The sequence below is a fragment of the Streptomyces griseus subsp. griseus genome (assembly GCF_000720255.1).
GTDB classification, from domain to species: domain Bacteria; phylum Actinomycetota; class Actinomycetes; order Streptomycetales; family Streptomycetaceae; genus Streptomyces; species Streptomyces griseus_I.
Genome location: NZ_JOJE01000014.1, coordinates 57672 through 163295, shown reverse-complemented (window position 1 = coordinate 163295; position 105624 = coordinate 57672). Strand labels below are relative to the sequence as shown.

Here is a 105624-nt window from a genome sequence, read left to right as displayed (position 1 = left end):
AGCCAACGACGGCAACGAGACCGTGCCGACCGTCGTCGTGGCGGGTCAGCCGCACACCAATCCCGATCCCGCATGGGTGCGCGAGCAACTCTCCCGTTCCGCGTGATCGGAACGCAACCGAGGTTAAAAGACAAGCTCAGGGCCCGGCAACCCAAGCGGGCTCAGCCGCGCCGCACCGCATGTGTCACGCCCTCTCATGCCAGGGGAAGCCATCCGGGTCCGCGGCGGCACGAGCCCAGACCCGCTCATCGTCATGGCCGCGAATCTGGTCCAGGAACGGGAAGTCCTCCGGCCGCACGGCCAGTTTGGCGACAGGGGTCACTGGTACGGGACTTGCCCATTGGGCTGGCTGCACCGAGACATCGCCGACCCGCATCCGCGGCTGCAGCTCAAAGGTGCTGGCCGGCAGCAGGTACACCGTGCCGGGACGCCAGGGCTGCTGCTTCAGCGCCTGCGCGCTGATGGAGAAGTAGTAGTGCGGCTCGCCGAGCCGCTCGCTGCCATTGGCGAGACGGGCGCAGCCATTGATCAACGACATCGGGTGGCGGGCCCGGTCCAGGATCGCGTAGTACATCGGCCAGAGCCCGTCGCCGGCGGCGAAGACCGCGCGCCGGTTGCCGAACTCACTGCTGTCATCCGGCTGCCGCGGTTCGAAGCGGCTGATCGCCGGGTCACCCGAGCCGTGCAACAGCAGCCTGCCGCGGTCTGCGGCATGGCAGAGGAACTGCCATCTCGGCGCATCGAGCCGGTAGTCGATGGGCTCATCGGGACCGTTCGCGAGCGCTTGCTCCAGCAGTCGGTCGAAGGATGTTGATGTTCTGCGGTCCGGGGGTGGAGCAGGACGCGTCATCCAGTACGCGGGCAGCTTCATCGGAGCAACCTATCCAGCGCACCGCTCGGGGCACCACGAATCCGGCTGGATGCGCTCTCCGGGGCAGCAGCGAGGCAGGCCGACCATCAGCAAGATCCGGCTCATCGCCGTCATCGCTGGCCATGACGCTCGATCACCCGCAGAAAAACCGCCACGGCGGCGAGGAGCCATGTCACCTTCTCGCCTTCACGGGTTGTGCCAGAACGGTCTCCTCCGACCCTGCGGTCCCGGACTGGTAGCCCTCGGCTGCGCCGCGAACATTGCCGCGTACTGCCCTTCGTGCGCGATCAGCTCCGTCGGCATCTGGGCTTGTCTGGCTTGGGCATTGCACTGAACGTAGGGGCAGCCCCGGCGGCATTGGCCAAGAGGTGTTCGCAGCCTGCCCCGACGAATACGTGGCCAAGCTGCGGGAGGCGTCTGCGCAGCCCGACGCCACCAGCGCTTCGGGCATCCTGCCGTCCTCACGTAGCGCGGAACCCCTCCCGCATGTCTCACGGCTGTTGGGCGACCGGGGGCGCTGGCGGGGTCGACGCCAGATCCGCCCTATCCGACCACCCGCCATGCTCTCCCCGCCACTGTCCTCGCGTTCCACACCCCGGACTCGTTGAGGCTTCCTGCTGGGCTTGCACGTCTACATCCCGGTCATCACCTGCACGGCCAGGCCGGGAGCCTCCTCAGCCGGGAACCGCAGCAGGGCCGTGCTGGGGTCAGCTGGCAACGGGCCATGTGCGCAGCAGGGCGGTGATCCCGGTAGCAGCGCAGGCGGGGTTGCGTAGCAGGTCACGCAAGGCAAGCGCGTCCTCGCGGGTGGGTTTGACCGGGATCCCGGAGGCTTCCAGGTACATGACGCCTGTGGCCGCGGCGACCGCCATGTTGGAGCGCTCCAGCCAGCGGCAGCGGCCGAGGACGTGGACCAACGCCGCAGCTCGGGCGTAGGGGCCGTCGTAAACCGGCTGCTCCAGCAGTTCGGCTTTGTGGCAGGCGACGGCGGCTACCGGCACGCCGTAGTCGTCGGGGGCCGGGTCTCCTGCGCCGGCCATTTCTGCGACTTGGAGGATCCAGGGGACGTCGATGTGCAGTTCCATTACGCGGCGTGTGCTCCCGGCGCGTTGCGGTCGGTGTCCTCGGCCTCGTCGAAGAGCTGCTGGTGCTCGTCGAGGAAGCGGCGAGCGGCGTCCAGGCCGCGCTGGCGCAGGCCGTCGGCGTCGTCACGGACGAGACCGGCGATGTAGTCCCCGAGGTCCAGGCCGCGGTCCTTGGCCCGGGCCTGGGCAAGTTTCTTGACCTCGGGGTCGATGCGTACGCCAAGCTGAGTCTTTGCCATTCATGCATGGTAACAACTGTTACCAACGGGTGCGGCCTGGTCATCGACGCTCTTGGTCTGGGGCTGAGACGCCTATCGAGGCCCCCGCCGAGCAGGGGCACCGATAGCGGTGGAGCTGAGCTTCACCTGTGCTGGTCGCTATCGGCGCCGGAAGCAACGAGGTCCTCGAGCCGAAGAGCCAATTGCGGACTGGGTTGGCGACTGGGGCGGCCTCCCGACATGACCGTGATCAAGCAACACGGACTCCGACATGACCGTGATCGACGCACAATCCCTGCCGTTGCTGAGCGGACGGACCAGTGCATTCACCCCAAAGGGCGTCGCGGTACTGCCGACCGGCCCACCGGCGAACGGCGCCGTCTGCGGGGAAGCCAGTTCGGATTGTTGATGGCGCCTCAGTGCTGGATCAGGCCGCCGACCGGGACGGGAGCGACGTGGCCGGTTGCCGGAAGCGTCTGAGCCAGGGCGAGGCCGATGTCGACCAGCGATGACCGGCGCAGGCAAGCAACATCGGGAATCGGAGTCCAGACCGACTCAACAATTTTGCCGTTCGGCTCGGGCCGCAGCTGGCCGCCGGTGATACGAACCTGGTAGAAGACGCCGACATTCTGATGCTCCGGTCCGCCGGGGACGGCACGTTCAGCCGCCGGGATCACACGGGAGTCCACTCCCAGCAGGCGTTCGACCACCGCATCACAGCCGGTCTCCTCAGCGACTTCCCTGATCACCGCGTCGAACGGATCCTCCGCGTGCTCGACCCTGCCGCCCGGAAGGGTCCAGTTGCTCTCGCCCTTCAACGGCACGTGACGGGCGAGCAGTACCCGCCCGCCCTCAATGCACACGGCATACGCCGCCAGTCGGAAACTCATTTCCCCCGCACCTCCCGCCGGACCCTATCCCGACGTCCAAGATCCATGAAGCGCCATGAGCGCAGAGTGGAGCCAGATCAACTTCTCACGCGGGGAGCCACTTCAGTTCCGTGCGGTGGAGCCCAAGGAAGTGCTTACAGACACCCGCGGGCGTGGGGACGACACGGGCACCACCGCCGGCAAGGTCGACCGCGTGGAGCTACCCCCGCGGGCGCGGGGACGACGCCATGCGGATCCCGATGGCCCCCATGGCCACCGAGCTACCCCTGATGACGCTCTTTGAAAGCGGCTCTGGCCGTAGTTGCGTGAACAGCTGGTCGTGGGTGCTGCAAGACTGCTGTCGGCCGTCACATCGTGGCCGCCGCGTGCTGGTTGACTGTCCCTGTGACTGAACTGATGTACGTACCGGATGCGGAGGACGGCTGGGAGCCCGCGACAGAACCCCCGGGCGGACCCAATCCGGCCCGGCAAGTCTCGATGTTCCAAAGCGTCGGGTGGCCCTTGTACTCGTTCGCCTGTCTCTCGGTGGACTTGGACGCGGTGGCCCGTCGGCTGAGGCTGACTCTTGAGACCTCGTGGGACGGACACGGCAGGGTCCGGGCGGCGTTCTTCGTGGTGGAGGGCACGGATTTCGTCGCTACCCATCACGAAGGGGACGCTCCGGGAACGCACATCTGGACCCGGAAGGGCGGTCCGGTCGACTCGGCCGCGCGCGCGGGCAGGCTCCTTGCCGCGCTTGGCGTGGGGCCGGAGGTGGTCTCGTACTCCACGTGGGGGGTCGGCAGCGATCTGTCGGACATTCCCACTGCCTGGAGTCGTGCGGGGCGTGCCATGCGCAAGCCAGTGCAGTCCCGCCAGGATTTCTGGGAAGACTTCAAGACGCGTCCGGGCATGTTCGTAGGCCGCGTCACCTTCGAGTCGGTGACCGGGTTCCTCAACGGCTACAACGTCGCGGCAGCAGGGGACCTGCTGAACGGGTTTCAGAGGGCATTCTGAACCGGTATGACCGATTCCCGTAGTTGGCTTGTGCCAGGCGCGGTCCTGGCGGTCACGTGGTCCTTCAGCGGCTTCTACAGTGTCCCGAGGTAAAGGGGGCGGCTGGGGGCCGGTAGATCAGAAGGGCTGGCTCAAGAAACGTGGTGCGGATCGAACGATTGGCGGACCTGAAGCCCGTCCACCAGCGGCAGGCGGCCGTCCTGGCCCTGTGGCGGTGGCGCGCGCCGATACTCGCGTTCGAATTGGATGCAGAGTGGGGCGTCGACCAGTTTGTGCTGGAGTCGCTGTTCCGACTGGCAGCATCACCCGCTGGTGAACAGTCGGATGGCGCATACCGGCGAGCAATCGCCGAGCTGTGCACGGCTCCGCTCTTCACATCTGAAGTCGACCCGGACACGGTCCAGCTTTTCCAGTTGGAGACCATCAGCAACCTGCTGACCTTCGGCGAACTGCTGGACAAGCCTGGCGTGGACGAAGTCGGGCGAGTGGTCGAAGCGTCGGCCGGCCTGGCGAACTACCTGGACGGTCTCGTCGAGGGCTCCTTCTACTCTCACCCCGCGGAGGAAGCCCACCGTCAGTACCTCGCCGACCTGGCGGACCGGGCGGGCGAGGGCTACTTCGCGTCGCGCCACTTCGCAGTCGAGACAGCCTGCCACGGTGCTCTTGGGGTTCTCCCCGATTCCGCAGGGCTGCTCGACTCGTCCACGGGTCGCGAGTTGCTCGCGCTCTGCGAGGGCTTCGGCGAAGAGCTCGTCACAACGATGCAGTGGCTCCGCATGACGGGTCACTAGCGATCGCGTCGTGAGCCGGCTGGCGAGTGCGGCAGCCGTGACGGACGGGTGGCCCGGGCTGGAGGGCTGCTACGGGCGGCGCTGGGCAAACAGGCCCGGTTCGGTCTCGGCAAGAACACCCAGGCTGACCAGGCGCTTGAGCTTGTGTCGGATGCTCTCGATGTTCTTCGCCGTGAGCGGGAGGTCCAGGGCCTGGCACAGGTCGCGGGCGCGCTTCGGTCCGGGAGCCTCGGCGAAGGTGCCGAGGATCTGCTGGTAGGCCGGGTGGGCCGGCAGGGCGGGCGGCTCCTCGGTCGGTTCCGGGGCGGTCGGCGGGAGGGCGAGGAGCGTCTTGCGGGTCACCGCCAGGTTTTCGATCTCCTCGTCGAGTTCACGCAGGCGCGCGGTGAGTTCGTCGATCTGCGTGCGGAGCTGTTCCGCGGCGGTGCCGAGCTCGCGTTCGCGTGCGTCGATCCGCTCCAGGAGCGGTGTGACCTGGGCGTCCACGCGGTCACCCGCGCCAGGTGGGCGTGGTCTGGCCGGTGAGTCGGCGCGCTATCACGTCGATCATGGCCCAACGTACCCTGGACTCGGAGGTCTTCGGGCGGCTCTCGTAGTCCCGTACGAGCCGGCGGAACAGCATAAGGATGCCGAGCGTCTGCTCCACGATCCACCTCTTGGCCTGCGGAACGAAGCCGGCGCCCTTGTCCGAGGGGTTGCGCTCGACGATCTCGACGTCGATGCCGACCGTGGTGCCGTGATCGACGACGGTCTTCTTGAAGCCCTGGTCCACCAGGGCCTTCTTGATGGTGCCGATGGGGGCGACCTGGCCGAGCAGAGCGACCCCGAAGGCGTTGTCGTGGGCGCTCGCGGCCAGCACGGTCACGGCGATGACCAGGCCGAGGACGTCCACCGCAAGTCCGCGCTTGCGACCCGGCACCTTCTTGGCCGCGTCCTTCCCGGTCGTGGCCGCGGGCACGTTCACCGCTGCGTGGACGCTCTGCGTGTCGATCACGACCAGGCTCGGATCCTCCGACCTCCCGGCCCTCTCCCGGACCTGCCAGCGCAGCAGGTCGTTGATCTTCACGTCCGTGCCGTCATCGCGCCAGGCCGCGAAGTAGTAGTAGACGGCCGACTTCGGCGGCAGATCGTGCGGGAGGTATTCCCACTGGCAGCCGGTCCTGCCCTGGTACAGGATTGCGTTCACGATCTCCCGTATCTCGTACCGGCCTTGATGGCCCGTCGGAGAAGGGTGTTCGGCCTTCCATGCCGAGATCACTGGTTCGATCAGCGCCCAACGTTCATCGGACAGGTCGCTCTTGTAGGGCTTGCGGTCACTCACCCGAACAGCGCAGCAGGACCAAGCCGCTCGACCAGCCCCAACCGCCCAAACCCACACGATCAGGCGACCACAAGACAGTCATACCGGCTCAGAACGTCCTCTCAGGAGTGGCTCGCCGCCAAACTGGGTTTTGGGACGAACCTGGTCTGGACGGGCTTGGTCCTGAATCTTGCCTTTCCCGAGGGCCGCCCCGCGGAACCGTGGTCACCCGAGGACGACCAGCACGCCGTGGATCAACTGCTCATATTGCTCGACGGGTACTTCGGGTCTCTCGCCGGCGGTCCAAAGGCTGACGGCGAGCCGCAGCCGACCCCGCAATCGTCCTGAACTGGAGCTCCGGCCGGCCTTCCAGCTCCATGCACGCCACCGCATCAACCGCGTCGGTGTGACCGGTCATGGGCCGGCTGACGGGCCGGCCGGTGAATAGATCCACTATTCGCACTGTTCCGTCATGTGAGCCGGTCACGGTGACTGGCCGGCCGTCCAGCACCGTGCACGCCAGCGCGGACACCACGCCGGCGGAGCCGGTCGGCCGACTCCTTGCCGCCCGGTAGCGGCCATGACTCATGTCTGAACAGCGGGCGGTGATAACCTCCCGAATCCCCCGGGCTTGCCTGGAAGGACTCTCGCGAGGCGCCTTCCTGCTCAGCAGCTGGTATAGGAGGCGTAGCGATAGGTGGCGCTGCTTCCGATCATGACCAGCCAGCGGCCATTCGTCTCGTTGCGCTGCGCGATGACGCGCAGGGAGGATTTAGGGGAGTCGTATTCGACGATTCGCATGTTGCGGTTCGTCGCACTCAGCCCCGCGTCGATGAGGTACTTGCCCGCAGCGGAGAAGGTCTTCTTCCCCACGATGCCGTCGTCATCGAGGTCGTGGTCCGCCTGCCATGCCTTCGTAGCAGCCTTGGTCGCGGGGCCGAAGTTACAGTCCACCGAAGAAGCGTAGGAGAAGTCGAGGTAGCCGTCGGCCCAGAGGATCGCCTGCCACACCGCCGTCGCGCCGCTGATGTTCCCCGGGTGGATGTCTCCTTCGTCGCCGAGGTCGTCGAGCAGCGAGCCAGATCCGGAGATGTAGCCGTTGGAGACGGAGGCGTGTGCCGTCGCGCTGGAAGCGAGGAGGCCGGTCACCGACAGAATGGCGAGGGCTGCGGCTGTGAATTTGCGACGCACTGTGTCTCCAATCGAAGAAACGTTGCTGTGAGTTCCTTACGGACTGGGCTCCACCCCGATTCGGAGCGGGTGGTCTGTGGCGCGCCACACACTATCCAGTTTTGCATGTCCATGACCAGAGTCGGCGCGGGGAATGACCCGCATGCCTGCGCACCCGGGCGTGAGTAGTTGCGGTACAGAAAGTGCCGCTGAAATTGATCATGGTCGGCTAGCACACGGGATGCGGCTGCCGCTTGGGTTCGTGGACTGTTCCTGACCGAGGACGCGGCCGAGCACCTGGCCCAGCTGACCCGCGAACTCGACGCGGCTTGGCGGCAGATGGCCGACCGCCTGGAGGAGGCCGGCGCCGGCGCGAAGGCGGAGATCGTCGTCCCCGAAGGCGGGGGACGTGCCCGGCTGAGCGTGGACAAACTTGGCGCGGTGGGCGAACCGGAGTCCCTGACGCTGCCGCGACCTAGCCGACCAGCGATTCTGGCGAGCCGACCTGCCCGACGGCGAGAAGCCGGCCGACGGGTACGGGCCGCTGGAGGCCGTGGCCTGCAGCAAGGTCAACCTGAAGAAGATCGCCACGCACTGGCCGGACATGCTCCGCGTGGCCGGGTCGCTCATCACCAACCAGGTCCGGGCCTACGACCTGCTGCGGATGTTCGGCCGCGAAGGGCACCCGACCCCGCTGGGGGCCGCGTTCGCCGAGTAGGGGCGCATCGACAAGACCATGCACCTGCTCGCTCTGGTCGACCCGGTCGACGACACCTACTGGCGCCTGATGAACCGGCAGCTCACCGTGTAGGAATCCCGCCACCGCCTCGCCCGCGCGATCTGCCACGCCGGCCGCGGCCAGATCCGCCAGGCGTACCGCGAAGGCCAGGAAGACCAGCTCGCCGCTCTCGGCCTGGTCCTCAACGCCGTGATCCTGTGGAACACCCGCTACCTGGACGCCGCCGTTGTCCGGCTCCGTGCCGAGGGCCACGACATCAAGGACGCAGACGTTGCCCGCCTCTCCCCACTCTAGGACCGGCACATCAACTTCCTGGGCCGCTACCTGTTCAACATCAAAGCCAGCGGCCCCGACCAAGGCCTGCGCCCTTTCCGGGACCCGGACGTCGCCGAGGACGACGAGAACGACGAGGATTGACGGTCGGCGCACGAGACCGACCTGCCACTCGTTGCGCCCCGCGGGGGCCTGGCACCCGACTTGTTGTGACGCTTCGCGGCAGGCGTCACAACAAGTCGGGTGCACTCTCCTGGGCGGGTTCCTTGGATGCCGGGTGATCTGGACCGCCGGTAGGGGCGGCTGCACGCAGCGCCGCTTCGACCCGGCGGTTGCTGGTCATGGATGCCGTGACGGCCGTCATCGCCAGGAGGAGGACGGCTGCGGCGTAGAGCGGGGTACGGATGTCATAGGTGGTGGCCAGCCAGCCGCCGAGGAAGGCCCCGATGGGGGCGGCGCACATGGCCAGCATGCGGGAGGTGGAGGCGACCCGGCCCATGAGGTGGGCCGGGACGATCGCCTGCCGGAGGGAGGGCCCGAGCACCATCGTGGCGCCCATGCCGGCCCCGCAGACGGCGAGCGCAAGCCCGGCCACGTACGGGTTCGGGGCAGCGGCAAGGCCCAGGATGGCAAGCCCTTCGACGGCGGCCGTGCAGGTCAGTGCGGTGCCGGTACCGAGTCGCCGGCCAAGGTAGGAGGCGATGCCCGCACCGAGCAGGCCGCCGGTGGCCTCCGCCGTGAGAAGCAGGCCGAAGCCGTAGGTGTCGATGCCGAGGCGGTCGTGCGCGAAGAGGGCGAGGACGGTCTCCACAGCGAGGAAGGCGACGTTCCCGACCGCTGGGCGGAGCGCGAGCCCGAGCAGCAGCCGGTCCCGGAAGACGTACGAAGCCCCGGCCCGCGCCTGCCGAAGCAGCGACTCGCGGGTCTCCGGCACGGGCCGGGGCATGGCAGGAAGTGACCGTACGAGCAGTGCGGAGAGCATGAACGACACCGCGTCGGCGAGCAGCGGAACCGCCCGCCCGAGCGCGAGCAGCGCACTGCCCGCAGGCGGCCCCGCGAAGCCGGACATGGCGGTCTGGGCTCCGCGCAAGCGGGAGTTGGCGCGCTCCAAGAGTGCGGGTTCGCGGCCGAGCAGATCGGGCAGGTAGGCCGTGGCGGCCGTGTCGAAGAAGAGTCCGCCGAGGCCGAGCAAGAAGGCGACGGCCGCGAGCAGCGGAATACTCAGCACGTCGAGCGCGGCCGCTGCCGCCGGTATCGCGAGCAGCACCGCACGCGCCGCGTCTGTCACCCACATCGTGCGTCGGCGGTCCCAGCGGTCCACCAGCGCACCGCCGAGCACGCCGAAGAGCAGCCACGGCAGCGTTCCGGCGGCCGTGACGACGGCGAGCGCCATCGGATTCCGCGTCAACGTCAACGCGAGCAGCGGCAGCGCGGCATGCGACACCCCGTCACCGAGTGAGGACACCGTCTGCGCAGTCCACAGCCGTCCGAACCCGGTCGGCAACTTCCGAACGTCTGAGGTCACTTGGCGCCCCGCTCAGCCTGCTCGCGCGGTGCCGGGTGGAACAGTGCGAAGACGAGTGACGCGTCCGGCAGCGACGGATCGGACAGCTCCCGGTACTCGTCCGCCAGTGCCTGCAGCCGCGCCCCAAGCTGCGCGAACTGCTCCTCGGTGAGCCGCAGATGCGCCATCCGTACGTGCCGCTCATCCACCGGTGACGACTCCAGGTCCGCCACCGCATGGCGCATCAGCACATCCGGCCCTCCCTTGCCCGGATCCGGCAGCTCGATCGACCGTGCGGCCATCGCGTAGTACCGCTCGGTGACACCCCGCACCTTCCGCGTCCGTACCACCTTCACCAGGCCTGCCCGCTCCAGCAGCCGCACGTGATAGCTGGAACTCCCCTTCGCAAGGCCCACCCGCTCGGCGATCTGCGTAATCGTCGCCGGCTCGAAGCGGAGCACGGCCATGATCCGGTGGCGCGTGAGATTGGAGACGGCGCGCAGCTGCTCGTCCGTGGTGACGTGAAACGTCTCGGGAAGATCGTCGGTAGGCATGCGAGCAATGGTCAACGATTCTTGACCATTGAGCAAGGGGATTTCGCGCGGACCTCCAGAATCTGCTGTCCGGCGCGCGAGGCCTTCTGCCAAAGCTCACCCACCCGCTGCCCAGCCGGGGAACTGTCAGAAAAACTCGTTTTCTGAAGATCGCTCTCGACGGGTCGCAGTCCCTTCGGAGCCTTCAAAAAACCCTGCAATCCGGTGCCATTACGACCACTCAGGAGCCAGCGCAGGGCACGGACGCGCTCGTCGCCGAGCCGCTCGTGCGCACCGAGATGTCGCGTCAGAGTGCCCCGTCTCGGCGAGCGTCGCAGATCAACGGTTCCCCCACGAACCCGGCGGCGATCCGGGACCGTTCGCCTGACGCAGCTCGGCCAGCGGGTGCCGCAGGCTGCGCTTCGCTGTCCGCCCTAGCGGAGGCGACGGCCTGCCCGCAGAGAGCACCCGTGGCAAATCCCCAAGCGCAGGAACGGACCTGGCCGGCGTGTGGCGACGCGCCTGGCCGGCTACGGCGGCGCTGTGCGCGGACAGGGAAGAGGCGGTGCACGCAGAGGCAACGACCGAACAGCCGACGGCCGTAGCGTTCCGCAGGAATGACATGCGGCCGGACACCTGGTCCGGCGATCTGGCTCGAAAAGGCGAATTCTGTGACAAGAAAACTCTGCGCCGCGTTACTGTCCCTGGCCGTGGCAATGGGTCTCGTAACGGGGCTCAGCTCGACGGCCTCGGCAGCCAACTATCAGATCATCGACTACAACATCTCCGACATCACCGCCGGGGGCCAGGACCACGCCCTCGCGTACTACCACGTCGTCGACGCCATCCACCGGCTCAGCTACGGAGAGCCCACGGAAGAACGCGCCGTCACGCAGACCACGGAGGAGCGGGGCCGGCTCATCCAGGTGCGGATCCGCGATACCGGGGGCAACGACCTCGTCTCCATCTACCTGTGGGCCAACAACCTCTACGTGGCGGGTTTCTACACTTCGCGCGGGGACCAACAGCACTACGTCTTCGACGACGGCCGCGCGGCCGAGTTCCAGCGGGCGCTGGGCATCGGCAACTCGATTTCCCTCAGGCAGACCGGTAACTACTCCACCCTGCCGACCGGGAACACCCGGGAGAGCCTGACGATCAACCCGCAGGCCATCTACAACGCGGCACGCAATCTCGGGACCTCGCGGGGGTACAACGACAGCGTGGGCCGCGCCCTCGTCATCATGATCCAGGCGTTCTCCGAGGCAGCCCGCTTCGGGCCGATCTTCGACCTTGTCTACAACAACATCTACCACCCCGGAAACTCGCGGCAACTGGGCATCGACTACGCGGGGCTGGAAAACCAGTGGGGCTCCCTCTCCCAGTTCGCCCGCAACCTGCGCAACGGCCAGGGCGCGTCCATCAACCTCCTCGGCGCGATCGTCAGGTCCTTCGACCAGCTGCGGCAGCGCCTGTCGTTCGTGGAGCTGAACGGGTCCATCGCCCAGCTCTAAGGTGTTCTGTCCCGGGAGGTTGTGGACGGTGACAGGCAGGCAGGGCGCCGCGGAGTTGACGCGCACGCCCCTGTCGCCGACCCGCTCGACGAAGCCGCGGGCGGCCAGCCGGTCGACGGCCTCCAGCACCTCACCAGACGCCAGGTAGTCGAGCGGCATGAGGAAGAACGCCACCTGGAGGTTCTTCACGTTCAGCACGGTGGCCCGTCGCTGTCCCGCCTGTTCCAGCACAAGCCACAGCAGCACCGCAGCCTCGTAGTGAGAACGGGCCAGCTCCGTGGCCACGTCCTTGTGCAGCGACACCACCAGAGTGTCGGCGCAGTCGGGGTCCAGCGGCATGAAGTAACGGTCGGCGTCCGGCGGCAGAATGCGGTGCGCGGGCACCTGCATGGCCTGTTCGGCGTCCCGGGTCCGGCCCCGGTGCAGCTGGGAGCGCCCGGCACGGTCAGACGCACTTCTCGCCCGGTGCGGCACGGCAGTCCGAGCAGGTACGGCCCCGCGCTTCGTGGGCCTGCGCGGCGAAGCAGTACTCCCATTCGTGCGCGGTACGGGCGGTCCAGGCCGGGTTGGCACCGTCCGTGCTGCGGGCCCGGATGTCGGCGACGCCTGCGTGCAAGGCTCCGCGCCGGGCGGCGGCGGGGCGCCGTGCGCGTCTGACCATGTGTCAGCAGAGTCAGCATTAGGTCAGCAAAAGCCCTGCCACAGCTGCCCACCTCACCGGCGGCAACACCAACGACTGCACTCGGTTCGAGCAGGTCATGACCGAGATCCACGTCCCTCGCACCGGTCCCGGCCGACCCCGCACGACACCGGACCACGTGATCGCCGACAAGGGGTACAGCTCTCGCAGGATCCGCACCTACCTGCGCAGACGCGGCATCCGCCACACGATCCCCGAATGGCAGGGACCAAGCCGCCGGCCGCCGCCGACGTACACCCGCCGGCGGCCGACCGCCCGGCGTCGATAGGGCCGTCTACCGCCTCCGCAACGTCGTCGAACGCTGCTTCAACCGCCTCAGGCAATGGCGCGGCCTGGCCACCCGCTACGCCAAAGGCCCGCGAGTCCTTCCAGGCCGCCGTCACCATCGCCTCAATCCTGCTCTGGATCTGAACTTTGAAGACGATCTCTAGTCCCGGATCCCCAGGTCTTCCCTCATCAGTGTCCGCATCGCTACCAGCCGGGGCTCCGCCTGCCTTACCTCGACGAGTAGGCGCTCTGCACTCTCGCCGTCACGCGCGAGGCCGCGGTCATTGCGTTTGGCCGCCGCGTCGACCTCAGCGAGCACCTTGTTGAGTTCTCGCGAGGCCTCCATGATCCGCAAGGGGACGATCATTTGGGCTGCCGCGTAGCGGTCGCGGTACTCCCTGCGGGAATCCTCAAGACGGGTGCGGTCCTCCTCGGCATAGACGCCGTCACGGATGCGGTGCAGGGCGTCCTTGAGGAGCGTGTGGAATTGCTCGGCGGCACGGTTCATGGCCGTGTATGCCTCTCGCCGCTCCTCGAAGGATCTTCTCCGGTCGGCGATTTCGGCCTCGGCGGCGCGTTCGCGGGCGTTGAAGCGTTGCGGGAGTACCGAGCCGAGAAGCGCTCCGCCGAGGCCCGCCGCCGCAGTGATCGCGGTCGCTATCGCGTCTGACATGCCCGGACCCTATCGCCATCCGCACTGACGCGGCTCCGTCGAGCCGTTCGCGGCAGGGATGAGGGTGGCGGTGTGTGCTACCCGGTATCCACTTTGAAGACGGATGCCCGAGTTCAACGCAGCGTAGTCAGCACCAAGTCAGCAAGGGAGAGGTGGAGACAGGTGATGACGTGCGCTTTCAGTCAGCACCGAACCAGCACGGGAGTCAGCACGCCATCGCCAAATCATCCCGCATCACGCAACACAGACACCGTCCGGTCTGCCACCGATGCAAGCCCTCGAAACGGCCCACGAACCGACATAGGGGCGGCACGCACACACCGCCCGCGAACTATGTTGCCCCACCACATGTGCCCCTGACCTGCACCTTCCTACGGTATCCGGACACCCACCCGTCCCCACCGCACACGAGGAAGTGGCGCACATGGCCTCCGCAGCAACCGCTCCCCCACCCCCCGCCAACCTCAAACGCATCGTCGCAGCCAGCCTCATCGGCACCACCATCGAGTGGTACGACTTCTTCCTGTACGGCTCGGCTGCGGCGCTCGTGTTCAATGAGCTGTTCTTTCCGGGCTCCGATCCGTTGGTCGGTACGTTGCTGTCGTTTCTGACGTACGCCGTGGGGTTCGCGGCGCGGCCGTTGGGTGCGCTGGTGTTCGGGCATTTCGGTGACCGGCTGGGGCGCAAGAAGCTGCTGGTACTGAGTCTGTTGCTGATGGGTGGGGCGACCTTCGCGATCGGGTTGCTGCCGACGCATGCCACCGTCGGGACCGCCGCGCCTGTGTTGCTGACCCTGCTGCGTCTGGTGCAGGGGTTCGCGCTCGGCGGGGAGTGGGGCGGCGCCGTGTTGCTGGTGTCCGAGCACGGGGACGCGCGGCGGCGTGGGTTCTGGGCGTCGTGGCCGCAGACCGGCGCCCCGGCCGGGCAGCTTCTCGCGACCGGTGTGCTGTCCTTGCTCACCGCGGTCCTCTCCGACGAAGCCTTCGGCACTTGGGGCTGGCGCGTCCCGTTCCTGCTCTCCGGGGTGCTGGTGATCGTCGGTTTGTGGATTCGTCTGTCCGTCGATGAATCGCCCGTCTTCCAGCAGGCGTTGGAACAGGCCGAGGCGCGCCAGGCGGCTCGGTCGGGCGCCGCCGAGAAGTTGCCCATCGTTTCCGTGCTCCGCGACCACTGGCGGGACGTGCTGGTCGCGATGGGCGCGCGTATGGCGGAGAACATCTCCTACTACGTCATCACCGCCTTCATCCTCGTATACGCCACCACCTCGGCCGGCGTCTCCAAGCAGACCGCGCTCAACGCCGTACTCATCGCCTCCGCCGTGCACTTCGCGGTGATTCCGGCCTGGGGCGCGTTGTCCGACCGGATCGGTCGGCGGCCCGTGTACCTGGTCGGCGCGGCGGGTGTGGGGCTGTGGATGTTTCCCTTCTTCGCGCTCGTCGACACCGGTGGCTTCGGGAGCCTGATCCTCGCCGTGACCGTGGGGCTGGTGCTGCACGGGGCCATGTACGCGCCCCAGGCCGCCTTCTTCTCCGAGATGTTCGCGACCCGGATGCGCTACTCCGGTGCCTCCATCGGCGCGCAGTTCGCCTCGGTCGCCGCGGGTGCGCCGGCCCCGCTGATCGCCACCGCGTTGTTGTCCGACTACGGCAGCTCCACGCCGATCGCCCTGTACGTGATCGCGGCGGCCGTGCTGACGCTCGTCGCCGTGGGAGTGGCGAAGGAGACCCGTCACCGGGATCTGGCCGATGTCGAGCCCGCAGTCGGTGCCGAGCCCGCCACTGCCGGGGCGGCGGACACCGCCCGTACCGCCTGACCCCCAGCCGAGACCACTTCCGGCACCGGCCCCCGTACCCCCTGGTACGGGGGTCAGTGCTGTATCGGGGTCGACAATCGGTTGAGCCGCAGGGCGAGTTGTATCTCCAGGGCGCGGGACGGGCTCTGCCAGTCCTCGCCGAGGAGTCGGGCGACGCGTTCCAGGCGCTGGGCGACCGTGTTGACGTGGACGTGCAGTTCGTCCTTCGTGCGGGCGGGGCTCATGCCGCAGGAGAAGTACGCTTCCAGAGTGCGCAGCAGATCGGTGCCGCGTCGTTCGTCGTAGGCGACCACACGGCCGATGGTGCGGTCGACGAAGCCGGCCACGTCTCGGTCGCCCCCGAGCAGCAGCCCCAGGAAGCCGAACTCCTGGGCGGTGGCGCCGTCCCCCGAGCGGCCGAGCAGGCGCAGGGCGTCGAGGCAGCGGCGGCCCTCGGCGTAGGCGGCGGCCACGGTGTCCGGGTGGGCGGCGAGGTTCTCCACCGGGCCGGAGGCGCCGACGGTGACCGCCTCGTGGACGGCCGTGCCCAGCTGCCGTGCGGTGCGACGGGCCAGGTCGCTGGCGGTGTCGTGGGAGGTGAGGGGCAGCAACAGGACGGTGCCTCCGTCGCGGGCGGCGGCGAGACCGTGCCGGGTCGCGGCGAGATGGGAGGCCGCGGACCACAGGCGTCTGCGGGCGGCCGCCTCCTGTTCGGCGTCGGCTGCCGTGCCGTCGAGGCGGGCGGCGAGGACGACGTGGGTGGCGTCGAGGTCGGCGTGCAGTCGGGAGGCGCGGTCGCGCAGCAGGCGGGGGTCGCGGTCGCGGGCGTCGAGCAGGTCGTCGAGGAGCTCGCCGCGTACGCGCTGTTCGGCCTCGGCCGCGGAGCGTCTGGCCAGCAGGACCAGCGAGGTGACCATCGCGGCGCGCTCCAGGGTGCGCTGGTCGACGGGGTCGAGGCCGGGGTGCCCGTGCAGGACGAGTGCGCCGAGCAGTTCGCCGCCCGCCGTGACGGCGGCGATCCAGTCGTCCTCGTACAGCACCGCGTGCCCGTCGGCGCGGGACGCCTCCAGGGCGGCGGCCGGCGCGGCGGCGGCCTCGGCGAACTCCACCGCGCCGTCGAGGACCTGGGAGACCGCGGCGGCCACGTCGTGGACGCCTCCGCCGCGCAGGACGAGTTCGGCGAGCCGGTCGTGGACGTCGGAGGCGCGCTCGATGACCGCGCTGCGGTCCCGGATGATCTCGTTGGCCCGCTCCAGGTCGGCCACTGCGGAGCGGGTCTCGGTGAGGAGGTTGGCGGTGTCGATGGCGGCCGCGGCGAGCGCGGCGAAGGAGCCGAGCAGGGCGATCTGCTCCCGCTCGAAGACCCGGGCCCGGCGGTCGGCGGCGAAGAGCACGCCGATGACGTGGGGCCCGATCATCAGGGGGACCCCGCAGATGGCCACCAGTCCCTCGTCGTGCACGCCCGCGTCGATGGTGGTGGTGTGCTGGAAGCGTGCGTCCTGGAAGTAGTCGTCGGTGACGTAGGGGCGGGCCGTCTGGGCGACGAGGCCGCCGAGCCCCTCCCCCATGCCGAGCCGCAGTTGCTGGAAGCGGGCCGCGACCGAGCCCTCGGTGACCCGCATGTAGGTGTCGCCCCTGGCCGGGTCGTTCAGGCTGAGGTAGGCGACGTCCGTGGCGAGCAGCGACCGTGCGCGCTGCACGATCGCCTGGAGGACGGCGTCCAGATCCCGCAGCCCCGCGAGGTCGTGGGCGGTCTCGAAGAGCGCGGACAGTTCGGCTTCCCGGCGGCGGCGTCCCTCCAGCTCCGAGCGCACGCGCAGGGCGAGCCGCTTGGCTTGTTCGAGCGCCTCGACCTGCTCGGCCGGCTCACCCCGGGCCCGGGCGAGCAGCACCGGCCGCTCGTAGGCTTCGGCGCCCGCTCCTCGGGCCAGCAGCTCCAGGAATGGTGCCTCGGCACCGCTGTGCTCGGATGCCGGAGCTTCGCCGCTGGTGCGCTGTGCTGACGGAACGTGATCGCTGGGCATGCTCACAGGATTCACCATGACCGGCCCGTCCCGTCAGCCCTGTGGATAACTCCGGGTGTCACGGGCCGCACCGTGCTCAGTGCGCGGTCCAGCCGCCGTCGAGGACCAGCGAGGTTCCGGTGACGAAGGACGCCTGCGGCCCGCAGAGATATGCCACGGCCTCGGCGACCTCCTCCGGTTCGACGAGCCGCTTCACCGCGCTGTCCTGGAGCAGCACCTCGGTCAGCACGCGTTCCTCGGGGATGCCGTGCGCCCGTGCCTGGTCGGTGAGCTGTTTCTCGACCAGTGGTGTGCGCACGTAGCCGGGGTTCACGCAGTTGGAGGTGACGCCGTGGGACGCGCCTTCGAGTGCCGCGGTCTTGGACAGTCCCTCCAGGCCGTGCTTGGCGGCGACGTACGCCGACTTGTAGGCCGAGGCGCGCAGTCCGTGCACCGAGGAGACGTTGACGATACGGCCCCACCCCTGCCCGTACATGTGGGGCAGGGCGCCGCGGATGAGCCGGAAGGGTGCCTCCAGCATCACGGTGAGCACGGTGTGGAAGACGTCCGGCGGGAACTCCTCGATGGGGCGTACCAGTTGCAGTCCGGCGTTGTTGACGAGGATGTCCGTGCCCGCGGCGGTGAGCTCGGTGGCGTCCAGGTCGGTGAGGTCGAGGACGTGCGGTTCGACACTGCCCGGCAGCCCCGCGGACGCGGACCGCTCGGCGAGTGTCTCCAGGCCCGTGGCGTCGCGGTCGACCGCTCTCACCTTCGCCCCGGCGGCCGCCAGCCGCAGCGCACAGGCGCGGCCGATGCCGCCGGCGGCACCGGTGACGAGGGCGGTACGGCCGCCGAGGTCGAGTGTGGGGGCGGGGAGGCCGGGAGGGGCGCTGGGCGGGGTCATGTCTCGACCCTAGGCAGCGACCACACCCCGCCCCATATGGTCACCATCCATACTTCAGAGCGGACCCGTGGTGTCGAACCATGTGGGCGCGTCCGACATCGCCGCCTTGATCCGGAACAGCCCGAACTCGTTCAGTTCCGGCAGGGCGTCCACGTCGAACCACGCCACCTCAAGCGACTCGTCGTCGTTGACGCGGGCTTCGCCGCCCACGGCGCGACAGCGGAAGGTGACGTCCATGTACTGGCAGACATCGCCATTGTCGTAGGTGACGGGCTCCAGCGCCTGGACGAGTACGACCCGCTCGACGACACAGCGCACCGCGGTCTCCTCGTAGACCTCGCGGGCCGCGCAGGCCGCCGGCTGCTCCCCCGGATCCGGGATGCCTCCGATCACCGACCACTTGCCGTTGTCGGATCGGCGGCCGAGCAGGACTCGGCCGTCGTCGTCGAAGACGATGGCGGTGACCCCTGGCAGCCAGAGGAGTTGGCGCCCGGCGGTCTCCCGGAGCGTGCGGATGAAGTCAGGAGTAGCCATGGACCGACCTTAACGGGCCGGTCAGGCGGGTCCGGCCGGGTGCGGGGGGCGGGCAACCGGCGTACGACTACACGCCACGGGCGCGCCTCCCGCGCACACCTGCGCCGATCGCCCAGCCGAGTCCGCCCGCGGCGACCAGCACCAGCGCGATCTCCGGCAGGATGCCCAGCGTGGTGGCGGGAGTCTGCGAGGAGCGCAGCGGCACCTTCTGCACCAGGAAGTCGGCGACGAACATGCCGGTCTTCTGGGTGATCCTGCCGTCCGGCAGGATGATCGCACTGACGCCGCTGGTCACCGGCACCGTGACGGTCCGGCTGTGTTCGACGGCGCGGACGCGGGACATGGCGAGTTGCTGGTAGGTCATCTCGCTGCGGTCGAAGGTGGCGTTGTTGCTGGGCACGGAGATGATCTGCGCGCCGTCGGTGACCGTGTCGCGGACCGCCCAGTCGAAGGCCGCCTCGTAGCAGGTGACGAGGCCGACCTTGGCGTTGGCCATGGCGAAGACGCCCGGCTTGGTGCCCCGGCTGAAGCCCTGGCGGACCATGCTGGTCCAGTTCTTGTTGATGGCGCCGATGAACGAACGCAGCGGGAGGTACTCGCCGAAGGGCTGGATCTGCCGCTTGTCGTAGGTGTCGACCGGGCCCTTGACCTGGTCCCAGAGGATCTGCTCGTTGTACCACTTGCCGTCCCGTTCGACGACGCCCCCGACCGAGATGGGCGCGCCGATCGCCTTGGCGGCACCGTCGATGACCGCGCGCGCGTCGGCGTTGGCGAACGGGTCGATGTCGGAGGAGTTCTCCGGCCACAGCACGAGGTCCGGCCGGGCCACCTCGCCGGCCTTGACGCGCGCGGCCAGCCGCAGGGTCTCGCGCGCGTGGTAGTCGAGCACGGCACGCCGTTGGGCGTTGAAGTCCAGCCCGAGGCGGGGCACGTTGCCCTGGATGAGGGCGACGGTGGTGGTGCCGTTCTCCGCCTTGTCGCTGACCAGCGGACGCGCCGCCACGGCGCCCACCACCGGTACGGCGACGCTCAGGAGGGCCAACGCCGCGGCCGACCGGCGTACCGCGCGCGTGCGGCGTCCGTCGAGGACGAGACGGACGACCTCGTACAGGCCGAAGCCGCACAGGACGACCGCGAAGCCGAGCACCGGGGTGCCGCCGAGGGCCGCGAGCGGCAGGAAGACGCCGTCCGCCTGGCCGAAGGCGATCTTGCCCCAGGGGAAGCCGCGGAACGGTACGCGTGCGCGTACCGCCTCACCGGCGATCCACACCGCGGCCGCCCACAGCGGCCAGGCGGGCAGCTTCGACACCGCGGCGACTCCCGCGCCGACCAGAGCGACGAAGACCGCTTCGATGGCCACCAGCGCGATCCAGGGGGCGGGGCCGACCTCCACACCGGTCCACACCAGCAGCGGCAGGAGGAACCCCAGGCCGAAGAGGTAGCCGAGCCCCAGGCCCGCCTTCCAGCTGCGGCCGCGCAGCACCCAGCCGAAGATCGCGAAGGCCGGCAGGGCCAGCCACCACAAGGTGCGCGGCGGGAAACTGACGTACAGCAGCACTCCGGAGAGCGCCGCGGCGGCGGCCGGGACGAAGCGCAGGAGCCGCGCGCCGCGCGATGCGGTCGCCGACTCAGGTCGCGCCTGGTCCGACTGGTCGACGGAGGTTGCGGTGACGGTCACTCCGGGAGTGTACGGCGGGTGACGACCGCGCCGACAGCGCGGTCCGTGCCCACCGCAGCCGCAGGCGGGCGGCTGCGGATCGGCGGCACGGGACGCTCGGGTGCCCGGCGAGCGACACCCCGGGCGCCACGCCGGGGCTCCCGGCCCGCTTGAGACGCATCGTTTCTCCGCAACTCGGTCCAACACATCCACAAACGGCTCATCAGCGGTTACGGTGTGCCCGGGGGCCGTGGCTGTGATCAGTCGCGGGAGCGTTGGGTTCGCGGTCGGTGGGGCGGCCGGGTTCAGGGGGGGCGGGGTGGGTTCCACGGGAGTGACCTCTGTAGCCGGTCCGGACGCGGTCGGCGCAAGACGAAACGTTTCTGACGCGGCGGGCGTGGTGGTGCTCGGGGCTTGCGCCGCCTGGTCCCTGATCACGGCGACCGCGCACGAAGGCCGCCCCGAGGGCATGCTGCTCGCGGTGCTCGCGGTGGCCGCCGGCTATGCCGCCGGGCGGATCTTCGGCGCGATCCTGCCCCTCGCGGCGCCCTGCGTGGCGGCGCTCGCCGGCGTCGCCCTGACCGTGGCGGTCCCGCATCTCTCCGCGGGGCCCGAGATCGTCGGACCGCTCGGGCACGCGGGGGCCACCGCGGCCGTCCTGACCCTCTCCGCCGGTGCCGCCTGCTGCGCCGCCTGGGCCACGCCGGTGACCGCGCTGCGTCTCGCGCTGCGCCTCCTGGCCGTGGCGATCGCCGTGACAGCGGCCGCCCTCGGCTCGACGACCGCCGTGGTCACCTGTGCCGCGGTGCTGCTGAGCTCAGTCGCCGCCGGACGCATGCACCGCGGTGTCGGCCTGGCCGGACTGGCACTGGCGACGGCCCTGGTGACCGGGCTGACCTGGGCGGCGGCCGGGAGAGCCCTCCCGGGCGGGCTCGCGGCGACCCTGGAGGACGCGTTCACCCCGTACCGGATGCATTTGTGGCACGACGCCCTGCACCTGGCACGTCAGGACGCGGCCCTGGGTGTGGGGCCCGGCCGGTTCGGGGAGCTCAGTTCGACGGTCGGCGAGTCACTGTCGTCCGACGGCAAGCCGCACTCGGCGCTCCTGCAGCAGGCCGCCGAGCAGGGGTTCGTCGGCGTAGCACTCCTCGCGGCGGCGTTCTGCTGGGTGCTGCTCGCGCTGTGGCACACATCCCGCACCACTCCGGTCGCGCTGACCGCGGGCGCGGCGCTGACCGCCCTCGCCGCCATCGCGACCGTGGGCAACGCGCTGAGCTTCACCCCGGTGTCGGTGGGCGCGGGACTCCTGGCCGGCCTGGCCACGGCCCGCCCGCTCACCGAGGAGGCGGGGGCGCGGGAGGCACGCGTGCGGGAAGGCACCTGTCCATGAGCTCAGTGCCAGTGATCAATGACCGTTGCCCCATGAACGGCACACGTGCGTGCGGCGGCGTTTTGCTGCAGCGGCGCTGCCACGCCGGCGTCCGACGGCCGGCCCTCGGCCTCAAAGCGCCGGCGTCGTCGGCCGCAGGCGGGACCTGATGGCCTGCACCGCTGCCTCCGCGTTGTCCACGGTGATCGTGAAGGTGTGTCCGTTCCACAGGCGCAGCACCACCCCCTCGCCGCGCCGGACGACGACCGCGGTGCCCTTCTCGGGCCGCCACCGGTAGCCCCAGCCACCCCAGTGACGTGGGTTGACGTGCGGGTCGAAGTCGGCGCCGGCGACGTGTGAGAGGGGGATCCGGCGGCGCGGGACGCCGATGTGGCCGCAGCGCACCTCCACGCACTCCCGGTCGAGCCTGAGATCGACATGGACGAAGGCGAGGGTGCCGAAGAGGACCATCAGCCCGGCCGCGATGCAGCCCACGACGGAGACGACGAGGGCGAGTCCGGAGCTCCAGGCGGAGTCGACGGCGAGCTCGATGCCGAGTGCCATGCAGGCCGCGCCGAAAAGCGCCAGCAACCATTGGACCCGGTTCGTGGCGCGCCCGGTCCAGACATCGGGGTGCGGTGTGGCCCCGCTGTAGGGGTGGTCCATGCCTAGCAGGTTACTCATGTTTCGCTGCGCGGGTACCCCGTCGCGGAGCGTGACCGCGCGGCCGTGGACCCGTACGGCGGGACCGATGGGCCGGGGCCGTGGGTCACTGGGCCGGGGTGACGGCCTGGAGGAGACGGCCTTCCTCGTAGGCCAGGGCGGGGTCGGGCAGCACGCCCTCGCGACCGCTGAGCAGGACCGTCACCGTACCGACGGGAGCGGCCCCCGGTGCCGGGCCGGAGCCGATGCGGCGCAGCGCCTGCGCGGCGACCGCCCCGGCGGAACCGTGCAGGACCAGCGGAGGCCGGTCCGGGCGCTGCACGGCGGTGCGGATGCGCTCGGCGACCAGCTCGTAATGGGTGCAGCCGAGGACGACGGTCGTCACATCCTCCGGGGTGAGAGCGGCGGCCGCGGTGATGGCCGCGTCGATCGCCGCCTCGTCCGCATGCTCCACGGCCTCGGCAAGACCCCAGCAGGGCACCTCGGCGACGTGCACGCCGTCGGCGAAGTCCCGGATGAGGGCCTTCTGGTACGGGCTGCCGGTGGTGGCGGGGGTGGCCCAGATCGCGACGGGGCCGCCGCCGGCCGCGGCCGGCTTGATCGCCGGGACCGTGCCGATCACCGGCACCTCGGGTTCCAGGCGGGCACGCAGGGCGGGCAGGGCGTGCACGGTCGCGGTGTTGCAGCCGACGATGAGGGCGTCGGGCCCGTGGGCGGCGGCGGCCTCTGCGACGGCCACGGCACGCTCGGTGAGATCTTGTGGGGTGCGCGGCCCCCAGGGCATGCCGTCGGGGTCGAGGGAGAGCACGAGATCCGCGTCGGGTCGCAGACGCCGTACCGCGGCGGTGGCCGCCAACAGACCGATTCCGGAGTCCATGAGCGCGATCTTCACCCGGCCACGATAGACGATGTCCCCCGATCGGCCGGGCGGGTGGGGCACACTGCGCGAGTGAGCGCCTTCGTGTGGACCGCCGCCACCTCCCTCGCCGCCTGGCTGTGGCTGCTGCTCTGCCAGGGCTTCTTCTGGCGCACGGACGTGCGGCTGCCGCCTCACGGTGAGCCGCCCCTCCCCGAACCACCCGACCCGACGTCGGGTGGTGAGTCGGAGTGGCCCTCCGTCTGTGTCGTCGTCCCCGCGCGCGACGAGGCCGCCGTCCTGCCGTTGAGCCTGCCGTCGCTGCTCGCCCAGGACTATCCGGGCCGCGCGGAGGTCTTCCTCGTCGACGACGGCAGTACGGACGGCACCGGGGAACTCGCTCGCGAACTGGCCCGGCACCCCGGCGGACTGCCTCTCACGGTGGTCTCGCCGGGCGAGCCGCCCGCGGGCTGGACCGGCAAGCTGTGGGCCGTGCGCCACGGGATCGGCCTGGCACGCGCGCGTGACCCCGAATACCTCCTGCTCACCGACGCCGACATCGCGCACGCGCCCGACAGCCTGCGCGCACTGGTGGCGGCGGCGCGCACCGGTGGCTTCGACGTCGTCTCACAGATGGCTCGGCTGCGGGTGGAGAGCCTGTGGGAGCGGCTCGTGGTGCCGGCCTTCGTCTACTTCTTCGCTCAGTTGTATCCGTTCCGCCGGATCGGCAGGCGGGGGGCCCGGACAGCGGCCGCGGCCGGCGGCTGCGTCCTGCTGCGCGCCGACGCGGCCGCGCGGGCGCGGATCCCCGACGCCATCCGGCAGGCGGTCATCGACGACGTGGCACTGGCCCGTGCGGTCAAGGGCGGCGGGGGGCACATCTGGCTGGGGCTGGCCGACCGCGTCGACAGCGTGCGCCCGTATCCGCGTCTGCACGACCTGTGGCGGATGGTCTCGCGCAGTGCCTACGCCCAGCTGCGGCACAGCCTTGTGCTGCTGGCCGGAACGGTGGCCGGGCTCGCGCTGGTGTACCTGGTGCCGCCCGTGGCCGTGGTCGTCGGTCTGATCGCGGGGAGTGCGACGGCCGCGGTGCTCGGCATGCTCGCGTGGCTGGTGATGACGGGGACGTACGTGCCGATGCTCCGCTACTACCGCCAGCCGCTGTGGCTCGCCCCACTGCTGCCGTTCACCGCGTTCCTGTACCTGCTGATGACGGTCGATTCCGCGGTGCAGCATCACCGGGGGCGCGGCGCGGCCTGGAAGGGCCGCACCTACGCCGGTCCTGAGACGGTTCCCGACGAGGGCTGAGCCTCGTCGACGCGCCGGTCACTTCCTGCCCGGAGTCCAGTTCATGCCCCACCCGTACGCGTGGTCGACCGTCCGCTGGGGGCTGACTCCGTGCTCGGGCACCAGGTAGCGGGCCTCGCGCTGGACGACGAGGTCGTTGCCGGTGTTGGTGAGGAGCGCGAGCGCGCATACCGTGGACGGGACGGTGCACTCGTCCAGGGAGAAGTCGATGGCTGCGCCGTGCTGCGGCTGGAGCGTGACCGTGGCGTGCAGGTCGGCGAACGAGCGGGCGCCCTCGTAGATGGTCACGAAGACGAGGATGCGCCGGAAGTCCCGGATGTGGTCGAGGTTGACGGTGAGGTTCTCGCCACTGGAGACGGCACCCGTGCGGTCGTCGCCGTCGAGATGGATGTACGGCGGCCGGTGCAGGGCCCCGAAGGCGTTGCCCAGCGCCTGTACGACACCCTTGCGGCCGTCGGCGAGTTCGAACAGGGCGCACAGATCGAGGTCGAGGTCGGCGTGGAGCGCCACCGCCCGGCCGCGTTTGCTGCCCCATCCCGAGAACTGTTTGCGCACTTCCCAGTTGAGGTTCACGCGCAGTGCGCCGGACGTGCCGCCCTGTTTGGTGAGCGAGACCGATGGGGCGGCCTTGGTCAGCGTGACCTTGCTCAGGCTCACGGGTGCCGTGGGCGGCGCGGACGGCGGGGGCGGGGCGTTGTGGAGCGGCGGAGGTGCGGTGACCGGAGGAGCCACGGGCGCAGGCATGGTGACCGGAGGCATGACCGGCGGGGCGGGGGCCGTCGACGTCGCCTTGTGCTGGGGCTCGTCGACCGTGATGCCGAAGTCCCTGGCCAGGCCCTCGAGTCCGCTGCTGTAACCCTGTCCGACGGCGCGGAATTTCCAGGCGCCCTGGCGGCGGTAGAACTCCCCGAGCACGAAAGCGGTTTCGACACTCGCGCCGGTGCTGTCGAAACGGGCGGCCACCGTTCCCCGCACGGCGTCCCGGACCTCGATGTAGAGGTCGGGGACCTGTCCGAACGTACCGCCGTCGGCGGAGGCGGCCAGGACCACGGTCTCGATCGCGGGCTCCACGCGCGCGAGGTCGACGACCAGGGTGTCGGTCACCCGGCCGCCGGCGTCGCGCTTGCCCTCGTGGCGGACGGCGCCGGAGGTGTGGGCGGGCTGGTTGTAGAAGACGAAGTCCGCGTCGGAACGGACCTTTCCGGCCACCAGCAGCAGGGCCGAGGCGTCCGCGTCCGGGACGCCCGGTCCGGAGCGCCAGCCCAGTTCGACCCGCAGTGCCGTCGTGGGCACCGGAACGTTCGACCCTTTCGGCATCGACATGTCTTCCCCCATCCCCTGTCACCCTCCGCGCCGGCGCGGCTTTGACCGGCCCTCGGGTTCCGCGTACCGGGCCAACCTATTGCGGATGCCGTCGAAGTCCCATGAGGAGTCCGGAAACGGGGTGTCCGACCCGCCGGTAACCCCTTCGGAACTCGGCCTTTACAGGATCCCAACATGCCCCGGCGTCCCTTTTCCCCACGTTCGCTCGCATTGGGGGGCGCACGTCACCGCCGACACGGAAAACAACCCTCTTATCGGTCTCCCCAACCAGCACATCGTGGGCTTAACTTATGTGCCATGACCTCCCCCCGCTCCACTTATGGCGGCGGCTACTACTCCGCCTCCTTCCCGGACACCCCGATCTACGACTCGCTCGTGGCCGAGCGGGGTACCCCGCAGATCGCCCCGATCCGGGTCCCCGCCGCGTACGACACGGGCAACAGCAACCTGCCCGCGCTCCCGTCGGCACTGCCCGCCCTCCCGTCGGGTCCCTCCCAGGCCTCCTACGGCTATCCGCAGGCGCCTCAGCCGGCCCCCCTCCAGCAGGCGCCCGCCGCGTACATCCCGCAGCAGGCCGGCGCCCCTCGCGGTTACCCGGGCCCGCAGGCTCAGCAGCCGCGCCCGCCCATGCAGAACATGGGCTACGAGGCGATGCGCCCCGCGGCGCCGCGTCCCGGCCCGACCCCGCAGCAGGATCCGTACAACCAGCAGTCGTACCGCGGCTACTGAGCCGTTCCCAGGACTGTCCGTGCCACCTGGCAGGATGAGTCCATGGGGAACGCGCAACTGCTGTCGATTCATGTTCATCCGGTCAAGGCGTTCCGGGGCCTGTCGCCCCGGGAGGCCGTCGTGGAGCCCTGGGGGCTGGCCGGAGACCGACGCTGGGCGCTGATCGACGACGGGGGAAAGGTCGTCACGCAACGTCAGCAACCGCGCCTCGCGACGGCCGTCGCCGAGCTTCTGCCCGGCGACGGCGTTCGTCTGTCCGCACCCGGCCTCGAGCCGCTGACCGTGGACGTGCCGCCGCCGATCAGCACCACGACGGTGGAGATCTTCCGCGACAAGGTGGAAGGCGTCCTCGCCGGCGCGGCAGCGCACACCTGGTGCAGTGCTTTTCTGGGCGCCGATGTGCGCCTGGTGCACATGGACAACCCCGCCACGCGCCGTGCCGTCGACCCGGAGTTCGCGCTGCCCGGCGAGACCGTCACGTTCGCGGACGGCTATCCGCTGCTGCTCACCGGTGCCGCCTCGCTCGACGCCCTCAATTCCCTGATCGCGCGGAACGCGCACGCGGACGAGGGCCCGCTGCCGATGAACCGCTTCCGGCCGAACGTGGTCGTGTCGGGCACGGACGCCTGGGCCGAGGACGGCTGGTCGCGGATCGTCATCGGCGAGGTCGGCTTCCGCGTCGCCAAGCCGTGCGGCCGGTGCGTGGTCACCACGACCGACCAGGAGACCGCGGGACGTGGCAAGGAGCCTCTGTACACGCTGGGGCGGCACCGCCGCATCGATGGCAAGCTGATCTTCGGACAGAATTTGGTGCCCCTCGACCGCGGCACGATCCGGGTCGGCGATCCCGTCACCGTCCTCGCGTAGCCGGGGGCACGCCGCCGACGGGGCGAAGGCGTCGGTGGACGGGAACCACCTGCCGGGGTCCGGCCGTTGGCATTTTCGTGAGAAGTTCATGAGAGGCCCGGTCTCAGGTGATTTCCCTCTCTCTTTGACCGGGTGGGCACGTGAACGACTCCGCCAGGGGTTATCACGGAGCGGGAAAGGGGGTGCGGAGCGTGCGGACAATCAGCGGACTCTGGCGTTGGCGGCACAATCCGCTGCGCCGCAGGACCGATCTGGTCGAGGCCTGGGTGGCCCTGGCGGCCCTGCTGCTGGTCCTCCTCGTCACGCCTGTGATCGGTTTCGTCATCGGCTCCGTCGCCGAGGACGCCCTGCAGCAGTCGGTCAAGGATCAACGCCAGTCCCGGCATCTGGTCAGGGCCACCGTGGTGCGCGAGCTGGACCGCTCCCCGCTGGAGGCCGACCCCGAGAGTTCCACCGGGCGGGAGGCACGCACCCAGGTCCTCGCCGACTGGACCGCGCCCGACGGCACCGCGCATCACGCCACGGCCATGGCCGACCTCAAGACCCCGCACACGGGCGACCACTTCACGATATGGACGGACGCGCACGGAACGCTGGTGGCCCGTCCGCTGGACTCCGCGACGGCGACCACGCACGCCGTCCTCGCCGGTGTGGGCGCCGCCCTGCTGACCGCGGGGATCGTCGAGAGCGGCAGGCGACTGATCGTCTGGCGCATGGTCCGTCGCCGGTATACCCGTTGGGACCAGGCCTGGGACCGGGCGGGTCCGGACTGGGGCCGGACCGGTCACGGCTGCTGACGGCCTTCCGGCTCCGGTCAACCCACCGCCCGCGCGCACGCTACGGTGGACCGGCCGAACTCTTCGGCATCGACGCGCGCGTGAGGGAGCCACAGGGACGCGCCGGTTTTCGCGAGTGCGAGCGCGCTGGGCCCGAGGGGCCGAGCGTGATCGCGGTTGGGAGACCGGCCGAAGCGCCCCGAGGGCGAACGAGCCACAGGTACGACGAGGCGGGGGCACAGCAACGCCATGGCACAGGGCACGGTCCAGGTGACGCACACCGGCACATCGAGGTGGCGCCGCCGCACGGGTGAGTACGCATCGCTCGCCGCCGCCCTGGAGGCCGCGGCGGAGGGTGATGTGCTCACCATCGCCCCCGGTACCTACCGGGAGAACCTCGTCGTCCAGCGGTCGGTGACGCTGCGCGGTCCCGAGGGCTCCCCGGGCTCCGTGCGCATCGCGCCCGTGGACGGGGTGCCGTTGACGGTGCGAGCCTCCGCGGTGGTGCAGGACCTGCATGTGGAGGGGCAGGACGCGGCGGCGCCCGCCCTGCTCGTCGAGGACGGCACTCCGGAGCTGACGGACCTGCGGATCGTCACACGCTCGTCGGCCGGGATCGAGGTGCGCGCGAACGCGCGGCCGACCGTTCGGCGCTGCACCGTCGACAACCCGGCGGGCATCGGTATCGCCGTGGTCGACGGCGGGGGCGGGGTGTTCGAGGAGTGCGAGGTCGTCGCGGCCGCCCAGGCGGGTGTCGCCGTACGCGGCGGCGCCCGCCCCCGTCTGGAACGCTGCCGGGTGCACCACGCCTCCGGCTCCGGGCTGACCGCGACCGGTGAGAACTCCGCCCTGGAAGCGGTCGGCTGCGAGGTCTACGAGGTGCGGGGCAGCGGTGTCCAGATCACCGGCCGGGCCACCGCGCACCTCACCGACTGCGATGTGCACCGGACGACCGCCGACGGGGTCACCCTCGACACCGACGCCGTGCTCACCCTGGCCGACTGCCGCATTCACGACATCCCGGAGAACGCGGTCGACCTGCGTTCGCGCTCCGTGCTCACGCTGACGCGCACGACGGTGCGTCAGTTCGGGCGCAACGGCCTGTCGGTGTGGGACCCGGGCACCCGCGTGGACGCGAACCAGTGCGAGATCTTCGACAGCACCGGCGACTACCCGGCCGTGTGGGTGAGCGACGGTGCCACGGCAGTCCTGGACTCCTGCCGGGTGCACGACGTGCCGGACGCGTTGTTCGTCCTCGACCGGGGCTCCCGCGCGGACGTCGTCGACAGCGACCTCTCCCAGGTGCGCAACACGGCGGTGTCGGTGAGCGACGGCGCGACCGCGCAGCTCGACGACTGCCGGATCCGGGACGCGGCGACGGGTGCCTGGTTCCGCGACCACGGCAGCGGCGGCACGCTCAACAACTGCACGCTGGACGGCACCCAGACCGGCGTGATCGTCACCAAGGGTGCCGACCCCACCGTCGAGCGCTGCACGGTCGACTCCCCCGCGGAGGCCGGTTTCTACGTCTCGGCCGGGGGCCGCGGCTCCTTCCTGAACTGCCGGGTGACGGGCAGCGGGGGCTACGGCTTCCATGTGATCGACGGCTGCCGTACGACGCTGCGCAGGTGCCGCACGGAGCGGTGTGCGCGCGGTGGGTACGAGTTCGCGGACGGCGGTGCGGACGGGGGGCCCGACGCGGGTCCCGTGGTCGAGGACTGCACGAGCGACGAGAGCGCGGCGCCGAGGCAGCCGACGGCACCGGAGACGGCCATACAGACGGTGAGCCACTCCCCCGGTCTGCTCGGTGCCATCCCCGAGCAGCGCGTGGACGCTCCGCAGCCGCCGGTGATCGCCCCGTCCGAGCCGCCGGCGCGGACCTCGAAGGCCGTGATGGGTGAACTCGACGCTCTGGTGGGCCTGGACAGCGTCAAGCGTGAGGTGCGGGCGCTCACGGACATGATCGAGGTGGGCCGGCGCCGTCAGCAGGCGGGGCTCAAGGCGGCCTCGGTCAAGCGCCATCTGGTGTTCACGGGCTCCCCGGGCACCGGCAAGACGACGGTCGCGCGGCTGTACGGCGAGATCCTCGCCTCGCTCGGTGTGCTGGAGAAGGGCCATCTCGTCGAGGTGTCCCGCGTCGACCTGGTCGGCGAGCACATCGGCTCCACCGCGATCCGCACCCAGGAGGCCTTCGACAGGGCGCGCGGGGGCGTCCTGTTCATCGACGAGGCGTACGCGCTGTCCCCGGAGGACTCGGGCCGGGACTTCGGCAAGGAGGCCATCGACACGCTGGTGAAGCTGATGGAGGACCACCGGGACGCCGTGGTGGTGATCGTGGCTGGTTACACGGCCGAGATGGAGCGCTTCCTCTCCGTCAACCCGGGTGTGGCGTCCCGCTTCTCCCGGACCATCACCTTCACCGACTACGGCGCCGAGGAGCTGCTGCGGATCGTGGAGCAGCAGGCCGAGGAGCACGAGTACCGGCTGGCGGAGGGCGCGCCCGAGGCCCTGCTGAAGTACTTCACGGCGCTCCCGAAGGGGCCTGCCTTCGGCAACGGCCGCACGGCCCGCCAGACGTTCGAGGCGATGGTGGAACGCCACGCGAGCCGCGTCGCCCAGCTGGAGGAGCCCACTACGGACGACCTCACGCTGCTGTACGCGGAGGATCTGCCGGAGCTGCCATGAGGGTCCGGCCACCGTCGGGGTGATGTCGTGCGGCTACACCGTCTGTTCGAACTCCTGGTGGCAGGGTTCCAGGCGTTGTACCGGCACGTCGGGCCGCAGTCGGCCCAGCAGTAGTTCGCGTTCCTCGGCGAAGGCCGGGTCGGCCTGGTAGTCGGAGTGGCCGAGGAGCGGTGCGGGCAACGGCTGTTCGGGGCTGCGGCCGTAGGCCGTCGGGTCCTTGAGTGGGGCTCGGTCGACCGCGGGGCCGCAGTCGCCGGGCAGGCGTACGGGGCCGCCGATGGGGTCGGTGAGGCGGTACAGGTTGCGCCAGCAGTCGACGTCGCGGTGCAGGGCGGCCAGCGCCTCGGGGCCGAAGTGGGCCGGGAACCAGCGGCCGTAGAGGCGCTCGATCGGGGAGCCGTAGGTGAGGAGGGCGACGCGTTTGCGGACGGACGGCGGTAATTGCCAGGCCGCGGCGGCCGCGAGGACGCTGCCCTGGGAGTGCCCGGAGATCACCAGACGTCCGCCGGTGGTCTGCGTCCAGGTGGCCATCCGCCAGGTCAGGTCGGGGACCGCACGCTCGGCGTAGCAGGGCGGTGCGAAGGGGTGGGCGGCGCGGGGCCAGAAGGTGCCGACGTCCCAGAGGATGCCGATGGTGCGCCGCGCCGAGGGGTCCTTGTAGGCGCGTCGGCCCCAGGTGACGAAGAGGATGAAGCCGAACCCTATGAGCCAGGAGCCGAGGGCCTGGGCGGTGTGCGCGGCGCCCTGGACGAAGGCGTACGCGTGCGTGGCCGCCCCGACCGGCGTCTCCTCGGTCCTGAGGGCGCCGACGAGTGCTCCGGCGCCGAGCAGCAGGGTCGCGGTGGAGGTCACAGCCAGGACGAGGGGGCCCTTGTCGGTGAGCGTGGCCATCGCGCGGGCTCGTGCGATACGGCCGATGTGGGCCGCGTCGTCGGTCTCGACCCGGTAGTCGCGCCGCACCGCCTCGCGCTCGGTCCTGGCCAGCCGCAGGGCACCGCGCCCGAGACGGGCGCAGAGCACGAGCAGGACAAGGAGCAGCACCGGGATCACCGACGCCTGCCAGGTGAGCAGTACCGAGGGGCCTTCGATGGTGGCGTGGGTGCCGTCCAGCCAGTCGGAGACGCGCTGGGACACCCCTCCCGACATCACTCCGCCGAGGGCGCAGGCCAGCATGGCGACGGCGGGACCGGCCAGGCCGCGCATCGCGGCGCGCGGGTCGGGCAGGGCGCGATGCAGGACGTGGGCGACCACGGCGAGGGTGATGACCAGCACGCCCTGGCCCAGGGCGATGGCCCCGAAGGTCATGTCGCCCTGCAGCCGTCCGGTGGAGGTCCAGCCCGGGCGCCCCCAGCCGGCGTAGAGGAGGGTGAGGGCCAGCAGGACGAGGGCGCCGAGCGGCAGGAGGCGTGCGAGGCGCGTGTCGGGTTCCCGGTCGAGGTGTTTCTCGCTGCGGCCTCGGCGGCAGACCACCCACAGCACGACCATCCCGCCGATGACGAGCGCCGCCTCCAGCAGCCGGCCGAGTACGTCGAGGGCCGCCGGCCCGCCGGGCTCGCGGTCGAAGCGGGCGGCCGCGGTGCCGACCGCGGCGGTCACCGTCAGCAGGCCGGCGGCGGTGTGCGCGGCGCGCAGACGGGCCACCAGCCGGCGTCCGTACCAGAAGCCGGGGCGGTTCAGGGCGGTGCGGGTCTCCTTCTCGGGTTCGGCGGTGGGGTCCATGGGTTCCTGGGACTCGTACGCCCGCCAGGTGCGGTGGGACAGGTACCACAGCAGGGCGGTGAGGGCGATGGGCAGCAGTGCCGCGAGGGCGAGCCTGCGGCCGGGCCGGCTCCACCATCCGTTGCCCGAGGCCTCGGGCGAGAGGAATCCCAGCCAGGAGTGGCGGGCCGCGCACGCCGGGGTGCCCGCGCACTGCCAGGCCGTCAGGTCGAGGGCGACCTCGCAGACCGCCGCGACGAGCAGCACGGTCAGGGTCAGACCGGCGAGCCGCACCAGAAGGCCGTACAGCCGCACCGCCCGCACCCGGCCGTGGGCGGCGGGGCGCATCCAGTGGGCGAGGTTGACCACCATGAAGGGCAGCAGCAGCAGCCACAGGGCGCGGGTGCCGTTTCCGGAGGTGAGGTTGCACCAGACGTACGCCTCGGGCACGGGCGTGGTGCGGTGCCCGTCGGGTCCGTCGTCCGCGTCGACGTCGTCGGCGCGCCGGAAGACGGCCGCCGTGTCGTCGCCGGTGATCCGCACGGTGCGCGGATCGTTGAGCATCTTGTCGGGTGTGGTGCCGCCGACTCCGTGGACCAGGAGTTCCAGGGCGGCTCTGCCGGTTGAGGTCGCTGAGCCCGGTGAGGTGGCTGAGGCACGTTCCACTGTTCGCACTTCCCCCGTGACACGCCGTCGATATGTGCCTGTGCGGGCACCAGGATGTCCCTTCCTGGGGCGATGCACACCCCCTGTCACCGAATCTCCCCGATCCGTGTGACCGTAGCGTGTGGGGCGCGCTCGGTGACATGAGCGCTACGGGGCGGTGGTACCGTGCGCGCCATCCCGTGCGAGGATGGGACGCCCGCACACCGGGTTTGACGAAATCACCTCGTCGGAGCAGGTGGGCGGGCCTGTCGGACGGATTGCGGCGAAAGGACCTGGAGCGTACGTGAGCGAGAATCAGAACCTCCTCGCGGAGCAGCGCCGCGCCCTGATCCTGGACGAGGTGCGACGCCGCGGTGGCGTCCGCGTCAACGAGCTGACACGCAAACTGGGCGTGTCGGACATGACGGTCCGCCGTGATCTGGATGCGCTGGCCCGGCAGGGCGTTCTGGAGAAGGTGCACGGCGGCGCGGTGCCGATCGTGGAGGCGAGCACGCACGAGCCGGGGTTCGAGGCCAAGTCCGGCCTGGAGCTGACGGCCAAGGAGGACATCGCCCGGGCCGCGGCGGATCTGGTGTCCCCGGGCAGCGCGATCGCACTGTCGGGCGGTACGACGACGTTCGCGCTGGCCCATCAGCTGGTGGAGGTGCCTGACCTCACGGTGGTCACCAACTCGGTGCGGGTCGCCGATGTCTTCCACGCGGCGCAGCGCACGTCGGGTCCGCGCCAGGGCGCGGCGACGGTGGTGCTGACCGGTGGGGTGCGCACCCCGTCCGACTCGCTGGTGGGTCCGGTCGCCGACCAGGCGATCGCGGCGCTCCACTTCGACCTGCTGTTCCTCGGGGTGCACGGCATATCGGTGGAGGCCGGCCTGTCGACGCCGAACCTCGCGGAGGCCGAGACCAACCGTCGTCTGGTGCACTCGGCGCGGCGGGTGGTCGTGGTCGCCGACCACACCAAGTGGGGTGTGGTGGGCCTGAGTTCGTTCGCGGCGCTGGACCAGGTCGACACGCTGGTGACCGACGCCGGGCTGCCCGACAAGGCTCGCTCGGAGGTCTCGGATCATCTGCGGCGGCTGATGGTCGCCGGCGAGGCCGAAGAGGACGCAGACATCTGACGATGTGCCAGCTAAGGTGACGCCCACTCCATGAAGGGGGCGTCACTCATGGCTCGTCGTCTGCGCCCGGTCGAGCTCGACTTCGTCGACACGGCTCCCGTGCGACTGGTGTTCACCGAGGAGATCGCGGCCGCCCCCGAGGCGGTGTACCCGGCGCTCGCCGAGGACGTGCCGGGCTGGGCCGAGTGGTTCTCGGCGGTGGCGCGCGCCCGGCCGGTCGACGGCTGCGAGGGCCGGGAGATACGGCTCAGGGGCGGTGTCCGCTTCGAGGAGACCGTCCTCGTGGCCAAGGAGCCCGAGCTGTACGTCTATCGCGTGGACGTCACCAACGCGCCGGGGCCCCGCGCCCTGGTCGAGGAGTGGCGCCTCACCCCGGCCGGGACCGGCACGCGCGTGCGGTGGACGTTCACGGCCGACGGCCCGGCGCCGTTCAGGCTGGTCCTCCGGCTCGCCCGCGCCGGACTCGGCCGCACGTTCCGCGAGGCGATGACGGCCTTGGACCGCCGGCTCGCGGCCTGAGGGGCGTTCACTCCGGCCAGACCCCCGTCGCCAGCAGCGAGTCGATCGCCTCGGCGTACGGCGCGATGTCGAGGCCCTGCTCGGTGAGCCAGGTGTCGGAGTAGTACTTGTCGAGATAGCGGTCGCCCGGGTCGCACAGGAGGGTCACGACGCTGCCCCGGCGGCCGGCGGCCACCATCTCGGCGACGATCTTCAGTGCGCTCCACAGCCCGGTGCCGGTGGAACCGCCCGCCTTGCGGCCGATGGCCCGCTCCAGGGCCCTTACGGCGGCCACACTCGCCGCGTCGGGCACCTTCATCATCCGGTCGACGGCGCCCGGCACGAAGCTGGGTTCCATGCGCGGCCTGCCGATGCCCTCGATGCGTGAGCCGCAGTCGCACGTGACGCCGGGGTCACCGGTGGTCCAGCCCTCGAAGAAGCACGAGTTCTCCGGGTCGGCGACGCAGATGCGGGTGTCGTACTGCATGTAGTGGACGTAGCGCGCGAGGGTCGCGGAGGTGCCGCCCGTGCCGGCGGTGGCGACGATCCAGGCGGGCTCCGGGAACCTCTCCAGCCGCAGCTGGCGGAAGATCGACTCGGCGATGTTGTTGTTGCCGCGCCAGTCCGTGGCGCGTTCGGCGTAAGTGAACTGGTCCATGTAGTGGCCGCCGGTCTCCGCAGCGAGGCGGGCCGACTCCTCGTACATCGAGCGCGGGTCGTCCACGAAGTGGCACCGGGCGCCGTGGAACTCGATGAGGCGGACCTTCTCCGTGCTCGTCGTGCGCGGCATGACGGCGATGAAGGGGACGCCGATCAGCTTGGCGAAGTACGCCTCGGAGACGGCCGTGGAGCCGCTGGACGCCTCGATCACCGGGCGGTCCGGCCGGATCCAGCCGTTGCACAGGCCGTAGAGGAAGAGGGAGCGGGCGAGGCGGTGCTTGAGGCTGCCGGTGGGGTGGGTGGACTCGTCCTTCAGGTACAGGTCGATGCCCCACCGCTCGGGCAGCGGGAACAGCAGCAGGTGGGTGTCGGCCGAGCGGTTGGCGTCGGCCTGCACCTTGCGGACGGCCTCTTTGAGCCACCCGCGGTAGGCGGAGTCGCTGTGGTCGACGTCGAGGGTCGCGCCGGTGCGGGTCTGCTGGGTGGTGCTCACGGCGGGCTCCTTCTCGCTGCGCGCCCGCGGCGGGTCGCGCGGCCTGTGTCTCGATCATAGACACCTTCCGTCACCCCACCCCACCTGCATAAACGCTGCTTTGAGGCTCTCAAAGACAGCCCTGGGGGCAGGTGTGCGCCCCCCGGTGGCACGTGTGCGTGGGGGCGCACGCGCCGAGCGCTTCGGGCGCCCCCTTGTGCGTGTCGTGCGTACTGGTGCTCGACTCCGTACGCGGGCAGACTGCTCGGCGGACGGACACCGTACGAGGAGCGACTGCGACAGCGGGCACAAGGGGGCGGAACGGCATGGCGGAGCCGGAGTTCAGGGCCAGGGGCGTGCGGATCGGGAAGAGGCTGCGCTCGCTCACCCGGGCCGGGCAGGTCCGCATCAGCGATGGCCGGCTGGAGCTGCTCACGAGCTACGGCAGTGAGATCGACAGCGCGCCGGTGCAGGCGGTGCGCGCCTCCAAGCCGTGGTTCGCCGCGGACGACCGGGCCCTGGCGGACCTGAACGGCAAGCGGTACCTGCTGACCCTGGGTGACCACGACCCCGCCCCCGGGGAGCCGGGGCCGCCCGCGGCCCGCCGGTTCATCGAGGCCGTGCGCAGGGCGGCCGGCCGCGGCGGCTGACCCGTAGGGCGCCGGGGCGAGTGGACCGGACCGCGAGTTGCGGTACCTCACCCCTTGAGTCACGCTGTTCACACGTCACTCTGGGTTTACCGGCGATAACGCTGCGAACCAGCCCGCCGGCCACGACAGCAGGCGGCCGCCCCGCGCAGACGTTCTGCTGGATCCGATCCGAACTCCGTGTTCTTCCGGACCTCACGTCGGGGAGTCGCAGCCGTGATCACCAACCCAAGCAGGCACTGCACGGTGGAGCTCCAAGCCCTGCCGTCGCGGATCGGGCAGGTCCGCAGAATCGTATCGGCGCAGTTGCGCTACTGGCATTTGGACGCCCTCATCGACCGAGCCGCGCTCGGTGTGACGGAGTTGCTGAGCAACGTCCACCGGCATGCCCAGCCCGACAAGACGTGCACCGTGGAGATGGAGCTGCTGCTCGACCGGCTCACGGTCTCGGTGCGCGACCACGACCCCCGCCTCCCCGTGGTGGAGGACGCCGACTCGCTCGCGACGTGCGGCCGGGGCCTCGCCATGGTGGCGGCGGTCAGCGAGAGCTGGGGCGCGCGGCCGGACGGTGAGTCCGGCAAAGTCGTGTGGTTCACGCTCCCGACGGCCCTGCCCGCGCTGACCCAGCCCGCGCGGCTGCTGCGCCGGCCGGTCTCCGAGAAGTCCGCGCGCAGGTTCGCGGAGGTCGACGTCGAGCTCGCGGCGGACAGCCGCAGGCCCGCACATGCTCCCGCCCGGTCCGCCGTTGCCGGCTGACCGGGCGGTGACCACCCTTTCTCCTCGGTGGTGAAGGCGCTGTCGCAAGCTGTGCCGTGTCGCCGGGGTGCTCGCCTCCCCGAGGCGCGGCGTGGACCCGGCGACGGGAGGCACCGAGAGCCCGCGGCGGGCGTTCTCACGGGTGCGTCCGCACGGCGGCGGCGGTCACAGGGCACCGCCCTTGGTCCGGCCGAACTGCTCGTCCAGCACGGACAGCCGGCGCCAGTACTCGTCCTCGTCGATCTCGCCGGAGGCGAAGCGGCGGCCCAGGACGGCGAGGGGTGAGTCGCCGGACGGGCGCCGATCGGCCATGTCCCGCCACGGTCCACGGCGGCCGCGCCAGGCGGTGCGGCGCAGGACGGTGACAGCGCCGAGCACGACGGCGGCCCAGATCAGCGGGAGGAAGAGGATCCAGGGGCCGGGGCCGCCGCCCCAGTGCGCGAGGGTCTGCATGTCGGTTCATCTCCCAGAGGGGTTCTCGGTCTTCCGGTGTGCTTCGAGACTGGCTCGGCAGAGGGGTCCGGGTCGTCGTACGTCCGGCGACAGCGCGCGTACTCCCAGGGAGTACCTCGACTTCTGTAACTACTAGTATGTACAGTGCTCGCATGAGCACTTCGGACCGACTGATCGAGTCCACTCGTGAGCTGCTCTGGGAGCGCGGTTACGTGGGCACCAGCCCCAAGGCGATCCTGGAGCGCGCGGGTGCGGGCCAGGGCAGCATGTACCACCACTTCAAGGGCAAGCCCGACCTCGCCCTGGCCGCGATCACGCGCACGGCCGAGGAGATGCGGACCCGGGTGGGTCGGCTGCTCGACGGGCCGGGGACTCCGGCCGAGCGGGTCCGGGCCTATCTCCTGCGCGAGCGGGACGTGTTGCGCGGCTGCCCCGTCGGGCGGCTGACGATGGATCCGGACGTCGTCGCCAGCGACGAGCTGCGCGCTCCCGTCGACGAGACGCTCGACTGGATCCGCGAGCGGCTCGCCGGGCTCGTGGAGGAGGGCAAGGAGCAGGGCGAGTTCGCCCCGGAGCTCGACGGCGAGGAGATCGCCGCGACGATCCTCGCCACCATTCAGGGCGGTTACGTCCTGGCTCGCGCGGCCGGTTCGCCGGCCCTCTTCGAGACCGGCATCCGCGGACTGCTCAGCCTGCTCACCCCGACGACGCCGGTCGCCCCGGCCGGGCCGATCGCCCCGTCCGCCCCGTGACGACCCACATCGCAGCCGAGGAGGCATCCGTTGCACGCCATGCAGTACGAGCTCACACTCCCCGCCGATTACGACATGGGGGTCATCCGCGCGCGCGTGGCTCGCGTCGGGCACCTGCTCGACGACTGGGAGGGGCTGGCGCTCAAGGCGTATCTGATGCGTGAGCGAGGGATGCGCGGGTCGCCCGTCAACCAGTACGCGCCGTTCTACCTGTGGAACTCCGTCGAGGGCATGAACGCCTTCCTGTGGGGAGGCCCCTTCCAGGGGCTCAGCGACGACTTCGGGCGCCCGGCGGTGCGGCAGTGGACGGGACTGGCGTACGAGGAGGGCGGGGCCGCGGGTTCGCCCGCGCGGTTCGCGGTACGGCGACGGGAGCGGGTACCGGACGGGGTGACGCTGTCGGAGGTCATGGCGGACGCGGTGGACGAGGCCAGGCGGGTGGCGCGGGAGGACGGTGCCGTGCTCGCGGCGGCGGCCGTGGACAGTGACCGGTGGGAGCTCGTCCACTTCTCGCTCTGGGAGCACGACAGCCCGAAGACCGACGGTGAGGTCTTCCACGTCCTGCACCTGTCGGCGCCGGGCCTCGACCGGCTGCCGCGGGGGCGGCAGTGGTGAACGCGGTCCGTACGGTGCTCGGGGACGTGCCTCCCGAGCGACTGGGGGTGTGTGACGCCCATGACCACCTGTTCCTGAGCAGTCCCGCGCTGCCCGGGCAGGAGCTGCACAAGGTGTCCGCGGCGCGGGCCGAACTGGCCGCGTTCCGCGCGCGGGGCGGGGGCAGCGTGGTGCAGTGGACCCCGTACGGGATGGGGCGGCGCGCCGCCGATCTGCCGGCGCTGTCCCGGGAGAGCGGGGTCCACGTGGTGGCAGCGACCGGGCTGCACCAGCGCGCCCAGTACGCCGACGCGGTGATCGATGAACTGCGCGGGAGGCTCGCCGAGGTCTTCGTCGCCGAACTGACCGAGGGAATCGGCACGTCGGGGGTCCGCGCGGGGCTGATCAAGGTCGCGGGCGGCTTCCACGCCCTCGACGCGCACGCCCGCTGGACGATGACCGCGGCGGCCGAGGCCCACCGTGCGACGGGGGCGCCCGTCAGCGTCCATCTGGAGCACGGCACCGGCGCCCTCGACGTACTCGACCTGCTGTGCGGGGAGTTGGCCGTGCCACCGCACCGGGTGATCCTCGGACACCTCAACCGCTCCCCCGACTTCGCCGGGCATCGGCAGGCCGCCGAAGCGGGCTGCTACCTCGCCTTCGACGGGCCGTCCCGCGCCCACCACGCCACCGACTGGCGGATGCCGGACGCCGTACGGGCCCTGGCCGAGGCCGGTTTCGGCGACCGACTGTTGCTCGGCGGCGACACCACGACCGACGCGGGCCGCTCCGTCAACGGCGGTCCGGGAATGCCGTACCTGCTGCGCCGGGTCGCGCCCCGGCTGGCGCTCGCCGTGGGTGAGGAACTGGTGGCGCGCATCCTGACGGAGAACCCCGGCCGGGCGTTCGCCGTGGAGTGGGGCTGACGCGGGCCGGGGTGGCCCGATCGTGTCGTTCCCTGTCCCGCGGGAGCGCTGTCGCCCTCTCCGGGCACGCGCAGGATGGGTGGCGTCGGGCCGGGGAGCAAGGGCTGGGGAACGATGGCACTGGACATGCGCGACACGTGCGAGAGCTGTACGACGGCGGCCCTGCCGCACGACGCGGCGGCCCTCATCTGCTCCTACGAGTGCACCTTCTGCGTGCCGTGCGGCGCGGCCTTGCGGGGTGTCTGCCCCAACTGCGGCGGCGAGCTGGTGGCCAGGCCCCGGCGCGCGGTCGGGGCGTGACGGGGGCGGCGACGGTACCGGTCACCCGGACTGGTCGCTGTCCTTCAACTCGCCCCAACCGTGCCAGCGATCCACCTCGACCCAGACGCTGACCCGGGCGCGGGACCGCTCGGGGTACGGCTTGCGGGTGTAGTGCGTGGCGATGCGGTCGATGTCGACCAGGCCCTCGTCCTCGTACATGTCGACGACCCGGCCGATGAGGGTGACGTGCGTGTACCAGTCGTCCGCGTCGAGGACCGTGAGGGTCACGCGCGGATCGCGGCGCAGGTGCCTCAGGCGCACCCGGCCCTCGTCCAGGCTGATCAGCGCGCGGCCGTCCGCCCACACGTACCAGGTGGGCGTGGAGACGGGCGTGCCGTCCGAGCGCAGGGTGGCCATGACGCCGGGGTTGGGGCGGCGCAGCAGAGCCTCGGCCTCGGGGGGCAGGGGCGGCTTCGACATGGGGCTCCTCCTGATCCGTGCGTGCGTCTCGCTCGCCTGCCCCGAACCGGCGCGAACCAGTCCGTCGAGCCGTGCCCGGTGTCCGTTGGGCAGGGGATCGGGGCGTTCCTGGGCCTGCGCGGCAGTAGAAGCTCCTTTACTTGACCGATCATTCTCGATTGATCTAGCGTCTCGGCATGGCCAGGAACAAGGAGTTCGACCCCGACGCCGTGTTGCAGTCGGCGCTGGAGCTGTTCTGGCGACAGGGCTACGAAGCGACGTCGATGGCGGACCTCGTGGCACACCTGGGCATCGGGCGCGCCAGCATCTACGCCACCTACGGCAACAAGCACGACCTGTACCTCAAGGCGCTGGACCGCTACGGGGAACAGCAGAGCCCGCAACTCGTACGGGACCTGTCCCAGCCGGGACCCGCACTGCCCGCCGTACGCGCGCTGGTGCGGCGGTTCGCCGCGGAGGCGGCGGACGAGGAGGACCGCGCCAACGGCTGCTTCGTCACCAACACGGCGGCCGAGCTGGCCCCGCACGACCCGGCGGCGGCCCGCCGGGTGGAGCTGACCTGGGAACACGTGGAGACGCTCCTGCACTCGTCGCTCGTACGGGCGCAGGCACAGGGCGAGTTGCCGGGCGAGCGGGATCCCCGTGCCCTGGCACGCATGCTGCTGGTGCTGATGCAGGGGCTCCGTGTGGTCGGCAAGGCGTCGTCGGATCCCGCGCGCGTGCGGGACGCGGCTGAGCAGGCCCTGGAAATATTGAACTGACCGTTCTGGAAGGGAACCTATGTTACTGCACCGCTTCCCCGGCCGCTCCGCCCTCGTCACCGGCGGCGGCTCCGGGATCGGACGGGCCATCGCCCTCGCGTTGGCCGCGGAGGGGGCCCGAGTCGTCGTCGCGGGGCGGTCCCGGGAGTCGCTGGAGGAGACCGTGGCTCTCGTCGAGGAGGCCGGCGGCACCGCCGTGGCCCGGGTGGCCGACGTGGCACGCGCCGCCGACGTGGACGCGCTCGTCAGGGCGATCGTCGACGAGTTCGGCTCCCTGGACGTGGCGGTCAACAACGCGGGCGTCTTCCGCGGCGGCCGGGCCTTCGCGGAGCTCACGGACGAGGAGTGGCGGGACCTGGTCGACACCAACGTCACCGGCGTCTTCCTCGCCCTGCGGGCCCAGGTGCGGCAGATGCGCACGCAGCCGGGCGGCGGCGCCATCGTCAACGTCTCGTCCAACCTGGGCCCCCACCGGCAGGCGCGCGGCACCGCCGCCTACGCCGCGACCAAGGCCGCCGTCAGCTCACTCACCCACGGGGTGGCGCTCGACCACATCGCGGACGGTGTCCGGATCAACGCCGTCAGCCCCGGCCCGTCCGACACCGCGATGTCGTTGCGTCCGGGCGAGTCGGCGGCGGACCGCGCCGCCCGGATGAAGGAGCAGTCGCCGCTGGGCAGGGTCTCGTCGACGGAGGAGGTGGCGGAGGCCGTGCTGTATCTGGCGTCGGACGCGGCCGCCTCCGTCGTGGGCGCCGACTTGGTGATCGACGGCGGGGCGGCGCTGTAGAAAGCGGTTCTCAGCTCCCGGTCAGGGCGGTGAGCGGATCGTCCAGTACTGGCTGCCAGGCCAGTTCCGCCGCACCCACGAGGCTGTTGTGGTCGAGGGTGCAGGCGAGGATGGGGACGCCGCCGCTCTGACCCCACAGGCTGCGGTCGGCGACGACCGCGCGCAGGCGCTCGGGGTCGGTGTCAAGGAGGGTACGGTGCAGGCCGCCGAGGATGATGCGGTCGGGGTTGAGGATGTTCACCAGGCCCGCGAGGCCCAGGCCCAGTCGGTCGATCAGCGTCTCGGCGGCGGTGCGGACGGCGGGGTCGTCGTACTCGTGGCGGAGCAGGTCCATGCCCTGCTGGAGCAGGGACACCTCGGGTCCCGGCGCCCGTCCCGCCGTCGTCAGCAGGGCGAGCGGGTCGGCCTCGACGTCGAGGCAGCCACGGCTGCCGCAGTGGCAGGGGCGGCCCTCGGGGTTGACGGTGAGGTGACCGACTTCGAGGGCGAGACCCGAACTGCCGGTGTGCAGACGCCCGTCGAGCACCAGCGCACCGCCGACCCCGCGGTGTCCGGTGGCCACGCACAGCAGGTCCCGGGCCCCACGTCCGGCACCGTGGCGGTGTTCGGCGAGCGCGGCGAGGTTGACGTCGTTCGCAGCGAAGGCGGGGCCGGTGATGCCCGCCGCGCGGACCCGCTCGGCGAAGGTGTCCCGCACCGCTGCCCCGGCCGGCCAGGCCAGATGCAGGGGGTTGAGCGCCAGGCCCTCCGGTTCGGCGACGGCGGAGGGCACGGCCAGCCCGGCGCCCACGCAACGGCGCCCTGTCTCCCGCAGCAGTTCGGCGCCCGCGTCGACGACGGAACCGAGCACCTTCGCCGGGTCCGCGTCGACGGTCTCGCAGCCGGGCGCCGTCGCGACGATCCGGCCGCCGAGCCCGACCAGCGCGGCCCGGAATCCATCGGCGTGCACCTGGGCGGCCAGCGCGACGGGACCGTCCTCGGCGAGGGAGAGCCGGTGCGAGGGCCGGCCCTGGGATCCGGCGGCGGCACCGGGCCGCGCGTCGACCCGGATCAGCCCGAGCGCCTCCAGCTCCGCGGCGACCGCGCCCGCCGTCGCCCGGGTCACCCCGAGCTCCGCGGTGAGCACGGCACGGGTGGGCGCCCGACCGGTGTGGACGAGGGCCAGCGCGGGCCCGAGCACACCGCGCCCCCGGTCCAACCGCGTCCTCGAGGTGGTCCCTTCCCCCGTCGACCGGGGGTCCGCCTTGCCGCTCATGAGGGGGAGTCTCCCATGATCCGTTCCTGGGATGGCGTCTGATCCGTTCCTCAGCGGGCGTCGGGGAAGCCGCTCACCCGCAGCGTGATGTTGAGGCGTCCGGTCAGGCCCAGCCAAACCGGCGCGGTGCCGGGGAGCACCCGTGGCACCCCGTGGTACGCGAGCCGCGACGGACCGCCGAACACGAACAGGTCACCGCTGCGCAGCTCGACGTCCGTGTAGGGCCGGGACCGGGTCCGGGTGTTGCCGAAGCGGAAGACGCACGTGTCGCCGAGGCTCAGTGAGACCACCGGGGCTTCGGACTGCTCTTCGCTGTCGCGGTGCATGCCCATGCGCGCGTCGCCGTCATAGAAGTTCATCAGCGCGATGTCGTACGCCGCCGTGGCCGACCCCGGTCCGAGCGCGTCGGTGACCGCGCGGCGGCCCAGCTCGCCGAGCCAGTACGGGAAGGGTTTCACCGGCGCTTGGTCACCGTCGACGACCGTACGGGCGTAGGCGTACGGGTACCAGTGCCAGCCCAGGCAGACCTGGCGGGCGGTCATGGTGCCGCCGCCGGGTGTGCGGACCGTGCGCAGGCCGGCCGGGGGGCGGGCCCACGCACGGCAGGCCGCCAGCAGCTCCCGCTGGCGCCCGGCGTCCAGCCAGTCCGGTACGTGCACCGCGCCCGGAGCGACCTCCTCCCGCTGCCTGGGGAACAGCTCGGGGTCGAAGGTGTCCATGGCCCCATCCTCCCTCACCGGCCCACCAGGCCCTGAGCTGCTGCTCGGTTAGCCTTGACGCACGATGGACGACCGTATGACGACGCCGTGGGGCGAGGTCGCGCTGACCCGCTTCCCCGAGGACCCGCGCGACAGGCTGCGCGCCTGGGACGCCTCCGACGACTACCTCCTCAGGCATCTCGCGGAGCGGGAGGTCCCGCTGCACGGCACGGTGGTGGCCGTCGGGGACCGCTGGGGCGCGCTGGTCACGGCGCTCGCGGCGCACCGCCCGACGCAGATCACCGACTCCTTCCTCACGCGGGAGGCGACCCGGGCGAACCTCGTACGCAACGGCGTCGAAGCCGGTGCCGTACGGCTGCTCACCACCCAGGACCCGCCGCCCGGGCGGGTGGACGTCCTTCTGGTACGGGTGCCGAAGAGTCTGGCGCTGCTCGAGGACCAGTTGCTGCGGCTGGCGCCCTCGGTGCACGCGGGCACGGTCGTCGTCGGCACCGGCATGGTGAAGGAGATCCACACCTCGACGCTGACGCTGTTCGAGCGCGTCCTCGGCCCCACCCGCACCTCGCTCGCCGAGAAGAAGGCCCGGTTGATCTTCTGCACGCCGGACCCCGCGCTGACGCGGACCGCCAACCCCTGGCCGTACAGCTACGCACTGCCGGGCGATGCCGGCCTCGTCTCCGGGCGGACCGTCGTCAACCACGCGGGCGTGTTCTGCGCCGACCGCCTCGACATCGGCACCCGGTTCTTCCTGCGGCACCTGCCCGGGACGCGCGGGCCGCGCCGGGTGGTGGACCTGGGGTGCGGCAACGGCATCGTGGGGACGGCGGTGGCGCTCGCCAACCCCGAGGCCGAGGTGCTGTTCACCGACGAGTCGTTCCAGGCCGTGGCGTCGGCGGAGGCGACGTACAAGGCGAACGGGGCTGCCGGGCACGCCGAGTTCCGGGTCGGGGACGGGCTCGACGGGGTGCCGTCCGGGAGCGTGGACGTGGTGCTCAACAACCCCCCGTTCCATTCCCATCAGGCGACGACGGACGCGACGGCGTGGCGGATGTTCACCGGGGCGCGGCGGGCGCTACGGCCGGGCGGCGAGCTGTGGGTGGTGGGCAACCGGCACCTCGGCTACCACGTCAAGCTCCGCAAGCTCTTCGGCAACAGCCATCTGGTGGCGAGCGACCCCAAGTTCGTGGTGGTCAAGGCCGTCAAACGGGGGTGAGCGGAGCCCCGCGGCGGGGTCGGGTCGGACAGCCGCGTTCCGGTGTTCAGCGCAGCGCCCGGATGAGTCCCGCCACCGTGCGTGCCATCTCCTCCCGCCCCGCTGTGAGGTACTTGCGCGGATCGACCGCCTCGGGATGCGTGTGCAGGAACTCCCGCACCGCGCCGGTGAGGGCGAGGTTGAGGGCGGTGCCGATGTTGACCTTGGTGATGCCGCCGGCGACGGCTGCGGACAGCTCGGCGTCCGGCAGGCCCGAGGAGCCATGCAGGACGAGGGGGACGTCGAGCGCGGCGGAGAGACGCTCGAGGAGGGCGTGGTCCAGGGTGGCGGTGCGGGTCGTCATGGCGTGCACGCTGCCGACGGCCACGGCGAGGGCGTCGACCCCCGAGTCCGCGACAAAGGCCCGGGCGGCCGCCGGGTCGGTACGGGCCCCGGGGGCGTGCGGGTCGGGCGGCGGCCGGCCGTCCTTCCCGCCGACTTCTCCCAACTCCGCCTCGATCCAAAGATTTTGACCGTGTGCCCAGTCGGCGGCGGCCTGGGTCGCGGCGAGGTTCTCGGCGTACGGCAGACGGGAGGCGTCGTACATCACGGAGCCGAAGCCGGCGTCCGCGGCCTGGTGCAGCAGGGCGTCGCTCTGTACGTGGTCCAGGTGCAACGCGACGGGGACACCGGCCTGTTCGGCGGCGGCCACGGCGGCGCGGGCAAGGGGCAGCAGGCGTCCGTGGTGGAACTTCACCGCGTTCTCGCTGACTTGGAGCACGACGGGCGATGCCACGGACTCGGCTCCGGTGATGACGGCCTCGACGTGTTCCAGGGTGACGACATTGAAGGCGGCGACGGCGGAGCGGGCCGCGGCGGCGCCGGTGACGAGCTCGCCGGTGGTGGTGAGGGGCACGGCCGGTCCTTCCTCGGGGTCAGGGGGGCGAGGATCAGCGAGCCGGTGAGGGGGTGAGGATCACCGAGCGGGTGAGGTGGCGCGGCCGGTCGGGGTCCAGACCGCGGGACTCGGCGACGGCCACGGCGAGCCGCTGGGCGCGGACCAGTTCGGCGAGCGGGTCGAGGCCGCCCTCGATCCACAACGCGCCCGTCTCGCCGACCTGTCGGGCCAGCCCTTCCGGCGCCGTGCCGAACATCCAGGTGGCCGTTTTGGTGGTGGTGACACTGATGGGGCCGTGCCGGTACTCCATCGCCGGGTAGGACTCGGCCCAGGACTGCGACGCCTCGCGGGTCTTCAGCGCGGCCTCGTGGGCGAGGCCCACGGTCCAGCCGCGTCCGAGGAAGGTGAACTGGGCGCACTCCACCAGCCCTTGGGGCAGTTCCGCGTCCAGTGCGGTGCGGGCGTCGGCGACGACGGCTTCGGAGTGCAGCCCCAGGCGGGCGCGGAGCAGGGTGAGCGCCGTGGTGGCGAACCTGGTCTGGACGACGGAGCGTTCGTCCGCGTAGTCGAGGACGACCACGTCGTCGGCGGCCGTCATCACGGGGGTGTGCGGGTCGGCGGTGAGGGCGGTCGTGCGGCTGCGGCCCTTCAGGCGCTCCAGCAGGTCGATGACCTCGGTGGTGGTGCCGGAGCGGGTGAGGGCGACGACCCGGTCGTAGGTCCGGCCGTGGGGGAACTCCGAGGCGGCGAAGGCGTCCGTCTCCCCTTGGCCCGCCCCCTCGCGCAGCGCGGCCACGGCCTGCGCCATGAAGTACGAGGTGCCGCAGCCGACCACCGCGACACGCTCCCCCGGCACCGGCAGCAGGCCGCCGCACTCCTTCGCCTGTGTGGCGGCGCGCGCCCAGCACTCGGGCTGGCTGTTCAGCTCGTCCTCGACATGGCTCATGCCGACACCCTCCCGCTTGATTTTTCCTGCAAGATACAACGCACTTTCGAGCACGATCAAGCATTCGAAGAGGGAAAGTGTGCGCTAGGGTCGCCGGGAGGTCGGTGAACGGAGGGTGCGGATGTCGCGCGACGCCCGGTGGAAGGCGCTGCTGGAGGTGCTCGTCGAGCGCGGCCGGCTGGACGTCGAGGAGGCGGCGGCCGAGCTGTCGGTATCGGCCGCGACGATCCGGCGTGACTTCGACCAGCTCGCCGAGCAGCAGATGCTGGTGCGCACACGGGGTGGCGCGGTCGTGCACGGGGTGTCGTACGAGCTGCCGCTGCGGTACAAGACGGCCCGCCGCGCCTCCGAGAAGCAGCGCATCGCCAAGGCGGTGGCGGATCTGATCGCGCCCGGCGAGGCGGTCGGGCTGACCGGCGGGACGACCACGACCGAGGTGGCGCGGGCCCTGGCCGTGCGCGGTGATCTGACCTCCGGTTCGCCCGCGCTGACGGTCGTCACCAACGCGCTCAACATCGCCAACGAGCTGGCCGTGCGGCCCCAGTTCAAGATCGTGGTGACCGGCGGGGTGGCGCGGGCGCAGTCGTACGAGCTGGTCGGGCCACTCGCGGACGGTGTGCTGGGGCAGATCACACTCGACGTGGCGGTGCTCGGGGTGGTCTCCCTCGACGTCACGCACGGCGCCGCCGCGCACGACGAGGAGGAGGCCGCGATCAACCGGCTGCTGTGCGAGCGCGCCGAGCGGGTCGTCGTCGCCGCGGACTCCAGCAAGCTGGGCCGGCGGGCGTTCGCCCGGATCTGCGCGACGGAGTCGGTGGACACGCTGGTCACGGACTCGGCGGCCGGGACGGAGACGGTGCGGGCGTTCGAGGAGGCGGGCGTGCGGGTCGTGACCGTCTGACATCACGCTCCTCGCCCGGGCCCACCTGGTCGATTCCACCTAAGCTGGAAATTGCGCTGCGCGGGCCGACCCCAGGGAGGCTGCCATGACGGAGAGGTCGGGGGGCGGTCGCTATCTGCCGATCTCCGAGCACGGGCTGATCGGTGATCTTCGCAGTGTGGCCCTGGTGGGCACCGACGGCACGATCGACTGGTACTGCTGCCCGTCCTTCGACGCCCCCAGCGTCTTCGGTTCGATCCTGGACGCGGAGCGCGGCGGGTCCTTCGAGCTGACGGCGGTCGGGCCGGCGCGGACGAAGCAGTTCTACTTCCCCGACACCAACGTCCTGATCACCCGCTTCTTCACCGATGACGGGGTCGGCGAGGTGCAGGACTTCATGCCGGCCGGCGGCGGTGCGGCGGAGGCCGAGCGGCATCGGCTGATCCGGCGCTTGGTGTGCGTGCGCGGTTCGCTGCCGTTCCGGGCACGGGTGGCGCCGCGGTTCGACTACGGCGCCCGGGAGCACACCCTGCGCTTCGTCGGTGACGTGGCGGTCTTCGACTCCGGCGAACTGTCGCTGGCTCTCACCGCGACCGTTCCGCTGGAGGCCGAAGGGCCGGACGTGCGGGCGGAGTTCAAGCTGGCCGAGGGCGAGTCGACGGTGTTCGCGCTGGACCAGGTCGGCGGTGAGGTGTCGCCGCGCCGATGCGCGCGGACGGAGGCGGACGAGCAGTTCTCCGCGACGGTGGCGTACTGGCGGCACTGGCTGTCCGCGTCCAAGTACCGTGGCCGCTGGCGGGAGATGGTGCACCGCTCGGCGCTCACGCTGAAGCTGCTCACCTACGCGCCCACGGGCGCGATCGTGGCGGCGCCCACGACGAGTCTGCCCGAGACGTTCGGCGGCGACCGCAACTGGGACTACCGGTACCTGTGGGTGCGCGACGCCGCGTTCTGTGTCTACGCGCTGCTGCGGCTGGGGTTCAGCGGCGAGGCCGAGGCGTTCATGCGGTTCGTGACCCGGCACATCAGTCCGGGTGACGGCAAGGCCTCCGGACCGCTGCAGATCATGTACGGCATCGACGGCCGCGCCGATCTGCCCGAGCGCGAACTTGCCCATCTGGAGGGGCACGTCGGGTCCGCGCCGGTACGGGTCGGCAACGCGGCCGCCGATCAGCTCCAGCTCGACATCTACGGCGCGCTCATCGACTCCATCTACCTCTACGACAAGTGGGCGCAGCCCATCTCCAGCGGCCAGTGGGACGACGTGTGCGCGTTGGTCGACTGGGTGTGCGCGCACTGGGACCAGCCCGACGAGGGCATCTGGGAGACGCGGGGTGGCCGCAAGAACTTCCTGTACTCGCGCCTGATGTGCTGGGTGGCCATCGAGCGGGCCATCCGGATGGCGAACCGGCGCGGCCTGCCCGCCGACCTGGTGCGCTGGCGGGAGTGCCGGGACACGATCTACCGGCGGATCATGACCCGGGGCTGGTCCGAGCGGCGCGGGGCCTTCGTGCAGCACGAGGACGGCGATGTGCTCGACGCGGCCCTGCTCATGATGCCGCTGAGCAAGTTCATCGCGCCCACTGATCCCAAGTGGCTGTCCACGCTGGACGCGCTCACCGAGGAATTGGTGTCCGACTCGCTGGTGTACCGCTACGACCCGGCGGCGAGTCCGGACGGGTTGCGCGGCGACGAGGGCACGTTCTCCATCTGCTCGTTCTGGTTCGTCGAGGCGCTCGTGCACGCGGGCCGGGTGGACGAGGCGCGCCTGGCCTTCGAGAAGATGCTCACCTACGCCAACCATCTCGGCCTGTACGCCGAGGAGATCAGCCACCGTGGTGAGCAACAGGGCAATTTCCCCCAGGCCTTCACCCATCTGGCCCTCATCAGTGCCGCGTTCAACCTGGACCGGGCACTGGGCTGAAGGTGCCTCGGACGACTGCGGGGGGACCGGCGCCCGAGTGGGGCGGGCGCCGGTCCGTAGTGCCCTTTGTGCCCGACCCGCGGATGGTCCGTAACCCCCGTGAAGCCAAGAAGTGGTGATTTCTCGCGTTGTCCGTCGCCCTCGCCACAGTTCGGGCCATTCAGAGCGTATGGCTGCTCCCCCTCACCCGCAGGCGAGCAGTGCCACGACGGACAGGGGGGCGGCTGATCGCACTAGCCGCCCCCCTCCCCCGACGCTCAGACGGGATTACGGTATGAAGCCGTAGCCCAACTGGCCGACCAGCTTCGTCCGGTCGTCCTTCAGAGACAGCGCGAGCGTGCGTGCGAGGGTGCCGCCGAAGCGGGTCCCGCCGTCGGCGGTCGGGACCGTGTCGATGAAGCTCTCCACCAGCCCGTTGGGCATCACGTAGTGCGAGTACTGCTGTGTCGGGGCGTCCTCGGGGTTGCCCAGGACCAGCGCGCTGCCGTTGAGCGGCCGGTAGTCGCTGCGCAGCCCCGCGCCGACGAACCCGTAGAGGCCGTCCCAGCCGCTCAGCCCCGGCGCGAACGTGAACTTGTGGCTGATCGTGAACAGGTAGTACTTGCCGCCGCGGATGACCAGGTGCGGCCGTTCGGTCTGCTGGTTCACGCAGTTGGCCGAGAGCAACGGGGGCTGGAGCTTCCAGTTCTCCATGCTGTCGCCGTCGGCCGTGGCCAGCCCGATGTTGCCCGTGTAGTACTTCGCGTCCTCCGGCACCTCGTGGCCGGCCGGGACATCACCTATGTCTCGCTTGGTGCACTGGTACGTGCCCGCGGCACCGCCCGTGTTGCCCTCGAACAGCAGGTGGACCTTGCGGTCCCGCGGGTCGCGGAAGACGAACGGGTCACGGAAGGCGTAGATGATCGGGCCTTGCTGCGACTGTTCGAGGGTCTGGTACAGCTTGCCGTCGGCCTGGGCGATGATGCGGTGGTCCTGGAAGCCGGTGAACCACACGCGGTTCTTGTCCGCGTGGATCTTGCCGGTCGCCTGCGCCAGACGCTGCAGGGCGTCGTTGGGGTCGACCCCGCCGTCGTCGCGCCCGGAGGCGGTGTAGAAGGAGTACACCTTGTCGCCGATGAGCGCCGCCGAGCCGGCCCACTCACGTGACCCGAACGAGGTGCCCGGCTGGAACAGGTCGCCGCCGTACTTCCAGCTCTTGGCGTCACGCGAGTAGAAGTAGCCGATCTTCGCGTACCAGTGCCGGTCACCGAACGGCACCGAGCGTGGAGCCGTCAGCGAGAAGATGACGTGCCAGCCCTTGTAGGTGGCGGTCTGGGTGGTGAGCTTGGTGAGCGGCCAGGTGTCCCACACCCACACCTTGTCGGTCATCACCGGGAAGTCGGGCGACACGCGAGGGGCGGTGTTGGTCCTGTCCTGCCGGAGTTTCAGGGCGTCCGCGCGGGACCACACGGCTGTGTAGTCGTCGTCGGCGCTGTACTGCCGTGTCCCGGTCCGGGACGGTTCGTGGGGGGAGGCGGAAGCGGGAGTAGCGATGCCGCTCAGCGTCGCGAGGGCTGCCAGACCCGTCGTCAGCCGGAGCAGCACTCGTCGTGCTCTGTACATACGTCACCCTTGGGGGGAAGAGGGAACGAATGGAAGCTGTGGATCCGGTTCCATCGTTGACAGTACCTCAATGCCCCTGCGAAACAGCGCACTTGTGAGGCGGAGTTTCAGATATGAGCAGCGGTTGGAGTTGCGCTGTGGAAGATCGTGGAAACTGATCCGTCGGCGTACCGCGGATCAGGCTCCCGCGGCGGCTGTCGTACGCCGAGGCACGAGCTCCAGTTCCAGCATCTGCTCGAGGGGGTCCCCAAGGGGCCGGCCGATGCGTTCCAGCAGCAGGCGCGCGGCGATCCCACCGCTGGTGCGCAGGGGCTGGCGTACCGTGGTCAGCCCGACGTAGGCCGCCACGTCGAGGTCGTCGAAGCCGACGACGGACAGTTCCTGAGGGATCCTCAAGCCCGCCGAACTCGCCGCTTCGATCACCCCCAGCGCCTGGGTGTCGGACGCGGTGACGATCGCGCTCGGGGGCTCCGGAAGGGCCAGCAACTCGTCGGTGAGGCGGTGCGCCACCGCGCGGCCGTGGGGTCCGACCCGGACGTACGGCTCCTCCAGCGCAAGGCCGTGCGCCTGCAGCGCCAGTTCGCAGCCCTCGCGCCGACGGGCGCTCGCGCTGAAACGGAAACGATCGTCGGCGACCTCGCCCATGAACGCGATCCGACGATGGCCGAGTTGCAGCAGATGACGCGTCGCCAGCATGCCGCCGCGCACGTCGTCGATCACCACACGTGGCAGGTCCGGGTGTTCACAGTCCAGCAGCACCGTGGGCAGACCGGCCCGTGCCAGCTGCTTCGCGTCGTCGTCGGTCGGAGAGAGCGAGATGGCCAGCAGCCCGTCGAAGCGGTCCCCGGCCGCCACCGCCCGATACTGCTGATCACGCTGATCCGGTGTGGCCACGTCGAGCAGAGTGAGGTCGTGGTCGCTGCCGTGCAGCACGTGTGAGATGCCGCGCAGCCGCTCGACGACCGACGGCTCGGTGGCGAAGGGAGCGATGACGGCGATGCTCTGGGTGCGTCCCGTGGACAGGGCGCGAGCCCGCCGGTTGGGGCGGTAGTCCAGATCCCGGATCACCCGCAGCACCCGCTCGCGGGTGTCCTCGCTGACATTCCGGCTGTCGTTCAGGACGCGCGAAACCGTGCCGACGCCCACCCCGGCTCGGACCGCGACATCGCCGATGGTCGCCCGCTCTCCCACGGCCGTTACAGTACCCGACCTCGCAGCTCAGCCTGCTCATGCGCATATCCTCCGCTGCCCGGTGCCGGTCGGGCCTCGGGTCCGCCTGGCGACCTGAGTCGGGGATTCGCCGTGGGTTCGGTATGAGTCGTCCGGGTCCGAAGATTCCGCCCTTGCGGTGACCGATGCCCGACGGGTCGTGCTGGAGGGCTGGGTGCGTCACCGCACGACGACTCGTCGGACAGGCCGTCCGGAGCGAGGTGTCCACCGCTTCGTCCAGGCCCTCGAACGCGACACCCGCGCCTGGCTCGCCGACTGGAACGAGCACCCGCGCCATTCGTCTGGACGAAGACCGCCGACGAGGTCCTCGACAAAGGCGCCGCCTACTGCCGACGAATCTCCGACTCGAATCACCGGCCGCCCTACCGGACGAGCCACCTCCCGCACAGCGGAGCGAGGCGCCTCGTCAGCCAGCCGGTCCGGCGACGTCCGGGCGTCCTGGGCGAGTTGAGGTCGGGACACAGCGGAGGTACACCCCGCCGCCCCCTGCTGTTTCCCGACGCACTCCTGGTTCCGCCGCTCAGGGCTCCCCCGTCCCCACGACCGTCTACAGGCCGCCCCGCCTCTTCGTTGTCGTCCCCGTCCCGCCTGCGACACCCTAGCGGTCGGTGGGCACCCGCAGAGACGGCTGTCCACCGGAGAGTGACGGCACACCACCCGTCGGAGGGATGCCGGAAACGGTGCAACCATTGGGGCGTCCGGAGTGTCCCATCTGACAACACACCCGCACACCCCGGGGGGACATCGTGATCCGTACCAGAACCGCATGGGCCGCCGCCGCTCTCATGACCGCGACACTCGCGGTGGCGGCGGTGCCGGCCGAAGCCACTCCGGTCGCCGCCACCACGGCGGCCACCGCCTGCCCCACCGGCTGGGGCAGCGTCGACAAGTCGTTCACCGCTTCCACCGCCAAGCCACTGAAGAACATCAGGACCGGCCGCCACGACTGCTACGACCGGCTCGTCTTCGACATCCCCGGCGCGGGCGCCGGGGAGCTGGGGTACTCCGTCGGGTACGTCGACCACTTCTACTTGGACGGGTCGGGCCGCGAGGTGCCGGTCAGTGGCGGCGCCATCCTCGAGCTGCGGGTGCACGCCCCGGCGTACGACCCCGAGACCGGGCAGGCCTCGTACCCCGGGGCGTCCGGCCGTCCCCTCCCGGGCGTGAACCTCACCGGGTACCGCACCTTCCGGGACGCCAAGTACGGGGTCAGCTTCGAGGGCGACACTCAGGTCGGCCTGGGGGTCCGCGCCCGGCTGCCCTTCCGTGTGCAGGTGCTGACCGACCACATCGTGGTGGACGTCGCCCACACCTGGTGACCGGCTCACGCCGTCTCCCGCACGTCCTCCCTTCCCGTGCGGGCGGCGGCGTGGCGTACGTCGATCCCGGTGAGCGCGAGTGCCAGCGGCCCCGGCGCCAGGAAGGCGAGCGGCAGCAGCATCCAGGCGCACAGCGCGGCGGTGATCACCGCCAGCAGCACCAGCGCGCTGCCGCCCGCGTCCCGTACGGAGTCCCGGGCGGCAGCGCGGACCGCCGACCGCCAGTCGGTGAGGGACTCGGGGCGCGCGATTGCCCTCAGGCCCACGACCGTGGCGCCCGCGCAGATCGACGCGGCCGGCACGGCGAACAGCGATGCCCCCGGCAGCCCCGCTCCGGCCAGCGCGAGGTCCGCCGCGCCCAGCAGCACACCCGCGAGGGCGACGGCCCCGGCGACCAGGTCACCGGCCCGCAGCCGCTGTCGTAGCAGCGCGAAGTAGCGTCCGGCGGTGGCCGGTCGGCCCTCCCCCGCGCCCCGCAGCACCGCGCACGCGGTGGACAGCGCCGCCGGTGCGGTCAGGAGGGGCAGGCAAGTCACCGCCGTGGCCAGGCCGACGCTCAGCATGTCGGCGAAGAGGGTCGTCCGGGGTCCGAAGACCTCACCCGGCTCGCGTGTCCGCACGCCGCTCACCCCTTCAATCCGGAGCTGGCCATGCCCTCGACCAGGAACCTCTGGAAGGCGAGGAAGAACAGCACGATCGGCAGCAGCGCGATCACCGACATCGCGAACATGGGGCCGAACGCCGACTGGCTGGAGGCGTCCACGAAGGATCGCAGGGCGAGGGTGAGGGTGAACTTCTCGGGGTCGAAGAGGTAGATGAGCTGGGTGAAGAAGTCGTTCCACGTCCAGATGAAGGTGAAGATCGCGGTGGTGATCAGCGCGGGCCGGGTGAGCGGCAGCACCACCTGGAAGAAGCTTCGGAAGGGACCGCAGCCGTCGATGCGGGCCGCCTCCTCCAGTTCGCGCGGGAGGCCCCGCATGAACTGCACGATGAGGAAGACGAAGAACGCCTCCGTGGCGAGGAACTTCGGCAGGATCAGTGGCCAGTAGGTGTTCACCAGGCCGAGCTGGTTGAAGATGATGTACTGCGGGATCAGCACGGCGTGGTGCGGCAGCATGATCGTGGCGATCATGAAGGCGAACAGGGGTCCCCGCATACGGAACCTGAGGCGGGCGAAGGCGTAGGCGGCGAGCGAGCAGCTGATGACGTTGCCGAGGACCGCGCCGCCCGCGATCAGCAGGGAGTTGGACAGCAGCCGCCATATGGAGACGTCGTTGACGCCCTCGAAGGCCGTCTTGTAGTTCGACCACTCCAGGTGGCTGGGCAGCAGGTTCAGGCTGGCGATCACCTCGTCGGCGGGCTTGAGCGAGGTGGCGAGCAGCCAGGCCAGCGGGTAGAGCATGATCAGCAGGGCGGCCAGGCAGCCGAGGTGCAGGGCGAGCCGCCCCCAGCGAACGGGTTTGCGGGACACGGAGGTCGATACGGTGGTCATCGGACTCCCCCATCTGCGTCGGACGCGTAGAAGACCCAGGAGCGCGAGGTGCGGAACAGCACCGCGGTGACGGCTCCGATGACGAGCAGCAGCACCCATGCCATGGCGGAGGCGTAGCCCATGTGGGAGGCGACGAAGCCGCGGTCGTAGAGGTACATGGTGTAGACGAGGGTCGAGTCGGCGGGGCCGCCCTTGCCCGCGCTGACGGCGAAGGCGGGGGTGAAGACCTGGAAGGCCTGGATGGTCTGGAGGACCAGGTTGAAGAAGAGCACCGGGGACAGCATCGGCACGGTGACCGACCTGAACTGCCGCCATCGTCCGGCACCGTCGACGGCGGCCGCCTCGTAGAGCTCGGCGGGGATCTGCTGGAGACCGGCGAGGAAGATGACCATGGGCGCGCCGAACTGCCACACCGTCAGCAGCGCCACGGCGAGCAGCGCCCAGCCCGGCTTGTTGACCCAGCCGCCGGTGCCGAGCAGGTTGTCGACGGTTCCGCCGTCGTTGAAGAGCGCCCGCCACACGAGGGCGATCGACATGGAGGCGCCGAGCAGCGAAGGGGCGTAGAAGGCCGAGCGGTAGAAGGCCCGGCCGCGCTTCATGGACTTCAGGGCGAGGGCGACGAGGAGCGCGAGGGCCAGTTGCAGGGGAACGGCGATGACGACGTACGTCAGGGTGGTGATGACCGACCGCCAGTAGCGGGGGTCCTCGGTGAACATCTGCACGTAGTTGCGCAGGCCCACCCAGCGGGGCGGGTTGAACAGGTCGTAGTCGGTGAACGAGAGGTACAGCGACACGGCCATCGGCAGCAGCGTGAGGACGATCGCGCCGAGCACCCACGGGGAGAGGAACACCCAGGCGGCGCCCTCACGTTCGCGCTTGGGGCGGCGTTTCGGGGTGCCGGCCGGTTGGTACGGGCGTGCGGTGGGTGCGGGGATGTCGGTGGTGGTCATGACCTCAGCTCCGCCTTCGCCTCGGTGACGTAGTTCTCGGCCGCCTCGCGGGGCGACATGCGCGTGTAGGAGACCTGGTCGTAGTCGCGCTGGAAGGTGGTCTGCAGGGCGTTGTCACCCGAGGGCGGAGCCTGCGGCGGGTCCTTCAGGGTGCCTTCCAGGGAGGCCTGGAAGTCGGCGACGGTCTTGTCGAAGTCCTTCAGCTGGGACGCGGTCTCCTCGCGGATGGTCTCGTTGACCGGGATGCCGCGGGTGGCGCCGAGGATCTTCGCCGCCTCCCGGCTGTTGATCATGAAGTCGACGAGTTCGGCGGCCTCCTTCGGGTGGCCGGTGTTGGCCGCGACGCCGAGGAACATCGACGGCTTGAAGTACTGGCCGGGTGTGCCGTCCTTCCCGGACGGCATCGGTGCCAGCGCCACCCCGCCCTTGACGATCGCGAGGTAACCGCTGGACGGGGCGTCCCAGTTGGTGTCGGAGGTGGCCTTGCCGCGTCCGAGGGGGGTGTTCTCGACGGAGCCGTCGAGCTGGGTGGTCTGCTCGGCCGGGGAGACGGCGCCCTCGCGGCGGAGACCGTCGGTGAAGGTCCACCAGCGGGTGAGGTCGTCGGTGGTGAAGCCGAGCCTGCCGTCCTTGGTGTAGAGGGCCTTGCCCCTACCGCGCAGCCACACCTCGAAGGCGTCCTCGCTCTGGCCGGGGTCGGTGGCCCCCGGCTTGCCGGTCTTCCTCGCCAACGCCCGTACGGCGTCGGCCCATTCGGTCCAGGTCCAGCCCAGGCGCGGTAGCGGCACCCCGGACGCCTTCCACGCCTGGACGTCGTAGACGACGGTCTCGGTGCCGCGGCCCTGCGGGACGGCGTACTGCGCGCCGTCGACCCGGCCGGTGCCGAGCAGGCCGGGGTCGATCTCGGAGGTGCGGAGTGTGGCCTTCTCTTTCGCCAGGTCCAGCAACACGCCTCCGGAGGCGTACTGGTCGATCTGGCGGTAGTCGAGCTGCATCACGTCGGGGGCGTCGCCGCCCGCGGCCTGGGTGGCGAGCTTCTGTTTGTAGGCGTCGTAGCCGGAGAACGACGTCTGCACCGTGACGTTCGGGTGCTGTTTCTCGAACAGGGCGACGGCCTGTTCGGTGCGTTCCGCGCGGTCGGGGTTGCCCCACCACGTGTAGCGCAGCACGACCTTGCCGCCGCCGACCGATTCCCCGGATCCCCCGCAGCCGGCCAGCACCGCGCAGAGCGCGAGTGTCAGAGCCGACGCGCAGAACCCCTTTGTCCTGTGTCCGGGCATGCCGAGGTCACCTCATCCTTTCCTCGGACTTGCTGTTGGCCCCCCTCCGGCCCCCCTTGATCTGTTACTCGCCCTGGTACGGCAGGGTCGTCCCCGGCAGCGCGTACTCGTCGCGCCGCCCGCACATGCCGAAGCCGCCCAGGCGGGTGGGCGCGCTCTCGTGCGCGGTGGCCTCGTCGAGGTACGCCGGCTCGCCGTCCGCCAGCGCGTCGAGCTGGGCGCCGGTGCGTTCGGCGGTCGCCAGGGCGCCGGCCCGCCACAGCTCGCGCCAGGTGGGCACCTTGTCGCGGACCAGTTGAGCGGCGGCGCGTTGGAAGGCGAGGTACGGGCCGGTGTCGCCGGCGACCAGGGCCTCGCGCAGGACGAGGTATCCCTCGACGGCGAGGTCCCGGCGGCGGCGCGCGGCCGCCGCGGTCTCAGGTCCGGTGCCGGCGGGGAGGGCGGCCGCGGCCGCGTACCTCTCGGGGTCGGCGAGCACCTCGGGCGGGAAGGTGAAGACGGCGTCGCCCGCCTCGGGCAGGCCGCTGTTCTGCATCAGCACGGTGATGCGGAGATCTCCGCCCTGCACCATGCGGTGTACGGTGCCCGGCGTGAACCAGGCGACCGAGCCGGGCTCCAGGGGGATGTCCCGGTAGCCGTCGGGGCTCAGCGTCTGGACCGCGCCGCGGCCGCCGGTGACGACGTACGCCTCCGTGCACACCAGGTGCAGGTGCGGGCTGCCGCCGCAGATTCCGTCGGCGGCCTCCCAGTCGTAGGCGCTGAGGTGGGACAGGCCGACGGCGCCGGGCAGGGGGTGAGGGAGAACCGGCTTGGGGTCGTTCACCACGGCAGGCCCTCCAGGTGGGTGCCGACGCGTTCCGGGTCCCAGGCGCCGTCCGCGACGACGATCCGGTAGCGGTACGCGAAGGACTCCCCCGGCGGCAGCTCGAACTCCTCGAAGAACGCCCAGGAGAACGCGACCGTGGGGATCGGCTCGGAGCGCACGAACCAGTGCGACTCGTGGATGGCGCGCTGCTCGTCCAGGTTCTCGGGCGCGTGCGCGAAGACGAGTGTGGAGTGGCCGTCGACGTCGTCGTGCTCGGTGGTGAAGGCGAGCCACGGGCCCTGGGTACCCATCAGCTTCTCGGCTCCGGCGTCGCTGTCGGGGGCGAAGGCGGAGCCGCCGGTGAAGTCGCGGGGGCCGCGCCACTGGAGGCCGGTGTAGCCGGCCATGTCGCGTCCGGCTGTGGTCGGGGAGCCGAAGGCGAGGGGCGCGGCGCGGAGGTTGGTGAGGCGGATCGTCCAGTCCAGGGCCCAGGCGCCGGCCTCCTCGTCGACCGAGTGCACGGTGATGCCGCGCTCCTCGCGGGCCCACTCCTCGCCCGCGTTCGCGACCCAGGTGAGGTCCTCTGTGAACGTGAACCGGTCGTCCTCGACCGTGAACTCGGGGAAGCCGTCGTGCCGCATGGAGCCGACGCGCTCGGGGAGGGCGAGGTAGCCCTGGCCGTGGACGTAGGAGTTGCCGCCCCAGAAGTTCTGGCCGGAGAGGTGGCTGGCGGTCATCTGCAGGCCCTTGTGCCAGCGGTGGTCGTTCGGCCGGTAGCCGGTGACCGTGCGCCCGGAGAGGGTGCGCACCGGGTGGGCGTAGGGCTTGCGCGACTCGAACGGCTCCGGGTCGGGCCGGTAGACGTATCGGAGGATCTCGGTGCCGTCCGCCGCCGCGACCGCGATGTGCTCGCCGTGGACGTGGCTGACTCGGATGCTCATGCGCGCTCCTTGGGGGCCCAGTGGGGGTGGTCTCCGTGCATCGCCTGATAGAAGGGGTCGCCCGGCGCGATCTCACCCGCGTGCACGGGCGCTCCCGTGAACGCCGACTTGTACAGGGCGGCGGCGAACTCGAGGGTGGCACGGGCGTCCGGGCCACTGCCCGGGGGGCGGACACCGTTGTCGTAGGCGTCGAGGAGGGCGCCGAGCTGCGCGGTGTGCGAGCTGGGCACGTCGGCCGCGGGGGTGGTCCAGGCGGCGGCGCGCTCGGAGGCGACGTGCGGGGCGGGGGTGTAGACCCAGTCCTCGTTGCGGTGGCCGTAGAGATGGGTGAGCTCGACCGTGGCGTCGGAGCAGTCGATCCGGATGCGGCTCACCTCGTGGGGGGACAGCACGCTGTTGACGACGGTGGCCAGGGCGCCGTTCTCGAACCGGACCAGAGCCGTGGAGACGTCCTCGCTCTCGGTGTCGTGGACCAGGCGGGCCGCCATGGCCCGCACCTCCGCCCAGGGGCCGAGGAGGTGCAGCAGCAGGTCGTACTGGTGGATGCCGTGGCCCATGGTGGGACCGCCGCCCTCGGTCGCCCACCGCCCCCGCCAGGGCACCGCGTAGTAGGCGGCGTCGCGGTGCCAGGTGGTCTGGCAGTGCGCCACGCGCGGGGCGCCCAGCTCGCCACTGGTGATCAGCCCACGGGCGTGAACGGCGCCGGAGCCGTAGCGGTGCTGGAAGACGACCGACGCGTACGCGCCGGACGCCTCTTCGGCCGCCGTGATGTCGTCGTACTCGGCGAGCGACAGACACAGCGGCTTCTCGCACAGCACCCAGGCGCCCGCCTTCAGCGCGGCCACGGTCTGCTCCCGGTGCAGGGACGGGGGCGTGCCGATGAGGACCAGATCGGGGCGTACGGCGTCCAGCATCGCGTCCACGGAGGTGTACCCGGCGACGTCCCCGCCCGCCAGCTCCCGGAAGTCGTCGAGGCGCCCCTCGTCCAGGTCGACGGCGGCGACGAGCTCCGCCCGGTCGGAGTGGGCTCTGAGGGCGGGCAGGTGGCTGCCGCCGACGATGGCGCCAGTGCCGACGACGGCTACGCGGCGACGGGTTGCGGACGGGGACGGAGACATGCGGTCCTCCTCGGACGGCCGGCTGCCCGGCCGCGCAGAAAGCGCTTACACTCGGCTGACCCTAGGCGTTGGTGCATGTCAGGACAACCCCTGCGCGGCGAGAGCGAGCAAGGTGTGACCGCGCGGCGGCCGCGCATGCCCTTTTGCCCCGGTCCGGACAGGGTCCGGAGGCGGGGGTATTTCACCATGACGTTATTTCGCCATTGTCGGGCTCAAGGTCCTGGCCCGGCTGTTCGTCCATGCGCCGGCCGGTTCCTGAGCGGACCGGAACGAGCCGGCCGGCGCGAGGCGCGAACCGCTCCTTCGAGACGGGCCTTCCGGTACGGACCTGTGATCCGCTGCAGCTGTGACGCCGGCGACCGGTTGCCGTGTCACCACTCCCCCGCGACGGCCTCCGCCAGCCGGGAGACGGCCGTCGCCTCGGGCAGGCTCCGCAGGGAGGCGACCACCTGCCCGCTCGCGAACTCGCGCTGCGCGGCGGTCAGCGCGGGGTCGACCGCGGCCTCGGCCTGCACGTACACGTAGTTCAGGGCAGTGGCGAACAGCATCGAGAACGAGTCCAGGCTCTTGATGACCGCCCGGCCACCGGCGTCCACATACGCGCGCACCATCCGCCGGGCGGCTTGCGCGTCGAACTGGTTCCCGCCCGCCCACACGTAGACCACCTGCGCGAGTTCGCGTTCCGCCGCGATGGGTCCGGCGTTGTCCCAGTCGAGGAGAACGGGTCCGGCCGGGCCGACCAGCACGTTCTGGGGCTGCACGTCGAGGTGGGACAGCACGAGGCCTCCGCGGCCGGACGGAGTGACATGGCGGGCGAGCTCCACCGCGGGGCCCGCGATGAACGTGCCCAGCGCGTCCGACCACGGCTCGCCCGCCCGGCGGACCACCTCGTGCAGCTCCGCCCAGTCGGCGGCCTGCCGGCACTGTTCGTACCAGGCGTTCGGTGTCCCGCTCGTGCCCTCTCCGGCCCGGTGGAGGAGGGCCAGGGTCCGGCCGCACCAGCTCAGGATCTCCGGATCGGCGGGGTCGGCCCGGGTTCCGTCCACCCAGTCGTAGAGCTTCACGCAGGAGCCGCCCAGCGCAGGGGGGAGCTGTGAAACGTACGCCCCCTCGCGGTTCCGGAAAAGGCGCGGCGAGGAGATCCCCAGTTCTTCCGCGGCCTCCCGCAGCGCGGCCTCCTGCCGGACCTGCTCCTCGTCGCAGCCGAAGAGCATCTCCTTCACGGCCCACGCGGAGCCGTGCCCGGTCAGCTTCCAGATCTGCCCGAGCGCGCCGCGGGTCACGGGGGTCACCGTCCGCGGTCCGGCGTCAAGCGCGTAGATCTCTGCGATGAAGTCGACTGCGCTCTGCACGGGGGGCACCTCTCAGGCTGGTGAACTGGCGGCTGTCGCCATGTGGTTCGGCAACAGGCATATCACCGGCCCCGTCAGAGGTCTCCCGAATTACCGCCCAGCGACCTGAGCAGCCGCGGTGACGCCCGGAGTGCCGTTCGTTGCGTCAGGTCCAGTACGCCGCGAACGCCTCCCGCCTCCGAACCCCCGCCCGCACGCCCGGGCCCTCCGTGCCGCGGTCATCCAGGTCAGGTGAACATCGGCGCCGTCGCCGCCGGTGACCCGCCCGAGGGCGCGGCCACGGCGGGCCGCACCCGGCTCACCGCCTTGCACGAGCGCGGTGCACGGCGCGGCAAGCTCACTGGCGCGGAACGTGACGCGGCATGTGACCGCGTACGGGTCAGCACCGATCTGCTGGACCTGGCCGACCGGGACCTGGTGGTGGAGGCGGCGACCGAGGACGAGCCGGTCAAGGTGGACTTGTTCGCCGCGCTCGACAAGGTCGTCGCCCGGGAGGACGCGCTGCTCGCGTCGAACACCTCCTCGCTGCCCGTCATGGAGCTGGGCACGGCCACCACCCGCCCGCAGCAGGTGATCGGGGTGCACTCCTTCAATCCGGTCCCGGTGCCGGACCTCGTGGAGGTCAGGCCGTCTTCGCTGACGGACGCTCAGGCTCAGTCCCGTGCGGAGGACTTCGGCACCCGGGTACTCGGCAAGAAGGTGATCCGCACCCAGGACCGGGCCGGCTTCGCGGTGAACGCCCTGCTGGTGCCCTGCCTGCTCTCCGTGATGGTGGCGGCCGGGCCGCTCGGCCGGAAGTCGGGACGCGGCTTGCACGACCACTCGCGGACGTGAGTCCGATGACGGTGGGGCACGGAAAACCACTGTTCTTCGACGCCACTCCATCATGCAGACTCTCCCCATGGAGACTGCCGAGTTCGTCGAGATCCTCGACCAGGAGGGCCAGTGGCTGGCCGCGGCCGCCGCGCGGGCCGGGACCGATGCGAAGGTGCCGACCTGCCCGGAGTGGCAGGTGCGGGACCTGCTGCGGCACACGGGGGCCGTCCACCGCTGGGCGGCGGGGTTCGTCGCCGAGCGCCACACCTCGCCCCGGCCGCCGGGCGACGCGCCTGACCTCGACGGCCCCGAGCTGGTGGCCTGGTACCGGGACAGCCACCGTCATCTGGTCGACACCCTGAGCGCGGCCGCGCCGGACACGGAGTGCTGGGCCTTCCTTCCGGCTCCCTCGCCCCTGGCGTTCTGGCGTCGCCGCCAGGCGCACGAGACGGCGGTGCACCGCTACGACGCCGAGTCGGCGCTCTCCGGTGCCCCGCATCCGATCGGCACGGACTTCGCGGTGGACGGCATCGACGAGCTGCTGCGTGGCTTTCACACCCGGCCGAAGAGCCGGGTCCGCACGGACGAACCCCGGCTGCTGCGGGTGCGTGCCACGGACGCGGACGCGGTGTGGACCGTACGGCTGTCGTCGGAACCGCCGGCCGCCACCCGGGGCGAGTCCGGTGACGCCGAGTGCGAACTCAGCGGTCCGGCCGAGCAGTTGTACCTGGCGCTGTGGAACCGGGTGTCCGTGCCCACGGTGACGGGTGACGCCTCGCTGGCCGCGTTCTGGCGGGAGACGTCGGCGATCTGACCGTCCGGTGCGGGTGGGCGGTCACTCGGTCCGGTCGCCCGCCAGCATCCGTGTGAGCACCGCGCGCTGCACCGGCAGCACCTCGCCGTGCAGCGCGCGCCCCTTCCCGGTGAGCGCCACTCTCACGCCTCGGCGGTCTTCCGCGCACATGGCGCGTTCGACGAGTCCGTCCTTCTCCAGCCGGGCGATCAGCCGGGACAGCGCGCTCTGGCTCAGATGCACGCGCTCGGAGATCTCCTGGACGCGGTAGCTGCACGTGTCGTCCGGCGCGGAGGCCTCGGCGAGGACGTCGAGCACCTCGAAGTCGCTGGCACACAGGTTGTGTTGGTGCAGGGCACGGTCCAGTTCGCACTGCGTGCGGGCATGCAGCGCCAGGATGTCCCGCCACTGGTCCACGAGTGCCTGCTCGGCCTTCTTCGCCGCCATGGGCGCACCGTAGCAGAGAATCGAGTTTGTTGCACTGGAATTAAATGCGTTTGCATTCAATGCAGGCGCATGTAGTGTCTGCGGCATGACCTCTCCGCTCACCACCCCCGCGTCCCCCCTCTCGGAGGTTCGCTGGACCCCCCGGCTGTGGGGCACCCTGCTGGTGCTCTGCGCCGCGATGTTCCTCGACGCGCTCGACGTGTCGATGGTCGGCGTCGCCCTGCCGTCCATCGGCTCCGACCTCGGCCTGTCCACCTCGACGCTGCAATGGATCGTCAGCGGCTACATCCTGGGCTACGGCGGTCTGCTCCTGCTCGGCGGACGCACCGCCGACCTGCTCGGCCGGCGTCAGGTCTTCCTGATCGCGCTCGGCGTCTTCGCGCTGGCGTCACTCCTCGGCGGGCTCGTCGACTCCGGCCCGCTGCTGATCGCCAGCCGCTTCATCAAGGGCCTGAGCGCGGCCTTCACGGCACCGGCCGGCCTGTCGATCATCACCACCACGTTCCCGGAGGGGCCGCTGCGCAACCGCGCCCTCTCCATCTACACCACCTGCGCGGCCACCGGTTTCTCCATGGGCCTGGTGCTGTCCGGCCTGCTCACCGAGGCCAGCTGGCGCCTCACCATGCTGCTGCCCGCGCCCATCGCCCTGATCGCGCTGATCGCCGGACTGAGGCTGCTGCCGCGCAGCGAACGGGAGAAGGACCACAACGGCTACGACGTCCCGGGCGCCGTGCTCGGCACCGCGTCGATGCTGCTGCTGGTCTTCACCGTCGTACAGGCACCGGAGGTCGGCTGGGTGTCGGCCCGCACACTGCTGTCCTTCCTCGCGGTGGCCGTGCTGCTGACGGTGTTCGTCCTGGTGGAGCGCCGCTCGGCGGGACCGCTGATCCGTCTCGGCGTGCTGCGTTCCGGCAGCCAGATCCGCGCCCAGCTCGGCGCGATGGCCTTCTTCGGCTCCTATGTGGGCTTCCAGTTCCTGGCGACGCTCTACATGCAGTCGCTGCTCGACTGGTCGGCGCTCCACACGGCCCTGGCCTTCCTCCCGGCGGGCGCGCTGGTGGCGGTGTCGTCGACGAAGGTGGGCGCGATCGTCGACCGGTTCGGCACCCAGCGGCTGATCGCGGCGGGCTTCGCGCTCATGGTCCTCGGCTACGCGCTGTTCCTGCGTGTCGACCTCGACCCGGTGTACGCCGCGGTGATCCTGCCGAGCATGCTGCTCATCGGCGCCGCCTGCGCGCTGGTCTTCCCCTCGCTCAACATCCAGGCCACCAACGGGGTCGACGACCACGAGCAGGGCATGGTCTCCGGTCTGCTCAACACCTCCGTGCAGGTCGGCGGCGCCCTCTTCCTCGCCGTCGTGACGGCGGTGGTGACCGCGGGCGCCCCGGCGGACCCCACCCCGCAGGCCGTCCTCGACAGCTACCGGCCCGGGTTCATGGTCGCCGCCGGTATCGCCCTCGCCGGGCTGCTGATCTCGCTCACGGGACTGCGCACCCGTCGGCCGCGGGCCTCCGTGGTGGTCGCCAGGTCCACACCGCAGGAGGCGGAGCGCGTCGCCGTCGGCGACTGACGCGACCCGAGGGACGCCTCCCCACCGTGCGCCCGGCGGGGTCCGCTTGCCCGCCGGGTGCACGCCTGTTTCACTCATGTCCATGACCACACACGGGGGACGGCGCAGTCAGGCCGAGCGGGACGCGATCACCGTCGAGATCGGATACGCGCTGTTCAGCGCGGCCTTCGCGGCGGCCGTCGTCTTCGGTGCCGTCGCCGGCCCCGCGCTCCTCTTCGACCTGCCGGACACCCTGTCGCGCGTCCTGCTGCGCACCGGGGCGGTGCTGGCGCCCGTGCTCTTCGCGGCCCGTGTCATCAGCGTCCTGATGCGTTTCCGGCGGCCGCCTCAGCCCAGCCACCCCGGCCGCACCAACCCCGACTCGTAGGCGAGGACGACCAGTTGGGCCCGGTCGCGGGCGCCCAGCTTGACCATCGTGCGGCTGACGTGGGTCTTGGCCGTGAGCGGGCTGACGACCAGGCGCCGGGCGATCTCCTCGTTGGACAGGCCGATCCCGACCAGCGCCATCACCTCCCGCTCCCGCTCGGTGAGCCGGGTGAGCGCGTCGGCGGCCGCGGGCTCCTTGGAACGGGCCGCGAACTCGGCGATCAGCCGGCGCGTCACACCGGGTGAGAGGAGGGCGTCACCGGCGACGACCGCCCTCACGGCACGCAGGAGTTCGTCCGGTTCGGTGTCCTTCACCAGGAAGCCGGAGGCGCCCGAGCGCAGGGCCTCGAAGACGTACTCGTCCAGTTCGAAGGTGGTCAGCATGACCACCCTCACCCCGGTGAGGGTCTCGTCCTCCGTGATGCGCCGGGTCGCGGTGAGACCGTCGAGGAGCGGCATGCGGATGTCCATCAGCACGACATCCGGGCGAAGTTCGCGCACCGCGCGCACGGCCTCCTCGCCGTCGGCGGCCTCCCCGGCCACCTCGATGTCGGGCTGCGCGTCGAGCAGCGCCCTGAACCCGGCGCGGACCAAGGACTGGTCGTCGGCGAGCAGTACGCGGATCACCGGTCCTCCTTGACCCTCGACGGCAGGACGGCGAGGACCCGGAAGCCCCCGTCGGGGCGCGGCCCCGCCTCGATCGTGCCACCGAGGGCGGCGGCCCGCTCCCGCATTCCGGCCAGGCCATTGCCGCTGCCGCCCGCGTCGGTGCCGGTCGCGGGCCCGTCGTCGTCGACGCGCAGCCGCAGCGTGCCGTCCCCGTGGTCGAGACGCACACGCGCGTGCCGTGAGCCGGAGTGCCGTACGACGTTGGTGAGCGCCTCCTGGAGGATGCGGAAGGCGGCGAGGTCCGTGCCGGGCGGCAGGTTCGGTGGCTCGCCGTCGACCTCGACCGTGAGGCCCGCGCGGGCCGCCTGTTCCACCAGTTCGGGCAGCCGGTCGAGCCCGGGCACCGGGGCGCGCGGCGCGTCGCCGGGCGTGCGCAGAGTACCGAGGACCTGGCGTACGTCGCCGAGCGCCTCCTTGCTCGCGGACTTGATGGTGGTGAGCGCCGTACGGGCCTGCTCAGGGTCGGAGTCGAGAAGTGCGAGCCCGACGCCCGCCTGCACGTTGATGACGGAGAGGCTGTGGGCGAGGACGTCGTGCAGTTCGCGGGCGATGCGCAGCCGTTCCTCGTCGGCGCGCCGCCGGGCCGCCTGCGCGCGCTCGGCCCGCTCGCGGGCCCACTGCTCGCGTCTGGTGCGGGCCAGTTCGGACACCGCGACGATCGCCACCACCCAGGCGGCGGTGGCCAGCTCCTGCCCCCAGTCGGCGGCCGCGTCCCGGGAGGGCGGCAGCCACTGGTACAACCAGTGGGCCACCAGGACGTGCCCGGCCCACAGCATTCCCAGGGCGGTCCAGGCGGCCCTGCGGTGCCCGGTCACCACGGCGCTGAAGCAGGCCAGGGCGACGGTGAGGAAGACGGGCCCGTACGGGTAGCCGGCGCCGAGGTAGACCATGGCGGCCGCGGCCGTGCCGAACACGACCGGGACCGGGTACCGCTGCCGCCACAGCAGCAGCCCCGAGGCCACGAGCAGCAGCACGCGCGCGAAGACGTCGAGCTGGGCGCGGTCGCCGGCCTGCGCGTGCGCCGCGAAGGTAGAGCCGACGAGGACGAGGGCGGTGACCAGCAGGGTGGAGCGCCAGGGTCACCGGGCCACGGGCTCCTCGTCGTCCGGGCGTCCGGGCCCTCCGGGTGGCATCCCGTGCCGCCGGCGGAGGGGCGGGCCGCCCGGCACGCCCCACCGGCCCGACGGCCACCGGGGAGCCGGGGGCGGGCCGCTCCCGCGTACGTGCTGCTCGTCCATGTCCGCCACGCTAGACGCCGGCCACCACCGGGGACGTCAGCCGGGCGAGGTGATCACCGGTACTCCCGGGGAAGTACGGCCCTCAGCGCAGCCCCACCCCGCGTCCGAGCCCTGCCACCGCATGCCGGAAGAACCGCCCGCGGTCCTCCACCACCCGGTTGAACTGCCCGAACAGCTCGAACCCGACCAGTCCGAACAGCTGGGCCCAGGCCGCGACGAGGGCCGTCACCGCCTCCGTCGGCAGGTCGGGCGCGAGGTCGGCCGTCATCCGCTCCGCCTCGGGCCGCAGCTCGGTCGGGAGCGGCACGTCGGTGAGGCCCGGCCCCTCGTGTGCCTCGCGCACGATGCCGATCAGGACGAGGCCTACGCGGGAGGCGGCCGGGACGGTCGTGTCGGGGGCGGAGTAGCCCGGCACGGGCGAGCCGTAGATCAGCGCGTACTCGTGGGGGTGCGCGAGCGCCCAGTCGCGTACGCCCTCGCAGACCGCCGTCCAGCGGCTCAGCGGACCGGCGTCCGCGACCGCGTGGTGTGCCGCCTCGGCGCGCTCGCCGAGGGAGTCGTAGGCGTCGATGATCAGCGCGGTGAGCAGGTCGTCACGGCTGGGGAAGTACCGGTACAGCGCCGAGGAGACCATGCCCAGTTGCCGGGCGACGGCCCGCAGCGACAGTTTCGCGGCGCCCTCGGCGGCGAGCTGTCGGCGCGCCTCGTCCTTGATGGCGGCGGTGACCTCGATCCTGGCGCGGGCGCGTGCGCCCTGTGTGGTGCTGCTCGTCGTCATGTCGGGCAGTGTCGCACGAATCCGGAGCGGTGCACATTTTCGAGAGCACCGCACATTTCAGTGAGCACTGCTCTTGCAAGGGAGCACCATTCTCCGGCAGACTGCTCTCAAGCGAGAGCAGTGCTCACACAATGACTCCGGAGGCCGCAGCCATGTCCACGCCGTCCACGCACGTCAAGAAGCCCGGCTGGTTCACCGTCAACGTCATGAACCGTGCCGTGGCATGGCTGACCCGCCGCGGTCTGAGCGTGTGGGGCTCCCGGGTCCTGGCGGTCCGCGGCCGCAAAAGCGGCGAGTGGCGGACCACTCCGGTGAACCTGCTGACGGTGGACGGACGGCAGTACCTGGTCGCCCCGCGCGGCCATGTCCAGTGGACCCACAACATGCGCGCGGCCGGTGGCGGCGAGCTGCACCTCGGCAAGAGAGTGGACATGTTCGACGCGACCGAGGTCGCCGACGACGACAAGGTGCCGCTGCTGCGCGCCTACCTCAAGCGCTGGAAGGCCGAGGTGGGCGCGTTCTTCGGCGGGGTCGGCCCGGACTCCCCCGACGCCGAGCTGCGCCGCATCGCTCCGGACCACCCCGTCTTCCTGATCACGGTCAGGAACTGACCTCGTCGTCCGCCGTCTCCTCCGCGGCGGGCCGTCGGTCCAGCGCGGCCAGGGCCCGCTGGGCGAGCGGCCGGGAGCGGACCATCTCCCCCAGCGACGTCGAGCCGCGCGTGATGTCGGTGAACGCCCTCCACGCGGGCCGGAAACCCGTCAGGGCCGCGTGGAACAGCCCGGGGCGGCGCTCGAACGCCGTCAGCAGCCGCTTGCCGACGCTCATCTCCACACCGAGGCCGGCCTTGATCGCGAACGCGTAGTTGAGGGCCTGGCGCCGGGCGTCCACGGCGTCGTGCGCCTCCGCGATCCGGACCGCCCACTCCCCCGCGAGCCGGCCCGAACGCAGCGCGAACGAGATGCCCTCGCGGGTCCACGGCTCCAGGAGCCCAGCCGCGTCCCCGCAGACGAGCACCCGCCCGCGCGAGAGCGGGGAGTCGTCGGCACGGCAGCGGGTCAGATGCCCCGAGGAGATGCTCGGCTCGAAGCCGGCCAGCCCCAGCCGTCCGATGAACTCCTCCAGATACCGCTTGGTCGCGGCACCCTCACCGCGCGCGGAGATCACGCCGACCGTGAGCGTGTCCCCCTTGGGGAACACCCAGCCGTAGCTGCCGGGCATCGGGCCCCAGTCGATGAGGACCCGCCCCTTCCAGTCTTCGGCGACGGTCTCCGGCACCGGGATCTCCGCCTCCAGGCCGAGATCCACCTGGTCGAGCTTGACCCCGACGTGCGCTCCTATGCGGCTCGCGCTGCCGTCGGCGCCGACCACCGCGTGGGCCAGCAGCGTCTCGCCGCCCTGGAGGACCACGGCTACCGTGCGCCGGTCCGGCACCGCCGAGCCGTGCTGCTCGACGCGCTGCACGGTGACGCCCGTACGCAGCTCGGCGCCCGCCTTCTGCGCGTGCTCCACCAGCTGCTGGTCGAACTCGGGCCGGTTGATCAGACCGAACAGCATCTGCCTGGAGCGGCGGGTCCGGGTGAACCGCCCGTTGTTCGAGAACGTCACCGCGTGCACGCGATCACGGAAGGGCAGCTCGAAGCCGGGTGGCAGCGCGTCGCGCGAGGGTCCGATGATGCCGCCGCCGCACGTCTTGTAGCGGGGCAGCTCCGCCTTCTCCAGCAACAGCACGCGCCGTCCCGCGACCGCGGCCGCGTAGGCGGCCGAGGCCCCCGCCGGTCCCGCGCCCACCACGACGACGTCCCACGCCCGCCGCACGTCGTCGTCCGCCGAAAGGTTCTCGCTGCTCACGATGGTCTACTGCTCCGATCAAGCCGCTGCCGCACCTGTCATCCGCATCCTACGGCGGAGATCACCACAGACCGCTGTGGGAGGACCCCGCCGCGTGCGCCCGCACACCGGGCCCGGCGTACGCTCGCACGGTCACCCGCGAACACGGGTGCCCTTCCTTACAACGTCGCACCCACAAGGAGCGTGCCCATGTCGTCGAATCCGGTCGCCGAGACCGTCGCCTCGCTGATGCCCCGGGCCAAGGCGGAGCTCACCGAGCTGGTGGCCTTCAAGTCGGTGGCGGACTTCGACCAGTTCCCCAAGAGCGAGAGCGAGGCTGCCGCGAACTGGGTCGCCGACGCCCTGCGCGCCGAGGGCTTCGAGGACGTCGCCCTGCTGGACACCCCGGACGGCACGCAGTCGGTGTACGGGTACCTCCCGGGACCGGCCGGAGCGAAGACGGTCCTGCTCTACGCCCACTACGACGTGCAGCCGCCGCTGGACGAGGCCGGCTGGGACACCCCGCCCTTCGAGCTCACCGAGCGCGACCGCCGCTGGTACGGGCGCGGCGCCGCCGACTGCAAGGGCGGCGTCATCATGCATCTGCTCGCCCTGCGCGCGCTGAAGGCGAACGGCGGCGTCCCGGTGCACGTCAAGGTGATCGCCGAGGGTTCGGAGGAGATGGGCACCGGCGGCCTGGAACGGTACGCGGAGCAGCACCCGGAGCTGCTGGAGGCCGACACGATCGTCATCGGCGACGCGGGCAACTTCCGCGTCGGCCTGCCCACGGTCACCTCCACACTGCGCGGTATGACCATGCTCCGCGTGCAGATCGACACGCTCCGGGGCAACCTGCACTCCGGCCAGTTCGGCGGCGCCGCCCCCGACGCGCTGGGCGCGCTGATCCGGGTCCTGGACTCACTGCGCGCCGAGGACGGCTCGACGACCGTCGACGGGCTCACCGGCAACTCCGTGTGGGAGGGGCTGAGTTACGACGAGGACCAGTTCCGCGACGACGCCAAGGTGCTGGACGGCGTCGGTCTGATCGGCTCCGGCACGGTCGCCGACCGCATCTGGGCGCGCCCGGCGGTGACGGTCCTCGGCATCGACTGCCCGCCGGTCGTCGGCGCCACCCCGTCGGTGCAGGCGAGCGCCCGCGCCCTGGTGAGCCTCCGGGTGCCGCCGGGTGTCGACGCCGTCGAGGCGACCAAGCTGCTCCAGGCCCACATCGAGAAGCACACTCCGTGGGGCGCGCGGGTGCGCACGGAGCAGGTCGGCCAGGGCCAGGCCTTCCGCGCCGACACCACCAGCCCGGCGTACGCGGCGATGGCGCACGCGATGGCGGTGGCGTACCCGGGCGAGGAGATGCAGTACGCCGGTCAGGGCGGCTCCATCCCGCTGTGCAACACTCTCGCCGCCCTCTACCCGCGCGCGGAGATCCTCCTCATCGGCCTGAGCGAGCCGGAGGCCCAGATCCACGCCGTCAACGAGAGCGTCTCCCCCGAGGAACTGGAACGCCTTTCGGTGGCCGAGGCCCTGTTCCTGCGCACCTACGCGGCGAGCTGACCCGCTCTGCCCTCGGCAGAGGCCCTCGCCCACGGGGTGAGGGCCTCTCTACGGTCGCCCCATGGACGTCGTCGAGCTCCTCCCCCAGCTCCACCTCCTGCGCTTCCGGGTAGGCCAGGCATATCTCTGGCGCGACGGAACGGAGTTGACGCTGATCGACGCCGGGCCGACCGGCGCGGACGCGGACATCGGCGAGGCGATCAGAGCTCTCGGCCATCCGCCCGGCTCGTTGCGCCGGATCGTGCTGACGCACTTCCACGACGATCACGTGGGCGGGGCAGGGGAGTTGGCCAGGGCGACCGGTGCCGAGGTACTGGCCCACTGCCTGGACGCGCCCGTGGTACGGGGCGAAGTCCCCGGCCCACCGCCGGTGTTGGAGGACTGGGAGATCCCGCTGCACGCCGAGGCCGCGAAGCACCTGCCGCCGGGCGGCTTCGCCCGCCCGCAGTCGGTCACCGAGCTGTCCGACGGCGAGGTGCTCGACTTCGGCGACGGCGCCCGCGTCGTCCATGTGCCCGGGCACACGCACGGCGGCATCGCCCTTCATCTGCCCCGGCACGGCGTGCTCTTCACGGGCGACGCGGTGGCCGCGTCCCCGGTCGACGGCAGTGTGCTGCTCGGTGTGTTCAACGTCGACCGGGCCCGGGCGATCACCTCGTTCCACCGGTTGGCGGCGCTGGAGACGGACGTGGCCTGCTTCGGCCACGGCGATCCGGTGCTCGGGCAGGCAGCGGCCGCACTGCGGGAAACGGCGGACGGATACCGGGCCGCGCGGTGATGATGAGGGCATGATCCGTGCCGAGCGCCTCGCCATCCACCACGACCTCGCCACCTCGCTCGCCCTGCTCAGCGACACCGAACTCGCCGATCTCCTCGCCACGGGCGTGCCCGTCGGCACCGGCATCGGCGGGCAGACCCTGCACGTGGAGCTGGACGGCAGAAGGGTTTTCGTCAAGCGGATACGGCTGACGGATCCCGAGCGGCTTCCGGACAACGCGCGGTCCACGGCGAACCTCTTCGGCACGCCGACCTTCTGCCACTACGGCGTCGGCAACCCCGGCAGTCCTGGCTTCGGCGCGTGGCGGGAGCTCGCCGTGCACACGATGACGACCCACTGGGTCCTGGCCGGCGACTTCGACGGGTTCCCGCTGACACACCACTGGCGGGTCCTGCCCGACAAGCCACAGCCGCTGCCCGACGAACTCGCCGACGTGGATCGGGTCGTCGCCTACTGGGGCGGTGGCCCGGGGACGCGTGAGCACATCGAGGGCCTGAGCTCGGCCAGCGCGAGCCTGACGCTGTTCCTGGAGTACCTCCCGTACACGCTCCACGACTGGCTGGACGCACGCATCCGCACGGCCGACGCCGACGCCGCCTGCGCGCTGGTGGAACAGGGCCTCGCGGAAGCCACCGACTTCCTCCACGAGCGTGGGCTGTTGCACTTCGACGCCCACTTCCGGAACATCCTCACCGACGGCCACCGGCTCTACTTCGCGGACTACGGCCTCGCCCTGTCTCCCCGATTCCGCCTCACCCCTGCGGAGCACGCCTTCCTGGACCGCCACCGCGACTACGACCGCGCCTACGCGACGTCCTTCTTCGTCACCTGGCTCGTAGTCGCCCTCCACGGCTACGACCGCGACGCCCGCGAGGCCTATATCCGCGCCTGTGCCGACGGCGCGCGGCCCGAGGGGATCCCAGCGGCGGCCGCCGACGTCATCGCCCGTCACGCACCGGTCGCCGCCATGATGAACGACTTTTCGCGACGGTTCGAGAAGGAGAGCAGGCAGACGCCCTTCCCTCACGACGAACTGCGGGCGTTCTACGACAGCTCCACGGTTTCCGGATAGTGGCAGGCGACCGGGTTGCCGCCGGCCCGGTCGGTCAGCTCGGGCTCCTGGTCCATGCAGGCGGTGCGCTCGTCCTCGGAGAGGACCTGCGCGAACTTGGGGCAGCGGGTGCGGAACCGGCAGCCGGAGGGCGGATCGATCGGCGAGGGGACGTCGCCGGTCAGGCGGATGCGCTCACGCCGTTCGACGGCGTCCGGGTCGGCCTCGGGGACGGCGGACAGCAGCGCGCGGGTGTAGGGGTGCCGGGGCCGGGCGTACAGGGTCTCCCGGTCGGCGATCTCGACGATCCTGCCGAGGTACATCACCGCGACCCGCTCCGAGAAGTGCCGGACGACGGCGAGGTCGTGGGCGATGAAGACGAACGCGATGCCGAACTCGCGTTGCAGGTCCTGCAGCAGGTTGACGACCTGGGCCTGGATGGAGACGTCCAGCGCGGAGACCGGTTCGTCGGCCACGATGAGCTTGGGGCGCAGCGCGAGGGCGCGGGCGATGCCGATGCGCTGACGCTGGCCGCCGGAGAACTCGCTCGGGTAGCGGTTGTAGTGCTCCGGATTGAGGCCGACCGTCTCCAGGAGTTCCTGCGCGCGCTTCTTGAGGCCCTGCGGCGGTTCGATGCCGTTGAGCCGCATCGGCGTCTCGATGATCGTGCCGACGGTGTGCCGGGGGTTCAGCGAGGAGTACGGGTCCTGGAAGATCATCTGGACGTTCTTGCGCGCCTGGCGCAGCTTCACCGCCGGCTTGTGGGTGATGTCCTCGCCGTCGAACACGATGGAGCCGGCCGTGGGTTCCAGCAGCCGCGTGATCAGCCGGCCCGTGGTCGACTTGCCGCACCCGGACTCGCCGACCAGACCGAGCGACTCCCCCGCTCCCACCGAGAAATCGATGCCGTCGACGGCGCGCACGGCCCCGATCTGCCGCTGGAAGACGACGCCGGTCTTGATGGGGAAGTGCTTCGTCAGGCCCGTGACCTCCAGGAGCTTCCCGCCCGGGGCGGGGGCCGCCTGCGGTTCGCGGATGGGCTGGGTGGTGCTCACGGCGTGCTCCTGTGGTCGTTCGGGCCTGCGCCCCGGATCTCCTGCTTGGCCCGTGCGGTGAGGTGGCAGGCGGCGATGTGCGCGTCGGTGCCGGCGACCGGCCGCAGTTCGGGCCGCTCGATGGTGCAGATCCCCTCCGGCACCCGGCCCTTGTGGGCGCAGCGCGGGTGGAAGGCGCAGCCCGACGGGAGGTTGATCAGGCTCGGCGGGGAGCCCGGGATCGGGTCGAGCCGGCGGCCGACGTCGTCGGCGATGTCCGGCATCGACTGCAACAGGCCCCAGGTGTAGGGGTGTTCGGGCTGCTTGAGGACGTCACGGACGGTGCCGTACTCGATGCGGCGGCCGCCGTACATCACCAGGATGTCGTCGGCGACGTCGGCGACCACACCGAGGTCGTGGGTGATGATGATCACCGCGGAGCCGAACTCCTCCTGGAGATCGCGGATGAGGTCGAGGATCTGCGCCTGGACGGTGACGTCGAGGGCGGTCGTCGGCTCGTCGGCGACCAGCAGCGCAGGGTCGCAGACCAGCGACATCGCGATCATCGCGCGCTGGCGCATACCGCCGGAGAACTGGTGCGGGTAATCCTTCGCCCGGCGCTCGGGCTGCGGGATGCCGACCCGTTTCAGCATCTCCACGGCCCGCTCCATGGCCTCCTTCCGGGAGACCTTGTGGTGCACCCGGTACGCCTCGGCGATCTGGGAACCGACGGTGAAGAAGGGGTGCAGCGCGGACAGCGGGTCCTGGAAGATCATGGAGACGGTTGTGCCGCGCAGCTCTCGCATCTCGTGCTCGGGCAGGGCGACGAGGTCCTGGCCCTCCAGCCAGATCTCGCCGGACACCTGGGCGCGCGAGCCCTTGTGCAGACCGAGGAGGGCCAGCGAGGTCACCGACTTGCCGGAGCCGGACTCGCCGACGATGCCGAGGGTGCGGCCCTTCTCCAGGGTGAAGGAGACCCCGTCGACGGACTTCACGAGGCCGTCCTCGGTCGGGAAGTGCACCCGCAGGTCCCGTACGTCGAGGAAGGAGGCGGCGGCGGGCAGCAGGTCCGCGGGCTGCTCGGGGGTGGACAGGGTCACTGGACTTTCCTTCACGCGAGGCGTACGCGGGGGTCGACGAGGCCGTAGACCAGGTCGACGACGACGTTGGCGAGGACGACGAACGTGGCGGCGAAGAGGGTGGTGCCGAGGATGACCGGAAGGTCGGAGTTCTGCACCGAGTCCACGGCGAGCTTGCCGATGCCGTTGATGCCGAAGACGGACTCGGTGATGACGGCGGAGCCGCCGATGAGCGAGCCGACGTCCATGCCGAAGATGGTGATGATCGGGGTGATCGCGGCGCGCAGCCCGTGTTTGAGGACGATCCGTCCGACCGGCAGCCCCTTGGCGCGGGCGGTGCGCATGTAGTCCTCGGCGAAGACCTCCAGCATGGAGGAGCGGGTGAGCCGGGTGTACAGCGCGAGGTAGACGAAGACCAGGGTCGCCCAGGGCAGGATCAGGCCCTGGAGCCAGCCGGCCGGGTCGTCGGTGAAGGGGGTGTAGCCGGCGGCGGGCAGCAGCTGCCACTTGTCGACGAACAGGAAGAGCAGCAGCAGTCCGACGAAGTAGATCTGCACGGAGACACCGACCAGCGCGAGGCCGACCGCGGCCTTGTCGGCGGCCTTCCCCCTGCGTACGGCGGCCACGGTGCCGAGGCCGACGCCCAGGACCAGGAAGAACACCGCGGCACCGAGACCGAGGGACAGGTCGGCCGGGAAGTCGTCGAGGAGGGTGGTGAGGACGGGGGTGTCGGTCTGGAAGGACACTCCGAGGCAGGGCGCGGAGCAGTGGATGGCCACGCTCTGGTCGCCGAAGTCACGGCCGACGAACAGGCCCTTGAAGAACTCCCAGAACTGCGTCATGAAGCTCTGGTCGAGGCCCAGTGAGTGCTTGATCTCCGTGAGGCGCGAGGGCGAGCAGGTCTTCCCGCAGGCCAGCAGGGCGGGGTCGGACGGCAGCGCGTAGAAGATGAAGAAGGTGATCACGGTGATCACCAGCAGGATCACGGCCGCCGCCAGCAGGCGTCGGATGAGGTAACGGAGCATGGCGTCCTGGGACCTGACGTGAGGTGGGGTGCTGGGGTGCCCCCGCCGGCGGCGTAACACGCCGGCGGGGGTGTCGGACAGGGTGCGTCAGTGCTTGACGTAGACGTGCACCAGGCTCGGCTCGGCGAGGATCGGGTCGGAGATGACACCGCCGACCTTGGAGCCCGAGAGCTCGCTGAAGTTCATGTACATCAGCGGGACCACTGCGGCGTCCTTCATGATCTGCTCGTCCAGTGCGCCGTAGGCGGTGTTGCGCTGCTTGATGTCCGTCATCTTGGCGGCCTTGTCGATCTGCGCGTTCACGGCCGGGTCGTTGAGGTACGACAGGTCCTGGTTGGACTGCGGCAGCTTCTTGATCTGCCGTCCGTCGAACAGCACGGGCAGCACCGTGGAGGCGTTGGGCCAGTCCGCGATCCAGTCGCCCCACACCAGGTCGTACTGGTTCTTCACGTTGTCGATGGTGCTGAAGTAGTTCGCCGGGTCGATCGGGGTGATGTTCACCGTGACGCCGATCTTGCCGAGCGAGGTCTTCACCGCGTCCGCGAAGTGCGTCTGGGTGGTGCTGTTCTCCACCGCGAGCGACATGGTGGGCTTCGGGTTGCCGGCCGCCTTCATCAGCGCCTTGGCCTTGGTGAGGTCACCGGCCGGGCTGGCGCTGTAGAGGTTGAACTTCTGGTAGCCGCCGATGCCGGGGCTCAGCATGGTGGTGGCGTAGTTGCCGTAGGCCGAGCCGCCGAACGCGCCGCGCACGGTGCTCTTGTCGATGGCGTCCTCGATCGCCTGGCGGACCTTGATGTCCTTGACCCGGGTGTTGTTGATCGCCAGGTAGTTGATGCCGGGCGCGGGGATCTTGTAGTAACGCGACTTCAGCGACGGGTCGTTGGCGATGGTCGTCAGGTCGGAGCCTGCGATCGGGTCCTGCATGATCGCGGTCTGGGCGACCCCGGCGTCGGACTTGATCTGCTGGTCGATGGCGGCCTGCTCCTGGCCGAACTTCACGTCGATCTCGTTGACGTTCTGCTGGCGGATCGGGTCGTTGGACTGGCTCCAGTTCGTGTTCTTGACGAGCACGAGCTCCTTGTTCTTGGTGTACGACTTGATCATGTACGGTCCGTCGGACCAGACGTGCGTGTCGTACGTCGCCCCGGTGTCATGGGCCTTGGGCACCGCCGACCAGCCGGGCATGGCGGTGGTCTCGTTGAAGTCGGCCACCGGCTGGTTCAGCTGGAACGTGATCGTGTACTTGTCCGGGGTCTGGATAGAGGCGAGTTCCTTGCCCTGGTACGGCCCCTTGTAGTCGGCGCCGCCGACGAGCCACTGACTCGCGTACGGGGGACCGCCGTTGATGTCCGGGGAGAAGGTCCGCTCCACTCCGTACTTGACGTCCTGCGCCGAGACCTCGGTGCCGTCCTGCCACTTGACGCCGTGGCGCAGGTGGAAGGTCCACACGGTGTCGCCCTTGGAGGGCGTGCCGGTGTCGGTGGCCAGGTCTCCGACCAGCTTCGGGGCGGTTCCCGATTCGTCCCAGCCGGTGAGGGTGCGCACGAACTCCTCGTCCATGCTCGAACCCTGCGTGGTGTACACGCGCTGCGGGTCGAGGTGGTCGTAGTCGGCGTTGTTCAGGATGGTCAGCGTGCCGCCCTTGGTGGGGGAGCTGCCGCCGGCATCGCTGGAGGATCCTCCGCCGCATGCGGTGGCCCCGAGGGCGATCGCCACGGTGGTGGCCGTGAGAGCGACCGTGCGCGTTCTGCGCTTCATGAGGTGAACACTCCGTTCTTGATCAACAGGCCCGGCTTCGGCGGTCGTTCGTGGCGCCGTCGGGGCCGGAAGAGCGAGGGACCGTCCGTCAGCCGCGATGGGCACGGGGGTCGAGGGCGTCCCGTACGCCGTCTCCGAGGAGGTTGAGCGCCAGGACCAGGACGAGCAGCAGGACACCGGGGACGAAGAGGTACGCCGGGTCCTGGAGGAAGAACTGGGAGGCGTCCGAGAGCAGGGATCCCCAGTCCGGGTTGGGCGGGATGACACCCACGCCCAGGTACGACAGGGCCGCCTCGGTGGTGATGTTCTGCGGGACGGCGAGGGCGAAGGAGATGAGGATCGGAGCCCACAGGTTGGGCAGCAGCTGACGGAAGAGGATGTGGCGCCGGCCGGCGCTCATCAGCCGGGCGGCGTCGACGAACTCCCGCTCCCGCAGCGACAGCACCTGGCCGCGTACCAGGCGGGCGGTGTAGGCCCAGGCGAAGATCGCGATGTTGACGACGAGGACCCCGAGGCGCAGGTTCTCGTCGGTGCCGCCGTGGCTGTTGGTCTGGAGGGCGTTCTGGATCACCGGAGTGAGCGCGATGATGAACAGCAGCTGGGGGAAGGCCAGCATCACGTCCATGATCCGCGAGAGGACGGAGTCGACCCAGCCGCCGAAGTAGCCGGCCGCGAGGCCCGCCACGACACCGGCCACGGTGGACAGCACGGCCGACGCGAAGCCCACGAACAGCGAGGTGCGCAGCCCGTACACGATCCGCGCGAACAGGTCGTAGCCGGTGCCCGGCTCTACGCCCAGCAGGTGGGTGAGGCTGATACCGCCCAACGCTCCGCGCGGGAAGTTGCCGGTGTCCGGGTCGATCGCCCGGCCGTCCGGGGTGATCGGCCCCCAGCCGGTGAGCGCGGTGAGCGCCGGGGCCACCAGCGCCACCACGAGGAACAGGACGGTCACCACCAGCGCGACCATGGTGACCTTGTCCCGGGTGATGCGCTTCCAGGCCATCCGGGCCGGTGAGCGGCCGGCGACGGTCGGCGCGATCACGCTGCCGAGCTCGACCGGCTGGAGTTGCGTGGTCATCGTACGGACATCCCGGATCTACCCCTGGCTGAAAGAAATGGGTGGCGGCCGTAGCCGGCCCCACGAGACAATGCGGACTTTCGCAATGCGCCGCGAGTCCGGTCAAGCCGAGCCAGGAGCAGAAAAGGGATTGTTTGCGCTCGTGGAAAAGTGTTGACGAGAGCGGGGTGTGTGATTAGCCGGAGCGTGGATGGAGGACGACGTCCCCTTGGCCATTACTTAGTAATGGCCCTGCTCCGGCGCGTGCGTGGCGAGGTTTCGGAACGATGACGGTCCGCCCTCGCTTTTCTCTCGGCGTTCTCCGCGCCAGGTAAAGCCGGTCCACCTCGCACAGAAATGCCAAAGAATTCATCACCGATAACGGAACGGAACCGGCCGGGTTTTTTCACGGTGCGTCAACCTACGGGGATCCCGGCTTCCAGATAGAACGCCGCGCCGCGCTCCCTCGCCCGCAGCGCCCAGCGCAGCCTTTCGTAGCGGACCGGCGGCAGCAGACCGGCCGCCTCCTCCTCGGTGACGAACCTCCAGCCCCGCAGTTCCGGCCCCGGGAGCAGCAGCCCGGCGGCTCGCTCGGCGTTCAGCCGTCCGCCGTCGAAGAGCAGGCGCAGTCCTCCGTAACCGGGCGGTGCGGGCCGCTCCCAGTCCACGACGAGCAGCCGCGGTACGTCGTCCAGGTGGATCCCGGTCTCCTCGGCGACCTCACGGATGCCGGCCTGCGCGGGTGCCTCGCCGGGTTCGACGACCCCGCCGGGGAACTCCCAGCCGGCCTTGTAGGTCGGGTCGACGAGCAGTACGCGGTCCTGCTCGTCGAAGAGGAGGACACCGGCGGCCAGGGTCTCGGCGGTCGGCTCGGGCGTCTGCACGATCTCGCACTCCGCGACGGCCCCCGTGCCGACGGCCTCGGCGATGCGGGCGGCGGCCTCGTACGGAGTGAGGGCGCCGGTGTCGACGGGGTGAGCGTCCGCGGTGAGCCAGGAGGCGAGGGCGGCCTTGTACGGCTCGATGTGGTCGTACGACCACTGCCGTATCCGCATGTCGCCGTCGGGGAGGTCCGGGGGGACCTCACGGCCCCGTATTCGTTCGCGCAGGATCGTTTCGGCCGGAGTGAGGAGAATGTGCCGTACCGGGATCCGGCGGGCGGCGAGGCCGCCGAAGATCTCGTCGCGGTAGTCCTGGCGCAGCAGGGTCATGGGCACCACGAGGGTGCCGCCGAGCTCGGCGAGCATCGCGGCGGCCGTGTCGATCACGAGCCGCCGCCAGATGGGCAGGTCCTGGTAGTCGCCGACCTCGGCGAGGCGTTTGGGCGGGAGCAGGTACGGGAGCGCTCCGCCGATGACCTCGGGGTCGAAGAGCGTGCTGTTCGGGATCAGTTCGATCAGTTCCCGTGCGGTGGTGGTCTTCCCCGCACCGAAAGCGCCGTTGATCCAGACGACGGTCACGGTTCCCCCTCTTCTGTTGGGCCCCCTGTGGCTTGCCCGCTCCACCCTGCCACGGAAACCAGCCGCCGTAGAGGCCACGCAAACGGAAGCGCCGGGTCCCCTTGTCGGGGTCCGGCGCCTCGGGCGGGGCCCGCGCTGCCGTCAGTCCCCGTGGCCGAGGTCGCCTTCCTGAATGTCCAGGCTGTTGTTCTGCGCGATCGTGGGGTCGACGCTGCTGAGGGTGTCGCGGACGTCGAGCCCCTTGTGATCGTCCGCGGCCAGACCGTGGGAGGGGGTGATGGCCGCGACGACGAAGCCGGTGGCGAGGGAGGCGATGGCGAGCATGCTGCGCTTCTTCATACCCGGTCCAACTGCTAAACCGCCCGTGAGTCACGCCCCGGCTGGGACCCACGGCGCACCCGGCAGACGAGACCTGCGGCGGCCCGGCGCCAGAGGTGGCAAGTGGAGATGAAACCGGCACCGAGCAGACCGGCCCGCGAACGACACCGCGGCCCTCCCGGAAAACCACCCAGGAGCCACAGCCCCGACCGGATCCACCGGCACACCAGGCCCACGACAGCCCGGCACCAGAGAGGGTGAGTGAGGGCGGCGCCGGTGTCGGTGGCCGGCCGGGATCACGCGGCTCTTCTGGACGGCGGCCCGGTCGTGGTGGCGCGCGTGCGGGGACCAAGGCGGCGGTTCGTGCAGGGCACCCCGGCTCCAGGACACCCCGGCTCACAGACACGCGGGCGGCGACCGCGGTCGGCCGCCGCCCGCAAGAAACGTCTCCGCGGGTGTGGTCGTCAGACTCCCGCCGGCTCCGCCCCCGTCGGCAGGGCGAGCGCCGCGGCGGCCGCTCCGACCAGCCCCGCGTCCGTCCCCATCAGAGCCGGCGTCACCGTCAGGCGCTGTACGAAGGAGAGGGTCGCGTAGTCGCTCAGCGCCTTGCGCAGGGGTGCGAAGAGGATGTCGCCCGCCTTGCCCACTCCCCCGCCGATGACCGCCACGTCGATCTCGACGAGCGTCGCGGTGGCCGCTATACCCGCCGCCAGTGCCTGCGCGGCGCGCTCGAAGGACGCCACGGCGACCGGGTCACCCACTCGGGCGGCGGCCGCCACCGCGGCGGCGGAGGTGTCGCCGTCGGGGCCGGGCCGCCAGCCGTTCTCCAGGGCACGGCGGGCGATGTTTGGCCCGCTCGCGATGCGCTCCACGCAGCCGCGCGCGCCGCACGGGCACGGGTCCCCGTCGAGATCGACGCTGATGTGGCCGATGTGGCCCGCGTTACCGGTGGGACCGGGGTGCAGACGGCCGTTCAGGACCAGACCGCCGCCGACCCCGGTGGAGACCACCATGCACAGCGCGTTGTCATGGCCCCGGGCGGCGCCCTGCCAGTGCTCGGCGGCGGTGATCGCGACCCCGTCGCCGATCAGCTCGACCGGCAGTCCTCCGGTGGCGGCCCTGACCCGCCCGACGAGCGGGAAGTCACGCCAGCCGGGCACGTTGACGGGACTCACCGTGCCCTCGGAGGCGTCGACCGGGCCCGCGCTGCCGATCCCCACGGCGTGTGCCCGCCCCCACAGTGGCGAGGCGGTGAGCTCGCCGAGCACCTCCTCGACGGCCCGCATGACGGTGTCGCCGTCCTCCCGTGCCGGCGTCGCGCGCTGCGCCCGCACCAGGATCCTGCCGTGGCCGTCGACCAGCGCACCGGCGATTTTCGTACCGCCGATGTCGAGGGCTGCCACGAGGTCGGTCTGCATCAGTGTCGGATCTCCCCGTAAACCGTGGAAAAGGACAGGCCGGTCCGACGGTGGGGGACGCGGTCCGGACGGATTGCGATGGACAGTGTCTCCCGCATCTGACAACGTTGTCCAGGCTCTATGCTCGACGCCACATCCTCATACAAACCATGGCCGGACGCATCCCCCTGGCCGACCTGGACGGACGCATGTCCGGGGACGACGGGGACGCACGCCTCCCGTGGACCACAGGACAGGACATCGCATCGTGCCCGAGACCATCCGCCGAGCCGACAACCTCTCCGGGACCCGCTACGGCAACCGTCCCACGATGAAGGACGTCGCCGCCCGCGCGGGCGTCGGGCTGAAGACGGTCTCCCGGGTCGTCAACGGCGAGCCGGGCGTGACCCCGGAGACGGAACGGCGCGTCCAGGACGCCATCGAGGCCCTCGGCTTCCGCCGCAACGACAGCGCGCGCGTGCTGCGCAAGGGCCGCACGGCGAGCATCGGCCTGGTCCTGGAGGACCTCGCCGACCCGTTCTACGGCCCCCTCAGCCGCGCGGTCGAGGAGGTGGCCCGCGCCCACGGCGCGCTGCTCATCAACGGCTCCAGCGCGGAGGACCCGGACCGGGAGCAGGAGCTGGCGCTGGCATTGTGCGCCCGGCGGGTGGACGGTCTCGTGATCATCCCGGCGGGAGACGACCACCGCTATCTGGAGCCGGAGATCAGGGCGGGCGTCGCCACGGTCTTCGTCGACCGTCCGGCCGGGCGGATCGACGCCGACTGCGTCCTGTCGGACAACTACGGCGGTGCCCTCGGCGGTGTCGCCCATCTGATCGCACACGGCCACCGGCGGATCGGCTTCATCGGCGACATGCCCCGCATCCACACCGCCGCCGAGCGTCTGCGTGGCTACCGGGCGGCCATGGAGGACGCCGGGATACCCGTGGCGGACGCCTGGACGTCCCTGGGAGTCACCGACCCGGAGCGGGTGCGCCGGGCGGCCGAGGAGATGCTGTCCGGGCCCGACCCCGTCACCGCGATCTTCGCGGGCAACAACCGGGTGACCGTCACCGTGATCCGCGTCCTCGCCGAGCGGAACCGCCCGGTCGCCCTCGTCGGCTTCGACGACATCGAGCTCGCAGACCTGCTCCGGCCGGGCATCACGGTGGTCGCCCAGGACGCGGCGGCCATCGGCAGCACCGCCGCCGACCGCCTCTTCCGCCAGCTGGACGGCACCCTCGTCGCCCCGGAGCGCATCCAGCTGCCGACCCGGCTGATCACGCGCGGCTCGGGCGAGCTGCCGCCGGCGGACTGAGCGGCTCATGGACGACCGCTCCCTGACCGCGCTGGGCCTGGCTCAGGCCCCGCGCGACCGACCGCTGAGCTACCCGGGTGCCTGGCCGCGCGAGTCGGGGCTCCTCGACGGCGACCGGCTGCTTCCGCTGGACCGGCTCGTCCACCCCGACCGCACGCCGGTCCTCGCCGTCGGCTCCAACGCCTGCCCCGGTCAACTGCGCCACAAGATGGACGAGTACGGGATCGCCTCCCCCATCCCGATGGTGAAGGTGCGCGTCACCGGTATCCGTATCGGCGTCTCCGCACACGTCAGCCGCCTGGGGTACGTCTCCGCGTCCCCCGTCGAAGCCCCGGGGACCGTAAGGGAGTTGTTCCTCACCTGGCTCGACGCCGAGCAACTCGCCATCGTGGACGCCAGCGAGGGCGTACCGCTGCCGTCCGGCAACTTCCGCCGGGCGTGGCTGCCCTCCCCAGCCATCATGTTCAGGTTGGAGAACGGCGAGACACTCCCCGGGGCGTACGTGTACGTCAACCGGCGCGGAGTTCTGCACAACGGCACCCCGGAGCCGCGCTCGCACCCGGGGCAGCGCGCCCTGATCACCGAACTGCTGCTGGGATCGGCCCGGCTGCGGGAGCTGTTCGGGGTCACACCGGAGGAGTTCTGCGCCCGTGCCCGTGCGGACATGCGGCTGTGCGAGCGCGGTACGCGGTTGTTCGCCGAGGAGAAGCTGGTGACGGCGTCGGGGCTGGAGCGGTACCTGGAACCGGGGCCGGCTTCGGGGGCCTAGACAGAGCCCTTGCGTCCGACTCGGTCGGTTCGTCCGCGGCGGAGGTCGCTGACGGTTTCGCCGAACTCGCGTTTCAGGGCCCTGCCGAGGTGCTTGGTGTCGTGTACGCCCCAACGTGCCGCGACCGCGGCTGTGGAGATGTCCGCCGAGGCGGGATCGAGAAGGTCACGGCGGATCCTCAGCAGGCGTTCATGTCGGACCCAGGCGGCGAAGGTCAGGTCGCTCCCTCTGAAGAGCGCATGGAGGTACCGGAGCGAGATGTGGTGCTGGTGCGCGACCCGTTCCGCACTGAGGTGAGGGTCGCCGAGGTGGGCCAGCACGTAGGCGCGGATACGGTCTGCGAGGTGGCTCGCGACGGAAGCCCGTTCGGGGGTGGTGTCGGCGAAAGCGGCGAGGAGGAGCGCGGTGAGCGCGTCGGCCAGATACGTGCGTGACACCGCCTGACGGGGGAGGTCCTCGTTGACCGCGGACAGCGCGTGGCCGACGAGCCTGCCGATCCCGCTCTGCGTGGACAGGGGGAGCGCTGTGCGCCGGCTCATGGAGTCCGCGTGCCTGCCGAGACTTGCCCGGGGAAGGCAGAGCACGGTCATGTCACTGGAGTCGGCACCGATCAGCCGGTAGGGCCGGGTGTTGTCACAGGCGAACAGTTCACCTGGTTTCACCGTCGTGGTCCGGTCGTCCTGGATCGCCGTGAGCGGGCCGTGGTGGTGCAGATTGACATGCATCCACTCCACGTCGCTGGAGGTGATGCTGCGGTCGTCCCGCGTCACCGTCGCGGCGGTGGCCTGGATCCGAGCGACGACCACGGGTCCGATGACGGTGTGGTCGACCACGGCTTCGAACCCCTGCGGGCAGGGATCGGTCACGCGCAACGGGGCGAACAGGGCCGAGGCAACCGCCTCGAACGGCTCGGTTCCTTTCAGTCGGAAACCCTTGCGGTCGGTCATACCGCTGCGCCCTCCAACCCCCCTGTTTGCACGGGCAGTTTACTGCGCCAGCGGGCACGGTGCACGAATTGGGGAGTAGCGGCGCGCTCATTGGTGCTCTTGAGCCGTGGATCACGCCTACGGTCATCAACGAACGAGGCACAGCCTGAAGACTTGGACTACTTTCAACACCGGGAGATTTGCATGATCAAAGGTCGTTTCGCAAAGGCAGTGGCCGCAACGGCGCTCGTCCTCGGGGGAGCGATGACGCTCGCGCCGAACGCGGTGGCGGACAGCGACACCGCGCAGCGGTCGTGTTGGGGCCAACGAGTGATCGGCAGCGAGGGCCACCACGGGAACAAGACCTGGTGCGACTCGGGCCGATACCGCGAAGTGATCAGGTGCGAGACCCTGGGCGGCTACCGGTACGTGCACTACGGCCCCTGGGTATGGGCGAGCGCGGAGAGCGTCGCATGGTGCAACATCGGCGACAGGATCGTCGAGGACTGGACGGAGGTGGGCGGCTGAGTCAGGGACCGTCAGCAGACCGGCAGTCCCGGCACCGGTGAGTCGTTGTCGCCGCCCTTGATGTAGACGTCGCTGACGTAGACGTCGGTGTTGCCGCTGTCGTCGTCCGTCTTCGCCCACCAGACGTTGGTCCAGGCGCCGTACGTCTCACGGCGTCCCAGGTTGCGCTGGCAGTAGAAGTAGTTGCGGCCGGCGCGCAGGACGCCCACCTCGGTGCCGGAGAACGTGTACGACTTGGCGGTGCGTGAGACCTGGCAGTTGTACTTGCCCCCGCCGATGGAGGTGCAGGAGGGGGTCGGCGCGGAGGTGGTGGGCGGTCGGCCCGTGGGCGTCGCCGCACCCGTGTGTCTGGGGTCCCAGGCGCCGCCTCCGCCGGGTGTCTCCTCGGCGCCCTGCTCGGTGGGGTCGGCGTCGGTACGGGCGGAGGGGGAGGCCGAGGACGCTTTCGGGGACGGGGAGGCGAAGGCCTTGGGGGAAGCGGCGGCGTCGCGGGCCTCGCGGGCGTTGTGTTCGTTGAGCAGTGCGACGGTGGTGCCGCCCGCGAGCAGGACGACGGCCACGGCGACAGCGGGGAGCGAGGCTCGTATCCTGCGCCGCGGCGAAACGGGGGCCGCCATCGCGCCGGTGGGAGGGGCCGCGGGCGAGGCGGGCGGAGCAGAGCCGGCCGCCCCCTGCGCGGCCGCCCCGGCCGGCACGTCGAGTTCCGTCTCCCGCCGTCGCGGGGGCGCGGCCGCACCGCGCAGGGCGGCGGTCGGCGTGTCGGGTACGGCCATCGACGCCACCGCCTCCAGCAGCGCACGCGCCTCCGCCGCCTCCGGGCGGCTCTCGGCGCGCTTGTCCAGCAGTCGGTGCAGGACCGGGGCGAGGGGACCGGCCCGGCGGGGCTCAGGAACGGGCTCGGTGACGATCGCGGTGAGGGTCGAGTACGTCGACGTACGGCGGAAGGGTGAGGAGCCCTCGACGGCCGCGAAGAGGGTGGCGCCCAGGGACCAGATGTCAGAGGCCGGGCCGGGGTCGGCTCCCTGCGCGCGTTCAGGGGCCAGGTACTCCAGGGAACCGACGAGTTCGCCGCTGCGGGTGAGCCGGGTGGCCCAGCCGTCGTCCGGGTCCTCCATCGTCGCGATGCCGAAGTCGGTCAGGACGACGCGGCCGGAGCGGTCGAGCAGGATGTTGCCGGGCTTGACGTCACGGTGGAGTACGCCGGCGGCGTGGGCGGCCGACAGCGCGTCCATGACCTTCGCACCGATGCCGGCCACCTCGCGCGGGTCGAGGGGGCCGCGGTCGCGCAGGGCGTCGTCGAGGGAGGGCCCGTCGACGAGTTCCATGACGATCAGGGGGCGGCCGTCGACCTCCGCGATGTCGTGCACGGCGACGACACCCGGGTGGCGCACCCGGGCCGCGGCGCGGGCCTCACGCTGCATACGCAGCCGCAGTCCGTCGAGTTCAGGACCGTCGGCGGCGGTGTGGGCCCGCAGTTCCTTGACGGCGACCTCGCGGCCGAGCACTTCGTCGACGGCTCTCCATACGACCCCCATGCCGCCGCGCCCCAGTTGGGCCGCGACCCGGTAACGCCCTGCCAGCAGCCGCCCGGCCCCGGCCGTCTGCCCGTGTTCCCCCGAAGACACCGCTGCCCCGTTCCCCTCGCCCCGTCCTTGCGTGGCGACCAGCCTAAGGGGCGGCCGGGCCTCCGACAGCCGCCCCCTGGGGCCTGTGACACGCCCGCTACGTGGGCGGCGCCGAGCGCGAGTGCACCGGCGGTTCTCCGTCTGTCGGCGGCCGAGCCGCGGAGGATGACACGACCGGGCGTGCCGGCTGCGCAGGTGACGATGTCGAAACCCGGGCGCCGTGGCCGTACCGCCCCGCGCTCCGGCCACGCGCGATCGCGACCCGCGCGCTACCTGCCCGACACCGTCAGTTCCCCCCGCCGGGGCGCGGCGAACCCCTCCAGGTCGGCCCTGGTGAGTCCCGTCGCCCCGGTCACCTCGTCGAGGTCGAGCGCGCCGCAGTCCAGACCGCGCAGGAGGTAGCCGCTGAGGGCCTTGGCGGTGGCGGGTTCGTCCATGATGGCGCCGGCGGAGCGGTTGGCGTACCGGGCGAGGCGGGCGGCCGCCTGGGCGAAGCCTTCGCGGTAGAAGGCGAAGACGGCCGCGTAGCGGGTCGGGAGGTGGCAGGGGTGCATGTCCCAGCCCTGGTAGTAGGCGCGGGCGAGGGCGCGGCGGGTGAGACCGTAGTGGAGTCGCCAGGCGTCGTGGACCTGCTCGGTCGGGCCGACCGGGAGGACGTTCGTCGAGCCGTCCGACACCCTTACGCCGGTGCCCGCCGCCGCGACCTGCATGATCGCCTTGGCATGGTCGGCTGCCGGGTGGTCGCTGGCCTGGTAGGCGGCGGAGACGCCGAGGCAGGCGCTGTAGTCGAAGGTGCCGTAGTGCAGGCCCGTGGCGCGGCCCTCGGCGGCCTGGATCATGCGGGCGACGGTGGCGGTGCCGTCCGTGGCGAGGATGGACTGGCTGGTCTCGATCTGGATCTCGAAGCCGATCCGGCCGGGTTCGAGCCCGCGCGCCTTCTCGAAGGCCTCCAGCAGACGGACCATGGCGGTGACCTGCTCGGGGTACGTCACCTTGGGCAGCGTGAGGACCAGCCCGTCGGGCAGGCCGCCGGCCTCGATCAGGCCGGTGAGGAAGACGTCGAGGGTGCGGATGCCCCGGTCGCGGACGGGAGCCTCCATGCACTTCATCCGGATGCCCATGCAGGGGGCCGCCGTGCCGTTCTCGTAGGCCTCGGCGATCAGCCGGGCCGCCCGGGCGGCCGTCTCGTCCTCCTCGGCGTCGGGGCGGGGTCCGTAGCCGTCCTCGAAGTCGACGCGCAGGTCCTCGATCGGCTCACGTTCCAGCTTGGCGCGGACGCGGGAGTACACCGGCTCGGCGAGGTCGTCGGCGAGGTTCAGCACGGCGGCGAAGGAGGGGGCGCCCGGGGCGTGTTCGTCGAGGGCGGCGAGGGCCTGGTCGCCCCAGGAGCGGATCGTGTCGGCGGCGAAGACGTCACCGGGGACGTAGACGGTGTGCACGGGCTGGCGGCTCCCGGGGTCTCCCGGGTAACAGCGCTCCAGTTCGGTGTCGACCGGCGCGAGGGAGGCGCTGATCTCCTCGCTGACGGCGCCCGCGAGGCTCGTCGCCACCTTCTCCTGACGGCCCTGGCCCATCCCTCACCCTCCAGCATTCAAGCTCGAATTTTCCGCTTTACGGAATCAACAATCCGTAGAGCGAAGTTATCGTTGCAGCTTCCGGCCGGTCAACACCTCGTCCGTGGCAGGGCCACTCCGCCACTCCTGCCCCGAGGCCCTCTTTCGCCCAGTGGCTCCCACCCCTCATCCTGACTCGCGAAGGAGGAGGGGGAGCACATGGGGGGACGCATGAGGGACGGCGACCGGGTGACACGACGGGCGGGGCTGAGAACCGTGGCGGCGGCCGCGATCGCGTTACCCCTGGTCGGTTCGGTACGGGCCGCCGCCCATCGGCACGAGGACGCCCCTCTGGAGGTCATGACCTTCAACCTCCGTTTCGCGAGCACCGCCGAACCGCACAGCTGGACGGCCCGCCGCCCGGTGATGCGGACGCTGCTGCGCCGGGCGGCCCCGCACGTCATCGGCACCCAGGAGGGGGTTTACCAGCAGCTGCGGGACATCGCCTCCGACCTCGGACCGCACCACGACTGGATCGGCACCGGCCGTATCCGGGGCAGCCACGACGAGTCCATGGCGATCTTCTTCGACACCCGGCGCCTCGCTCCGGTCGAGTACGACCACTTCTGGCTCTCGGACACCCCGGAGGTCATCGGCTCCAACACCTGGGGCGCGGCGCATTCCCGCATGGTCACCTGGGTCCGCTTCCGCGATCTGCACGCCGGCGGAGAGCAGTTCTACGTCCTCAACACGCACCTCGACAACGCGAGCGCGTACGCCCGCGGGCGCAGCGCCGCCTTGATCGTCGAGCGGCTCGCCGGCCTCGACCCCTCCCTGCCCGTCGTGGTGACCGGCGACTTCAACGTCCCCGCGCATGGCGACCCGGTCTACGACACACTGCTGGGCGCCGGTCTCGTCGACACGTGGGACGCGGCCGCGGAGCGCGGCCCGGCGTACGGGACGTTCCACGCGTACCGGCCGCTGACGCCGGGCGGTCAGCGCATCGACTGGATCCTGGCGACCGCCGGGGTGACCACGCACCGCGCCCGGGTCGACACCTTCTCCCGCGACGGCCAGTTCCCGAGCGACCACCTCCCGGTGCGGGCCTCGTTGAGCCTGGGGTGAGACGGCCGAGGCCCCCGTGACCGGCGGTCGCGGTCACGGGGGCCTCGTACGAGCCCGGCAGTCCGATGATCAGCCCTTGCGGGTGTTGATCTCCTCGGTGAGCTGGGGGACGACGTCGAACAGGTCGCCGACGACGCCGTAGTCGACGAGGTCGAAGATCGGGGCCTCGGCGTCCTTGTTGATCGCGACGATCGTCTTGGACGTCTGCATACCGGCGCGGTGCTGGATCGCGCCGGAGATGCCGGAGGCGATGTACAGCTGCGGGGAGACGCTCTTGCCGGTCTGGCCGACCTGGTTGGTGTGCGGGTACCAGCCGGCGTCCACGGCGGCGCGCGAGGCGCCGACGGCCGCGCCGAGGGAGTCGGCGAGGGACTCGATGATCGAGAAGTTCTCGGCACCGTTGACACCACGGCCACCGGAGACCACGATCGCGGCCTCGGTCAGCTCCGGGCGGCCCGTCGTCTCACGGGCGGTGCGGCCGGTGACCTTGGTGCCGGTGGCGAGCTCACCGAAGGTCACGGACAGCGCCTCGACCGCGCCGGCGGCCGGGGCGGCCTCGACGGCGGCCGAGTTCGGCTTGACCGTGATGACCGGGGTGCCCTTGATGACACGGGACTTGGTGGTGAAGGACGCGGCGAACACCGACTGGGTGGCCACCGGGCCCTCGTCGCCGGCCTCGAGGTCGACGGCGTCGGTGATGATGCCGGAGCCGATGCGCAGCGCCAGACGGGCGGCGATCTCCTTGCCCTCCGCGGAGGACGGGACCAGCACTGCGGCCGGGGAGACGGACTCGACGGCGGCCTGGAGCGCGTCCACCTTCGGTACGACCAGGTAGTCCGCGTACTCGGACGCCTCGTGGGTCAGCACCCTCACCGCGCCGTGCTCGGCGAGGGCGGCGGCGGTGTTGGCGGCGCCGGCACCGAGGGCGACGGCGACGGGCTCGCCGATGCGACGGGCGAGCGTCAGCAGCTCCAGGGTGGGCTTGCGGACGGCACCGTCCACGTGGTCGACGTAGACGAGGACTTCAGCCATGGGATTGCTCTCCTGCTTGCGAAAGTTGAGGGGCGGTCAGCCGGCTCGGGCCTTAGATGAACTTCTGGCCCGCGAGGAACTCAGCGAGCTGCTTGCCGCCCTCGCCCTCGTCCTTGACGATCGTGCCGGCGGTACGGGCCGGGCGCTCGGTCGCGGTCTCGACCTTGGTGCGGGCGCCGTCGAGGCCGACCTCCTCGGCGTCGATCTCCAGGTCCTCGAGGTCCCAGGACTCCACCGGCTTCTTCTTGGCGGCCATGATGCCCTTGAAGGACGGGTAACGGGCCTCGCCCGACTGGTCGGTGACGGAGACGACGGCCGGCAGGGACGCCTCCAGCTGCTCCGAGGCGGCGTCGCCGTCGCGGCGGCCCTTGACCGTGCCGTCCTCGACGGAGACCTCGGACAGCAGGGTCACCTGCGGCACGCCCAGCCGCTCGGCGACCAGCGCGGGCAGGACGCCCATGGTGCCTTCGGTGGAGGCCATGCCGGAGATCACCAGGTCGTAGCCGGCCTTCTCGATCGCCTTGGCCAGGACCAGGGAGGTGCCGATGGCGTCGGTGCCGTGCAGGTCGTCGTCCTCGACGTGGATCGCCTTGTCCGCGCCCATGGACAGCGCCTTGCGCAGGGCGTCCTTGGCGTCCTCGGGGCCCACCGTCAGAACGGTGATCTCCACGTCGTCGTCGGAGTTCTCGGAGATCTGCAGCGCCTGCTCGACGGCGTACTCGTCGAGTTCGGAGAGCAGACCGTCCACGTCGTCCCGGTCGACGGTCAGGTCATCGGCGAAGTGCCGGTCGCCAGTGGCGTCGGGCACGTACTTCACAGTGACAACGATCCTCAAGCTCACGCCGGCTCTCCTACTGCATCGTCTAAATTTCGGCTGCCTGCTTGCAGGCAGCATAGGCGCCTCAAGCGGCCGATCCCGGTCGGGGCGACCCGCGCTCCGAACGAAATATTACTCGCCAGTACACCTAGCTGGTTCCCGCTAAGCAAGCGCTTTGAACTGTGACCTTTGCAACGCAGCGTAACCGGAACTCGACGGTCCCGCAGGAGAGCGGGTGCGTGATCAATCCCGCAGAGCCGTGAACCGGCCCTGGTGGTACAGAAGCGGACGACCCGCGCCCGTCGGGTCGCCGAGGACGACCTCCGCCAGTACGACGCGGTGGTCACCGGCGGGCACGCGCGCGACGATCCGGCACACCAGCCAGGCGAGCACGTCGTCGAGGACCGGAACGCCCTCGGGACCCTCGGTCCACGCGGTGGGCGCGCCGAACCGGTCAGCACCGCTCCTGGCGAAGGTGGTGGCCAGTTCCCGCTGGTGCTCACCGAGCACATGCACGCCGACGTGGTCGGCCCGGGATATCGCCGGCCAACTGGAGGCACCGGTGCTGATGCCGAAGGAGATCACCGGGGGCTCGGCGGAGACGGAGGTGAGGGAGGTGGCGGTGAAGCCGACCGGGCCGTTCTCACCGGGCGCGGTGATCACGGCGACTCCGGCCGCGTGCCGCCGGAAGGCGGAGCGCAGGAGGTCGGGGGAGGCGAGCTGGGGGGTTCCGAGGGCGGGCGTGGCCGTCATGGAGTTGTCCTTCTGCGTGAGGAGGCGTCGGGGTCCGTGGCTGCTCAACAGCCCGGACAACGCCCGGTCGCGCGGCGGACGGAGGGTGCCTGGTGACCGCGGACCCGCCCGAGGAGAAGGAGTTCCGTAGGCATACGGCCAGGCTGATGACAGATGGCATGCACAGTCAAGTACGTCCCGGCATACGAGAGATCCCTCACCGTCCGGGGCTCGGACCTCACACCGCCTCCCCGAGGGCCGCGATCACATCGGCCTTGCGCGGCTGGCCGGTGGCGCGCCGCACCACCCGGCCGTCGGCGTCCAGGACCAGCACGGTGGGCGTCTTGAGGATCTCGAGTTCACGGACGAGGTCCAGGTGCGCCTCGGCGTCGATCTCGACGTGGGTCACGCCCGGGACCAGTTCGGCCACCTCGCCGAGGATGCGCCGAGTGGCCCGGCAGGGCGCGCAGAAGGCGCTGGAGAACTGCACCAGCGTGGCGCGCTCCCCCAGTTCCGCGCCCAACGCGGCTGCCCGGAGCCGCTTTCCGTCGTCTCGCCCACGCACCCGTACCCTCCCGCTCCGCCGCCGATGCAGCACTCCGTAGGCGCTCGCCACCGCCAGCACCGCCACACACACCACAAGTCCGGTCATTGTCCGGAAAGCATTCACGAGACTGCAAAGATTCCCGACTCCCCGAATGGTTTCGGCCACGCGATGCTGGATCCATGGACATCGACGCAAGAGGGCCGCGCTTCGGTGCGGCCGTGACGACCGTGGTTCTCGTGGTCGTGCTGGTCACCGGAAGCGCCTGGCTGCTGGCCTGGCAGACGCTGGCGTTCGCGCTCGGCGCGGCGGGCGGGGTGACCCGCTCACCGTACGGGCTGCTCTTCAAGAAGCTCGTACGTCCCCGGCTCGGACCGCCTACGGAGTTCGAGGCACCCGAACCGCCGCGTTTCGCACAGGCGGTGGGGCTGCTCTTCGCCGGCGTGGGTCTCGTCGGATTCACTCTGGGGCCCGCCTGGTTGGGACTCGCGGCGACCGGGGCCGCGTTGGCCGCCGCCTTCCTCAACGCCTCGTTCGGGTACTGCCTGGGGTGCGAGATGTACCTGCTCGTCCGACGCGCATCCGTACGCGCGGAGTAAAGGCGCTTTAAAAGACCGAGGTGATCAAGGGGGCGACGTGACGAGGATCTCGCGCCGCGCGGGCACCAGGACTGGCTACCCGGCCGTTCTTCGGGCACGATCTGCGAGATGCCGTAAACCTACGGCTGCGTAACTTTCTCGCCGGGAGCCCCTTCCCCGGCGGAGAGAAGGAAGGGTCCACCTCCGCCCATGGCAGAACTCGTCTACCGCCCCGTCGTCGGTCTCGCCCGCACGCTGTTCAAGGCCTGGGACCTCAAGATCGACTGCAGGGGATCGGAGAACATCCCGCGCTCGGGCGGCGCCGTGCTGGTGAGCAATCACATCAGCTACCTGGACTTCATCTTCAACGGTATGGCGGCGCTCCCGCAGAAACGTCTCGTTCGTTTCATGGCGAAGGAGTCCGTCTTCCGGCACAGGATCTCCGGTCCGCTGATGCGCGGGATGAAGCACATCCCCGTGGACCGCAACCAGGGCGAGGCGGCCTACCAGCACGCCCTGAACTCACTGCGCTCCGGCGAGATCGTCGGGGTCTTCCCCGAGGCCACGATCTCGCAGTCGTTCACGCTGAAGAGCTTCAAGTCGGGTGCCGTGCGGATGGCCCAGGAGGCGGGCGTCCCGCTGATCCCCATGGCGGTGTGGGGCACCCAGCGGCTGTGGACCAAGGGCCACCCGCGCAACTTCAAGCGCAGCCACACCCCGATCACCATCCGGGTCGGTGAGGCGATCGAGGCCTCCAGGGACAAGTACGCGGGCGCGCTCACCCGGCAGCTGCGCGAGCGTGTCCAGGAGTTGCTGGAGGCCGCTCAGCGCGCCTACCCGGTGCGCCCCAAGGACGCCGACGACACCTGGTGGATGCCGGCCCACCTGGGCGGCACCGCTCCCACGCCCGAGCAGGTGCGCGAGGCCGAGGCACGCTGACCCAGCCTGCCCCTGGAGTCTGAACTCCCCCAGCGGTTCACGGAGTTCACAGTGCGGTGGGGAGTGTCCGCCAGAGGTAGGACCGGTCCGGGGCGGCTTTCAGGGCGCTCAGGACGGCCGGGTGCGGTACGGCGTACAACACGGGGTAGTCCACCTCGTCCGACGCGGCGTCCGCGACGAAGGCCAGCCGCTCCCCGTCGAGCGAGAACCGGGCGTCCACGCCCGGTTTGTTGCCCCGGGGGTCCTGTCGGTGCCAGGCCCCGTTGAACCGTACGGCGACCAGTCCGTGCACGGCGAATCCGTCCCCGTCGTCGTGTCCGAGTCGCTGGTAGCACAGCGCGGTCGGGATGTCCTCGGCCCGCAGCAGCGCGGCCAGCGCGTGTGCCTTGGCGTAACAGATGCCGGTGCCCTGCTCCAGGACGTCGGAGGCGCGCCAGGTGACGCGCGGGTCACCGGAATCCTGCGAGTGCGGGATCGTGTCGCGCACCAACTCAAAGGCCAGCCGCGCATAGGCATACGAGTCCACCGCGTCCTTGGCGAGGCGGGCGGCGGTCTCCCGTACACGCGGATGATGGTGGTCGATGACCTCGTCAGCTGCCAAGTACGCGGACAGGTCAGGGGTCTTCTGGATCAGCTGCATACCCGCAGAGCATAGGAATGCGGCCACCCGAGAGTCAATCAATTTTCGGATGACCGCATATCTATGCAACGTGTCGGCTAGCGCGCCATCTCCTCCTTGAGCGCCGCGACGAACGCGTCCACGTCGTCCTCCGTGGTGTCGAAGGCACACATCCAGCGCACGACGCCCGCGGCCTCGTCCCAGAAGTAGAACCGGAACCGCTTCTGCAGGCGCACGCTCACGTCGTGCGGGAGCCGCGCGAAGACGCCGTTGGCCTGCACCGGGTACAGGATGTCCACGCCGTGCACCGCGCGTACGCCCTCGGCCAGCCGCTGCGCCATCTCGTTGGAGCGGCGGGCGTTGCGCAGCCACAGGTCCTTGGCGAGCAGGGCCTCCAGTTGCACCGACACGAAGCGCATCTTGGAGGCGAGCTGCATGGACAGCTTGCGCAGGTGCTTCATACGGCGGACGGCGTCCTGGTTGATGACGACGACGGCCTCGCCGAACAGCGCGCCGTTCTTCGTCCCGCCCAGAGAGAGGATGTCGACGTCGACGGCGTTGGTGAACGTCCGCATGGGGACGTTCAGCGAGGCCGCCGCGTTGGCTATCCGGGAACCGTCGAGGTGCACCTTCATGCCGTGCGCGTGGGCGTGTTCACAGATGGCGCGGATCTCGTCGGGCGTGTACAGGGTGCCGAGTTCGGTGCTCTGGGTGATGGAGACGACCTGCGGCATCGCGCGGTGCTCGTCGTCCCAGCCCCAGGCCTGCCGGTCGATCAGCTCGGGGGTGAGCTTGCCGTCCGGGGTGGGCACGGTGAGGAGCTTCAGGCCGCCCATGCGCTCCGGGGCGCCGCCCTCGTCGACGTTGATGTGGGCGCTCTCGGCGCAGATCACCGCGCCCCAGCGGTCGGTGACCGCCTGGAGCGCGACGACGTTGGCGCCGGTGCCGTTGAAGACCGGGAACGCCTCCGCCGTGGCCCCGAAGTGGCTGCGGATGATCCGCTGGAGGTTCTCGGTGTAGTCGTCCTCGCCGTACGCGATCTGGTGCCCGCCGTTGGCCAGGGCCAGGGCGGCGAGCACCTCCGGGTGGGCCCCGGCGTAGTTGTCACTGGCGAAACCGCGGACCTCCGGGTCGTGATGGCGACGCGCGTCGGTCTTCGGGGGGTTCACGGCTTCTCGGTCAGCCACAGACGCTTTCCGTTCACTTCGGCGGCGGGCTGCTCCCAGACGTCGGCGATGGCCTCGGCGAGGTCCTCGACGTCCGTGAAGCCCGCGAACTTCGCGTTGGGCCGCTCGGCGCGCATCGCGTCGTGCACCAACGCCTTCACCACCAGGATGGCAGCGGCGGACGTCGGCCCGTCGGCGCCCCCGGCCTTGTGGAAGGCGTCGGCCAGCGCGAGCGTCCAGGCCTCGGCGGCGGCCTTGGCCGCGGCGTACGAGGCGTTGCCCGCGGTCGGCTTCGTCGCGCCCGCGGCGCTGATCAGCACGTACCGTCCGCGCTCGCTGCGCTGGAGCGCGTCGTAGAAGGCCAGCGAGGTGTGCTGCACGGTGCGGATGAGCAGCAGTTCGAGGAAGTCCCAGTCGTCGAGGCTGGTCTTGATGAACGTCTCGCTGCCGCGCCAGCCGCCGACGAGGTGGACGAGGCCGTCGATACGGCCGAAGTCCTTCTCGATGTGCGTGGCCCAGTCGCGGGTGGACTGCAGGTCGAGCAGGTCGACCGGTTCACCGGTGACGCTGGCGCCGCCGGAGGCGTAGCGCGCGGCGTCCACGGCCTCCGCGAGCCGCTCGGGATCGTTGTCCGCCCCGACGACGGTCGCCCCGGCCTCGGCCAGGCGCAGCAGCGCCGCCCGGCCCGCAGGCCCGCCCGCGCCCGCCACCGCGATCACCGCACCGCTGAGAGCCCCGTTCCCCGTCATGTTCCTCGCCTCCTGAGCAGCAGTGTTCTCGGTTCCGCGGTCGCTCACGCGGCGACCCGCTCGGCGTTGTCCGCCGTGATGCCCTTGGTGGAGGCGATCACGTTCTTCAGCTTCTTGGACAGTGCCTCATAGAACATGCTCAGCGGAAACTCGTCCGGAAGCACGTCATCGACGAGCTTGCGCGGCGGCTGGGTCACGTCGAGGGCGTCCGGGCCCTTGGCCCATTTGGAGCCCGGGTGCGGGGCGAGGTAGTCGGCGACGAGTTCGTAGCCGGCGAACCAGTGGACGAGCTTGGGGCGGTCGATGCCGTCGCGGTAGAGCTTCTCGATCTCGGCGCACAACTCGTTGGTGACCTGCGGGGCGCGCTGCCAGTCGATGTACAGCTTGTTGTCGGTCCAGCGCACGACGTCGTGCTTGTGCAGGTAGGCGAAGAGGAGCTGGCCGCCGAGGCCGTCGTAGTTGCGCACGCGCTCGCCCGTGACCGGGAAACGGAACATCCGGTCGAAGAGCACCGCGTACTGCACGTCACGGGCCTGCGGCACGCCGTCCGCCTCCAGCTGCACGGCCTCCTTGAAGGCGGTGAGGTCACAGCGCAGCTCTTCCAGGCCGTACATCCAGAACGGCTGGCGCTGCTTGATCATGAAGGGGTCGAACGGCAGGTCGCCGTGACTGTGGGTGCGGTCGTGGACCATGTCCCACAGGACGAAGGCCTCCTCGCAGCGCTTCTGGTCGTGGACCATGGCGGCGACGTCCTCGGGCAGGTCCATGCCGAGGATCTCGACGGCGGCGTCGGTCACGCGGCGGAAGCGGGCGGCCTCGCGGTCGCAGAAGATGCCGCCCCAGCTGAAGCGCTCGGGGGCCTCGCGCACGGCGATGGTCTCCGGGAAGAGGACGGCGGAATTGGTGTCGTACCCGGCCGTGAAGTCCTCGAACGTGATGCCGCAGAACAGCGGGTTGTCGTAGCGGGTGCGCTCCAGCTCGGCCAGCCACTCGGGCCAGACCATGCGCAGCACGACCGCCTCGAGGTTGCGGTCGGGGTTGCCGTTCTGCGTGTACATCGGGAAGACGACCAGGTGCTGCAGGCCGTCGCGGCGGTCGGCGGCGGGCTGGAAGGCCAGCAGCGAGTCGAGGAAGTCCGGCACGCGGAAACCGCCGTCGGCCCAGCGGTGCAGGTCCTTCACGAGCGCCGCGTGGTAGTCGGCGTCGTGCGGGAGCAGCGGGGACAGCGCCTCGACGGCGTGCACGACACGCCGAACGGCGAGCTCGGCGTCCGCCGGGTCGGGGGCACCCTCGGCCTCGAAGTCGATCGACCCGTCCTTCGACTGCCATGGCCGGATCTGCTCCACGGCATCCTTGAGCACGGGCCATGCAGGGTGCTCAACGACCCTGGTCACGGGAGGAACCCGCTCCTCCGAACCCACCTGCACAAGAATTTCCGTCATGTCCCATCCTCCACAGGAGAACCTAGCGTCAAGACACCGTATGCATACGAGGTTCCTTTCAGCAAGGGCGGACCCGGGAAATTATCCTGCCCTCCCCCCATCTTCACCGCACTTTTTCCTGTCCGCCATCGCTGCAGCGGTTTAATCCGCCGATGGTCAACAGGGAGGAGACTCGCCCGCCCCCGGGTGACCGCCATGACGAGTACCGGCCAGGCCCGCTCCGGGCGCCACACGGATGGCCCGCGCAGGCACGGGTTCATCGCGGGGCGTGGCCGTTAGGCTGCGGATCTGTCGCGCGAACGGTGCCGTCCGCTCCGGCCCGGCCCTCCGCGCGCGCCGAGCCGCCGTCGACGGAAAGCGAGTCGAACCTTGAATCTCCTTACCATCGGTCACCGCGGAGTCATGGGTGTCGAGCCCGAGAACACCCTCCGATCGTTCGTCGCCGCCCAGCAGGCCGGTCTCGACGCCATCGAACTCGATCTGCACCTGAGCAAAGACGGCGCGCTCGTCGTCATGCATGACACCGACGTGGACCGCACGACCGACGGCAGCGGGCCGATCGCCGAGAAGACCCTCGCCGAGCTGCGCGCGCTGGACGCGGGACAGGGTGAGCGCATCCCCGTCTTCGAGGAGGTGCTGGACGCGGTACGGGCGCCGCTCCAGGCCGAGATCAAGGACGTGCAGGCGGCGCGGGCGCTGGCGGAGGTGATGATCCGGCGGGACCTGGTCGGCCGGGTGGAGGTGTCCTCGTTCCACGACGAGGCGATCGCCGAGATCGCCCGCCTGGTGCCCGGGGTGCGGACCGCGCTGATCGGCAGCCGCTTCGGCACCGACATCGTGGACCGGGCCGTGACGGTCGGCGCCGGGACCGTGTGTCTCAACCTCCGCCGGCTCACCCTGGAGGTGGTCGAGAAGGCCCGCGAGGCGGACCTGAGGATCATCGGCTGGGTGGTGAACACACAGGACCACCTGCGGCTCGTACGCGCGCTGGAGCTGGACGGCGCGACCACCGACTTCCCGGAGATCAAGCGCACCGGGCGTTTCACGGCGTGACGCTCAGGTGAGTTCCTTGACCAGCAGCTCGAACCGCAGGTCGTCGCGCTGCGGAATGCCGAAGCGCTCGTCGCCGTACGGGAACGGGGTCATCCGTCCCGTACGGCGGTAACCGCGCCGCTCGTACCAGGCGATGAGGTCGTCACGGACCGAGATCACGGTCATGTGCATCTCCGTGACGCCCCAGCTCGCGCGGGCCTGCCGCTCCGCCTCCGCGATGATCACCTTGCCGAGGCCCGCGCCCTGGAGCGAGGGGCTGACCGCGAACATGCCGAAGTAGGCGTGGGTGCCGCGGTGTTCGAGCTGGCAGCAGGCGACGATGCCGCCCTCCCGCTCCACGGTCAGCAGCCGGCTGTCGGGCGCCTTGACGACGGCCCGCACCCCCTCCGGGTCCGTCCGCTGCCCCTCCAGGATGTCCGCCTCGGTCGTCCACCCCGCCCGGCTGGAGTCGCCCCGGTACGCCGACTCGATCAGGGCGACCAGCGCGTCCACGTCGGAGTCGGTGGCGTCCCGGAAGGTGAGGCCGAGGTCGGGGCTCTCGGCGGTCTCGGCGGTCTCCATGGGCGAATCTCCGGTTCTCGGCACGTCTCGGGCACCGATGAGAGTAGCGCCACCACTAGGCTCCGGGTGCATGGTGCACGTACTGAACAGCCGGACCCTGATCCGTCCCACCGACCCGGAGCGGTCGCGTGCGTTCTACAGCGACCAGTTGGGCCTCGCCGTCTACCGGGAGTTCGGGACGGGAGCGGATCGGGGCACCGTCTACTTCCTCGGCGGGGGTTTCCTGGAGATCGCGGGGCGTTCGGAGACGCCGCCGTCCCCGGCGGTACGGCTGTGGCTCCAGGTCGCGGACGTGGGCGCGGCCCACGACGAGCTGCGGGCCAAGGGCGTCGAGATCGTACGGCCGCCGGTGAAGGAGCCGTGGGGGCTGGTCGAGATGTGGATCGCTGATCCGGACGGGACGCGGATCGTGCTGGTGGAGGTACCGGCCGACCACCCACTGCGGTATCGGCCGGGGATCTGAGGCCGACGAGTTCCAGCAGCGAGCCGGCCGCGGCGAGCGGGACGATCGCGGCACCTTCGTGTCGCCGGTGGGCCGGAAGCCTGCGCCTCCGCAGAGGCGCTGATGTGCGGCCACGGCCGGGGCAGCCCGTACCCGCCGGTTGGGCGAGCCGCGCCGGGCAGGCGCTCATCAGCAGTGCCGTCGCTTCCCCGGAGTGCGGCCAGAAGGAGGCCGGCGGCCGGTGCCCCAACCACTCGATCGCCTCGGCGTCCCGGTGGTCCGCGCGCGGATCGACCACTCCGATGAGCTGGTCACGGTCGTCGCGGCGGCACGGGCGAACCTCGGGCACGCGGGAACTCCGGTCGGAGTGTCGTCGCGAGGCGGTCACGCGACGCGGTGCGGCCCCGGATGGCCGAGGACGGATGGCGGGGCTAGCGTGCGGAAGGGGTCACCCTGGTCGACCCTGTCCGAAGGAGTGCCATGAAGCTCGACGAGCCGGTGACCGGCGGGCCCTGCTGGGCCGAGCTGGGGACCACCGATCTGGAGGCGGCGGGGCGGTTCTACGCCGCGTTGTTCGGCTGGCGCCCGGAGCGGGACCCGCGGCAGGAGGCGGGCGGTTACACGGTCGCGCACCTCGGGGACGCGGCGGTCGCCGCGCTCAGCCCGCTGTACCAGGAGTCCCAGCCCGTGGCGTGGAACGTGTCGTTCGCGGTGACCGACGCGGACGCCACGGCACGGCTGGTCACGGAGGCCGGTGGGAAGGTCCTCGTCGGCCCGATGGACGTGTTCGACGTGGGGCGCTTCGCCGTCGCCGTCGATCCGGGCGGCGCCGCCTTCCAGCTGTGGCAGGCCCGCGCCTTCCGCGGTGCCGGGCTGCTCAACGCGCCCGGCTCGCTGGGCTGGGTGGAACTGATGACTCGTGCCCCCGCGCGGGCGCGGGACTTCTACACGACGGTGTTCGGCTGGACCGTGAACGCCTCGGAGCACTACACCCAGTGGGGCGTGGCGGGCGCCGACTTCGGCGGGATGGTCACGATGGACGACAAGTTCGCGCCCGAGGTGCCGCCCCACTGGCTGCCGTACTTCGCGGCCGACGACGTCGACGCCACGACGGCGACCGCGACCGGCGCGGGCGGCGCCGCCCTCATGGAGCCCAGGACGATGTCCGGCGGTCGCAGGATCGCGGTCCTGCGGGATCCGCAGGGCGCGGTGTTCGGCGTGTACCGGGCCGCCGACGAGGGCTGACAGGCCGTCTCGCCCACGGGGAGGTCAGACACGCAGTCCGCCCCCCAGGCGGCCCTCCAGTTGGCCGAGCAGGGCGCCGAGCAGTCCCGCCAGTTCATGCCGGCGCTCCGGGTCGAGGCTGGACAGCACGGTGGTCTCGTACGCGAGTTGATCGGGCAGTATCGCGTCGACAAGGGCGCGCCCGTCGTCCGTGAGGCGGACGTGCGCCACACGCCGGTCCCGGGTGTCGCCGCGGCGCTCCACCAGTCCGCGTTCGGTCAGCTGCTTCAGGCGTTTGGTGACGGCGGCCCCGGAGGAGAACGTCTCGCGGGCCAGCTCGCCTGGCGTCAGCTCGTGCCCGGTGCGGCGCAGCGCGCCGAGCAGGTCGAACTCGGGGCGGGTGAGTCCGGCGCGGCGCAGCGGGGCGTCCTCGGCCTGCTGCAGCAGGGCGGCGCAGCGGTTGACGCGCCCGATGATCTCCATGGGTCCGGTGTCGAAGCCGGGGTGGACGGCCTGCCACTGCCGCACCACGGCGGCGACGGTGTCGGGTCCGGTGGTCATGTCCGCCTTCGATGCCGTCATGGCCGTACGCCCTCCGTCGTCGTGTTCGTCCGCCGGTCCGGAAGCAGGCCCTGGCGGCGCACCGTCGCGGCGAGCGTACGGTGTCCGGCGCGCTCGGCCGCCACGACCCCCTCCTGGGGCAGGGCACGCCCCCACCACTCCCCGGAGGCCGCGTCGGCGGTGGCGCGCAGGTCGACCAGGGCGGTGGCGAGGCCGCGGCGGGCGGAGTCCAGTGCGCGGGGCGCGGGCTGTCGCTCGGTCAGCAGTCGCGCAGCGTCCTCGCGGGAGCGCTCCACGGCGGTCAGCGCCTGTTCGAGGCGGTCGCCGGCGCGCCGGTTGGTCACGGCGACGGCGGCGACGAAGCCCACCAGGGCGCCCACCAGGGTGTCCACGACCCGCTCGGTGATCAGCTGCCCGGAGTCCTGGAACCGGGCGAACTCGGTGACGAGGAGGGCCATGGGCGTCACGCAGACGCTGCCGAGCCAGTAGTTGCGGCTGATCAGCGCTTCGGCGCCGAAGTTGAAGGCGAGGCAGCACAGCACGAGGGCCGCCTGGTGGAGGTGGGCGAGCGGTGCCACGGCGGCGAAGACGAGGACGCCGACGAGGTTGCCGACGACGCGCTGGACGGCCCGGCTCCAGGTGAGGGCGAGGTTGGCCTGGTAGAGGGAGGCCGCCGTGACCAGGGCCCAGGAGGGTCGGCCCACGCCGAGTGCGAGGGAGGCGTATCCGGCGAGGGCACAGCCGAGCGCGGTACGCACCGCGAAGGGCGCGAGCGGAGCCAGCCTGCTCCGCAACGGGCGGGCGGGGGTGGCGAGTTCGAGGTCCGTGCCGAGGAGTTCGTCTGCCTCCCCCGGCAGGTCGTCCACACCCGGGACGCCTCCCGCGCCCCGTAGCTCCCGTGCCCACATCCGCAGGCGCGTCGGATCCGAGTCGGCCGGCGCGGAGAGCGCCACCTCGGCCCGGACGACGAGGCGTTCAAGGGCTCGGCGGGTGGCCGAACGCCCACCGGGCGACAGCAGCGACTGCCAGGCGGCCTGCACGGCGGCGGCCGCGGCGGCCCGGGCCTTGGCGTGAGCGTGGTCGGCATCCGTGGCGTGCGTCGGGGATTGCGACGTGGTGCGCGTCGGGGATTGCGACGTGGTGCGCGACGGGGATTGCGACGTGGTGCGCGTCGGGGATTGCGACGTGGAGTGCGCCTCCGTGTAGGCCGCGGCCGCGGTCAGGGCGTGGGCGGTGGCGCGGCGCTCGGGGCCGTGCGGGCGCAGGAGTCCGGGAGCCATGCCGATGAGCCACGCCCAGGCGCCGGTGGCCAGCGCCAGTCCCACATGGGCGGGCACCTGGCCGAGAGTCTGCGGGACGAACAGCGCGGCGGAGGTGACGAAGGCCGGGACCACGTTGCCCGGCGGGCCGATCCGGGTCGCGTCGCACAGCGTCTTCTGCGCGGCGGCCAGCAGCGCGCCGACGGTGACGAGCACGACGGCGTTCGTGGTCAGCGCGGCAGCGACCAGGGCGATCGCCAGGCCGGCGGTCATGCCAAGCACCACCCACGCCAGAACGCGGGACCGGGCGGCGTAGGGCCGGTTGTGGGCGTACAGCGCGCACAGCGACCCGGCCATCGTGTACATCGCCAGGTCCAGCCGTCCGATCGCCAGCAGGACCAGGTTCGGCGGGGCGACCGCGGCGACCACGCTCAGGGCGGGCTTGAACCAGATGTCGGAGGGCCGGCCGAGGCGCAGTACGCCGGCGAGCGGAAGGCCTCGGGAGGGTGCACTGCTCATGGGTCACCATGTTAACAGGTGTTTTACTCGTGAAATACATTGTCCGCCGCCGGGCTTCACTCTCCATCTGCCGTGCTCCGGCAAATGCTCCCCGT

General features: G+C 71.0%; 105 protein-coding genes and 2 pseudogenes. 44 read left to right on the top strand and 63 right to left on the bottom strand.

From position 1 onward, the window contains the following. A partial coding sequence (locus IG99_RS52385; RefSeq protein WP_463607317.1) for a thioredoxin domain-containing protein occupies window positions 1-106 on the top strand: 106 nt, incomplete at its 5' end. 78 nt (window positions 107-184) lie between these two features. Here the strand turns inward: IG99_RS52385 and IG99_RS20990 are convergent. The 4 genes from IG99_RS20990 to IG99_RS20975 all read right to left on the bottom strand — a co-directional run bounded on the left by IG99_RS20990 (window position 185) and on the right by IG99_RS20975 (window position 3064). Beyond that, window positions 185-871, bottom strand: coding sequence for a hypothetical protein (locus tag IG99_RS20990; protein ID WP_037676194.1), 687 nt, complete (start codon window positions 869-871; stop codon window positions 185-187). 707 nt (window positions 872-1578) lie between these two features. Then, the gene (locus IG99_RS20985) at window positions 1579-1956 is read right to left on the bottom strand and encodes a hypothetical protein (protein ID WP_037676193.1); all 378 of its coding nucleotides are present in this window, start codon (window positions 1954-1956) and stop codon (window positions 1579-1581) included. Then, window positions 1956-2195 carry a hypothetical protein gene (locus tag IG99_RS20980; RefSeq protein ID WP_037676192.1) on the bottom strand — a complete coding sequence of 80 codons (240 nt, stop codon included), beginning with the start codon at window positions 2193-2195 and terminating at the stop codon, window positions 1956-1958. Before IG99_RS20980 ends, IG99_RS20985 begins: the two co-directional genes overlap by 1 nt. Before the next feature lie 395 nt (window positions 2196-2590). Beyond that, on the bottom strand, window positions 2591-3064 hold the full coding sequence (locus tag IG99_RS20975) for an NUDIX hydrolase (protein ID WP_037676191.1): 474 nt from the start codon (window positions 3062-3064) through the stop codon (window positions 2591-2593). A 384-nt stretch (window positions 3065-3448) separates the two neighbouring features. On the opposite strand from IG99_RS20975, the gene IG99_RS20970 reads away from it, so the two are divergent. Beyond that, on the top strand, window positions 3449-4060 hold the full coding sequence (locus tag IG99_RS20970; protein WP_158973214.1) for a hypothetical protein: 612 nt from the start codon (window positions 3449-3451) through the stop codon (window positions 4058-4060). Window positions 4061-4203: 143 nt separating this feature from the next. Beyond that, window positions 4204-4851 carry a hypothetical protein gene (locus IG99_RS20965; RefSeq protein WP_234311907.1) on the top strand — a complete coding sequence of 216 codons (648 nt, stop codon included), beginning with the start codon at window positions 4204-4206 and terminating at the stop codon, window positions 4849-4851. Between the two features lie 69 nt (window positions 4852-4920). Here the strand turns inward: IG99_RS20965 and IG99_RS20960 are convergent, their stop codons facing one another. The 3 genes from IG99_RS20960 to IG99_RS20950 all read right to left on the bottom strand — a co-directional run bounded on the left by IG99_RS20960 (window position 4921) and on the right by IG99_RS20950 (window position 7342). Beyond that, window positions 4921-5337 (bottom strand): hypothetical protein, encoded by a 417-nt coding sequence (locus IG99_RS20960; protein WP_037676185.1) that lies wholly within the window; start codon window positions 5335-5337, stop codon window positions 4921-4923. 4 nt (window positions 5338-5341) lie between these two features. Next, the gene (locus IG99_RS20955) at window positions 5342-6172 is read right to left on the bottom strand and encodes an IS5 family transposase (RefSeq protein ID WP_037676183.1); all 831 of its coding nucleotides are present in this window, start codon (window positions 6170-6172) and stop codon (window positions 5342-5344) included. 645 nt (window positions 6173-6817) lie between these two features. Next, window positions 6818-7342: a peptidoglycan-binding domain-containing protein gene (locus IG99_RS20950; protein WP_051865685.1), complete on the bottom strand. Its 525-nt coding sequence runs from the start codon at window positions 7340-7342 to the stop codon at window positions 6818-6820. 442 nt (window positions 7343-7784) lie between these two features. Here IG99_RS20950 and IG99_RS50415 point away from each other — a divergent pair. Then, window positions 7785-8477, top strand: a pseudogene (locus IG99_RS50415) (Tn3 family transposase); the annotation flags it as partial. Window positions 8478-8562: 85 nt separating this feature from the next. Here the strand turns inward: IG99_RS50415 and IG99_RS20940 are convergent. Further along, window positions 8563-9858 (bottom strand): MFS transporter, encoded by a 1296-nt coding sequence (locus IG99_RS20940; RefSeq protein WP_037676182.1) that lies wholly within the window; start codon window positions 9856-9858, stop codon window positions 8563-8565. Then, a complete protein-coding gene (locus IG99_RS20935; protein WP_037676180.1) occupies window positions 9855-10391 on the bottom strand; it encodes an ArsR/SmtB family transcription factor in 537 nt (178 codons plus the stop codon). Before IG99_RS20935 ends, IG99_RS20940 begins: the two co-directional genes overlap by 4 nt. Before the next feature lie 695 nt (window positions 10392-11086). On the opposite strand from IG99_RS20935, the gene IG99_RS20930 reads away from it, so the two are divergent. Then, window positions 11087-11884, top strand: coding sequence for a ribosome-inactivating family protein (locus IG99_RS20930; RefSeq protein ID WP_037676179.1), 798 nt, complete (start codon window positions 11087-11089; stop codon window positions 11882-11884). Between the two features lie 445 nt (window positions 11885-12329). Here the strand turns inward: IG99_RS20930 and IG99_RS47705 are convergent, their stop codons facing one another. Continuing rightward, window positions 12330-12545, bottom strand: coding sequence for a hypothetical protein (locus IG99_RS47705; RefSeq protein WP_037676178.1), 216 nt, complete (start codon window positions 12543-12545; stop codon window positions 12330-12332). A gap of 43 nt (window positions 12546-12588) precedes the next feature. Between IG99_RS47705 and IG99_RS50410 the strand changes: the two are divergent. After that, window positions 12589-12995, top strand: a pseudogene (locus IG99_RS50410) (IS5 family transposase); the annotation flags it as partial. 16 nt (window positions 12996-13011) lie between these two features. Here IG99_RS50410 and IG99_RS20920 read toward each other — a convergent pair. Then, window positions 13012-13524: a hypothetical protein gene (locus IG99_RS20920; protein WP_037676177.1), complete on the bottom strand. Its 513-nt coding sequence runs from the start codon at window positions 13522-13524 to the stop codon at window positions 13012-13014. 424 nt (window positions 13525-13948) lie between these two features. Between IG99_RS20920 and IG99_RS20915 the strand changes: the two genes are divergently transcribed. After that, on the top strand, window positions 13949-15337 hold the full coding sequence (locus IG99_RS20915) for an MFS transporter (RefSeq protein ID WP_037676174.1): 1389 nt from the start codon (window positions 13949-13951) through the stop codon (window positions 15335-15337). Between the two features lie 53 nt (window positions 15338-15390). Here IG99_RS20915 and IG99_RS20910 read toward each other — a convergent pair whose 3' ends face one another. The 4 genes from IG99_RS20910 to lnt form a co-directional block, all read right to left on the bottom strand. Next, window positions 15391-17340, bottom strand: coding sequence for a helix-turn-helix domain-containing protein (locus IG99_RS20910; protein WP_037676225.1), 1950 nt, complete (start codon window positions 17338-17340; stop codon window positions 15391-15393). 76 nt (window positions 17341-17416) lie between these two features. After that, window positions 17417-18223, bottom strand: a complete 807-nt coding sequence (locus tag IG99_RS20905) for a 3-hydroxybutyrate dehydrogenase (RefSeq protein ID WP_037676172.1) — start codon at window positions 18221-18223, stop codon at window positions 17417-17419. A 54-nt stretch (window positions 18224-18277) separates the two neighbouring features. Next, window positions 18278-18757, bottom strand: coding sequence for an NUDIX hydrolase (locus tag IG99_RS20900; RefSeq protein WP_037676169.1), 480 nt, complete (start codon window positions 18755-18757; stop codon window positions 18278-18280). A gap of 67 nt (window positions 18758-18824) precedes the next feature. Beyond that, entirely contained in the window at window positions 18825-20435 is a 1611-nt protein-coding gene (lnt, locus tag IG99_RS20895) for an apolipoprotein N-acyltransferase (RefSeq protein WP_037676168.1), read from the bottom strand. 379 nt (window positions 20436-20814) lie between these two features. On the opposite strand from lnt, the gene IG99_RS20890 reads away from it, so the two are divergent. Next, entirely contained in the window at window positions 20815-21804 is a 990-nt protein-coding gene (locus tag IG99_RS20890; RefSeq protein WP_199815569.1) for an O-antigen ligase family protein, read from the top strand. A gap of 111 nt (window positions 21805-21915) precedes the next feature. Here IG99_RS20890 and IG99_RS20885 read toward each other — a convergent pair whose 3' ends face one another. Together IG99_RS20885 and IG99_RS20880 are read right to left on the bottom strand one after the other, a co-directional pair. Continuing rightward, window positions 21916-22449: a hypothetical protein gene (locus IG99_RS20885; RefSeq protein ID WP_037676163.1), complete on the bottom strand. Its 534-nt coding sequence runs from the start codon at window positions 22447-22449 to the stop codon at window positions 21916-21918. A 103-nt stretch (window positions 22450-22552) separates the two neighbouring features. Beyond that, window positions 22553-23338: a glutamate racemase gene (locus IG99_RS20880; protein ID WP_037676162.1), complete on the bottom strand. Its 786-nt coding sequence runs from the start codon at window positions 23336-23338 to the stop codon at window positions 22553-22555. A gap of 57 nt (window positions 23339-23395) precedes the next feature. Here IG99_RS20880 and IG99_RS20875 point away from each other — a divergent pair, with 57 nt between their 5' ends. After that, window positions 23396-24610 (top strand): glycosyltransferase, encoded by a 1215-nt coding sequence (locus IG99_RS20875; RefSeq protein ID WP_234311906.1) that lies wholly within the window; start codon window positions 23396-23398, stop codon window positions 24608-24610. 18 nt (window positions 24611-24628) lie between these two features. Here IG99_RS20875 and IG99_RS20870 read toward each other — a convergent pair whose 3' ends face one another. Beyond that, a complete protein-coding gene (locus tag IG99_RS20870; protein ID WP_051865690.1) occupies window positions 24629-25927 on the bottom strand; it encodes a TerD family protein in 1299 nt (432 codons plus the stop codon). Window positions 25928-26230: 303 nt separating this feature from the next. Between IG99_RS20870 and IG99_RS20865 the strand changes: the two genes are divergently transcribed. The 4 genes from IG99_RS20865 to IG99_RS20850 all read left to right on the top strand — a co-directional run bounded on the left by IG99_RS20865 (window position 26231) and on the right by IG99_RS20850 (window position 30990). Then, entirely contained in the window at window positions 26231-26662 is a 432-nt protein-coding gene (locus IG99_RS20865) for a DUF6643 family protein (RefSeq protein ID WP_037676158.1), read from the top strand. Between the two features lie 42 nt (window positions 26663-26704). Further along, complete coding sequence (locus IG99_RS20860; protein WP_037676156.1) at window positions 26705-27529, top strand: MOSC domain-containing protein; 825 nt, start codon at window positions 26705-26707, stop codon at window positions 27527-27529. A gap of 191 nt (window positions 27530-27720) precedes the next feature. Further along, window positions 27721-28326, top strand: a complete 606-nt coding sequence (locus IG99_RS20855) for an Rv1733c family protein (protein WP_037676223.1) — start codon at window positions 27721-27723, stop codon at window positions 28324-28326. 228 nt (window positions 28327-28554) lie between these two features. After that, on the top strand, window positions 28555-30990 hold the full coding sequence (locus IG99_RS20850) for a right-handed parallel beta-helix repeat-containing protein (protein ID WP_037676155.1): 2436 nt from the start codon (window positions 28555-28557) through the stop codon (window positions 30988-30990). A 33-nt stretch (window positions 30991-31023) separates the two neighbouring features. Here the strand turns inward: IG99_RS20850 and IG99_RS20845 are convergent, their stop codons facing one another. After that, the gene (locus IG99_RS20845) at window positions 31024-33354 is read right to left on the bottom strand and encodes a hypothetical protein (protein WP_051865681.1); all 2331 of its coding nucleotides are present in this window, start codon (window positions 33352-33354) and stop codon (window positions 31024-31026) included. Between the two features lie 283 nt (window positions 33355-33637). Here IG99_RS20845 and IG99_RS20840 point away from each other — a divergent pair, with 283 nt between their 5' ends. Together IG99_RS20840 and IG99_RS20835 are read left to right on the top strand one after the other, a co-directional pair. Then, window positions 33638-34468: a DeoR/GlpR family DNA-binding transcription regulator gene (locus IG99_RS20840; protein ID WP_037676152.1), complete on the top strand. Its 831-nt coding sequence runs from the start codon at window positions 33638-33640 to the stop codon at window positions 34466-34468. A gap of 48 nt (window positions 34469-34516) precedes the next feature. Further along, a complete protein-coding gene (locus IG99_RS20835; RefSeq protein WP_037676150.1) occupies window positions 34517-34987 on the top strand; it encodes an SRPBCC family protein in 471 nt (156 codons plus the stop codon). Window positions 34988-34994: 7 nt separating this feature from the next. Here IG99_RS20835 and cds1 read toward each other — a convergent pair whose 3' ends face one another. Further along, entirely contained in the window at window positions 34995-36119 is a 1125-nt protein-coding gene (gene cds1 / locus IG99_RS20830; protein ID WP_037676147.1) for an L-cysteine desulfhydrase Cds1, read from the bottom strand. Window positions 36120-36424: 305 nt separating this feature from the next. Between cds1 and IG99_RS20825 the strand changes: the two genes are divergently transcribed. Both IG99_RS20825 and IG99_RS20820 read left to right on the top strand, forming a co-directional pair. Next, the gene (locus tag IG99_RS20825) at window positions 36425-36748 is read left to right on the top strand and encodes a hypothetical protein (protein WP_037676145.1); all 324 of its coding nucleotides are present in this window, start codon (window positions 36425-36427) and stop codon (window positions 36746-36748) included. A gap of 213 nt (window positions 36749-36961) precedes the next feature. Continuing rightward, window positions 36962-37501 carry an ATP-binding protein gene (locus IG99_RS20820; protein ID WP_199815567.1) on the top strand — a complete coding sequence of 180 codons (540 nt, stop codon included), beginning with the start codon at window positions 36962-36964 and terminating at the stop codon, window positions 37499-37501. A 165-nt stretch (window positions 37502-37666) separates the two neighbouring features. Here IG99_RS20820 and IG99_RS20815 read toward each other — a convergent pair whose 3' ends face one another. Next, window positions 37667-37954 (bottom strand): SHOCT domain-containing protein, encoded by a 288-nt coding sequence (locus tag IG99_RS20815; protein WP_037676144.1) that lies wholly within the window; start codon window positions 37952-37954, stop codon window positions 37667-37669. 137 nt (window positions 37955-38091) lie between these two features. Here IG99_RS20815 and IG99_RS20810 point away from each other — a divergent pair, with 137 nt between their 5' ends. The 4 genes from IG99_RS20810 to IG99_RS20795 all read left to right on the top strand — a co-directional run bounded on the left by IG99_RS20810 (window position 38092) and on the right by IG99_RS20795 (window position 40526). Further along, window positions 38092-38706, top strand: a complete 615-nt coding sequence (locus IG99_RS20810) for a TetR/AcrR family transcriptional regulator (RefSeq protein ID WP_037676142.1) — start codon at window positions 38092-38094, stop codon at window positions 38704-38706. 30 nt (window positions 38707-38736) lie between these two features. Further along, entirely contained in the window at window positions 38737-39321 is a 585-nt protein-coding gene (locus tag IG99_RS20805) for a DUF4865 family protein (protein WP_037676141.1), read from the top strand. After that, a complete protein-coding gene (locus IG99_RS20800; protein ID WP_037676220.1) occupies window positions 39318-40226 on the top strand; it encodes a phosphotriesterase family protein in 909 nt (302 codons plus the stop codon). Before IG99_RS20805 ends, IG99_RS20800 begins: the two co-directional genes overlap by 4 nt. A 114-nt stretch (window positions 40227-40340) precedes the next feature. Next, complete coding sequence (locus tag IG99_RS20795) at window positions 40341-40526, top strand: DUF1272 domain-containing protein (RefSeq protein ID WP_107055978.1); 186 nt, start codon at window positions 40341-40343, stop codon at window positions 40524-40526. 21 nt (window positions 40527-40547) lie between these two features. Here the strand turns inward: IG99_RS20795 and IG99_RS20790 are convergent, their stop codons facing one another. Beyond that, on the bottom strand, window positions 40548-40967 hold the full coding sequence (locus IG99_RS20790; protein ID WP_037676138.1) for a PPOX class F420-dependent oxidoreductase: 420 nt from the start codon (window positions 40965-40967) through the stop codon (window positions 40548-40550). Between the two features lie 176 nt (window positions 40968-41143). Here IG99_RS20790 and IG99_RS20785 point away from each other — a divergent pair, with 176 nt between their 5' ends. Both IG99_RS20785 and IG99_RS20780 read left to right on the top strand, forming a co-directional pair. Further along, a complete protein-coding gene (locus tag IG99_RS20785) occupies window positions 41144-41728 on the top strand; it encodes a TetR/AcrR family transcriptional regulator (RefSeq protein ID WP_037676137.1) in 585 nt (194 codons plus the stop codon). 19 nt (window positions 41729-41747) lie between these two features. Next, window positions 41748-42515 (top strand): SDR family NAD(P)-dependent oxidoreductase, encoded by a 768-nt coding sequence (locus IG99_RS20780; protein ID WP_037676136.1) that lies wholly within the window; start codon window positions 41748-41750, stop codon window positions 42513-42515. Between the two features lie 10 nt (window positions 42516-42525). Here IG99_RS20780 and IG99_RS20775 read toward each other — a convergent pair whose 3' ends face one another. Together IG99_RS20775 and IG99_RS20770 are read right to left on the bottom strand one after the other, a co-directional pair. Beyond that, complete coding sequence (locus IG99_RS20775; RefSeq protein ID WP_037676134.1) at window positions 42526-43770, bottom strand: ROK family protein; 1245 nt, start codon at window positions 43768-43770, stop codon at window positions 42526-42528. Between the two features lie 50 nt (window positions 43771-43820). After that, window positions 43821-44489 carry an alpha-ketoglutarate-dependent dioxygenase AlkB family protein gene (locus IG99_RS20770; protein ID WP_037676132.1) on the bottom strand — a complete coding sequence of 223 codons (669 nt, stop codon included), beginning with the start codon at window positions 44487-44489 and terminating at the stop codon, window positions 43821-43823. 76 nt (window positions 44490-44565) lie between these two features. On the opposite strand from IG99_RS20770, the gene IG99_RS20765 reads away from it, so the two are divergent. After that, a complete protein-coding gene (locus IG99_RS20765) occupies window positions 44566-45702 on the top strand; it encodes a methyltransferase (RefSeq protein WP_037676218.1) in 1137 nt (378 codons plus the stop codon). Window positions 45703-45748: 46 nt separating this feature from the next. Here IG99_RS20765 and IG99_RS20760 read toward each other — a convergent pair whose 3' ends face one another. Continuing rightward, window positions 45749-46597, bottom strand: coding sequence for a class II fructose-bisphosphate aldolase (locus IG99_RS20760; protein ID WP_037676131.1), 849 nt, complete (start codon window positions 46595-46597; stop codon window positions 45749-45751). 34 nt (window positions 46598-46631) lie between these two features. After that, a complete protein-coding gene (locus IG99_RS20755) occupies window positions 46632-47525 on the bottom strand; it encodes an SIS domain-containing protein (protein ID WP_037676128.1) in 894 nt (297 codons plus the stop codon). 121 nt (window positions 47526-47646) lie between these two features. Between IG99_RS20755 and IG99_RS20750 the strand changes: the two genes are divergently transcribed. Both IG99_RS20750 and IG99_RS20745 read left to right on the top strand, forming a co-directional pair. Beyond that, a complete protein-coding gene (locus IG99_RS20750; protein ID WP_037676126.1) occupies window positions 47647-48426 on the top strand; it encodes a DeoR/GlpR family DNA-binding transcription regulator in 780 nt (259 codons plus the stop codon). Between the two features lie 85 nt (window positions 48427-48511). Further along, window positions 48512-50329 carry a glycoside hydrolase family 15 protein gene (locus IG99_RS20745; RefSeq protein ID WP_037676123.1) on the top strand — a complete coding sequence of 606 codons (1818 nt, stop codon included), beginning with the start codon at window positions 48512-48514 and terminating at the stop codon, window positions 50327-50329. A gap of 267 nt (window positions 50330-50596) precedes the next feature. Here IG99_RS20745 and IG99_RS20740 read toward each other — a convergent pair whose 3' ends face one another. Together IG99_RS20740 and IG99_RS20735 are read right to left on the bottom strand one after the other, a co-directional pair. Continuing rightward, the gene (locus IG99_RS20740; RefSeq protein WP_051865679.1) at window positions 50597-51931 is read right to left on the bottom strand and encodes a glycoside hydrolase family 68 protein; all 1335 of its coding nucleotides are present in this window, start codon (window positions 51929-51931) and stop codon (window positions 50597-50599) included. 177 nt (window positions 51932-52108) lie between these two features. Then, on the bottom strand, window positions 52109-53122 hold the full coding sequence (locus tag IG99_RS20735; RefSeq protein WP_234311905.1) for a LacI family DNA-binding transcriptional regulator: 1014 nt from the start codon (window positions 53120-53122) through the stop codon (window positions 52109-52111). A 785-nt stretch (window positions 53123-53907) separates the two neighbouring features. On the opposite strand from IG99_RS20735, the gene IG99_RS20730 reads away from it, so the two are divergent. Next, a complete protein-coding gene (locus IG99_RS20730) occupies window positions 53908-54480 on the top strand; it encodes an AMIN-like domain-containing (lipo)protein (protein ID WP_463607316.1) in 573 nt (190 codons plus the stop codon). Between the two features lie 5 nt (window positions 54481-54485). On the opposite strand, the gene IG99_RS20725 is transcribed toward IG99_RS20730, so the two are convergent. The 8 genes from IG99_RS20725 to IG99_RS20690 all read right to left on the bottom strand — a co-directional run bounded on the left by IG99_RS20725 (window position 54486) and on the right by IG99_RS20690 (window position 62418). Next, window positions 54486-55109, bottom strand: a complete 624-nt coding sequence (locus IG99_RS20725; RefSeq protein WP_037676117.1) for a hypothetical protein — start codon at window positions 55107-55109, stop codon at window positions 54486-54488. After that, a complete protein-coding gene (locus IG99_RS20720) occupies window positions 55106-55972 on the bottom strand; it encodes a carbohydrate ABC transporter permease (RefSeq protein ID WP_037676116.1) in 867 nt (288 codons plus the stop codon). The genes IG99_RS20725 and IG99_RS20720 overlap by 4 nt, the downstream gene beginning before the upstream one ends. Beyond that, window positions 55969-56922: a carbohydrate ABC transporter permease gene (locus IG99_RS20715; RefSeq protein ID WP_037676115.1), complete on the bottom strand. Its 954-nt coding sequence runs from the start codon at window positions 56920-56922 to the stop codon at window positions 55969-55971. Before IG99_RS20715 ends, IG99_RS20720 begins: the two co-directional genes overlap by 4 nt. After that, window positions 56919-58202 (bottom strand): ABC transporter substrate-binding protein, encoded by a 1284-nt coding sequence (locus IG99_RS20710; RefSeq protein ID WP_037676113.1) that lies wholly within the window; start codon window positions 58200-58202, stop codon window positions 56919-56921. The genes IG99_RS20715 and IG99_RS20710 overlap by 4 nt, the downstream gene beginning before the upstream one ends. Before the next feature lie 64 nt (window positions 58203-58266). Next, window positions 58267-59028, bottom strand: a complete 762-nt coding sequence (locus IG99_RS20705; protein ID WP_037676111.1) for a cupin domain-containing protein — start codon at window positions 59026-59028, stop codon at window positions 58267-58269. Continuing rightward, a complete protein-coding gene (locus IG99_RS20700) occupies window positions 59022-59948 on the bottom strand; it encodes a DUF6807 domain-containing protein (protein ID WP_037676109.1) in 927 nt (308 codons plus the stop codon). The genes IG99_RS20705 and IG99_RS20700 overlap by 7 nt, the downstream gene beginning before the upstream one ends. Then, window positions 59945-61066: a Gfo/Idh/MocA family protein gene (locus tag IG99_RS20695; protein ID WP_037676108.1), complete on the bottom strand. Its 1122-nt coding sequence runs from the start codon at window positions 61064-61066 to the stop codon at window positions 59945-59947. The genes IG99_RS20700 and IG99_RS20695 overlap by 4 nt, the downstream gene beginning before the upstream one ends. Before the next feature lie 371 nt (window positions 61067-61437). After that, complete coding sequence (locus IG99_RS20690) at window positions 61438-62418, bottom strand: phosphotransferase (RefSeq protein WP_037676107.1); 981 nt, start codon at window positions 62416-62418, stop codon at window positions 61438-61440. Window positions 62419-62649: 231 nt separating this feature from the next. On the opposite strand from IG99_RS20690, the gene IG99_RS20685 reads away from it, so the two are divergent. Together IG99_RS20685 and IG99_RS20680 are read left to right on the top strand one after the other, a co-directional pair. Continuing rightward, window positions 62650-63252, top strand: a complete 603-nt coding sequence (locus IG99_RS20685; protein WP_051865676.1) for a 3-hydroxyacyl-CoA dehydrogenase NAD-binding domain-containing protein — start codon at window positions 62650-62652, stop codon at window positions 63250-63252. Between the two features lie 67 nt (window positions 63253-63319). Next, entirely contained in the window at window positions 63320-64048 is a 729-nt protein-coding gene (locus tag IG99_RS20680; RefSeq protein ID WP_037676216.1) for a maleylpyruvate isomerase family mycothiol-dependent enzyme, read from the top strand. Between the two features lie 21 nt (window positions 64049-64069). On the opposite strand, the gene IG99_RS20675 is transcribed toward IG99_RS20680, so the two are convergent. Continuing rightward, a complete protein-coding gene (locus IG99_RS20675; protein WP_037676105.1) occupies window positions 64070-64474 on the bottom strand; it encodes a MarR family winged helix-turn-helix transcriptional regulator in 405 nt (134 codons plus the stop codon). A gap of 85 nt (window positions 64475-64559) precedes the next feature. Here IG99_RS20675 and IG99_RS20670 point away from each other — a divergent pair, with 85 nt between their 5' ends. Together IG99_RS20670 and IG99_RS20665 are read left to right on the top strand one after the other, a co-directional pair. Then, the gene (locus IG99_RS20670; RefSeq protein WP_037676103.1) at window positions 64560-66044 is read left to right on the top strand and encodes an MFS transporter; all 1485 of its coding nucleotides are present in this window, start codon (window positions 64560-64562) and stop codon (window positions 66042-66044) included. Between the two features lie 82 nt (window positions 66045-66126). Continuing rightward, window positions 66127-66411: a DUF6332 family protein gene (locus tag IG99_RS20665; RefSeq protein WP_037676213.1), complete on the top strand. Its 285-nt coding sequence runs from the start codon at window positions 66127-66129 to the stop codon at window positions 66409-66411. Here the strand turns inward: IG99_RS20665 and IG99_RS20660 are convergent. The 3 genes from IG99_RS20660 to IG99_RS20650 form a co-directional block, all read right to left on the bottom strand. Then, window positions 66372-67037 carry a response regulator gene (locus IG99_RS20660; protein WP_037676102.1) on the bottom strand — a complete coding sequence of 222 codons (666 nt, stop codon included), beginning with the start codon at window positions 67035-67037 and terminating at the stop codon, window positions 66372-66374. The two genes, IG99_RS20665 and IG99_RS20660, sit on opposite strands and share 40 nt — an antisense overlap. Then, the gene (locus IG99_RS20655) at window positions 67034-68143 is read right to left on the bottom strand and encodes a sensor histidine kinase (RefSeq protein ID WP_234311909.1); all 1110 of its coding nucleotides are present in this window, start codon (window positions 68141-68143) and stop codon (window positions 67034-67036) included. The genes IG99_RS20660 and IG99_RS20655 overlap by 4 nt, the downstream gene beginning before the upstream one ends. A gap of 256 nt (window positions 68144-68399) precedes the next feature. Beyond that, window positions 68400-69095 carry a TetR/AcrR family transcriptional regulator gene (locus tag IG99_RS20650; protein WP_037676099.1) on the bottom strand — a complete coding sequence of 232 codons (696 nt, stop codon included), beginning with the start codon at window positions 69093-69095 and terminating at the stop codon, window positions 68400-68402. Between the two features lie 152 nt (window positions 69096-69247). On the opposite strand from IG99_RS20650, the gene IG99_RS20645 reads away from it, so the two are divergent. Next, entirely contained in the window at window positions 69248-69706 is a 459-nt protein-coding gene (locus IG99_RS20645; RefSeq protein ID WP_037676098.1) for a nitroreductase family deazaflavin-dependent oxidoreductase, read from the top strand. Here the strand turns inward: IG99_RS20645 and IG99_RS20640 are convergent. Then, the gene (locus IG99_RS20640; RefSeq protein WP_037676096.1) at window positions 69696-70946 is read right to left on the bottom strand and encodes a geranylgeranyl reductase family protein; all 1251 of its coding nucleotides are present in this window, start codon (window positions 70944-70946) and stop codon (window positions 69696-69698) included. The two genes, IG99_RS20645 and IG99_RS20640, sit on opposite strands and share 11 nt — an antisense overlap. Before the next feature lie 189 nt (window positions 70947-71135). On the opposite strand from IG99_RS20640, the gene IG99_RS20635 reads away from it, so the two are divergent. The 3 genes from IG99_RS20635 (at window position 71136) to IG99_RS20625 (ending at window position 74341) form a co-directional block, all read left to right on the top strand. Further along, window positions 71136-72491, top strand: a complete 1356-nt coding sequence (locus IG99_RS20635; protein WP_037676095.1) for a dipeptidase — start codon at window positions 71136-71138, stop codon at window positions 72489-72491. 61 nt (window positions 72492-72552) lie between these two features. Further along, complete coding sequence (locus IG99_RS20630) at window positions 72553-73269, top strand: MBL fold metallo-hydrolase (RefSeq protein WP_037676093.1); 717 nt, start codon at window positions 72553-72555, stop codon at window positions 73267-73269. Between the two features lie 10 nt (window positions 73270-73279). Further along, window positions 73280-74341, top strand: a complete 1062-nt coding sequence (locus IG99_RS20625; protein WP_037676091.1) for a protein kinase family protein — start codon at window positions 73280-73282, stop codon at window positions 74339-74341. Here IG99_RS20625 and IG99_RS20620 read toward each other — a convergent pair. The 8 genes from IG99_RS20620 to IG99_RS20585 form a co-directional block, all read right to left on the bottom strand. Beyond that, window positions 74314-75375: an ABC transporter ATP-binding protein gene (locus IG99_RS20620; RefSeq protein ID WP_078947807.1), complete on the bottom strand. Its 1062-nt coding sequence runs from the start codon at window positions 75373-75375 to the stop codon at window positions 74314-74316. The two genes, IG99_RS20625 and IG99_RS20620, sit on opposite strands and share 28 nt — an antisense overlap. After that, entirely contained in the window at window positions 75372-76454 is a 1083-nt protein-coding gene (locus tag IG99_RS20615; RefSeq protein WP_037676089.1) for an ABC transporter ATP-binding protein, read from the bottom strand. The genes IG99_RS20620 and IG99_RS20615 overlap by 4 nt, the downstream gene beginning before the upstream one ends. An 11-nt stretch (window positions 76455-76465) precedes the next feature. Next, window positions 76466-77458, bottom strand: a complete 993-nt coding sequence (locus tag IG99_RS20610; RefSeq protein WP_037676088.1) for an ABC transporter permease — start codon at window positions 77456-77458, stop codon at window positions 76466-76468. Between the two features lie 87 nt (window positions 77459-77545). Continuing rightward, window positions 77546-79216 carry an ABC transporter substrate-binding protein gene (locus tag IG99_RS20605; RefSeq protein ID WP_037676087.1) on the bottom strand — a complete coding sequence of 557 codons (1671 nt, stop codon included), beginning with the start codon at window positions 79214-79216 and terminating at the stop codon, window positions 77546-77548. Window positions 79217-79304: 88 nt separating this feature from the next. Continuing rightward, window positions 79305-80294, bottom strand: coding sequence for an ABC transporter permease (locus IG99_RS20600; protein ID WP_037676085.1), 990 nt, complete (start codon window positions 80292-80294; stop codon window positions 79305-79307). 395 nt (window positions 80295-80689) lie between these two features. Beyond that, on the bottom strand, window positions 80690-81733 hold the full coding sequence (locus tag IG99_RS20595) for an NUDIX hydrolase (RefSeq protein ID WP_037676083.1): 1044 nt from the start codon (window positions 81731-81733) through the stop codon (window positions 80690-80692). Window positions 81734-81874: 141 nt separating this feature from the next. Further along, window positions 81875-82072: a hypothetical protein gene (locus IG99_RS20590; protein WP_037676081.1), complete on the bottom strand. Its 198-nt coding sequence runs from the start codon at window positions 82070-82072 to the stop codon at window positions 81875-81877. Window positions 82073-82515: 443 nt separating this feature from the next. Continuing rightward, complete coding sequence (locus IG99_RS20585; protein ID WP_037676078.1) at window positions 82516-83469, bottom strand: ROK family protein; 954 nt, start codon at window positions 83467-83469, stop codon at window positions 82516-82518. Between the two features lie 247 nt (window positions 83470-83716). Between IG99_RS20585 and IG99_RS20580 the strand changes: the two genes are divergently transcribed. Both IG99_RS20580 and IG99_RS20575 read left to right on the top strand, forming a co-directional pair. Next, window positions 83717-84766, top strand: a complete 1050-nt coding sequence (locus tag IG99_RS20580) for a LacI family DNA-binding transcriptional regulator (RefSeq protein WP_037676076.1) — start codon at window positions 83717-83719, stop codon at window positions 84764-84766. 7 nt (window positions 84767-84773) lie between these two features. Continuing rightward, the gene (locus IG99_RS20575) at window positions 84774-85535 is read left to right on the top strand and encodes a hypothetical protein (protein ID WP_037676075.1); all 762 of its coding nucleotides are present in this window, start codon (window positions 84774-84776) and stop codon (window positions 85533-85535) included. On the opposite strand, the gene IG99_RS20570 is transcribed toward IG99_RS20575, so the two are convergent. Then, a complete protein-coding gene (locus IG99_RS20570) occupies window positions 85532-86482 on the bottom strand; it encodes an AraC-like ligand-binding domain-containing protein (protein WP_037676074.1) in 951 nt (316 codons plus the stop codon). The genes IG99_RS20575 and IG99_RS20570 overlap by 4 nt on opposite strands. Before the next feature lie 183 nt (window positions 86483-86665). On the opposite strand from IG99_RS20570, the gene IG99_RS20565 reads away from it, so the two are divergent. Beyond that, the gene (locus IG99_RS20565) at window positions 86666-86989 is read left to right on the top strand and encodes a hypothetical protein (protein ID WP_158973212.1); all 324 of its coding nucleotides are present in this window, start codon (window positions 86666-86668) and stop codon (window positions 86987-86989) included. A gap of 11 nt (window positions 86990-87000) precedes the next feature. Here IG99_RS20565 and IG99_RS20560 read toward each other — a convergent pair whose 3' ends face one another. Together IG99_RS20560 and IG99_RS20555 are read right to left on the bottom strand one after the other, a co-directional pair. Then, window positions 87001-88614: a serine/threonine-protein kinase gene (locus tag IG99_RS20560; protein WP_037676068.1), complete on the bottom strand. Its 1614-nt coding sequence runs from the start codon at window positions 88612-88614 to the stop codon at window positions 87001-87003. A gap of 269 nt (window positions 88615-88883) precedes the next feature. After that, window positions 88884-90188: a DUF6986 family protein gene (locus IG99_RS20555; protein ID WP_037676065.1), complete on the bottom strand. Its 1305-nt coding sequence runs from the start codon at window positions 90186-90188 to the stop codon at window positions 88884-88886. Window positions 90189-90386: 198 nt separating this feature from the next. Here IG99_RS20555 and IG99_RS20550 point away from each other — a divergent pair, with 198 nt between their 5' ends. Beyond that, complete coding sequence (locus IG99_RS20550; protein WP_234311904.1) at window positions 90387-91292, top strand: endonuclease/exonuclease/phosphatase family protein; 906 nt, start codon at window positions 90387-90389, stop codon at window positions 91290-91292. Window positions 91293-91361: 69 nt separating this feature from the next. Here the strand turns inward: IG99_RS20550 and IG99_RS20545 are convergent, their stop codons facing one another. The 4 genes from IG99_RS20545 to IG99_RS20530 form a co-directional block, all read right to left on the bottom strand. Beyond that, on the bottom strand, window positions 91362-92324 hold the full coding sequence (locus tag IG99_RS20545; RefSeq protein ID WP_037676061.1) for an electron transfer flavoprotein subunit alpha/FixB family protein: 963 nt from the start codon (window positions 92322-92324) through the stop codon (window positions 91362-91364). A 52-nt stretch (window positions 92325-92376) separates the two neighbouring features. After that, complete coding sequence (locus tag IG99_RS20540) at window positions 92377-93165, bottom strand: electron transfer flavoprotein subunit beta/FixA family protein (RefSeq protein ID WP_037676059.1); 789 nt, start codon at window positions 93163-93165, stop codon at window positions 92377-92379. A gap of 219 nt (window positions 93166-93384) precedes the next feature. Continuing rightward, window positions 93385-93894 carry a flavin reductase family protein gene (locus tag IG99_RS20535; RefSeq protein WP_037676057.1) on the bottom strand — a complete coding sequence of 170 codons (510 nt, stop codon included), beginning with the start codon at window positions 93892-93894 and terminating at the stop codon, window positions 93385-93387. Between the two features lie 217 nt (window positions 93895-94111). Then, window positions 94112-94525, bottom strand: coding sequence for a thioredoxin family protein (locus IG99_RS20530; RefSeq protein WP_078947806.1), 414 nt, complete (start codon window positions 94523-94525; stop codon window positions 94112-94114). 74 nt (window positions 94526-94599) lie between these two features. On the opposite strand from IG99_RS20530, the gene IG99_RS20525 reads away from it, so the two are divergent. After that, on the top strand, window positions 94600-95016 hold the full coding sequence (locus IG99_RS20525) for a DUF4395 domain-containing protein (protein WP_037676054.1): 417 nt from the start codon (window positions 94600-94602) through the stop codon (window positions 95014-95016). 189 nt (window positions 95017-95205) lie between these two features. Next, complete coding sequence (locus IG99_RS20520; protein WP_037676052.1) at window positions 95206-95934, top strand: lysophospholipid acyltransferase family protein; 729 nt, start codon at window positions 95206-95208, stop codon at window positions 95932-95934. A 46-nt stretch (window positions 95935-95980) separates the two neighbouring features. Here the strand turns inward: IG99_RS20520 and IG99_RS20515 are convergent, their stop codons facing one another. The 4 genes from IG99_RS20515 to IG99_RS20500 all read right to left on the bottom strand — a co-directional run bounded on the left by IG99_RS20515 (window position 95981) and on the right by IG99_RS20500 (window position 99910). Next, the gene (locus tag IG99_RS20515; RefSeq protein ID WP_037676051.1) at window positions 95981-96574 is read right to left on the bottom strand and encodes a transglutaminase domain-containing protein; all 594 of its coding nucleotides are present in this window, start codon (window positions 96572-96574) and stop codon (window positions 95981-95983) included. Window positions 96575-96651: 77 nt separating this feature from the next. After that, window positions 96652-97722 carry a threonine aldolase family protein gene (locus IG99_RS20510; protein WP_037676049.1) on the bottom strand — a complete coding sequence of 357 codons (1071 nt, stop codon included), beginning with the start codon at window positions 97720-97722 and terminating at the stop codon, window positions 96652-96654. After that, window positions 97719-98468, bottom strand: coding sequence for an SDR family oxidoreductase (locus tag IG99_RS20505; RefSeq protein WP_037676048.1), 750 nt, complete (start codon window positions 98466-98468; stop codon window positions 97719-97721). The genes IG99_RS20510 and IG99_RS20505 overlap by 4 nt, the downstream gene beginning before the upstream one ends. 44 nt (window positions 98469-98512) lie before the next feature. Further along, window positions 98513-99910, bottom strand: a complete 1398-nt coding sequence (locus IG99_RS20500) for a DUF6421 family protein (protein ID WP_037676047.1) — start codon at window positions 99908-99910, stop codon at window positions 98513-98515. 369 nt (window positions 99911-100279) lie between these two features. On the opposite strand from IG99_RS20500, the gene IG99_RS20495 reads away from it, so the two are divergent. Continuing rightward, entirely contained in the window at window positions 100280-100963 is a 684-nt protein-coding gene (locus IG99_RS20495) for a glycerophosphodiester phosphodiesterase (protein ID WP_078947805.1), read from the top strand. A gap of 3 nt (window positions 100964-100966) precedes the next feature. On the opposite strand, the gene IG99_RS20490 is transcribed toward IG99_RS20495, so the two are convergent. Then, window positions 100967-101524: a GNAT family N-acetyltransferase gene (locus IG99_RS20490; RefSeq protein ID WP_037676043.1), complete on the bottom strand. Its 558-nt coding sequence runs from the start codon at window positions 101522-101524 to the stop codon at window positions 100967-100969. Window positions 101525-101594: 70 nt separating this feature from the next. Here IG99_RS20490 and IG99_RS20485 point away from each other — a divergent pair, with 70 nt between their 5' ends. Both IG99_RS20485 and IG99_RS20480 read left to right on the top strand, forming a co-directional pair. After that, window positions 101595-101987: a VOC family protein gene (locus tag IG99_RS20485; protein WP_037676041.1), complete on the top strand. Its 393-nt coding sequence runs from the start codon at window positions 101595-101597 to the stop codon at window positions 101985-101987. Window positions 101988-102446: 459 nt separating this feature from the next. Then, complete coding sequence (locus IG99_RS20480; RefSeq protein WP_037676040.1) at window positions 102447-103211, top strand: VOC family protein; 765 nt, start codon at window positions 102447-102449, stop codon at window positions 103209-103211. Between the two features lie 24 nt (window positions 103212-103235). Here the strand turns inward: IG99_RS20480 and IG99_RS20475 are convergent, their stop codons facing one another. After that, complete coding sequence (locus IG99_RS20475; protein WP_037676039.1) at window positions 103236-103772, bottom strand: MarR family winged helix-turn-helix transcriptional regulator; 537 nt, start codon at window positions 103770-103772, stop codon at window positions 103236-103238. Further along, a complete protein-coding gene (locus IG99_RS20470; RefSeq protein ID WP_037676038.1) occupies window positions 103769-105529 on the bottom strand; it encodes an FUSC family protein in 1761 nt (586 codons plus the stop codon). The genes IG99_RS20475 and IG99_RS20470 overlap by 4 nt, the downstream gene beginning before the upstream one ends. Window positions 105530-105624: the final 95 nt, after the last annotated feature.

What these genes read in the sequence shown, in the direction of transcription:
- IG99_RS20990 (WP_037676194.1), bottom strand. Translation starts at nt 871, where the DNA reads ATGAAGCTGCCCGCGTACTGGATGACGCGTCCTGCTCCACCCCCGGAC.
- IG99_RS20985 (WP_037676193.1), bottom strand. Translation starts at nt 1,956, where the DNA reads ATGGAACTGCACATCGACGTCCCCTGGATCCTCCAAGTCGCAGAAATG.
- IG99_RS20980 (WP_037676192.1), bottom strand. Translation starts at nt 2,195, where the DNA reads ATGGCAAAGACTCAGCTTGGCGTACGCATCGACCCCGAGGTCAAGAAA.
- IG99_RS20975 (WP_037676191.1), bottom strand. Translation starts at nt 3,064, where the DNA reads ATGAGTTTCCGACTGGCGGCGTATGCCGTGTGCATTGAGGGCGGGCGG.
- IG99_RS20935 (WP_037676180.1), bottom strand. Translation starts at nt 10,391, where the DNA reads ATGCCTACCGACGATCTTCCCGAGACGTTTCACGTCACCACGGACGAG.
- IG99_RS20930 (WP_037676179.1), top strand. Translation starts at nt 11,087, where the DNA reads ATGGGTCTCGTAACGGGGCTCAGCTCGACGGCCTCGGCAGCCAACTAT.
- IG99_RS47705 (WP_037676178.1), bottom strand. Translation starts at nt 12,545, where the DNA reads ATGGTCAGACGCGCACGGCGCCCCGCCGCCGCCCGGCGCGGAGCCTTG.
- IG99_RS20920 (WP_037676177.1), bottom strand. Translation starts at nt 13,524, where the DNA reads ATGTCAGACGCGATAGCGACCGCGATCACTGCGGCGGCGGGCCTCGGC.
- IG99_RS20915 (WP_037676174.1), top strand. Translation starts at nt 13,949, where the DNA reads ATGGCCTCCGCAGCAACCGCTCCCCCACCCCCCGCCAACCTCAAACGC.
- IG99_RS20910 (WP_037676225.1), bottom strand. Translation starts at nt 17,340, where the DNA reads ATGCCCAGCGATCACGTTCCGTCAGCACAGCGCACCAGCGGCGAAGCT.
- IG99_RS20905 (WP_037676172.1), bottom strand. Translation starts at nt 18,223, where the DNA reads ATGACCCCGCCCAGCGCCCCTCCCGGCCTCCCCGCCCCCACACTCGAC.
- IG99_RS20900 (WP_037676169.1), bottom strand. Translation starts at nt 18,757, where the DNA reads ATGGCTACTCCTGACTTCATCCGCACGCTCCGGGAGACCGCCGGGCGC.
- IG99_RS20885 (WP_037676163.1), bottom strand. Translation starts at nt 22,449, where the DNA reads ATGGACCACCCCTACAGCGGGGCCACACCGCACCCCGATGTCTGGACC.
- IG99_RS20870 (WP_051865690.1), bottom strand. Translation starts at nt 25,927, where the DNA reads ATGCCGAAAGGGTCGAACGTTCCGGTGCCCACGACGGCACTGCGGGTC.
- IG99_RS20865 (WP_037676158.1), top strand. Translation starts at nt 26,231, where the DNA reads ATGACCTCCCCCCGCTCCACTTATGGCGGCGGCTACTACTCCGCCTCC.
- IG99_RS20860 (WP_037676156.1), top strand. Translation starts at nt 26,705, where the DNA reads ATGGGGAACGCGCAACTGCTGTCGATTCATGTTCATCCGGTCAAGGCG.
- IG99_RS20850 (WP_037676155.1), top strand. Translation starts at nt 28,555, where the DNA reads ATGGCACAGGGCACGGTCCAGGTGACGCACACCGGCACATCGAGGTGG.
- IG99_RS20835 (WP_037676150.1), top strand. Translation starts at nt 34,517, where the DNA reads ATGGCTCGTCGTCTGCGCCCGGTCGAGCTCGACTTCGTCGACACGGCT.
- IG99_RS20825 (WP_037676145.1), top strand. Translation starts at nt 36,425, where the DNA reads ATGGCGGAGCCGGAGTTCAGGGCCAGGGGCGTGCGGATCGGGAAGAGG.
- IG99_RS20815 (WP_037676144.1), bottom strand. Translation starts at nt 37,954, where the DNA reads ATGCAGACCCTCGCGCACTGGGGCGGCGGCCCCGGCCCCTGGATCCTC.
- IG99_RS20810 (WP_037676142.1), top strand. Translation starts at nt 38,092, where the DNA reads ATGTACAGTGCTCGCATGAGCACTTCGGACCGACTGATCGAGTCCACT.
- IG99_RS20795 (WP_107055978.1), top strand. Translation starts at nt 40,341, where the DNA reads ATGGCACTGGACATGCGCGACACGTGCGAGAGCTGTACGACGGCGGCC.
- IG99_RS20790 (WP_037676138.1), bottom strand. Translation starts at nt 40,967, where the DNA reads ATGTCGAAGCCGCCCCTGCCCCCCGAGGCCGAGGCTCTGCTGCGCCGC.
- IG99_RS20785 (WP_037676137.1), top strand. Translation starts at nt 41,144, where the DNA reads ATGGCCAGGAACAAGGAGTTCGACCCCGACGCCGTGTTGCAGTCGGCG.
- IG99_RS20780 (WP_037676136.1), top strand. Translation starts at nt 41,748, where the DNA reads ATGTTACTGCACCGCTTCCCCGGCCGCTCCGCCCTCGTCACCGGCGGC.
- IG99_RS20775 (WP_037676134.1), bottom strand. Translation starts at nt 43,770, where the DNA reads ATGAGCGGCAAGGCGGACCCCCGGTCGACGGGGGAAGGGACCACCTCG.
- IG99_RS20770 (WP_037676132.1), bottom strand. Translation starts at nt 44,489, where the DNA reads ATGGACACCTTCGACCCCGAGCTGTTCCCCAGGCAGCGGGAGGAGGTC.
- IG99_RS20765 (WP_037676218.1), top strand. Translation starts at nt 44,566, where the DNA reads ATGACGACGCCGTGGGGCGAGGTCGCGCTGACCCGCTTCCCCGAGGAC.
- IG99_RS20755 (WP_037676128.1), bottom strand. Translation starts at nt 47,525, where the DNA reads ATGAGCCATGTCGAGGACGAGCTGAACAGCCAGCCCGAGTGCTGGGCG.
- IG99_RS20750 (WP_037676126.1), top strand. Translation starts at nt 47,647, where the DNA reads ATGTCGCGCGACGCCCGGTGGAAGGCGCTGCTGGAGGTGCTCGTCGAG.
- IG99_RS20745 (WP_037676123.1), top strand. Translation starts at nt 48,512, where the DNA reads ATGACGGAGAGGTCGGGGGGCGGTCGCTATCTGCCGATCTCCGAGCAC.
- IG99_RS20740 (WP_051865679.1), bottom strand. Translation starts at nt 51,931, where the DNA reads ATGTACAGAGCACGACGAGTGCTGCTCCGGCTGACGACGGGTCTGGCA.
- IG99_RS20720 (WP_037676116.1), bottom strand. Translation starts at nt 55,972, where the DNA reads ATGACCACCGTATCGACCTCCGTGTCCCGCAAACCCGTTCGCTGGGGG.
- IG99_RS20715 (WP_037676115.1), bottom strand. Translation starts at nt 56,922, where the DNA reads ATGACCACCACCGACATCCCCGCACCCACCGCACGCCCGTACCAACCG.
- IG99_RS20710 (WP_037676113.1), bottom strand. Translation starts at nt 58,202, where the DNA reads ATGCCCGGACACAGGACAAAGGGGTTCTGCGCGTCGGCTCTGACACTC.
- IG99_RS20700 (WP_037676109.1), bottom strand. Translation starts at nt 59,948, where the DNA reads ATGAGCATCCGAGTCAGCCACGTCCACGGCGAGCACATCGCGGTCGCG.
- IG99_RS20695 (WP_037676108.1), bottom strand. Translation starts at nt 61,066, where the DNA reads ATGTCTCCGTCCCCGTCCGCAACCCGTCGCCGCGTAGCCGTCGTCGGC.
- IG99_RS20680 (WP_037676216.1), top strand. Translation starts at nt 63,320, where the DNA reads ATGGAGACTGCCGAGTTCGTCGAGATCCTCGACCAGGAGGGCCAGTGG.
- IG99_RS20675 (WP_037676105.1), bottom strand. Translation starts at nt 64,474, where the DNA reads ATGGCGGCGAAGAAGGCCGAGCAGGCACTCGTGGACCAGTGGCGGGAC.
- IG99_RS20670 (WP_037676103.1), top strand. Translation starts at nt 64,560, where the DNA reads ATGACCTCTCCGCTCACCACCCCCGCGTCCCCCCTCTCGGAGGTTCGC.
- IG99_RS20665 (WP_037676213.1), top strand. Translation starts at nt 66,127, where the DNA reads ATGACCACACACGGGGGACGGCGCAGTCAGGCCGAGCGGGACGCGATC.
- IG99_RS20650 (WP_037676099.1), bottom strand. Translation starts at nt 69,095, where the DNA reads ATGACGACGAGCAGCACCACACAGGGCGCACGCGCCCGCGCCAGGATC.
- IG99_RS20645 (WP_037676098.1), top strand. Translation starts at nt 69,248, where the DNA reads ATGTCCACGCCGTCCACGCACGTCAAGAAGCCCGGCTGGTTCACCGTC.
- IG99_RS20635 (WP_037676095.1), top strand. Translation starts at nt 71,136, where the DNA reads ATGTCGTCGAATCCGGTCGCCGAGACCGTCGCCTCGCTGATGCCCCGG.
- IG99_RS20630 (WP_037676093.1), top strand. Translation starts at nt 72,553, where the DNA reads ATGGACGTCGTCGAGCTCCTCCCCCAGCTCCACCTCCTGCGCTTCCGG.
- IG99_RS20625 (WP_037676091.1), top strand. Translation starts at nt 73,280, where the DNA reads ATGATCCGTGCCGAGCGCCTCGCCATCCACCACGACCTCGCCACCTCG.
- IG99_RS20610 (WP_037676088.1), bottom strand. Translation starts at nt 77,458, where the DNA reads ATGCTCCGTTACCTCATCCGACGCCTGCTGGCGGCGGCCGTGATCCTG.
- IG99_RS20605 (WP_037676087.1), bottom strand. Translation starts at nt 79,216, where the DNA reads ATGAAGCGCAGAACGCGCACGGTCGCTCTCACGGCCACCACCGTGGCG.
- IG99_RS20600 (WP_037676085.1), bottom strand. Translation starts at nt 80,294, where the DNA reads ATGACCACGCAACTCCAGCCGGTCGAGCTCGGCAGCGTGATCGCGCCG.
- IG99_RS20590 (WP_037676081.1), bottom strand. Translation starts at nt 82,072, where the DNA reads ATGAAGAAGCGCAGCATGCTCGCCATCGCCTCCCTCGCCACCGGCTTC.
- IG99_RS20585 (WP_037676078.1), bottom strand. Translation starts at nt 83,469, where the DNA reads ATGCAGACCGACCTCGTGGCAGCCCTCGACATCGGCGGTACGAAAATC.
- IG99_RS20575 (WP_037676075.1), top strand. Translation starts at nt 84,774, where the DNA reads ATGGACGACCGCTCCCTGACCGCGCTGGGCCTGGCTCAGGCCCCGCGC.
- IG99_RS20570 (WP_037676074.1), bottom strand. Translation starts at nt 86,482, where the DNA reads ATGACCGACCGCAAGGGTTTCCGACTGAAAGGAACCGAGCCGTTCGAG.
- IG99_RS20565 (WP_158973212.1), top strand. Translation starts at nt 86,666, where the DNA reads ATGATCAAAGGTCGTTTCGCAAAGGCAGTGGCCGCAACGGCGCTCGTC.
- IG99_RS20555 (WP_037676065.1), bottom strand. Translation starts at nt 90,188, where the DNA reads ATGGGCCAGGGCCGTCAGGAGAAGGTGGCGACGAGCCTCGCGGGCGCC.
- IG99_RS20550 (WP_234311904.1), top strand. Translation starts at nt 90,387, where the DNA reads ATGGGGGGACGCATGAGGGACGGCGACCGGGTGACACGACGGGCGGGG.
- IG99_RS20545 (WP_037676061.1), bottom strand. Translation starts at nt 92,324, where the DNA reads ATGGCTGAAGTCCTCGTCTACGTCGACCACGTGGACGGTGCCGTCCGC.
- IG99_RS20535 (WP_037676057.1), bottom strand. Translation starts at nt 93,894, where the DNA reads ATGACGGCCACGCCCGCCCTCGGAACCCCCCAGCTCGCCTCCCCCGAC.
- IG99_RS20530 (WP_078947806.1), bottom strand. Translation starts at nt 94,525, where the DNA reads ATGACCGGACTTGTGGTGTGTGTGGCGGTGCTGGCGGTGGCGAGCGCC.
- IG99_RS20525 (WP_037676054.1), top strand. Translation starts at nt 94,600, where the DNA reads ATGGACATCGACGCAAGAGGGCCGCGCTTCGGTGCGGCCGTGACGACC.
- IG99_RS20520 (WP_037676052.1), top strand. Translation starts at nt 95,206, where the DNA reads ATGGCAGAACTCGTCTACCGCCCCGTCGTCGGTCTCGCCCGCACGCTG.
- IG99_RS20515 (WP_037676051.1), bottom strand. Translation starts at nt 96,574, where the DNA reads ATGCAGCTGATCCAGAAGACCCCTGACCTGTCCGCGTACTTGGCAGCT.
- IG99_RS20505 (WP_037676048.1), bottom strand. Translation starts at nt 98,468, where the DNA reads ATGACGGGGAACGGGGCTCTCAGCGGTGCGGTGATCGCGGTGGCGGGC.
- IG99_RS20500 (WP_037676047.1), bottom strand. Translation starts at nt 99,910, where the DNA reads ATGACGGAAATTCTTGTGCAGGTGGGTTCGGAGGAGCGGGTTCCTCCC.
- IG99_RS20490 (WP_037676043.1), bottom strand. Translation starts at nt 101,524, where the DNA reads ATGGAGACCGCCGAGACCGCCGAGAGCCCCGACCTCGGCCTCACCTTC.
- IG99_RS20485 (WP_037676041.1), top strand. Translation starts at nt 101,595, where the DNA reads ATGGTGCACGTACTGAACAGCCGGACCCTGATCCGTCCCACCGACCCG.
- IG99_RS20480 (WP_037676040.1), top strand. Translation starts at nt 102,447, where the DNA reads ATGAAGCTCGACGAGCCGGTGACCGGCGGGCCCTGCTGGGCCGAGCTG.
- IG99_RS20475 (WP_037676039.1), bottom strand. Translation starts at nt 103,772, where the DNA reads ATGACGGCATCGAAGGCGGACATGACCACCGGACCCGACACCGTCGCC.
- IG99_RS20470 (WP_037676038.1), bottom strand. Translation starts at nt 105,529, where the DNA reads ATGAGCAGTGCACCCTCCCGAGGCCTTCCGCTCGCCGGCGTACTGCGC.